Source organism: Streptomyces sp. NPDC049954, assembly GCF_040656295.1.
GTDB lineage: Bacteria > Actinomycetota > Actinomycetes > Streptomycetales > Streptomycetaceae > Streptomyces.
In genome coordinates, this window is sequence record NZ_JBFALS010000005.1 from 398473 (window position 1) to 511859 (window position 113387).

Consider the following 113387-nt stretch of genomic DNA (forward strand, 5'->3'; position numbering starts at 1 on the left):
AGGAGAAGGGCCGGGTGCGGGTGAGCGTGGTGGAGCACAGCCGGCCGGGGAAGGTGTGCGTGCTGCTCGCCGAGGAGTTGTCCCGCACGGTGACGCTGGAGCGGCCCGCCGGGGAGCGGACGGTCGTGGACCACGAGGGACGGACCGTCCCGGCGCGCTGAACGGGCGCCCGGGCCCGCGGACGCACAAGAGGCGGCGGCCCCCGGAGAGTTCCGGGGGCCGCCGCCTGGAGTGACCTGGCTCGGAGCCGGTCAGTGGAACGAGTCGCCGCAGGCGCAGGAGCCGGTGGCGTTCGGGTTGTCGATCGTGAAGCCCTGCTTCTCGATGGTGTCCACGAAGTCGACGGAGGCGCCGCCCAGGTAGGGAGCGCTCATCCGGTCGGTGACGACCTTGACGCCGCCGAAGTCCTTCACGACGTCGCCGTCGAGCGAACGCTCGTCGAAGAAGAGCTGGTAGCGCAGGCCGGAGCAACCGCCGGGCTGGACGGCCACGCGCAGCGCGAGGTCGTCACGGCCTTCCTGGTCCAGCAGGGCCTTGACCTTGGACGCGGCGGCGTCGGACAGGAGGATGCCGTCGCTCACGGTGGTGGTCTCGTCCGATACGGACATCTGCTTCTCTCCCGGGTTGTACGGAGACTGCTTGCCGACGTTCCAACCGGTTGCGGCCCGGTTTCATTCCGGCTGTGGGTGGGTGCTTCTTCGTCTTTCCCCCTCATGCTCGCACACGCCCGGGAGAGCCGACACGGGGCGGCGAGGGGCGCACGTCACATCGGGACGCCTGGCATCGTCAATATGACGGTAAGCGGATATCATGAATAACGTCAGTAAGACGAAAAGAGGTTTCCGGCGCATGCAGCACGCGCTGAAGCCGTTCGAGCGGCCCCCGCCGCGCTTGCCGAAACGAAGAAAGGGTGCGTGACGTGACCACGGCCCAAGCCCCCGTCGATCCCACCGCTCTCGACGTACAGCCCACGCCGCTGGCGCTGCTGCTGCTCGGCCGGGAGGCCGACCCGCGCAGCGAGCGCGGCGTCGAGTGTCCCGGTGATCTGCCGGAGCCCTCCGACCCCGGTCTGGTGGCCCGCGCCCGCGCGGCGAAGGAGAAGCTCGGCGACAAGGTCTTCGTCCTGGGCCACCACTACCAGCGGGACGAGGTCATCCAGTTCGCCGACGTCACCGGGGACTCGTTCAAGCTCGCCCGGGACGCCGCCGCCCGCCCCGAGGCGGAGTACATCGTCTTCTGCGGTGTGCACTTCATGGCGGAGTCCGCCGACATCCTGACCTCCGAGCGCCAGCAGGTCGTCCTGCCGGACCTCGCGGCCGGCTGCTCGATGGCCGACATGGCCACCGCCGAACAGGTCGCCGAGTGCTGGGACGTGCTCACCGAGGCGGGGATCGCCGACGGCGTGGTGCCCGTCTCGTACATGAACTCCTCGGCCGACATCAAGGCGTTCACCGGCCGGCACGGCGGCACGATCTGCACCTCTTCCAACGCGGAGCGGGCCCTGAACTGGGCCTTCGAGCAGGGCGACAAGGTGCTCTTCCTGCCCGACCAGCACCTGGGCCGCAACACGGCCGTACGGGACCTCGGGATGTCCCTGGAGGACTGCGTCCTCTACAACCCGCACAAGCCGAACGGCGGGCTGAGCGTCGAGGAACTGCGCGCCGCGAAGATGATCCTGTGGCGCGGGCACTGCTCGGTGCACGGGCGTTTCTCACTGGACTCGGTCGAGGAGGTGCGGCAGCGCGTTCCCGGCGTCCGGGTCCTGGTCCACCCCGAGTGCAAGCACGAAGTGGTGTCGGCGGCCGACGAGGTGGGCTCCACGGAGTACATCATCAAGGCGCTGGACGCGGCCCCGGCCGGTTCGAAGTGGGCGATCGGCACCGAGCTGAACCTCGTGCGCCGGCTGGCGAAGGCCCACCCGGACAAGGAGATCGTCTTCCTCGACCGGACCGTGTGCTTCTGCTCGACCATGAACCGGATCGACCTCCCGCACCTCGTGTGGACGCTGGAGTCGCTCGCCGAGGGCAAGCTGGTCAACCGGATCCAGGTGGACGCGGAGACGGAGAAGTACGCGAAGGCGGCGCTGGAGCGGATGCTGTTGCTGCCGTAGGCGGCGAGGTGGTCACTCGGCCTTCGGCCTTTGTTCGCCCTCGATCGCCGGGCAGGCTTGACAGCGCCCAGTGGCTCGTTGGCCGACCGCAAACCAGTGGGGCCGGCTCCCTTCCGGGAGCCGGCCCCACTCGTGTTGTCGCGGGTCAGACCTTTCAGACCTTGACGGGTTCCTGTTCGGGGACGGTGGGCTGCGCCTTCGACTCCCGCTTCGCCGCCTTCTTCTTGGCGCGGCGTTCCTTGCGGAGTTCGACGAGGGCGTAGAGCGTCGGGACGAGCAGGAGGGTCAGGATCGTGGAGGTGATCAGTCCGCCGATCACCACGACCGCGAGCGGCTGGGCGATGAAGCCGCCCTCACCGGTGATCCCGAGGGCCATCGGCAGCAGCGCGAAGATGGTCGCGAGCGCCGTCATGAGGATGGGCCGCAGCCGGTGCCGGCCACCCTCGATCACGGCCTCGACCACGCCCAGACCGCGCGAACGGTACTGGTTGATGAGGTCGATGAGCACGATCGCGTTGGTCACCACGATGCCGATCAGCATCAGCATGCCGATCATCGCCGGGACGCCCATCGGGGTGCCGGTGACGAGGAGCAGGCCGAGTGCGCCGGTCGCCGCGAACGGGATGGAGACCAGCAGGATGAGCGGCTGGATCAGCGAGCGGAAGGTGGCCACGAGGAGCAGGAAGACGATCGCGATGGCCGCGAGCATGGCCAGCGCGAGGTTCTTGAACGCGTCGTCCTGGTCGGAGGTGACCCCGCCGATGCTGGCGGTCGCGCCCTGCGGCAGGTCCAGCGCGTCGATCTTCTTCTGGAGGTCCCCGCTGATGGCGCCGGTGTTGTCCCCGACCGGCTTGGCCGTGACGGTCGCCGCGCGGGCGCCGTCGATCCGGGTGCTGGAGACCGGGCCGTCCACGAGCTGGACCTGGGCGATGTCGCCGAGCTTGACCGCGCCCAGGTCGAGCCCCCGCAGCTGAGCCAGGGTGGTCGCCGGGTGGGCGGACTTGACGACGACGTCGCGCGCGGTGTCGTCGAGCATCGCCTCGCCGCTCGTGGTGCCGCGCACCGACTGGGCGACGAGCGAGCCGAGGGCCGCGTCGTCGTAACCGGCTTCCGCCGCGGCGGGCTTGGCGGTGACCGAGATCCTCGGGATCGACTGCGACAGGTCGCTCTGCACGTCCTTGACGTCGTCGGTCTTCTTGACGGCGCCGACGACCTGCTGGGCGGCCTTGTCGAGCGTGTCGCTGTCGGGCGCCTTCACCACGACGCTCAGGTCCTGGTCGCCGAAGCCGCCGCCGGCCGCGACGCTGACGTCACCGGCCCCGTCGAGCCCGGCCACGCCCTTCTCGATCCGGTCCTGGACGGCCTCGTACTGCTCGGCGTCCTTGAGCTTGACCTGATAGGTGGCGTGGTTGGTGTCGGTGGTGCCGCCGAAGGCCGCCATGAACCCGGAGGAGCCGACGGTGACCTGGTAGTCCTGGACGCCGTCGGTGTCGTCGAGCAGCTTCTCGACCTTGCGGGCCGCCTCGTCGGTGGACTTGAGGCTGGTGCCGGGCGGGAGTTCCTGGGTCACGCTCAGCGTGTCCTGGTCGCCCTGGTCGAAGAAGTTGGTCTTGAGCAGGGGCGCCATGGCGAAGGTCGCGACGAGCACGACGACCGCGATCGCGAGGCTCATGAGCCGGCGGCGGGTCGCGAAGCGCAGGACGGGCACGTAGGCGCGCTGGAGACGGCTGCGCGCCTCCTTCTCCTCGGCCTCCCTGCGGGCCTGTTCGACCCCGGCGGCGTCCTTGACGTTCTTCGGGGCGCGCAGGAACCAGTACGAGAGGACCGGCACCACGGTGAGCGCGACCAGCAGCGAGGCGAGCAGCGCGGCGGTGATGGTGAGCGAGAAGGAGCCGAAGAGCTCGCCGACGATGCCGCCGACCAGGCCGATCGGGAGGAACACCGCGACGGTGGTGAGGGTCGAGGAGGTGACCGCTCCGGCGACCTCGCGGACGGCGGTGAGGATGGCCTCCTTGCGTTCCTCGCCGTAGCCGAGGTGCCGTTTGATGTTCTCCAGGACGACGATGGAGTCGTCCACGACCCGGCCGATCGCGATGGTGAGCGCGCCGAGGGTGAGCATGTTGAGGGACAGGTCGCGGGTCCACAGCACGATCAGCGCGAGCACGATGGACAGCGGGATGGAGACCGCCGTGACGAGCGTCGAGCGGATCGAGGCGAGGAAGACCAGGATCACGAGGACGGCGAAGACGAGGCCGAGCGCGCCCTCGGTGGTCAGGCCCTTGACGGCCTTGGAGACGGCCGGTCCCTGGTCGCTCACCACGGTGAGCTTGGCGTCGGTGCCGAGCGAGGCGCGCAGCTTCGGCAGCTGCTTCTCGACCTCGTCGGAGATGGCGACGGCGCTGCCGTCCCGGTTCATCGTCAGCGCGACGGCGAGGCTGGGCTTGCCGTTGGTGCGGGTCAGCGCGGTGGCCGGGGCCTCCTGCTGCTCGACCTTCGCGATGTCACCGAGGCGTACGGGCTTGGCCGGACCGCCCTTGGCGGGGGCCCCGGGGGCCGTCTGCGGCAGGACGCGCAGGTTCTCGATCTGCTTCAGCGAGGTGAAGGCGCCGCCGACCTGGACGGTGCGGTTCTTGCCGCCCTCGTCGAAGGAGCCGGCCGGCTGGGTCGCCCCGCCCGCCTTGAGCGCCTGGCTGAGCGCGCTGGTGTTGAGGCCGGCCCGGGCCAGCTCGGCGTCGTCGGGGGTGACGGTGACCTGGAGGTCGCGCACCCCGTCCACGGTGACCTGGGCGACGCCGTCGATGTCCTCCAGCGCGGGGACCACGGAGCGGTCGAGCTGGTCGGCGAAGGCCTGCTGGTCGCGGTCGGAGGTCGCGGCCAGGACGACGGTCGGGATGTCGTCGGTGGAACCGGCGATCACCTGCGGGTCGACGTCGTCGGGCAGTTGGGCGCGGGCGCGGTTGACGGCCTGCTGGACGTCGGCGACGAGCTGCTTGGAGTCGCCCCCGCCGATGTCGAACTGCGCCATGACGACGGCGTTGCCCTCGCTGGAGGTGGACGTGATCCCGGAGAGGCCGTCCACCGCGTCGAGCGAGTTCTCCAGGGGTTCCACGACCTGCTTCTCGACCACGTCGGGCGAGGCGCCCTGGTAGGGAGCGAGGACGGAGACGATGGGGAGTTCGATGTTGGGGAGCAGCTGCTGTTTCAGCTGCGGTATCGCTATCGCGCCGAAGACGATCGCGATGACCGACATCAGCCCGATCAGGGCCCGTTGGGCAAGGCTGAATCTCGACAGCCAGGACATGGAGGTCTCTCTCTGTGGCTACGCGGCAAGGGCGAGGAGCGGCTGTCCGCCCGGACGCCGCCGAGCGGGGCCGGATGGGGTGTGCGGAAGCTGCGGACCGTTCGTACAACACGATGGTTCATCGCGGGGCCCCCAGGGCTCGCTTCCAGGACCATTTCTGCGCGGGCCTCTACTGCGGGCGCAGTACGCAGTGGTGGGGACTCACTCAACCCGTGGGCGTACCAGTCCCGATTCGTAGGCGATTACGACGAGTTGTGCCCGGTCGCGGGCGCCCAGTTTGGCCATCGCCCGGTTCACGTGGGTCTTGACGGTGAGCGGGCTGACCGCGAGCCGTTCGGCTATCTCGTCGTTGGACAGCCCCCCGGCGACCTGGACGAGGACCTCGCGTTCGCGGGTGGTCAGGGTGGCCAGCCGCGCCCCGCCGCCCTCGCCGCCCGCCCGGGCGCCGCCGCCCTGGGCGAGGAAGCTCGCGATGAGGCCCTTGGTCGCGGCGGGCGACAGCAGGGCGTCCCCGGCGGCGGCCACGCGGATGGCGCTGAGCAGTTCCTCGGGTTCCGAGCCCTTGCCGAGGAAGCCGGAGGCGCCCGCGCGCAGCGACTGGACGACGTACTCGTCCACCTCGAAGGTCGTGAGCATCACGACGTGCACGTCGGCGAGGGCGGGGTCGGCGCTGATCATCCTGGTCGCGGCGAGCCCGTCGGTGCCCGGCATCCTGATGTCCATGAGGACGACGTCGGCGCGCTCCTGGGCGGCGAGCCGTACGGCCTCGGCCCCGTCGGACGCCTCGCCGACCACCTCCATGTCGGGTTCGGAGTCGACGAGGACCCGGAAGGCGCTGCGCAGCAGGGCCTGGTCGTCGGCGAGCAGGACGCGGATGGTCACGAGGTGCCCCACCGGCCCAAGCGGCCTCGTGTCAGAGGACTCCTGAGTTCTCGGTGCCTGCGGGTATGACGGCTCATACGGCTTCCCCCGGTCGTACGGTCGGTCGGTGGCCCTGGGCGGGAGGGCGGCCCCCGGTGTGCCGGCCGGTCCTCCCCGGCCGGTCCTCCCCGGCCGGCTGCCCGCACGCGGGGTCGGGTCCGGTCCTCGGCAGGTCCAGGGGCAGTATCGCGTGGACCCGGAAGCCGCCTCCGTACCGGGGGGCGGCCGTGAGGTGCCCGCCGAGCGCGCCGACCCGCTCCCGCATGCCGAGCAGCCCGTGGCCGCCGTCCTGCTCGGGTCCCTCGGCTGCGCCGCCCCGGCCGTCGTCGAGGACGCTCACCTCGACCTGCCGGCCCACCCGTACGACGCTGATCTCGGCGCGGGCGTCCGGTCCCGCGTGTTTCTGGACGTTGGTCAGCGCCTCCTGGACGACGCGGTAGGCGGCGAGGTCCACGGCGGAGGGCAGGGGGCCCGCGGCCTGCGGGTCGGGGGTGACGAGGGTGACCGGGAGCCCGGCGCTGCGGAAGGTGCCGAGCAGCTCGTCGAGGCGCTCCAGTCCGGCGGTGGGCTCGGTGGGCGCGGCCGGATCGCCGGACTGCCGCAGCAGCCCCACGGTGGCGCGCAGTTCCTCCAGGGCGGAGCGGCTGGCCGCGCGGACGTGGGCGAGCGCCTCCTTGGCCTGGTCGGGGCGTCGGTCCATGACGTGGGCGGCGACCCCGGCCTGCACGTTGACGAGGGCGATGTGGTGGGCGACGACGTCGTGCAGGTCGCGGGCGATGCGCAGCCGCTCCTCGGCGACCCGGCGGCGGGCCTCCTCCTCGCGGGTGCGCTCCGCGCGGTCGGCACGTTCGCGGATCGCCGCCCAGAAGGCCCGCCGGCTGCGCACCGCGTCCCCGAAGGCGGCGGCGAGCCCGGTCCAGGCGGTGATCACCAGGTTCTCCTGGGAGTACCAGGGCAGTTCCCCGGCCAGCATCGCGACGGCGGTGAGGCCGACGACGGTGACCAGGCCGACCCGCCAGGCGGTGGAGCGGTCGGTGTGCGCGGCGACCGTGTACAGGGCGATGACGGCGCCCATCACGACGGGGGCGCGGGGCTCGCCGGTGACGACCTCGCACACGGACAGCGCGGAGGTGAGGCAGAGGACCAGCAGGGGACGACGCCGGCGCAGGACGAGCAGCCCCGCGCACGCGGTCATCAGGGCGAGGCTCAGCGCCCCGGGCGAGCGGGCCTCCCAGACCGGGCCCTGCGGGGAGCGCGGCCCCGCGAAGGAGCCGAGGACCATGCAGGCCAGCACGAGGACGGCGAGCAGCGCGTCGGGCCCGCGGGGGTGCGCGCGGGACCAGCAGGTGACGTGGCGCAGGGGCGCCGGCAGGTGGGCGGACATGGTGGTGGACGGTCTCCTGTTCCCTGGCTTCCCCCTGGGACGAGACGGCGTGGACGGTCGGGTACGCGCCGTTGGTACGAACGGGTGAGCGTGCGCCCCGTCACCGGCACGCGGATCGCGTCGGTGACGTGCGCCGGGGCGCCTCCGCGCTGGCGGGGGCGCCCCGGTGGTGGGAGTGCGGCGACGGGTTCAGCCCGGGATCAGGCCGTCGTCGGTGAGCATGGCGCGGACCTCTTCGAGGGTCGCGTCGGGTGCGGGCAGGATCAGCTCGGACGGCTCCAGCGAGTCGTCGGGCAGCGGGGTGCCCAGGGCGCGGACCCGGTCGAGCAGGGCGTGCAGGGTCGTGCGGAAGCCGGGGCCGTCCCCCTTGTCCATCTCGGCGAGCAGTTCGTCGTCGAGCCTGTCCAGCTCGGCTACGTGGCTGTCGGCCAGCTGTACCTGGCCCTCCCCCATGATCCGGACGATCATGACGTTCTCCTCGGGCGCTCGCACGGCAGCGGGGCCGTGTCACTGCGGGCGGTACGGACGACTGCGGTGGGACGGGTCCGGCGGCGGGCGGGCGGTCCGGTGCGGGCCGGGGGCCCGCACCGGCCGGTGCGCCGCCGCTACTGCTTGTCGAAACGCGGGGTGCCCTGCGACTGGCCGGGCTGCTGCGGGTTCGCCTCGCCCTGACCGGGCTCGATGGCCTGCTGCTGCCCGCCGCTGCCGCCGGCGAGTTCGGCCTTCATGCGCTGGATCTCCAGCTCCACGTCGGTGCCGCCGGAGAGCCGGTCCAGTTCGGCCGCGATGTCGTCCTTGGCCAGTCCGGACGAGTCGTCGAGGGCGCCCGAGGCGAGCAGTTCGTCGATCGCGCCGGCCCGGGCCTGCAGCTGCGCGGTCTTGTCCTCGGCCCGCTGGATCGCGAGGCCGACGTCGCCCATCTCCTCGGAGATCCCGGAGAACGCCTCGCCGATCCGGGTCTGCGCCTGGGCGGCGGTGTAGGTGGCCTTGATGGTCTCCTTCTTGGTGCGGAAGGCGTCCACCTTGGCCTGGAGGCGCTGCGCCGCGAGGGTCAGCTTCTCCTCCTCGGCCTGCAGCGTCTGATGCTGCGTCTCCAGGTCCGTGACCTGCTGCTGGAGGGCCGCGCGGCGGGAGAGCGCCTCGCGGGCGAGGTCCTCCCGGCCGAGCGCGAGCGCCTTGCGCCCCTGTTCCTCCAGCTTCGAGGAATTCGTCTGCAACCCGTTGAGCTGCAGTTCGAGTCGTTTGCGGGAGGTCGCGACGTCGGCGACCCCCCGGCGCACCTTCTGAAGCAGTTCGAGCTGCTTCTGGTACGAGTAGTCGAGGGTCTCGCGCGGGTCCTCGGCCCTGTCAAGGGCCTTGTTCGCCTTCGCGCGGAAGATCATCCCCATACGCTTCATCACACCGCTCATGGGCTTCGCGCGCCCCCTTCTGACGGCCTTCGGCTGCAGCACTCCAACAGAACCCACAGTACGGGCCCTGCCTCTATTACCGCACTGTTCGAGCGGCTATCCGCTCCTCCCCAAGGACGACTGCGGAGGACGGCGGTCCGGCGTAGGGAGTAGGCGCACCCCGGCCCGGGCCCGGAAACCCGCCGGTCAGGTCCCCGTAAGTCCACCTACGCCCGGTATTCAGGACGCACGGTGTTGCGGGATCGTTCCCCGGACCGCGGCCGCTCATGCGCCGGCACCCCGTACCCTTGGGTTTTGTGTTCCGTAGCCGTACGAAGGATGAGCAGGCACCGGGCGCCCAGGCGCAGGTGACCGACTCCAAGCAGCCCCGTGACCCGCAGGCCCCCAAGGGCCGCCCGACCCCCAAGCGCAGCGCCTCGCAGACGCAGCGCCGCAGCGTGACCAACACGCAGATGACGCGCAAGGAGGCGGCGAAGCGGCAGCGCGACGCGCGCCGCGCCGACATGGAGCGCCAGCGCCAGGCGCTGGCCACCGGCGACGAGCGCTATCTGCCCGCCCGTGACAAGGGCCCGGTGCGCAAGCTCGCCCGGGACTACGTGGACTCCCGGCGGTGCGTGGCGGAGTGGTTCCTGCCCGCCGCCGTCGTGATCCTCGTGCTGAGTATGGTGCGGGTGGGTGCCCTCCAGAACATCGCCCTGCTCTTCTGGCTGCTGCTGATCATCCTGATCGTGGTGGACTCGGTGCGGATCGCGATGGGCCTGAAGAAGGAACTGCGCACGCGGTACCCGAACGAGCCCAAGAAGGGCGCCGTCGCCTACGCCCTGATGCGCACGCTCCAGATGCGGCGGCTGCGGATGCCCAAGCCCCAGGTGCAGCGCGGGGAGCGGCCCTGAGTACTGCGCCCTCCGATTTCTTCGGCGCTGCCCCCGCCGGGCATCCCGGTGGCTTCGGCCCGCCCCCGCAGGGCGGTCCTGAGCCCGGCGCGGTGCCCGGTCCTCGTCCGGCCCCGGGTCCGGACGGGCAGCCCGTGCCGCAGCAGGTCTCCACGGAGACCGAGCGGTGGGTGCGGGGGCTGGGCGGGGTGCGTGGCGCGGTGCGCCAGGTGCTGGTGGCGCGGCAGCTCGACGAGCGGCTCGCGGAGTGTTTCCCGCAGGGCCGCCGGCTGCGGGTGCTGGACGTGGGCACCGGGCAGGGGACCCAGGCGTTGCGGCTGGCGCGCGCGGGACACGAGGTCACCGGCCTGGAGTCCGATCCGGAGCTTCTGACGATGGCGCGCTCGGTCCTGTCCGGCGAGCCCGCCGAGGTGCGGGGCCGGGTGCGGTTGCTGGAGGGGCACGGCCGGGAGACCGGCGTGCACTTCACGCCGGGGAGTTTCGACCTCGTGCTGTGTCACGGGGTACTGATGCACGTCGAGGAGCCCGATCCGGTGCTGGCCGGTCTGGGCAGGGTGCTGGCCCCCGGCGGGCTGCTGTCGCTGCTGGTGCGCAACGCCGACGCGCTCGCCCTGCGCCCGGGGTTCGAAGGCCACTGGGAGACGGCGCTCGCGGCCTTCGACTCCCCCGTCGCCCTGAACCGGCGCGGTCGCGCGGTGCGCGCGGACCGGCTCTCCGCCCTCACCCAGACCCTCGCGGGCATCGGCGCGCCGCTCGCCGGCTGGTACGGGGTCCGGGTGTTCACGGAGCACTTCCCCGACCACGGGGCCACCCCCGCCCCCGGGGAGCTCGACCGCCTGCTCACTGCCGAGGACCGCGCGGGGCGCACCGATCCCTACCGGCAGGTCGCGGGGCTGCTGCACCTGTGCGGCGTACGGGGCTGAGAGCCACCGGGGCCCGCGCGGGCGGGCAGGGGGCGGGGCCCCCGGACAGCCCCTTCCAGGCGGCCGGAGGAAACCCCGTCGCCACATAATCCGGACATGGACGCTCGCGAACTCCGTGTCTCCCGGTTCCTCTCCCGCTCCTGCGCCACCCCTCCCCGTCCCTGCCGCCGTGTCCTTCGCGCGCGGCTGCTGCCGGTGGGTGCCGCGCTGGGCGCGGTGGCCCTGCTCGGGGGCTGTTCCCCGGTCGCCGGACAGGCCTCGGCCGGCTCCGCCCGCGCCCCCGAGGCGGGTGTGCCGCGCTCGGCGGACCAGTTGCAGAGCGACTACCAGCGGGTCATCAAGGACGTGCTGCCCTCCGTCGTGCAGATCCGCGCGGGCGACTCGCTCGGCTCGGGCATCGTCCTCGACGGCAAGGGCCATGTCGTCACCAACGCGCACGTCGTCGGCGACGAGCGGGCCTTCAAGGTGACGACGGCCACCGGTGAGCAGGAGCTGTCCGCGAAGCTGGTGTCGAGCTATCCGCAGCAGGACCTCGCGGTCGTCCGCCTCGACCATCCGCCCAAGGGGCTCAAAGCCGCCCGGTTCGGGGACTCGCGGAAGGTGTCCATGGGTCAGATCGTGCTCGCGATGGGCTCTCCGCTGGGCCTGGCCTCCAGCGTGACCCAGGGCATCGTGTCGGCGACGGGCCGCACGGTCAGCGAGGGCCGTTCGGGCGGCGGCACCGGAGCGACCATCGCCAACATGGTGCAGACCTCGGCGGCCATCAACCCGGGCAACAGCGGGGGCGCCCTCGTGGACCTGGACGGGAGGGTCATCGGCATCCCGACGCTCGCCGCGACCGATCCGGAGCTGGGCTCGGGCACGGCGCCCGGGATCGGCTTCGCGATCCCCTCCGCGACCGTGCGCACGATCGCGGACCAGATCGTGAAGAACGGCAAGGTCACCGACTCGGGCCGGGCCGCCCTCGGCATCACCGGGCGCACGGTGCTGGGCGCGAGCCTCTCCCCTTCCGGGGTGGCGGTCGTCAGCGCGCGCGACGGCGGGGCCGCCGACAAGGCGGGGATCAGGGCCGGGGACATCCTGACGGCGCTGGACGGCGAGAAGCTGACGACGATCGAGTCGCTCACCGAGGCGCTCGCCGCCGACCGGCCCGGTCAGCGCGTCGAGGTGACCTACACGCGGGACGGCGACGAGCACAAGGCCCGGGTGACGCTCGGCGAGATGTGAGCCGGGCGGGGGCGGGACCGAGGGGCTCAGCCGGGCCCGGACCTGTGCCGGGCCGGACGCGCGCCGGGCGCGGGGCACGGCAGCCCGGCTCCGCGGAACGCCCCGCAGGAGTGTCCGGGCGGTTCTGAGCGGTGCCCGCGGTGTCCGGTGCTGCTCCCCCAGCCCCCGGCCGGGAGGTGCTCCCGGACCGGCGTGCCGGACGAAAGCCCTCGTAGCGGAGCTGCTCGGGTCCTCGGCCGGTGCGGCGAGCCGGCGCTCCCCCTGCCCGAAGAGATTCAGAGGGAGCGCCGGACACCGCGAGGGCTGTGCAGGACTACCCGGACGCCCCCTAAGCCTGCGTCGCCTCCTCGCCGGGCTCCTCCTCGGCCGCCGGTTCGGCCGGGGCGGGCTCGGGGGTGCTCGCGTGCAGGCTCATCGGTCCGTAGATCTCGGTGGAGTCCTCGAACAGCCGCACCTGGTCGGCGCCCCCGTCGAGAAGTTCCTTCCAGTACTCGCCGACCCAGGACTCCGCGTCACCCTGCGTGGTGAACTCCTCGGGCTCCAGGGCCGGCTGGACCTCCGTCCCGTCGGTTTTCTCGAACCGCCACGTCCATGCCGCCATGTCAGCCTCCAAGATCCGAGTCCTCCCCGAAGCGTAGCCGGACGCGCGGCCCCGCAGGGGGCAGGAGAAAATCACGGGGTGGAACTGACTCTGCTCGGCACCGGCGGCCCCTCCGGTCTGCCCCGCCCCGACTGCCCCTGCGCCGCGTGCGCGCGCGCCCTCGGTCCCGACGCGCGGTCGGCGACGGCGCTGCTGGTCGACGGGGTCCTGCTGTTCGACCTGACCCCGGGCGCGGTGTTCGCGGCGGCCCGCGCGGGCCATTCGCTCGGCGGCGCCCGGCAGGTCCTGCTGAGCCACCCGCACGAGGGCCCCGCCATGGACATCCCCGCCGGACTGCCGCAGCCGGGCCGGGTGCCGGAGGGCCGGGAGCTGGCGCTGCTCGCGGGCCACCGGGTGCGGGCGCTGGCCACGGACGCCCCGGGCACCGGCTACGCGGTGACCGGCCCGGACGGGGAACGGCTGCTGTACCTGCCGCCGGGCGCGGGCCCGGCCGGTGCGGACGAGTCCCCGGAGCCGTACGACACCGTGGTCATGGACGTCGTACGGCGGCCGGACGCGCTGGCGCGGCTGCGGGCGGCGGGCGCGGTGGGCCCGGACACGGCGGTGCTCGCCGCGCACCTGGACCACGACGTGCCGCCGGGGCCCGAACTGGAGCGGCGGCTGAGCGCGGCCGGGGCGCGGGCGGTCCCGGACGGGACGACGCTCGCGGCGCGCACGGGTGCCGGGGTGCGCGGTCTCGCGCCGGACGAGACGGCCTACCGGGCGCCCTTCGTCCCGCGCCGCACGCTCGTGCTGGGCGGCGCCCGTTCGGGGAAGTCCGTGGAGGCCGAGCGGCGCCTGGAGACGTATCCGGAGGTGCTGTACGTCGCGACGGGCGGCAGCCGGGACGGGGACACCGAGTGGGCGGCCCGGATAGGGCTGCACCGCGAGCGGCGCCCCGCGTCCTGGCGTACCGCCGAGACCTGCGACCTGGTGCCGCTGCTGCTGACGGACGGTCCGCCGCTGCTCGTCGACTGTCTGTCGCTGTGGCTGGCGGACGCGATGGACACGGTCGACGCGTGGGACGACGACGCGTGGGCCACCGGCGGGGAGCGGAAGCTGCGCGCCCGGGTCGCGGAGCTGACGCAGGCGTTGCGGGAGACCCGGCGGCTGGTCGTGGCGGTGTCCAACGAGGTGGGCTCGGGTGTGGTGCCCGCGACCGCTTCGGGGCGCCGCTACCGGGACGAACTGGGGCGGCTGAACGCGGGGTTCGCCGCCCAGTGCGAACAGGTGCTGCTGGTCGTCGCGGGCCAGGCGCTGGTCCTGCGGGGCTGAGCACGGGAGGGCCCTTCGCGCACCGGCGGCCTCATCTGCGGCGGGCGAGGACCCGGTAGGTCGTGCTGAGCCGGGTGTGGCGGGCGAGCGGGGCGAGCAGCGTGTCGAGGGCTCCGGCCGCGCCGCCGAGCGGTCGGGCCAGGAGCGCGGTCGGCCCGCCCCGGTGGGCGAGGGCGCGGGCGGCCGCCGTACGCAGGTCGCCCGGCAGGTGGGCGGAACCGCGCTGCACGGTGAGGACGGTGAAGCCCAGCTCCCGCAGGGCGCGCCGCAGCCCCGAGCAGGGCACGAGGTGGGCCGGGGCCCGCTCGGTGAACGGGGTCCAGTGCGGGCCGAGCAGCGTGCCGAGCGCGGAGCGCGGGTCGTACGCCTCGACGAGGAGGTGTCCGCCGGTGCGCAACGCTTGGGCGGCCGCGGCGAGTTCGGCCTGCGGGTCGGGGGCGCGTTCCAGCTGGTGGAAGAGGCTGATGACGTCGTAGCGCCCCACGAGTGCGGGCAGCGCGGAGCTGAGCGTGCCACGGTGGGCCTCCTCGATGTGCCCCTCGGCGCGGGCCCGGTCGATCCGGGCGGGGTCGGGGTCGAGACCGTCGAAGGCGGTGTACGGGAAGCAGGAGCGGGCGGCGGCGGGGAAGGCCCCCTCGCCGGTGCCGACGTCGAGCCAGCTCTCGGGTTCGCCGTACGGGAGCAGGAGCCGGGCCCGTTCGCGGTGCCGGCGTTCGGGGACGGCGCGCGGGGCGGGCGGACGCGCGGACGCGGTGGCGCGGGGGACGCCGAAGGTGTGCGCGCAGCGCGAGCAGCGGGTCAGCCGTACGGCGGCGGCGCGCGGGACGGGCAGCAGCCGCCGCGATCCGCACCACCCGCATTCGGCGCCGGCCGCCGGGGGCGGTGCCTGCGGTCCTCGCCTGCGGCGCGGCGCGCGGCCCCCGGTGTCGCCGGCCCCGGTGGGCCGCGGGAGTTCGGTGTGCTTCGGGAGGTGTGCCGTGGTGTTCGTGGACATGACCGCTCCTCACCCCGTGCTCGCTGACGACGGTTTCGCCGGAAAAGGCCGCACCTGTCATAAAACCCGATGAACTGTCACGTATCCCGCTGGACCCGCCCGGAACGCCTCCCTCGTCCTGCGCACTCCCCACGGCGTACGGGCCGTACGGGGGCGGGGCGGCGGGTGCCGGTACTGTTCGGCGAATGAGCAGGATTGATCTCGACGACTTCTCCGACCTGATCGAACGCCCCGACAGCGCGGTCCGGCACGCCGCCGAGGACCGCAGGGCGCTGCTGAGCGTGCCGAAGGGCGCGCTGGGCCGGCTGGACGAGCTGGGTGAGTGGCTCTCGGCGGCGCAGACCACGGTTCCGGTGACGCCCGTACGGCAGCCGCGCGTGATCCTCTTCGCCGGGGATCACGGGATCGCGCGGCTGGACGTGTCCCGGCGTCCCGCGGGCGGGGCCGCGGCCCTGGTGCGGGAGGTGCTGGCGGGCACCGCCCCGGTGGCGGTCCTGGCCAGGGGCTTCGACGTCCCGGTGCGGGTCGTCGACATGGCGCTGGACTGCGATCCGGACACGCTGCCGGCCGAGGTCACGCGGCACCGGGTGCGGCGCGGCTCGGGCCGTATCGACATCGAGGACGCGCTGACCCCGGACGAGGCGGAGGCCGCGGTGCGCGCCGGGATGGCCGTCGCCGACGAGGAGGCCGACTCGGGCACCGACCTCGTGGTGCTCGGTGACGTGAGCGTGGGCGGCACCACGGCGGCCGGGACGCTGATCGCGGCGCTGTGCGGCACGGACGCCTCGGTGGTGACCGGGCGTGGCGGCGAGGCGATCGACGACCTGACCTGGATGCGTAAGTGCGCGGCGATCCGGGACGCGCTGCGCCGGGCCCGCCCGGTCCTCGGCGACCAACTGGCACTGCTGGGCGCGGTGGGCGGCGCGGACCTCGCGGCGATCACCGGTTTCCTGCTCCAGTGCGCGGTGCGCCGCACCCCCGTGGTCCTGGACGGCGTGGTCTCCGCGGCCTGCGCGCTGGTCGCGCAGCGTGCCGCCTTCCGCGCTCCGGACTGGTGGCTGGCCGGACACGCCAGCGGGGAGCCCGCACAGGCGAAGGCGTACGACCGGATGGCCCTGGAGCCGCTGCTCGACCAGGGGGTGCGGATCGGCGAGGGGGTCGGCGCGCTGCTGTCCCTGCCGCTGGTGCGGGCCGCGGCGGCGCTCACCGGGGAGCTTCCGGTACGCGAGCCGGAGAGCAGGGAACCCGAGACCGGGGAGCCGGAGGCCAAGGAACCCGAGAGCGGGGAATCGGCCGAGGGGTGAGGGGCTTTCAGGCCCGCTCCGGCCCGCCGCTCACCTGCCGATCGGGAGACGGTCCGGGGCCCCGCCGACGAGGTCCTGGAAGCGGCGGGCGCGGCGGACCCAGTCGCGGTCGTGGCGGTAGGCGCGGACCAGTGCGCGGGCCCTGCGGCGCGGGTGTTTCGCGTAGAAGCGCTTGGCCCACGGGGAGCCGGGCCGGGCCAGCCGGGCCGCCCCGACCCACGCCAGGAACGGCACCAGGACGCCGATCACCGCCATTTTCGGCTTGCCCTTGACGAGGGTGACGACGACGAACAGCAGGTCGAGCAGGAGGACGGTGATCGCGGTGGCCCGCCCGCCGGCCTCCCGCGAGGACACCGAGTCGACGCCGATCGGGGAGAAACCGGCGACGAGCAGCCCGACGAGCGCGGTGGTGAGGATCACGACCTCGACGCTCTGCCGCCCCTGCTCCGACCAGTAGACGTCGTCCAGGTGGAGGATCAGCGCGAACTCGTCGAGCACGAGCCCGGCCCCCGCCCCGAAGATCACCGCGCAGATCCCGGCCGCCACCCCCCGCTTCCCGCTGCTCACCGCGCCGAAGCCGCCGACGACGGCCAGGACCACTCCCGGCACGACGTGGTGGATGTGCACCCCACCGGGGGCGATGTCGCGGAACGGGCCCTTGCCGGCCCGGATCAGCCGGGTGACCGTACGGGTCACGAGGAAGGTCACGACGAACGCGGCGAGCGCGAGCAGCAGCGGCAGCTTGCCCGGCTCCACGAAGTTCCGGTCGAACCAGGTCCCCATGCGGCCGCTCCCGACGTCGTTCACCCCAGCGCCCGTTCTATCCCGTAATCGGCCCGTACGCCCGTCCGTTCCCCCGGTCGGCCCGAGCGGCGGGCGGGCGCGACGCGCCTGAGAGGATCGCCCCCATGGACGGCATACGTTTCGCCTTCGGCACCCTGACCGTGCTCCCCGTACGGGTGAGCCGCTGGGACCGGGAGGCGGCCCGCGCGGGGATGCTCTGGGCGCCGTTGGCCGGGCTGGTCGTCGGGCTGTCCGCCGCCGCACTCGGCGGGGTGCTGTCGCTGCTCGGCGCGGGCGCGCTCCTCGCGGCGGTCGCGAGCGTCGCCGTACCCGCGGTGCTCACGCGCGGGCTGCACCTGGACGGTCTCGCCGACACGGCGGACGGGCTGGGCAGCGGGAAGCCCGCGGAGGCGGCGCTGGGTGTCATGAAGCGTTCGGACATCGGCCCGTTCGGCGTCGTGACGCTCCTGCTGGTCCTGCTCACCCAGGTGGCCGTCCTGTCCCGGCTGTACGGGGACGGCTGGGCGCAGGGCGCGATCGGTGCCGCCGTCGCGGGCGTCGTGGGGCGGCTGGCGATGACCGGCGCCGCGTGCGCGGGCGTACCGGCCGCCCGCCCGGAGGGCCTCGGGGCCGCCGTCGCCGGAACCGTCCCGCGCGCGGCGGCGTACGGGGCCGGGGCGCTGTGCCTGGCGGTGTGCGCGGCGGCCGGGGCGGGCGAGGGCCCGTGGGCGGTGCTGCGGCTGCTCGCGGCCGTCCTGGCGGGTCTGGGGGCGGCGGCCGTACTGCTGCGCCGCTGCGTGCGGCGGCTGGGCGGGGTGACCGGCGACGTGTTCGGGGCACTGGAGGAGACGGCGGCCACGGCGGCGCTGGTGGTCCTCGCTCTGGGGCGCTGAGCCCCACGGCAGGTGGGAGGGCGGCCTCCGCCATGGGCGAAGGCCGTCACGGAGCGTAGGCTCTGCCTCGGCGCCGGTCCGATCGGACCCCGCGCCGGGCCGTCGTCCCCAGCATCTGGCCCCGAACTCTATGGAAGAGAGAACTCACCACCGTGACAGCTCTGACTCTTAAGCCCGCCGCCGGGTCCGGCCTGCGGGCCGACGCGATCGTCGTGGGTGTGGCGAAGGGCACCGAGGGCCCGGTCGTCGCACCCGGCGCGGAGGCCGTGGACGCGGCCTTCGACGGAAAGCTCGCCGGTCTCCTGGAGACGCTGGGCGCCTCGGGTGCCGAGGGCGAGCTGACCAAGCTCCCCGCCCCGGCAGGATTCAAGACCCCGCTCGTGGTGGCGGTCGGCCTCGGCGCCGAGGACGTGAAGGAGGCCGGTTTCGGCGCGGAGGCGCTGCGCCGCGCCGCCGGTGTCGCGGCCCGCGCCCTGACCGGTGTCAGGAAGGCGTCCTTCGCGCTGCCCGTGGCCGACGCCGAGGCGGTCGGCGCGATCGGTGAGGGTGCCCTGCTCGGCGCCTACGCCTTCCGCGCCTACAAGGACGACACGGACGCCAAGGCCCCGGTCGCCGAGATCGCCGTGCACGGCGCGAAGGCCCGCGACAAGGCGCACAAGGCGGCCGCCGAGCGCGCCGTCGTGCTCGCCGAGGAGCTGAACCGGGCCCGCGACCTGGTCAACACCCCCTCGAACGACCTGTACCCGGAGTCCTTCGCGGCCGTCGCGCAGGCGGCCGGCAAGGAGCACGGCCTCAAGGTCACCGTCCTGGACGAGAAGGCCCTGGCCAAGGGCGGCTACGGCGGCATCCTCGGCGTCGGCGCCGGCTCCGCGCGCCCGCCGCGGCTCGTGAAGGTCGAGTACAAGGGCGCGAAGGCCCAGCAGTCGCTCGCCTTCGTCGGCAAGGGCATCACGTACGACTCGGGCGGCATCTCGCTCAAGCCGGCCGGCCACAACGAGACCATGAAGTGCGACATGGGCGGCGCCGCCGCCGTGTTCGCCGCCGTCGTCACCGCCGCGCGGCTCAAGCTGCCCGTGCACGTGACCGGCTGGCTGGCCCTGGCCGAGAACATGCCCTCCGGTTCCGCGACCCGCCCCGGCGACGTGCTGCGCATGTACAGCGGCAAGACCGTCGAGGTGCTCAACACCGACGCCGAGGGCCGGCTCGTGCTGGCCGACGCGATCACCCGCGCGGGCGAGGAGAAGCCCGACGCGATCGTCGACGTCGCGACGCTGACCGGCGCCATGATGGTCGCGCTCGGTTCGCGCACCTTCGGCGTGATGAGCAACGACGACGCCTTCCGCGCCACGATCCACGAGCTGTCCGGCCAGGCCGGCGAGCCCTCGTGGCCGATGCCGCTCCCCACCCACCTGCGCAAGGGCATGGAGTCCTCGACCGCCGACATCGCCAACATGGGTGAGCGGATGGGCGGCGGCCTGGTCGCCGGCCTGTTCCTGGAGGAGTTCGTCGCCGAGGACATCGCCTGGGCGCACCTGGACATCGCGGGCCCGGCCTTCAACGAGGGCGCCCCGTTCGGCTACACCCCGAAGGGCGGCACGGGTTCCGCCGTGCGCACCCTGGTGCGGCTGGCCGAGACGGCCGCCGAAGGCGAACTGGTCTGATCGGGCCCGCCGTCCGGTGACGGACGGTGATCGCGGGCCCGGTCCTCGCGTACCGCCTCACGCCGTACGCGAGGACCGGGCCCGCGCGTGCCTGTCTGACTGCTCACACGTACGGCCGTGCGTACCGCCCCACCGGCGGAATACGCACGGCCGTACCCGTGCCCGTACCGCCGCGCGGCCCCGGCGGGCGGCTGTCGCCCTTCTCACACCACGGGGGCGCGTCCCGTCCGGCTCCGACAAGTGCGAAGATGGGTAACCGGCAGGACAGGGCCCCACCGAGGGCCGAAGTAACGAGCGGCCGACGACCGCCGCCGACCGGTCATGGATGACCGGGTTACGGCGCACATGCATGGAGGACGTGACGTGGCGAACGACGCCAGCACCGTTTTCGACCTAGTGATCCTCGGCGGTGGTAGCGGCGGTTACGCCGCGGCGCTGCGAGGCGCTCAGCTGGGCCTGGACGTCGCCCTGATCGAGAAGGGCAAGGTCGGCGGTACCTGCCTGCACAACGGCTGCATTCCCACGAAGGCGCTGCTGCACGCCGGCGAGATCGCCGACCAGGCGCGCGAGAGCGCGCAGTTCGGCGTCAAGGCGACCTTCGAGGGCATCGACATCGAGGCCGTCCACAAGTACAAGGACGAGGTCATCTCGGGCCTGTACAAGGGTCTCCAGGGCCTGATCTCCTCGCGCAAGGTGACGTACATCGAGGGTGAGGGCAAGCTCTCCTCCCCCACCTCCGTGGACGTCAACGGCCAGCGGGTGCAGGGCCGCCACGTGCTGCTCGCGACCGGCTCCGTGCCCAAGTCGCTGCCGGGCCTGACCATCGACGGCGACCGGATCATCTCCTCGGACCACGCGCTCAAGATCAACCGCGTGCCGAAGTCGGCGATCATCCTGGGCGGCGGCGTCATCGGCGTCGAGTTCGCCTCGGCGTGGAAGTCCTTCGGCACCGACGTCACCATCGTCGAGGGCCTCAAGCACCTCGCGCCGCTGGAGGACGAGAACAGCTCCAAGCTGCTGGAGCGCGCCTTCCGCAAGCGCGGCATCAAGTTCAACCTGGGCACCTTCTTCCAGGGCGCCGAGTACACCCAGGACGGCGTCAAGGTCACGCTGGCCGACGGCAAGACCTTCGAGGCGGAGGTGCTGCTGGTCGCGATCGGCCGCGGCCCGGTCTCGCAGGGCCTGGGCTACGAGGAGCAGGGCGTCGCGATGGACCGCGGCTACGTCCTGGTCGACGAGTACATGCGCACCAACGTCCCGACGATCTCCGCCGTCGGCGACCTGGTGCCCACCCTCCAGCTCGCGCACGTCGGCTTCGCCGAGGGCATCCTCGTCGCGGAGCGGCTGGCCGGCCTCAAGTCCGTGCCGATCGACTACGACGGTGTGCCGCGCGTCACGTACTGCCACCCCGAGGTCGCCTCCGTCGGTGTCACCGAGGCGAAGGCCAAGGAGGTGTACGGGGCGGACAAGGTCGTCACGCTCAAGTACAACCTCGCGGGCAACGGCAAGAGCAAGATCCTGAAGACGTCGGGCGAGGTCAAGCTCGTCCAGGTCAAGGACGGTCCCGTGGTCGGCGTCCACATGGTCGGCGACCGCATGGGCGAGCAGGTGGGCGAGGCCCAGCTGATCTACAACTGGGAAGCGCTGCCGGCCGAGGTGGCCCAGCTCATCCACGCCCACCCGACCCAGAGCGAGGCGCTCGGCGAGGCCCACCTGGCCCTGGCCGGCAAGCCCCTGCACTCGCACGACTGACCAGTCACCGGGCGACACAGACTTTTTCCACTTCGTAAGGAGCACCTGGAACCATGCCGGTTTCCGTAACCCTTCCGGCGCTCGGCGAGAGCGTCACCGAGGGCACTGTCACCCGCTGGCTGAAGGCCGAGGGCGAGCGCGTCGAGGCCGACGAGCCGCTGCTTGAGGTCTCGACCGACAAGGTCGACACCGAGATCCCCTCGCCCGCCGCGGGCATTCTCTCCTCCATCAAGGTCGCCGAGGACGAGACCGTCGAGGTCGGGGCCGAGCTGGCCCTGATCGACGACGGCACCGGCGCCCCCGCCGAGGCCCCGGCCCAGCAGGAGGCCCCGGCTCCCGAGCCGCAGCAGCCCGCGCAGGCCGCCCCGTCCACCGAGTCCGAGGCCCCCGCCCCGGCGCCGTCCGCCGAGGCCGCTTCCGGCGGTGGCTCCGCCGAGGGCACCGACGTGGTGCTCCCGGCGCTCGGCGAATCCGTCACCGAGGGCACCGTCACCCGCTGGCTCAAGGAGGTCGGCGACTCCGTCGAGGCCGACGAGCCGCTGCTTGAGGTCTCCACCGACAAGGTCGACACCGAGATCCCCTCGCCCACCGCCGGTGTGCTGCTGGAGATCACGGTCGCCGAGGACGAGACCGCCGAGGTCGGCGCCAAGCTCGCCGTCATCGGCGCGCCCGGCTCCGCCGCCCCCGCCCAGGCCCCGGCTCCGGCCGCCCCGGCCCAGGAGGCGCCGAAGCAGGAGGCCCCGAAGCAGGAGGCCCCGAAGCAGGAGGCCCCGAAGCAGGAGGCGCCCCAGCAGCCCGCCCCCGCTCCGCAGGCCCCCTCCGCCCCGGCCCCGCAGCAGCAGACCGCCCCGGCGCCCGACCCGGCCCCGGCCGCCCCCGCGCCGGCTCCGGCCCCCGCGCCGGCCCCGGCCCAGCCCGCCGCGCCCGCTCCCGCCGCCGGTTCCGGTGACGAGGGCGCGTACGTGACGCCGCTGGTGCGCAAGCTCGCCTCCGAGCAGGGCGTGGACCTGTCCACCGTCCAGGGCTCGGGCGTGGGTGGCCGCATCCGCAAGCAGGACGTGCTCGCCGCCGCCGAGGCCGCGAAGGCGCAGGCCGCCCCGGCCCCCGCCGCCGCTGCCGCCGCTCCGGCCGCCAAGAAGGCGCCGAAGCTTCAGGCGTCCCCGCTGCGTGGCCAGACCGTCAAGATGACCCGCATGCGCAAGGTCATCGGCGACAACATGATGAAGGCCCTGCACTCGCAGGCGCAGCTCACCACGGTCGTCGAGGTCGACGTGACGCGGCTGATGAAGCTGCGCGGTCAGGCCAAGGACTCCTTCGCCGCGCGCGAGGGCGTCAAGCTGTCCCCGATGCCGTTCTACGTCAAGGCGGCGGCCCAGGCGCTGAAGGCCCACCCGGTCGTCAACGCCCGGATCAACGAGGACGAGGGCACCATCACGTACTTCGACTCGGAGAACATCGGCATCGCCGTTGACGCCGAGAAGGGTCTGATGACGCCGGTCATCAAGGGTGCGGGCGACCTGAACATCGCCGGTATCGCGAAGAAGACCGCCGAGCTGGCCGGCAAGGCCCGCAGCGGTGGCCTGACCCCGGACGACATGTCGGGCGCGACCTTCACGATCAGCAACACCGGTTCGCGCGGGGCCCTGTTCGACACGGTCATCGTGCCGCCGAACCAGGCCGCGATCCTCGGTATCGGCGCGACCGTCAAGCGGCCGGCCGTCATCGAGACCGAGGAGGGCACCGTGATCGGTGTCCGCGACATGACGTACCTGTCGCTCTCCTACGACCACCGGCTGGTGGACGGCGCGGACGCCGCCCGCTACCTGGGCGCCGTCAAGGCGATCCTGGAGGCCGGCGAGTTCGAGGTCGAGCTGGGGCTGTGAGGCCCCTGAGTCCCCTCCGGGCTCTGTAACGATCCTCATACGGCGGCGCCCCCGTCCGGACCCTTCCGGACGGGGGCGCCGCCGTATGGTTCGTATCGAAAGCCTGTCAAGGAGCCCGTAGGAGCCTGTCATGACCGCGCCTGTCATCCACTCGCTGCGTGACCAGATCCGCGAGCACATCGTGGAGGGCATCGTCAGCGGCCGGTGGAAGCCCGGCGAGCGGATCGTGGAGCGCAGGATCGCCGTCGAGCTGGAGGTCTCCCAGACACCGGTCAGGGAGGCGCTGCGCGAACTGGAGAGCCTGCGGCTGATCGAGTCGGCGCCGAACAAGGGCGTGCGGGTGCGCAACATCACCGCCGCCGACCTGGAGGAGTCCTATCCGGTGCGGGCCGGACTGGAGCAGATCGCGGCCGAACTGGCCGCCACGCGCCTCGCGGTGGACTGCTCGGCACTGGAGCCGCACGTCGCGGCGCTCTACGAGGCCGACCGCGCCTCGGACGGTACGGGCCAGGTGCGGCACACGGTGGCCTTCCACCGCGAACTGGTGCGCGCGGCCGGGAACTCGGTCCTGCTGCACACGTGGGAGGGCCTGGGCATCGAGGTCTTCACCGCCCTCTCCATCCGCTGGCTCGGCACCCGCCAGCAGTCCTACGCCGAGGAGCACGAGGCCCTGGTGGCGGCCTTCCGCGCCCACGACCCCGGCATCGGCCCCCTGGTCAAGTCCCACGTCCTGGGCTGCGCCCCGAGGGCCTGACCACAACCCGGCCGGGCCCCCGACCCTGAGCCCACCGAGTGCGGTGAAGCATTCCCCTCACGGCAGGGCCCACGTTTCCCAGCCCGGCCGGCGTTTGAGGACGAGCAAAGACCGCAGGTCAATCGACACTCCGTGCCCACCCCCACGGCACTGGATGCCATTTTTTGCCGATCGAGAAGTTTTTCCCCTCAACCCTTTGATCGATCATCGATCACCGGCTTACAGTCGACGACGGACTTCACCGAGTCCACCGCCCTGTCCTGCCTACTACAGGGCTTAAAACACCCCCCTTCGACAAGGAAGGCGGCGTCATGACCGACCCCACCCGCACCCAGCCGAGCGAGCTCGACCAGCTGCCGGACCGCGACCCCGAGGAGACCGCCGAATGGCAGGCGTCTCTGGACGCCGTTACCGAGGCGGCCGGGCCGCACCGTGCCGCGTACCTGATGCGCCGCACGCTGGAGCGCGCTGAGGGAGCCGGCCTGGCGCTGCCGAAGCTCCTGGAGACCGACTACGTCAACTCCATCCCCACCGCCGCCGAGCCCGCGCTCGACGGTGACGAGGAGATGGAGGCACGGATCACCGCGTGGAACCGCTGGAACGCGGCCGCGATGGTCACCCGGGGCTCCAAAGCCGGCGTCGGCGGCCACATCGCGACCTTCGCCTCCGCCGCGTGGCTCTACGAGACCGGCTTCAACCACTTCTTCGCGGGCAAGGAGGGGGACGGCTCGGGCGACCAGCTCTACATCCAGGGCCACGCCTCCCCCGGTATCTACGCCCGCGCCTTCCTCGACGGCCGGCTCACCGAGGAGCACCTCGACAACTTCCGGCAGGAGGCGGGCGGCAAGGGTCTTCCCTCGTATCCGCACCCGCGCCGGCTGCCCTGGCTGTGGGAGTTCCCCACGGTGTCCATGGGCCTCGGCCCGCTGTCGGCGATCTACCAGGCGCGCTTCAACCGCTACCTGACCAGCCGCGGCATCAAGGACCTCTCGCAGTCCCACGTCTGGGCCTTCCTCGGCGACGGCGAGATGGACGAGCCCGAGTCGACGGCGGCCCTCACGCTGGCCGCCCGCGAGGGCCTGGACAACGTCACCTTCGTCATCAACTGCAACCTGCAGCGCCTCGACGGCCCGGTCCGCGCGAACTTCAAGATCGTGCAGGAGCTGGAGGCCGAGTTCCGCGGCGCCGGCTGGAACGTCGTCAAGAGCCTGTGGGGCTCGGCCTGGGACGAGCTGTTCCAGCTCGACACCACCGGCGCCCTCGTACGCCGCCTGCGCGAGGTACCCGACGCGCAGTTCCAGACGTACCAGACGCGCGACGTCGCCTACATCCGCGAGCACTTCTTCGGCGCCGAGCCGGCCCTCGTCGAGCTCGCGAAGCTGCTGAGCGACGCCAAGATACTGGAGTGTTTCAAGACCTCCCGCGGCGGCCACGAGGCCCGCAAGGTCTACGCCGCCTACCGCGCTGCCCTCGCCCACAAGGGCGGGCCGACGGTCATCCTGGCGCAGACGGTCAAGGGCCACACGCTCGGCGCGGGCTTCGAGTCCAAGAACGCCAACCACCAGATGAAGAAGCTCACGGTGGACGAGTTCAAGGACATGCGGGACCTGCTGGGCCTGCCGATCCCGGACTCCGCCTTCGTCGACGGCCAGGTGCCCTACGGCCACCCGGGCGCCGACTCCGCCGAGGTCCGCTACCTCCAGGAGCGTCGCGCGGCGCTCGGCGGCCCGGCCCCGGCCCGCCGCACGCAGCCGCTGGCCCCGCTCCCGGCCCCCGCCGACAAGGCGTTCGCCTCCTTCGACAAGGGCTCGGGCAAGCAGCCGGTGGCGACCACGATGGCCTTCGTGCGCCTCGTGAAGGACCTCATCCGCGACAAGGAGACCGGCAAGCGGTGGGTCCCCATCGTCCCGGACGAGGCCCGCACCTTCGGCATGGAGTCCCTGTTCCCCTCGCTCGGCATCTACTCGCCGAAGGGCCAGACCTACGAGCCGGTCGACCGCGACCAGCTCATGTACTACAAGGAAGCCAAGAACGGCCAGATCCTCAACGAGGGGATCACCGAGGCCGGTTCGATGGCGGACTTCATCGCCGCGTCGACCGCGTACGCGACGCACGGCGAGCAGATGATCCCGTTCTACATCTTCTACTCGATGTTCGGCTGGCAGCGCACGGGCGACCAGATGTGGCAGCTCGCCGACCAGCTCGGCCGCGGCTTCCTCGTGGGCGCGACGGCCGGCCGTACGACGCTGACGGGTGAGGGCCTCCAGCACGCCGACGGCCACTCCCCGGCCATCGCGGCGACCAACCCGGCGGCGCTGTCCTACGACCCGGCCTTCGCGTACGAGATCGCCGCGGTCGTCAAGGAGGGCCTGCGCCGCATGTACGGCGAGGCGGCCCCCGGCGAGGACCAGAACGTCTTCTACTACCTGACGGTCTACAACGAGCCGATGCCGCAGCCGGCCAAGCCGGAGGGTGTGGACGAGGGCATCATCAAGGGCCTGTACCGCTTCAACACCGCGCAGAGCGCCGGGATCACGGTCTCCGAGGAGGCCCCCCGCGCGCAGCTGCTCGGTTCCGGTACGGCGATCCACTGGGCGCTCAAGGCCCAGCGGATGCTGGCCGAGGAGTGGGGCGTGGGCGCCGACGTGTGGTCCGCGACCTCGTGGACGGAGCTGCGCCGGGACGCCATGGAGGCGGACGAGGCGCTGCTGCGCGGCGAGGAGCGCGTCCCGTACGTGACCCGCGCGCTGTCCGGCGCCCCGGGCCCGGTCGTCGCGGTGAGCGACTACATGCGCCAGGTGCCCGACCAGATCGCCCAGTGGGTCGAGCAGGACTGGACCTCCCTCGGCGCGGACGGCTTCGGCCTCTCCGACACCCGCGACGCGGCCCGCCGCTACTTCGGGGTGGACGCCGAGTCGATCGTCGTCGCGACCCTGGCCCAGCTCGCCAAGCGCGGCGAGGTCAAGCCGGGCGCCGTGGCCCAGGCCCGCGAGCGTTACGGCCTGTGACACAGCCGCGTCCCCGGACGCGGCGCTCTCCCCGAGGGGGCACGGCTTCGGCCGTGCCCCCTCGGGCGTTCGCGCACCGGGCGCGGGCGGCGCCCCCTTCGTTCGCTTTGCCCGGTATGGCGGCTCGTGCGTGAATGGGGTCCACGGGGCGGTACCCGACCGCCCGCGCCCCGACCCCGTACGGGAGCCGCTCATGAAGATCGCGAACGTGCCGTCCGCGCCCTGCTGGGCTGATCTCACCACCCCCGGCACGCAGGCCGCGCAGCGGTTCTACGGCGCCGTGCTCGGCTGGCAGGTGCGGCAGATGCCCGATCCGGGCGCGAGCGGGTACGGGGTCTTCGTCCTGGAGGACGGGCGCACCGCGGGGGGCCTGGCGGCCAGCGCGGCCCCGGGCCGTCCGGCCGCGTGGATGCCGTACTTCCAGACCGAGGGCGTGGACGCGGTGATCGCCCGCGTGGAGGCCAACGGCGGCACGGTGACGGCGGGGCCGATGGACGTCCTGGAGCAGGGCAGGTTCGCGGTGTGCGCGGACCCGGTCGGCGCGGTGTTCGGCCTGTGGCAGCGGCGCGAGCATCCCGGTTTCGGCGTGGTCAACGCGATGGGCGGCTTCTGCTGGTTCGAGCTGGCGACGCGGGATCTGAGCGTGCCCGCCGACTTCTACGCGGCGATCCTCGGCTGGGCCACGACCAGCCCGGCCGCCCCGGGCGGGTACCGGATGTGGACGGTGGCGGGCGAGCCCTTCGGCGGCCTGCTGAAGATGAACGCCTCGTTCCCGCCGGACATCCCCCCGCACTGGATGGTGTACGTCGCGGTCGCCGACTGCGACGCGACGGCGGCGCGCTGCGCGAAGAACGGCGGGACGGTGCTGGTGCCGCCGACCACGATCGAGCAGGGCCGGTTCACGGTGCTGTCCGATCCGCAGGGCGCGGTGTTCGCGGCGCTGGCCCTCAACCCGCTGAGCGGCCTGGGCGAACTGAGCTGAGCCGGGCGGGCCCGCGGCCCTCGGCCGGCCGGGCATCATGGCCGTATGCGCGCTGCCCGGCTGATCAAGATGGTGCTGCTCCTCCAGTCCCGGCCGGCGATGACCGGTGCGGAGCTGGCCCGGGAGCTGGAGGTGTCGGAGCGCACGGTGGTGCGGGACGCGCAGGCGCTGTCGGAGGCCGGGGTCCCGGTGTACGCGGACCGGGGCCGCTCGGGCGGCTACCGGCTGCTGGGCGGCTACCGCACGCGGCTGACCGGGCTGGCGCGCGGCGAGGCGGAGGCGCTGTTCCTGTCCGGGGTGCCGGGCGCGCTGCGGGACATGGGCCTCGCGGACACCGCCTCGGCGGCCCGGCTGAAGGTCTCCGCGGCCCTGATGCCGTCCCTGAGCGACGCCCCGCGCACGGCGGCGCAGCGCTTCCACCTGGACGCCCCGGCCTGGTTCCACGAGCCGGGCACCCCCGGGCTGCTCCCGGCGGTCGCGGAGGCGGTGTGGGAGGACCGGCGGCTGGCGGTGCGCTACCGGCGGCGGGACGGCACGGAGGTGGCGCGCACGCTGGAGCCGTACGGTCTCGTGCTCAAGGCGGGCGTCTGGTACGTGTGCGCGCGGGCCGGCGAGGAGTTCCGGGTGTACCGGCTGGACCGCCTCACGGCCGCCGAGCCGGGGACGGACGGCTTCGTGCGGGACGAGGACTTCGCGCTCCCGGCCTTCTGGGCGCAGCACGCGGCGGCCTTCGCGCGCACCCTGCTGCGCACGGAGGTCACGGTGCGGGTGTCGGAGGAGGGAGCCGGTCTGCTGCCGCACGTCATGGACGCGGCCGTCGTGCGGGAGGCGCTGGCGCGGGCCGGGGAGCCGGACGCCTCGGGCCGGCGCACGGTGACCTTGCCGGTGGAGTCGTGGGACGTGGCCTGCTCGCAGTTGCTGGGCCTGGGCGCGCAGGCGGAGGTCCTCGCGCCGCCCGGCCTGCGCGAACGGTTCGCCCGCACGGCGCGGGAACTGGCCGCGCGTTACGGCTGACCGGAGGCGGCGGGGCCCGGGCCGTTGCTCCGGTGGAGGGTCCGGCCGGAGGCGGCGGACGACGCGGACGGATAACGACACGGCCGCTTCCGGCGTGCTCGGGGTGCGTCGGGGCCCGCGAAGGACGATCCTGTCCTCGTGATGGACGAGACGCAGTTCTGGGAGATCATCGACAGTTCCCGGGAGGCCGCGGACGGCGACCCCGAGGAGCAGGCCGAGCTGGTCGTGGACCGGCTGCTCCAGCTGGACCCGGACTCCGTACTGGACTTCGCACGCCATTTCGAGGTCCGGCACCGCCGGGCCTGGGACTGGGAGTTGTGGGGTGCCGCGGGCGTGATGCTGGCCGCGCCCGAGGGCGCCGACGAGGAGAGCTTCGACTACTTCCGGTGCTGGCTGATCGCCCAGGGCCGCGAGGTGTTCGAAGGTGGTCTGCAGGATCCCGACTCGCTCGCCGACCTGCTGCCCGACTTCGACGAGGAGGTCGACGGGGACGCCGGTGAGCTGGCGGACGCGGCGGAGGAGGCGTACGAGCAGCTGACCGGCGCCCCGCTGCCCGACCTCGGCCTGCCCTCCCCGGCGCCCGAACCCGAGGGGACGCCGTTCCCGCTGGGTGACGAACGGGAGCTGGCGGGCCGCTACCCGGCCCTCTGGGAGCGCTTCGGCGGCTGAGCGCCGCCGGGCGGGGCTTCCCCGGGGCCCACCGCCGCCGGGCGGGCTCTCAGCGGCCCCCGCCCTCCCTCCGGGCCGAGGTGCCGCGCCGGTCCTCCGGGTCGGGTGCGAAGACCAGGAGCGCCACGTCGTCGGTGATGTCCCCGTGGGCGTAGGCGACGAGGTCCTGCCACAGCGCGTCGGTGAAGGCGCCCGGGTCGTCGTCGCGCAGGGCGACGGCGCGTTCCAGCAGCGGGTAGAAGGTGCCGGCGCGGTCCCGGGTCTCGGTGACGCCGTCGGTCATGGCGAGCAGTTGGTCGCCGGGCTCCATCGCCACCGTGAGCGGCTTGTACTGGGCGGGGCCGACGCCCAGGCCGAGCGGCGGTCCGGGCGGCGCGGCCAGCTCGCGCGCGGTGCGTCCGGCCTGGCCCAGCAGCAGGGGCGGCGGGTGGCCGCAGGAGACGATGCGCACCTGCCCGGAGCCCTCCGGGAACTCCAGCAGCACGGCGGTCGCGAAGAGTTCGGAGTACACCTCGCCGCTGCCGCCGTACTCGACGAGCGCCTCGCGGGTCGCCGCCTCGGTGTCCACGGTGAGCCTGCGGTCGAGCTGGGCGGCCACCCCGGACAGCTCCGGCTGGTCGAGCACGGCCTCGCGGAACGCGCCGAGCAGGGCGGCGACCGTGCCGACGGCGGCGAGCCCGTGGCCCTGCACGTCGCCGACGAGGGCGCGTACGCCGTAGGGCCCGTCCCGTACGTCGAACAGGTCGCCGCCGACGAGGGTGCCGTGCTGGGCGGCGCGGTACAGGCCCGCGCAGCGCACCGGGCCCACCCGGGGCGGCAGCGGTGGCAGGACGGCGAACTGGGCGGCCTCGGCGACGGTGCGCACCGTGACGAGCTGGGCGTCCCTGCGGCTGCGCACCCAGGCGATGAGAACGCTCAGCAGCGCGACGAAGACGACGGTCAGCAGGTCGGAGCGGCCCGCGTGCCCGAGCCGGATCGCCGGGACCCACAGCAGGACCAGGACGACGCCGCCGAAGACGGCCGTGCCGAAGGCCCCGTAGGACAGGGCGGCGAGCGGCGGGATCGCGCCGATCAGGAAGCCGAGTTCGACGTGGCGGCGCACGACGATCTGGAAGATCGTGAGCGCGAGGAGCAGGAGCAGCGGGAGCCGGCGCACCCAGACGGGCGGCGGCGCGCCGCGCAGCCAGCCCGCGCTGCGGCTGTCCCTGCGGCGCAGGGCGGCGCGCGCGGCGGCCCCGAGCCGCCGTGTGCGTTCCCCGGCGCTCTCGTGCTCCTGGCCGCCGCCCGTGGAGTGGCGGGAGCTTCCCGATCCGCGCATCGGTACCGCTCCTTCCGGGCCGCTGTCCGTTCGTGTCCGCGCGCAGGTGACGCCCGGGGCGTGTCCACCTTTCTACGGGTGGCCGCCGGGCGCATGCCGAATCACTCGGCCGTGGTCAGCGTCCTGCCCATGAGGACGTCGTCGGCGTATCGGCCGTCCAGGTACATCTCCCCGGGCAGTACGCCTTCCACGACGAAGCCCTCCGACTCGTACAGCCGCCGGGCGGGCGCGTTGTGTCCGAGCACCCGCAGGGTGACGCGCCGCGCGCCCAGCTCCCGGGCGCGTGCGACGGCGGCCCGCAGCAGCGCGCGCCCCAGGCCCCGGCCGCGCGCCCGGTCGGCGACGGCCAGGCCCAGGATCGCCTGGACGTGGGCGTTGGCGGGCAGCGGGGTGGGCGGCAGCAGCCGCAGGTAGCCGGCGAGTTCCCCGTCGAGTTCGGCGATCAGGTGCTGCTCGGGCCGGGCCCGGCGGCCGTCGAAGAACGGGGCGAGGGGCTCTTCGGGGCGCGGCATGACGGCGTGCACGGTGGACCAGGTGTCGGCGTCGAGCCGGGCGAGCGCTCCGCCGTCCGCCTCGCGCCCCAGCCGCAGGGTCACCCCGGGCGGGGTCCGCACCGCGCGCAGGGCCGGCGTGGTCCGGTCCGCGCCCGGAGCGAGCTGATCGGTCGTCTGTTCGGCAGGCATGGACTCACTGTAGGGCGGCGGCGCGCGTACTCGACAGGTCCGCCGTCGCCGCGGGGCCGTCGGTACGCGTACTCGACAGGCCCGGCCGCCTGCCGTCCGGACGGCGGCGCGCGGGGCACGATACGCGCATGGAACAGCAGTCGAAGATCGCGGTGTCGGGTGCCTCGGGGCTCATCGGGCGGGCGCTGACCCGTTCCCTGCGGGCCGACGGGCACGAAGTGGTGCGTCTGGTGCGGCACGAGCCGAAGGCGCCGGACGAGGCGCGCTGGGACCCCAAGGAGCAGTACGTCGACACGGCGGCCCTGGTGGGCTGCCGGGCCGTCGTCAACCTCGCGGGCGCCGGGGTCGGCGACCACCGCTGGACGCAGGAGTACAAGCGGGAGATCCGCGACAGCCGGGTGCTGGGCACCGCCGCCCTGGCCGACGCGGTGGTCTCCCTGGACGAGCCGCCCGAGGTGTTCCTGTGCGGCAGCGCGATCGGGTACTACGGCGACACGGGCGAGCGGGCCGTGGAGGAGGAGGCCGGTCCCGGGGACGGTTTCCTGCCCGACGTGTGCGTGGAGTGGGAGGCGGCGGCCTCGGCGGCCGAGGAGGCCGGGGTGCGCACCGCCTTCGCCCGTACCGGGCTGGTGGTGGCGCGCGAGGGCGGGGCCTGGGGGCGGCTGTTCCCGCTGTTCCGCGCGGGGCTCGGCGGCCGGATGGGCGACGGGCGCCAGTTCTGGAGCTTCATCGCGCTGCACGACGAGGTCGCGGCGCTGCGGCACGTCCTCGACACGGACACCCTCACGGGCCCGGTGAACCTGACGGCGCCGACCCCGGTGACCAACCGCGAGGTGACGGCCGCGATGGGCCGCGTCCTGCACCGGCCGACGCCCTTCCCGGTGCCGGCGGCCGCGCTGAAGCTGGCGCTGGGCGAGTTCTCCTCGGACGTGCTCAGCAGTCAGCGCGTGCTGCCCACCCGGCTCCTGGAGTCCGGTTTCCGCTTCGCCTTCCCACACGTCGACGAGGCGATCGCGGCGGCGCTGGCGGGGTAGCGGCCCCCGCCCTGTCCATCGCCCGGTCCCCGGCCCGGGGGCCGAGACCCCCTCGTGCCACCCCGCGCCCCCTCCTGCGGCTACGCCCCGGCACCGCGTGCCTCCTACGCTCGGCCCCGAATCCGGGCATCCCCCGCCTCCTCGCGGGCACGCGCCCGGCAGCAACCGCCCGACACCAGGGAGGGGCCGTGCTCAGGACGGCACAGCACCGCACAGCACAGCAGGCGGACGTGGTCATCGTCGGGGCCGGGATCGCCGGTCTCGCCGCCGCACACCATCTGACCGGCGCGGGGGCGACGGTCAGCGTGCTGGAGGCCGACAGCCGGGTCGGCGGCCGGATGGCCACCGACGAGGTCGACGGCTTCCGGCTCGACCGGATCGGTCAGCTGCTCAGTACCGCGCACCCCGAACTGCGCCGCACGCCGGGCCTGGACGGGCTCGTGCTGCGCGCCTTCGCACCGGGCGTGCTGGTGCACAGCGGGGGCAGAAGGCGCCGCTTCGCCGAGGGCCGGGGCGCAAGGGGCGCACTCACCACGGCACGCGCCCTCGCGAGCGCCCCCCGTCCGCTGGACCAGGCCCGGCTGAGCGCCGCGCTGGCCCGTCTCGCCACGACGGACGACGGACGGCTCGCCCGGCGCGCGGAGACCACGGCCGCCGGAGCGGCGGCCGCCTGGGGACTGCCCGCGCGCTCCTCGGACAGCTTCCTGCACCCCCTGCTGACCGCGCTGCTCCTGGACCGGGAGCTGGGCAGCTCCTCCCGCGTCGCCGATCTCGCGCTGCGCGACTTCGCGCGGGGCCGGCTGTGCCTGCCGGAAGGCGGCTGCGGCACGCTGCCCGAACGGCTCGCCGCGGCCCTGCCGCCCGGCACGGTCCGCACCGGGGTGCACGTGACGGCCGCCTCGACCTCCGTGGTGTCCACGAAGGAGCACGGCGAGATCGGCTGCCGCGCGCTGCTCGTGGCCACCGGGGCGCGGGCCGCCGCCGAACTCCTGCCGGGCCTGCGGGTGCCGGACTTCCACCCGGTGACGGTGCTGCACCACAGCGTCCCGCAGCCGCCGCCCGTCGGCAGCTCACTGGTGCTGGACGGCGACCGCTCGGGGCCCGTCTCGCACACGGCGGTGCTCAGCGCCGTCGACCCGACGCGGGCCCCGGCGGGCCGGACCCTCGTCACCTCGACGGTGCCGGGGCGCTCCCCCGCCGGGATCGACCGCCCCGTACGCGCCCAGCTGTCCGCGCTGTACGGCGTACCGACCGAGGACTGGGAACTGCTCGCCGTGCACCACGACCCGGAGGCCGTACCGGCCATGACACCCCCGCACGACCCGCGCCGGCCGGTGCGCGTCCTGTCGGGCCTGTACGTGTGCGGGGACCACCGCGACACCGGTTCGGCGCAGGGCGCGCTGCGCTCCGCCAGGCGGGCCGCCCACGCCGTCCTGCGGGACTTCGGGATGAGCCCCTCCCACCTGCCGCACGGGCTGCCGCAGGTGGCCTGAGACGGGCGCGAGGGGGCGCGGGGCCGTACGGAGGGTTCGCCCCGCCCTCCGGCCGCCCCCGCGGCTCCTCGTGTACGCCCCCGGGCTACTGGTAGGCCGCGACCCGGTCCCGGTAGCCGCGCACCGGCGCCGCGTCCCGGTGCGGCTCCAGTCGCCGCTCGAAGTCCCGTACGTACTCCAGGGCCCGCACCGAGCGCATCTCCCCCGCCGCCTGCGCCGCCTCGGCCCCGAGCGCGCAGGCCGTGTCGAGATCGCCGAGGCCGAGCCGGGCGGTGGCCAGCACGACCCGGCAGAACAGCCGGCTGCGTGCGAAGCCCGCGTCCCGCAACTGCAGGGAGCGCTCGGCGTGCTGGGCGGCCGAACGGTACTGCTGGAGGTCGCGGTAGCAGTGGCCGAACTCGTCGGCGAGCTGTGCCTCGTCGAAGAAGCGGGCCCAGTACGGGATCTCGTCGCCGGGCCGCGAGGACTCCAGCGCCCGCTCGGCGCGCACGAGTGAGGCGGTGCACGCCCGGACCTCGCCGAGCACCCCGTGACCGCGCGCCTCGGCCGCGTGCAGCAGGGCCTGGACGACCGGGGGCGCGGTGGACCCCACGCCCTGCTGGGCCACCCGGGCGAGCTGCACCGCCTCCCGTCCGTGGCCGAGGTAGACGGCCTGCCTGCTCATCGTGACCAGGACATAGCTGCCGTACGCCCGGTCGTCGGCGGCCTGCGACAGGCGCAGCGCCTGCACGAAGTACCGCTGGGCGAGACCGTGCGCGGCGATGTCGTACGAGGTCCAGCCGGCGAGCCGGGTGAGGTCGGCGGCGGCCGCGAAGAGCTTGCGCCCGGTCTGCTCGCCGTAGACCCCGCGCAGCATGGGTTCGGCCTCGTGCTCCAGATAGCGCACGAGGGCCTGGCGCGCGTGGCCGCCGCCGTAGGCGTGGTCGAGGGTGCGGAAGAGGTCGCCCACCGAGCGCAGCGCGGCGATGTCCCCGGCCGTGACCTTCTGCCCGGGGCCCCGCTCGGTGCCCTGGCGGCCCCAGCCGGGGCCCGTGGGCAGGGCGGGGACGGCGTGGCCGCCGGGGGCCGCCGGCTGCCCGCGCAGGGCACCCGGGCGGGCCTGGGCGGGCACCCGGCCGGGATGCGCCCCCGGAGGCGTGGGCGCCGCGCCCGCCCCACCGTGGAGGGCGGTGCCCACCGGTGTCGGCTCCGGCCGGTCCCGCCGCTCTTCGGCGAGGCGGCCGACCCGGTCGTCGGGCCGGCCGATGAGCCAGTCCCGGCTGGGCACCACGAGCCCGGCCGGGGTGAACGCGATCTTGCGCAGCTCGGCGTGGCTTCCGGAGTCCTTGCGCCACAGGCCGCCGACGATGTCGACGGCCTCCTCGGGGCTCGCGGCGAACTCCAGCCCGGCGTAGACCGGGGCGCACGCGTCGAGGCCGAGGTCCTGCGCGCTGAGCCTGCGGCCGAGGCGGCGCGTGAACACCTCGGCGATCAGGGCGGGGGTGGTGCCGCGTGGCTGCTGACCGCGCAGCCAGCGCGTCACCGAGGTCTTGTCGTATCTGAGATCGAGACCGTGCTCAAGGCCCAACTGGTCGACCCGACGGGCCAGACCGGCGTTGGAGAACCCCGCCTCCGCGATGAGCGCGGCGAGCTGTCGATTGGGGGTGCGCTGAGGGAGTCGTTCCGTCATCAGCTGTGCGGTCTCCTGCCTTCCGGGCCCGGGAGCAGCCCTCCTGGAACGGCGCGAATGTAACGGGCCCCGGCGAGCGCATCACGCCCTTCGCCCCTCGTTCATCCGATCGTGTGAGGATTGCCCGGCGAACTGACGGCCGGGTCCCCGCCGTACAGTGGCCGGGTGGGCGTACAGCCCCGGGCGCGGTCCGGGCGCCCGGACACAGCAGGAGGGGCACGCACCGTGAGTGAGCTGCGATTCGTCCGTCTGGGCCTGGACCCGGACGCCGCCGAGGTCGAGTACACCGACTACCTCCAGGCCTGGGAGGAGCAGCGGCGGGTGCACGCGGCCCGGATCGCGGACGAGATCCCCGACACCTGCCTGCTCCTGGAGCACCCGCCGACGTACACGGCGGGCCGCAGGACCGAGGAGAGCGAGCGCCCGCTGGACGGCACCCCGGTCATCGACGTGGACCGGGGCGGCAAGATCACCTGGCACGGCCCGGGCCAGCTCGTGGGTTACCCGATCCTGCGGCTGCCCAGCCCGGTCGACGTGATCTCCCACGTCCGCAACCTGGAGGAGGCCCTGATCCGCACGTGCGCCGAGTTCGGCCTTCAGACCACCCGGGTCGAGGGACGCAGCGGCGTGTGGGTGCTGGGCGATCCGCTGGAGCGGCGCCCCTCCTTCGGCGGGCTGACCCTGGACCTGGACCGCACCGACCCGCTGTTCGACGCGCGGCTCGCGGGCCCCGAGTACGCGCCCTCCAACGCGGGCCAGCGCCACGAGGACCGCAAGCTCGCGGCGATCGGGGTGCGGGTCGCGCGCGGCGTCACGATGCACGGCTTCGCGCTGAACGTGCACCCGGACACGACGGGCTTCGACCGCATCGTGCCGTGCGGCATCAAGGACGCGGGCGTCGCCTCGCTCGCCCAGGAGCTGGGCTCGGACCTCACCGTGCTGGACGTCCTGCCGGTGATCGAGCGGCATCTGACGGACGTGCTGACCGGCGCGGGGGCCGCGCCGCGTACGACGACCGCCGCCTGAGCCCCGCGCCACTGGGCCGTCCGGGGGAATGCGCCTGCGAGTGCGCCGGTTGGCCACCCATGAGAGGCGTCACTTCACGGGCGTACGCTGGTACGAACCGAAGAATCGAAAGCCGCGAGGCCCAGTGGGTGTCCGGAGAGTCCTGCACCGCACCCGCGGGATCAGGACTTCACGGGGACTCCCCGCACCGCAGCAGAAAGGGGCACCGGACGTGTCCGCAGTCGCACCCGACGGGCGGAAGATGCTCCGCCTGGAGGTCCGGAACAGCCAGACCCCCATCGAGCGCAAGCCGGAGTGGATCAAGACCCGGGCCAAAATGGGCCCCGAGTACAACGAGCTGCAGAAACTCGTCAAGAGCGAGGGCCTGCACACGGTGTGCCAGGAGGCCGGCTGCCCCAACATCTACGAGTGCTGGGAGGACCGCGAGGCGACCTTCCTCATCGGTGGCGACCAGTGCACCCGGCGCTGCGACTTCTGCCAGATCGACACCGGCAAGCCGCAGGCCCTCGACCGTGACGAGCCCCGCCGGGTCGGCGAGTCGGTCGTCACGATGGACCTCAACTACGCCACCATCACCGGCGTCGCGCGCGACGACCTGGAGGACGGCGGCGCCTGGCTGTACGCCGAGACGGTCCGCCAGATCCACGCGATGACCGACGCGCGCCCGCTCGGCCGCACCAAGGTCGAGCTGCTGATCCCCGACTTCAACGCGGAGCCGGACCAGCTCGCCGAGGTCTTCTCCTCCCGCCCCGAGGTGCTCGCGCACAACGTGGAGACGGTGCCGCGCATCTTCAAGCGCATCCGCCCCGGCTTCCGCTACGAGCGCTCGCTCAAGGTCATCACCGAGGCCCGCAAGGCCGGGCTGATCGCCAAGTCGAACCTCATCCTCGGCATGGGCGAGACCCGCGAGGAGGTCAGCGAGGCGCTGAGCGACCTGCACGAGGCCGGCTGCGAGCTGATCACCATCACGCAGTACCTGCGCCCCTCCCCCCGCCACCACCCCGTGGAGCGCTGGGTCAAGCCGCAGGAGTTCGTGGAGCTGAAGGAGGAGGCCGAGGAGATCGGTTACTCCGGTGTCATGTCGGGCCCGCTGGTCCGCTCCTCGTACCGGGCCGGCCGCCTCTTCACCCAGGCGATGGAGCGGCGCGGCGAGATGGCCACGGTGCTGCCGACCGTCTGAGCGCCGGACCCTGCGGCGTGTGAACTCCCGCACAAGCGATTACCGTCCGGTAGTGCGCTGCGGCCAGGCCCCGGGGTGTGTCCTCCCAGCTGAGGACGCACCCCGGGGCCTCGTCTTCGTCCGGGCCCGCCGGGCGGCCCCGGCCCCCGCTCTTCATGGGTGTTTGACCCCTCGGTCACGCACTGGTAACACCGAGCTGTGACGCTGTCCTCACGCCGCGCTCACCGCCGTCGCGTACCGGTACCGCGTCCCCGTTGCCGCCTTCGCTCCGTGAGACCTTGCTCGATGAGATTCCGAGGGGAACCGCCATGCAGGAAGCGCCCGCCCGCGTCACCGTCCGCACCCTGCCGCCCGCTCCGTCCGTCTCCGGCGCGCTGCGCGCCGTCGAGGCCGTCCTGATGGCGGGCAGCCGGCGCACCGCGCGCCGCAACGCCTGGGACTCCGTACTGGAGGACCGCCGCCGGGCCCGCGACCGGGCCGAGACCGAGCAGGTCCTGCGAGCCGTGGCCGCCCGCACGTCGTAGGCCGCGGACAGGACACGTAAACTTCCTGTCATGGCGCGGAAGGACAACGCAGAGAGCTCTGCGAATCAGGGGCGACTGAAACAGATCGCTCTCACATACAAGATGACCCGAAGGGCCGATCCGAAGATCGGTCTCGTGATCGGGGCTGTCGGAATCGTCACCTTGGGTGTCGTTCTCGGCATCGGTTTCCTGATCGGTCACCCGGTCTACCTGGGCGTCCTCGGTCTGCTCCTCGCGTTGCTCGCGATGGCGATCGTCTTCGGGCGGCGCGCGGAGCACGCGGCGTTCTCCCAGATGGAGGGCCAGCCGGGTGCGGCGGCCGCGGTGCTCGACCAGATGAAGCGCGGCTGGACGACGACGACGGCGGTCGCGATGAACCGCAGTCAGGACGTCGTGCACCGCGCGGTCGGCAAGGCCGGCATCGTGCTGGTCGCCGAGGGCAACCCGAACCGGGTGAAGAGCCTGCTGGCCTCCGAGAAGCGGCGGATGGCCCGCGTGGTCGCCGACGTCCCCGTGCACGACGTGATCGTCGGCAACGGGGAGGGCCAGGTGCCACTCAAGAAGGTGCGCACGACGCTGCTCAAGTACCCGCGCGTGCTCACCGGCCCGCAGGTGACGCAGACCAACGACCGGCTGCGCGCCATGGGCGACCTGATGAAGAACATGCCGCTCCCGAAGGGCCCGATGCCCAAGGGGATGCGGATGCCGCGCGGCGGGCCCAAGACGCGCTGAGAGCCGGCCCCACCGCCGCCCGCCGACCGGGCCGCGCTGTCCGCCGAGCCACTCGCAGGACCGCAGGGATACGCCGAGGGGCGGGACCGGAGAACCGGTCCCGCCCCTCGGCGTATCGCGTCCGTACGGGTGGCGGGCGCCCCCACCCGGGATCTTCGCCCGACGGTCGTTGGGCCGTGGCCGGAGTGGTCAGACCCGGACCTGCACGGCGCGGGCGAGGCGGTCGTGCAGTCCGCGCGAGTCGCGGTCCCAGATGAGCGCGGGCACCGCGACGCACAGCAGGACACCGCGCAGCACGCTGCGCAGGACACCGAGCCGCCCGCCGTCCAGGGACACGACCCGGAGCCGGAAGAGCGCCTTCCCCGGAGTGCAGCCGACCGTGGAGACGGTCAGCAGACTCAGGACGAGGAAGACGAGCAGGGCCCAGTTGCCGGTCGCCTGCTGGTCACCGCGCGAGATCAGGCCGTATGCGATGAGCATGCACAGCGCCCAGTCGACGATCAGGGCGCCGAACCGCCGGCCGAGCGGGGCGATGGAGCCGGGCCCCTCCTCGGGCAGGCCGAGCCGCTGTCCGCGGTAGCCGAAGTCGACGCCCATCTGTTCGGCCGCCGCACGCGGCCCCGAGAGCCACGATCCGATTGCTTCCCTGTTGTCCACGTCCACCACGGTACTGCGCGCCGCTGTGGCCCCGGCGCGGAGGTCGGCGCACTGTGGAGGGGAGGGCACCTGCATGAGGTCGGTCACGACCGGGGCGGTTAACTTCAGCGAAACAAATGGGTCACGCTTGAGAAATCCCCCGTCCCTATGGTCGGCTCCACCGTGTGCCACCGCACTGGCTCACGCAAAAGAGCTGAAAACCCCCGCCCCTCCCCGGGTGGGAGGAGGAGGAGTTGGATGTTCCAGAACGCCGACGACGCACAGAAGTACATCGCCGACGAGGACGTCAAGTTCGTCGATGTCCGGTTCTGCGACCTGCCGGGTGTGATGCAGCACTTCACGGTGCCGGCCAAGGCGTTCGACCCGGCGGAGGAGCTGGCCTTCGACGGTTCGTCGATCCGCGGCTTCCAGGCCATCCACGAGTCGGACATGGCGCTGCGCGCGGACCTGTCGACCGCCCGGGTCGACCCTTTCCGCCGTGACAAGACGCTGAACATCAACTTCTTCATCCACGACCCGATCACCGGCGAGCAGTACAGCCGTGACCCGCGCAACGTGGCCAAGAAGGCCGAGGCGTACCTCGCCTCCACCGGCATCGCCGACACCGCGTACTTCGGCCCCGAGGCCGAGTTCTACGTGTTCGACAGCGTCCGCTTCGAGACCACGGCGAACCGCTCGGTGTACGAGATCGACTCCGAGGCCGGTGCCTGGAACACGGGCTCCGAGGTGAACAACCGCGGCTACAAGGTCCGCTACAAGGGCGGCTACTTCCCGGCCCCGCCGGTCGACCACTTCGCCGACCTGCGCGCCGAGATCTCCCTGGAGCTGGAGAGCGCCGGCCTGGAGGTCGAGCGCCAGCACCACGAGGTGGGCACCGCCGGCCAGGCCGAGATCAACTACAAGTTCAACACGCTGCTCGCCGCGGCCGACGACCTGATGCTCTTCAAGTACATCGTGAAGAACGTCGCCTGGCGCAACAACAAGACGGCCACCTTCATGCCGAAGCCGATCTTCGGCGACAACGGCTCGGGCATGCACGTCCACCAGTCGCTGTGGACGGGCGGCACGCCGCTCTTCTACGACGAGCAGGGCTACGCGGGCCTCTCGGACATGGCCCGCTACTACATCGGCGGCATCCTCAAGCACGCCCCCTCGCTGCTGGCCTTCACCAACCCGACGGTGAACTCCTACCACCGCCTGGTCCCCGGCTTCGAGGCCCCGGTCAACCTGGTCTACTCGCAGCGCAACCGTTCCGCCGCGATGCGTATCCCGATCACCGGCTCGAACCCGAAGGCCAAGCGCGTGGAGTTCCGCGCCCCCGACCCGTCCTCCAACCCGTACCTGGCCTTCTCGGCCCTCCTCCTCGCGGGCCTGGACGGCGTCAAGAACAAGATCGAGCCGGCCGAGCCGATCGACAAGGACCTCTACGAGCTGGCCCCCGAGGAGCACGCGGGCGTCGCCCAGGTCCCGACCTCCCTCCCGGCCGTCCTCAACGCCCTGGAGGACGACAACGAGTACCTGCAGGCCGGCGGCGTCTTCACCTCCGACCTGATCGAGACCTGGATCGACTACAAGCGCACCGCCGAAATCGCCCCGATCCAGCTCCGCCCGCACCCGCACGAGTTCGAGCTGTACTTCGACCTCTAAGCCGCACGCCGGGGGTACCTGGGCAAATACGTCGGGCACAGGGGTTGACCTGCTAAGAGACTACTCGTCAGGTCTCGTTGTTTCCGCTCGCTTTTCACCCCGTCGTGCACCGTGCGTGCACCCCGCCCGGACATAGCTGACCGCTCGTCAGCAACAGTGGGGCCGCCACCCCGGAAGGGGGTGGCGGCCCCACTTAGTTCGTGGCTCCTCACCTCAGCGCCGGCCTGTTCGAGCTGACTCGCAGCAACGGGTGATTTCAGATGCGCTCGACCAACGTCTGTTTGCCCTACACCATCGCGCTGGAGGCGACATGGTGCCGACACCCGGGGTGTGCTACCTCGCGACGGAGTACGCGACCGGGTGGCACGGTGGCCGAATTGATTCACTCGGCCTGAACGAGAACGGCTCGCCGGTCGTAGTGGAACACGAGGACGGGATCGACGCCGGCGTCTTGTCGCAGGAGCAGGTCCTCTATCTCAATTGAGGGGGGGGGATCACCCACCAAGACTTCGACGTTCTCGTGCGTGAGCACCTCGTTGAGGCGACGGTCGGCTTGCAGCGGCGCCGAGGGCCTGTCCGTTTCCGAGACCGGTGCCGCCTCGTGCCGGTCCCTGTCCGTCGGGTTCTCGGGCGCCCTCGCCCGGGAACCCGACGGGCCGCCCCCGCCCTCCCGGACGGGGGCTCCGTTCGTCCGGCCGTAGGACGGTCGTACGGTATAGCTTGCTCGGCCGGTGGCCGTGTCCCGTCCGCTGGCGGCGCCGCCTCCGAGGGAGGTTTCGTACGGCGTTGACCGTCGGCGGCGCTGACGTGCAGCACGGCGGCGATCCAGTCCATGGCGAGCACCGGGTGGTACAGGGTCCAGGCGGGGCTGTCTGGTCGTTCGCGGACGGCTCAGGTGGCGTCCGCGTGCGCTCCGGCTGCATGGACGTGACCGGCGTGACGGAGGACGGTGTGCCAAGCGTCGGCCTCGACGACCGTCGCTCGGGTGGTGCGCCTTGTTCTTCACTTTCCTGGGTCAGCGGACAGCGTGGCTGTCCGGCCTCCTCCCTGTGTCCTCCGCCTGTGGTCACCGGACGGAGGAGAGGTATCGGCAAGTGACCGGCCCGGTCGAAGTGACCGGAGCAGCGGTCGTCCCGGGAGAAGGTGACCGGCCAGGCTGGGAGCCTGGCCGGTCACCGGGCCCCATCCCGGTCGGCGTGTCCGCTGCGGGACTGTCCGGGCTGGTTCTCCAGGGCGTACACCGGTCGGTCTAGCGGTCATTGGGCAGTGTGAGGTCGCGCTCCCGAATCGCGTCCGCCACGACCTCGGGTAGGGGGGATCGCGGACGGTCCTCCGCCATTGGCGGCCCCCGCAGAACTGTCCGCCGTCCCGGCCTCCTTGGTCAGGCAGAGGCCCGTATCCGTCCCGGCAGAGGCTCCGGTCGTCCGTCACTCGTTCGTGGCGGACAGCCCCAGCAGGAGCGGTTGTCCGCCGCCGGGTGGAGCGGCTGGCATGTCACTTCGGTCGCTGTCCTCCGCGTCGGCAGTCACCGCCTCGTGCGCAGCATCCGTCCCCCGCTCCTCCACCGGCTCGGACACTCGACTGGCCATCAGGGAAAGATCTCCGGGCCGATCTGGTGCGACACGCGGCGTCGGCCTGCGGGTTCTGGTCGCTGAGGCGCCGGTGGAGGAAGTGGGCGGGGCGGAGGCTCACTGGGGGGTTTTGATCCCTGGCGCGGGGGCGGCGGCGGAGGATGCGCTGGGCCTGTGAAGGGCGAGGGTGCGGTTCAGGCCGCGCGGCGCCATCAGCTCACCGAAGGCACGCCGGCTTAGCTCGACGAGCGAGGCTTCGCAGGACGGCCCCTGCGTCGGACCCGACCTCCCGGGAAGGGCAGCTCCAGGACAAGGCGTGGGGTGATCAGTTCGTACTCGCATCGAATCGAGGAAGCGAGGAAGGGCGTGGCGCTCGCCGACGCCAGCGGGCAGGATCTGCCGCATGAGGATTCTCCTGCTCGGCGGCACGTGGTTCTTGGGCAAGGCGGTCGCGGTGGCGGCGCTCGAACGGGGCTGGGAGGTCACGACCTTCACGCGCGGGAAGTCCGGTCCTGCGCCGCTCGGTGCGCGGGCGGAGCACGGGGACCGCACGGTCCCCGAGGACCTGTCGCGCCTTGCCCGCAGTGGTGAGTGGGACGCGGTCATCGACACGTCGGCGTCCGCGCTCGCGCCGCGAGACGTGCTGGCCGGCGCCTCCCGGCTGGAGCCCGTGGCAGGACGCTACGTGTACGTCTCGACGGTCAACGCCTACCGGGGTTGGCCGAACGAGCCGCTGTCGGAGTCCTCCGAACTCCTCGACGGCCCGCCGGATGCAGACATCAATTACGGTCAGCTGACAGTGCATTGGGACGGTCCGGACTGGTACTACGGGCGTCAGAAGGCGGGCGCCGAGCGTGCCGCCCTGGCCGCCTTCGGCGAGGAACGCACGTCGATCCTGCGGCCCGGCGTGATCCTCGGACCGCAGGAATACGTGGGCCGTCTGCCGTGGTGGTTGCGCCGTGCGCAGAAGGGCGGCACCATCCTCGCGCCCGGGAGCCGCGTCCAGCCGATCCAGCCCGTCGACGTCCGCGACGTTGCCGAATTCGCGCTGGACCAGGTCACTGCCGCGCGTGGAGACGCCTTCAACGTGACCGCCCCGCTCGGACACGCGACGATGGAGGACTTCCTCGAAGCGTGCCTTCGCGTCACGGGCGTTCAGGGCCAGCTCGTGTGGACGCCCGATGATCTCCTGCTGGAGTTCGAGGTGGCGCAGTGGACGGAGCTTCCGCTCTGGCGAACGAACAAGGGTGCTTGGGCGGTTGATTCCAAGAAGGCCCACGATGCCGGACTCCGCAGTCGTCCGATCGCGGACACGGTGGCGGCGACCTGGGAGTGGCTGGAGTCCGGCGGGATGCCGGTGGAGCACCCCAGGTGGGCCGAACACGGCATCGACCCGGCGACGGAGGACGAGATCTTGCAGGCGCTCGCCCGGCGCTCAGTTTCCTAGGACAAGCGGGGCGCTGGAGCCGAGGAGCCGTGATGTTGCCGCCGACGTGAACTCTTCGATCTCCTCGCCGAGGTGAGCAGCGAGCTGTGCGTGCACGACGTCGGGGTGGCACAGCTCGGTGCGCATGGCGGACAGCCGTTCCAGCGTCCCCTTGCCGCGCCACTGCGCGGGTACCTTGAAGACCGGCTTCAGCGCCTCGTGGGCGCCGTCGAGTTCACGGCGGATGAGCCGTGCGCGGGCGAGGTCGACGCGGGCCTGAGTCGTGACCAGGATGGGTCCGTCGGTCTCGGCGTTGAGGAGGGCGAGCGCGCGCTCGGCTTCCGCCTCCGCCCGGTTCGAATCGCGCAGCAGCAGGTGTGTGGTGGCGTTGCTCATCGCCACACGGGCTTCAGGGAAGCCGAATTCGCCCGCCACGTCGTCGTGCAGCTCGTCGCGGGTCCCGGTCGAGGTGTCGATCGCCTGCTGGATCGCGTGTTCGGCAAGCTCGCGCTGTCCGAGGTGCCCGTACGCTCGTCCCTCGATCACGGCCAGGCGAATGCGCGCGGTGTCCCCGAGCCCGCCGAACTGCTTCGCCGTGTTGATCAGGCGGACCGCCTCGGCGGGCCGGCCGTCCCAGAAGGCCAGGAAGGCGAGAGCGCCGTGCGCGTACGCCTGGAGCGGGCCGTGCTCGATCACCTGCCCGTAAAGGGCCGCCGTGCGCGACAGGGAGACGGCGGACGGGAGACTCCCGAGGTCGAAGGTGATCGCGGACAGGAGCGAGGCGGCCTGCCCTGCGGCGAGATATCCGCGTGTGCGTTGCCGAGGAACCTGGGTCCGCTCCAGCAACGACTGTGCGACGTGCAGCAGTTCCTGCGCACGGCGGTACACGTCGAGGGGGGCCGTGCGGCTGTACTCCTGCGCGAGCCTGACGATGTCGTCATTGAGCTGGTCGAGGGTCATGTCGGGGACGCTCAGGGAGGCGGCCTCCCCGGCGTGTGCAGCGGCGTCGCGAGCGGTCATGAGGATGTCACTTTCGTTGAGCGCGGGCACGGGCGCTCCGAACGGCGTCACCGGTGTCGCGTCCGGGGGCCCGAGTAGCTGCCGGGCCGGGAAGCCGAGCAGGGACTCCAAGATCAGCGGGGCGGGATGGTTGGGCAGACTGCGTACGCGGCCCGAGGTCCACCTGCGGAAGGTCTGTTCCTCGACCGTCGCCGTTTGTAGTGCCCGGTCTCCGGTGGCGGCCAGGTCGGCTGCGGCCTGCTCGTAGGCCCGTTGGAAGAGGGCGTACGTCCACCCGCGCTGTTGCACGAGTAACTGAAGAAGCGTTCGTGCCTGCATGGCAGATCAGTCCCCTCGTTGAACTGTCCCTTCCATATTGCCCACTTGCACAGCCGAGGGCGATGTCGGAAGTGGATCTAGTACCCCCATGACACCTCGATGACATGCCATGTCACTCCTTGGCGTCGATGTAGTACCCACCGTGACATGGCGATCCGTACCGGCCCGGGCGAAGGTTGACCCCCCGCTGCGGCCGGGTCGATATCCGGGGTCGGCCGCAGCGGCTCCACCCACGAGGTAACCCCACATCACGGTGCTGGAGAGGGTATGGCTATCGCGGCGCAGCACGACGTGAGACTCCACGAAGAGGAACTGAGCGTGGAGCCGGCACGGTTTGCGGGAGCCCGGCGCACCGTCGACGCCGTCTTGCGCAGGTGGGGGTACGGACAGGGCTTACGCAGTTCCGCGCTCCTGTGCGTGGCCGAACTCCTGGCCAACGTCGTCCAGCACGCCGACTGCCCGAAGTGCACGCTGCGCGTTGAGTCCTCGCCGTCCTGCGTGCGCATTGTCGTCAGCGACGGCAGCAGCGTCATGCCGCAGGTGCGGGAACCGGACTGGTTTGCGGAGAGCGGCAGGGGAATCTGGCTGGTCAGCGAGACGGCCGACCTCTGGGGTGCGACGCCTCGGAAGGACGGGGCCGGCAAGGACGTCTGGCTGGAGTTCCGCAGCGCGGAGGCGGCAGCGTGAAGACGATCCCTTCGCCGACTACTCGAACGGTGCCGAGCACCGACGCGGTGAGGAGCGTCCTCGACGGCCTCGTGGCGTCGTTCCTCGACGACGAGACGTTCTACGACGACTTGAACCTGTGTCTCGAAGGCGCCCAGCCTCCGATGGGAGTGGCGGGAGCCCGTCGGCGCGGGCCGCGTCGCCGAGCCCCCGAAGCCCTCGCGCTGAGCGAGGAGTTGCGCTTGCTGGCCCGGGTGCGGCGTGCTCTCACCCGGCTCGTGCGCATCGCACGTCAGAAGTCCGAACTCAGCCCGCTCACCGCGCCTTCGCCCCTCCTCGTCGAACGTGCCGAAACGCTGCTGGCCGAAGACGACGGGACCGGGGCGGCCCGTGTGCAGGGGCGCTTGCGGATGCTCGGGGCCGTCGCCCTGGACCTCATCGAGTTGCTCGCCACGGTCGAGGAGGACGAGACGTGAAAAGTCCCCCGCTTCTCCCCCTCTGCGAGCGACCCCTCGTTGTGTTGAGCCTCCGGTCCCCTCCCGGCGCGCCCCGCGCCCGCGAGGTCGTGCTCGCACACGGCCCCCGGGGAGGACCCCAGCCCCTCGCAGTCGTCGCTTCGGCGAACCCTTCGGAGACACGGTGAAGAATCACGATGAGGCGGCATGCGGCCGTCAACTGTACTGTTGCCACGCTAGTTTGACCGGCGCCCGCGTTCCTGTGCAGCCGCTGGAAGACGCTGTCCTGGCGAGACCCGAGGCGGCCGTCACCTGGGTTCGTGAAGCCGCCCGCGCGGTGCCCGGGGACCTGGATACCCCCGAATTCCACGCCGTGTGGGCCTGGTTGGGCAACCGCCCGGGCATGTGGCGGGCGGTCAACTCGGTCGGGGCCGGCGCGCAGTACGGCTTCTCCGTCGTCGGGGAATCGGGCCGCTGGACCTGGACCGTCAACCCCGTCATTGATCTGCCCCTTCTTACGCGCTGTGGCTCCCGTCCGGCCGCCGCTTTGACGACGTCGCGGGTGGGGGCGCCATGACAGCCGGGGCCACCCAACCCAGCACAGGCACTCACCCAGCCGCCGATACGACATTTCACCGCGGCGCGTCGGGGAGAGGCCCGCCAAGGACCCTGGCCCGGCGCTCGCCGAGGCAGGTCTGCACCATCCAACGCATCCGCCATGGAGGAACAAATGTCTCTGAAGACCAACAGCGCCACCAACTTCAGTGGTGCCGAAGCGCAGTCGCAGGACGCGCGATCGATGGCCCCGGAGGGCTTCGAGCTGGACGTGACCCTGCTGGAGGTGACCGACTCGGCGAGCCTGGTCAACCTCACCAACGACGGGTGCGGGAGCACCTGCGGCGCCTGCACCACCGGCGTCGTCTGACCGGCGTCTTCCTCCCGGTTGAACCTCTGAAGGCTGGTGCTGCTGCGCGCGTTGCCGTGCAGCAGCACCAGCCTTCCCATCCGGCACCACCACGTTTTGGAGGACAGGGATGCCCCACCCCGTTCGCGCGTTCCGTTCCGGCGACACCGCCCTCGTCCGCGCTGTGACCCGACCTGCCCCGGCAGTTCCGCCCTGGCCGGACTTGAGGAACGACTCACCCCACGCCCACAAGGACCGGCTCGTGTGGCTACGGACCGTCCTCGATGGGCCCTGCTTGGAGGAAGGCTTACGGCTGGCGAGCCCTGTCCTCGTGGCCCGGGTGCACGCCCTCTGCGCACCCGGTGCTCCTCGCCCGCGCGAGGTGCGGCGCGCGGCGTTGTCGGTCGCTCGGTACCTTCTGCGCTTGGAGCACCGGCCCACCCCGTTCGGCGTGTTCGCCGGGGTGAGCACCGCGCGCTTCGGTGACCGCGTCCGAGTCGATTGGGGCGATGAGCCGGTGGCGGTCGTCAGGGCTGGGGCGGCGTGGCTGGCGGATGTGGTCGCGCATCTTGAGCACCTCCCCCAGGTTCTCTCACGTCTCACCGTGCAGGCGAACAGCACCGCTATCGTCCGCGCCGACCGGTTGATCGTCCCTTACCGCTCACAGGGCACGGGCCAGGCCGGGGCCGTGGACGTCTCCTTGGCGCTCACGGGGCCGGTGTCGGTCGTCCTCGACGCCGCCCGGACTCCTGTCCGGGCGGAGGACGTCAAGGGGAAGCTCCTCGCGGAGTTCCCCGAAGCGGGTTCCGGGCACGCGGATGCCCTTCTTGCCGAACTGGTCGAGCGGGGCGCCTTGCTCACCTGTCTGCGCGCACCGAGTACGGAGACCGACGCGCTGGGGCACCTCGTCGCCCGCCTTACGGCCGCCGGCGCGGACCGCGTGGAGGCCGTCGCGGACCTCGTGGATGCCCTTCGCGCCCTGCGCACCGATCTCCACCGGGCCAGTGCACGACCCCTGGGACAAGCGCGCCCCGCTCGGGCGGGGGCCGCCGCGAAGATGAGCGCCCTGGTGCCGGGCGAGGGGCAACCGCTCGCGGTGGATCTGCGACTGAGTGGTGACGGTCTCGTACTGCCGAGGACTGTGGCGCGCGAGGCCGAGTGCGCTGCTCTGGCACTGGCCCGGCTGAGTGCGGCGCCGTTCGGGACGGCGGCATGGAAGGCGCATCACATGCGGTTCTACGAGCGGTTCGGGATCGGCTCGATGGTGCCGCTGCGCGAAACGTGGTCGGGGATAGCGGGATCGGATTCCCCGACGGCTACCCCGGCACGGCACCGGTGGAGCCGCGGCCGGTCTCTGAACGGGACGAGGCGCTCGTACGGCTCGCGCAGGCCGCCGCCCTCGACGGCCGCGACGAGGTCGTGCTCGACGAGACCGCGCTCGCGGACCTTGCCCGGGGGCCGGAGCCCGCCCGGCTCCCCCCGCACCTCGAACTCGCGGTACGGGTGCACGCGGCCAACGCCGAGGATCTGGAGCACGGTGACTTCCGCCTGGAAGTCGTGAGCGTATCGCGCGGGATCGGCGTCGGCACGGGCCGTTTCCTCGACACGCTGGGACCGCAGGAACGCGGGAGCCTGGTAGCGGAGGTGACCGTTCTCCCCACAGCCGACTCCGGCACCGTCCCCGCGCAACTGTCGTTCCCGCCGCTCGTCGCGGAGACCGCGCACATCGCTCGCGCCCCGCAGGTCCTGCCCACCGTGATCAGCCTGGACGAGCACCGCCCCCCGGCCGACGACGTGCTCACGCCCGACGACCTCGCGGTCGGCTGCGACGGCCGCCGCATGTACCTCGCCGTCCCGGAGCAGGGGCGGCGCGTAGAAGCCATCGGGATGCACGCACTGAACCTCGACACGCACACGCCGCCGCTTGCCCGCTACCTGATCGAGCTGAGCCGCGCCCAGTGCGCGACCGTGACGCTCTTCGACTGGGGAGCGGCCCGGACCATGCCCTTCCTGCCCCGCCTGCGGCACGGCCGTACCGTCCTGTCGGCAGCCCGCTGGCGCCTCGAACCCGCCGAACTGCCGGGCCGGTCGGCCGCTTGGGGAGCGTGGGACGAGGCGTTCACCTCCTGGCGCGCGCTCCGCCGCCTGCCCACCCGCGTCTGTCTGACCGAGGGCGACCGCCGTTTGCTCCTGGACCTGGGGCACAGCGGCCATCGCGTCCTCCTGCGCACCCACCTGGACCGGGGAACCCCGGCCGTCCTCACCGAGTCCCTGGACGAGACGGGCTGGTGCGAGAACCGCCCCCACGAGGTCGTCATCCCGCTCCGCGCGACCGAGCCGCCCGCGTGGCCGCGCCTGCCCTCGCCAACCCGTCAGCGGGTCATCGGCCGGGATCGCCACGACACCCCGGCCACCTCTACCGTGCTCCTCGCCGGGCTGTACGGGGACATCCGCCGGCAGGACGAGATCCTCGCCCGGCACCTGCCGCCCCTGCTCGACCGCCTCGGCGCGCCGCCCTGGTGGTACGTCCGCTTCCGCGACCCAGACCAGCACCTCCGCGTGCGCATCGCCCTCCCCGAGCCGAACGCCTTCGGGACGGTGGCGGGGGAGGTCAGCGCCTGGGCCGACGCACTGCACCGCAAGGGCCTGCTGCGCGAAGTGCGCTACCCGACGTCGTACCCCGAGACCGGCCGCTGGGGCTCCGGGCCCGCGTGGGAAGCGGCCGAGGACGTGTTCCGCGCCGACTCGCGCGCCCTGCTCGCCCAGCTGCGCCAGCCCGTACGCCCCTCGCGCCGCGCGCTGGTCGTCGCCCACACCCTCGCGATCGCCACCGCCTTCCTCGGCGGTACAGCCGAGGCGATGCGCTGGCTGATCGCCCACGTCCCGGCACGCGCGCCCGAACCCGTACCCCGTCATGAGCTGACCGAGGCCAACCAGCTGGCAGACCCGCGCCACCAGTGGCAGGCGCTGATCACGGAGCGCGGCGGACCAGCGATCGTACGCGCCTGGCAGGACCGCGACCGCGCGCTGTCCGCCTACCGCGCGCACCTGCCCGGTCCGCACACGCACGGCATCGACCCCGACGACGTCCTCGGCTCCCTGCTCCACGTCCACTTCGTCCGCGCGGTCGCCATCGACTTCCCCGAGGAAGCGGTCTGCCTTTACCTCGCGCGCACCGCCGCCCAGGCGTGGACGGCCCGCGAGGGAGGGAAGCGCGCGTGACGGACTTCCCTGGACTCGCCACCCTGGCCGCCGACCGGCTGGCCCATCCCGGTCTCGCCCCCGCCCGTATCCGGAGCGCCCCGTGGTGGCGGCAGTCCCTCGCGCACGGCATCCCCGGTATCGCCCTGCTGCACATCGAGCTCGCCGCCGCCGGGCAACGGCCCTGGCAGCGCGTCCATGACTGGCTGTCGGCGGCGTCCGCCGCACCCGTCACCAGCGGTCACGACAGCCACCCCTTCTACGGCGTCCCCGCCCTCGCCCACCCGCTGGCCTGCGCCGCCGACCAACTCCCCGGCGCCTACCGGCGGACGCTGGACGAGTTCGACCGGAGCATCGCCGCCGAGGCCCGGCATCGGGTGGCGGAGGCGCACCGCCGCATTGACCGCGGCGAACCGCCACGCCTGGCCGAGTTCGACGCGCTCCAAGGGCTCACCGGCTACGGCGCCTACCTGCTGCGCCGGGACCCGGGCGGACCGGCCGTGCGCGAGGTCCTCGCCTACCTCGTACGGCTGACGGAGCCGCTGACCCACGACGGCGACGAACTCCCCGGCTGGTGGGCCCTGTCCGGGCCGTCGGGACGCCCACACGGCCGCTTCCCCGGCGGGCACGCCAACCACTCCGCCGCGCACGGGATCGCCGGAGTGCTCTTCTTGCTGTCGCTCGCGGCCCTCCGCCGCCCTCCCGTACCGGGACAGCTCGACGCCGTGCGCCGGGTCTGCGCGTGGCTGGACCGGTGGACTGACCCGAGCGGCAGGAAGGGGGCGTCGCTGTACTGGGTCACCCGTGCCGAACTACGCTCCGGCTGCCTCGCGCGCAGGGAGACGGTCCGCCCGTCCTGGTGCTACGGAACGGCGGGGCAGGCGCGGGCCCGCCAACTCGCCGCCCTCGCCCTCCACGATCACGACCGCCAACTCGCCGCTGAACGCGACCTCCTGGCCGCGCTCACCGACCCGGAGCAGCTCGCCGCGGCCACGGGCACCGCTCTGTGCCACGGCTTCGCTGGCCTTGCCCACGTCGCCACCCGCACCGCCGCCGACGCCCTCCCGACGACCGCCGGGGCACTCCGCGCGGCTCTCCCCGCCCTCCTCGCCGCCGTCCTGCCGCCCGGCGGCGATCCGGAGAAGACCCTCGACGCACTGCTGCTCGCGGACGACGGCGGCCCCGGCCTGCTCGACGGCGCCGCGGGCCTCGCCCTCGCCACCCTCGCCCCCGCGACCGGTGCCTCGCCCCGCTCCGCCTGGGACGCCTGCCTCCTGCTCTCCTGACCTCGACAGCGAGGAACCCGATGCCCCACCTCTGGTCCCAGCACAACATCGTCTTCCACGACCGCGACAGCGCCCAGGAAGTGATCACGAACCACCTCGGCCCCGCTCTCCTCGCCGCCGAGAGCAAGGGGCTGCTTCGCGGCTGGTGGTTCATGAACAAGCAGCCCTGGCCGCTGCGGTACGAGCACGACGAACGCGCCCGCGACACCCTCGCGCGTCTCCTCGATCAACTCGCCGCCGACGACCGTATCCAGGGCTGGACCGACGGCATCTACGAGCCCGAGACCGCCGCCTTCGGCGGACCCGCCGCCATGGACGCCGCCCACGCACTCTTCCACCACGACAGCCACCACCTGCTCGCATATCCGGAAGCCGAAAGGCACTTGGGCCGGAAGGAGACCGCCGTCGTGCTGTGCGTCGCCATGATGCGCGCGGCCGGCCTCGACTGGTACGAACAGGGTGACGTCTGGAACAAAGTCCTCCAGCTCCGGCAAGGGGTCCGGTGGGCTGGAATTGTGCGAGACCCCCGCACAGTGACGGCGATGCACCAGTTGCTGAACGTCAACATCAGAACGCTGTGCGACCCAACGAACAGGGGTCCGCTCGCGGGGCACGACACCTGGGTCCGCGCCTTCGAGCGCACCGGTCGCGTCCTGGGCCACCTCGCCCGAAACGGGCGACTGGAGCGCGGCCTGCGCGCGGTCCTCGCCCACCACTTCATCTTCCACGCCAACCGCGCCCGCCTCCCGACCGAGCACCAAGGCGCGATGTCAGCACTAGCGAAAGAGACCGTCATGGCTTCACCGAACGACAGCACCAAATCCACGCAGGGCATGGAGCATAAGGACGCTAGCCTCGCGGAAGTGAGTACCGACACCACCAACACCGCCGCTGCCACCGACGCCAGCGCAGACCTCCTCCGCAACGCCCTGGTTGACCGAGTCGCCGCCGAGAGCAGGCTCAGGACCCCCGGCATCATCCAGGCGATGCGTTCCGTACCTCGGCACCTTTTCGTGCCCGACGCGGCACTGGCTGACGCGTACGCCGACGTGACCGTGCCGGTCAAGTGGGACGACAGCGGCCAGACGATCAGCTGCGCGTCACAGCCGAGTGTCGTGAGCACGATGCTGGAACAGCTCCAGCCCCAGCCGGGCGAGAGGGTGCTGGAACTGGGAGCCGGGACCGGCTACAACGCCGCGCTCCTCGCCCACCTCGTGGGCGAATCCGGACACGTCACCACCATCGACGTGGACGAGGACCTGGTCGAAGGCGCCCGAGCACACCTCGCCGCAGCAAGCGTCGGCAACGCCACCGTCGTGCTCGGCGACGGGGCACTCGGCCACCCCGACGGCGCCCCGTACGACAAGATCATTGCCACCGTCGGCGCCCACGGAATCCCCCACGCCTGGCTCGACCAACTCGCCCCCGGCGGACGGCTGCTCGTGCCCCAGCGACTGCGCGGCAGCGTGAACCGTTCCATCGCCTACGAGCGGCGCGGCGACGCCCTCGTCTCCGTCAGCAGCGCGATGAACACCTTCATGCCGCTACGGCGAGGCATCGCCGACGACGCCCGGCCCCTTATCCCCATCACCGCGACCGGGGACGTCTTCCTCCAGACCAACACCGACCAAGCGGTCGACGCCGATGCCCTGGCGAACGTCCTCGACCAGCCCTCCACGCAGGCGTGGACCGGCGTCCCCTTCCGGGCCATGGAATCCCCCGAGTGGATGGAGCTGTGGCTGACCCTCACCCTGCCCAGCGGCCTGAACTGGATGGCCTTCGACCGCGCGAAGACCGCCGGAACACTCCTGGCCGAGGACCCGTACCCGAGCTCCACCGCCGCCTTCGAGAAGGGCGCGCTGGCCTATCTCGCCCGTCGGCTGTCCGACAGGAAGACCCCCGAGGGCGGCAAGCTCTGGGAGTTCGGCGTCGTCGGGCACGGCCCCGGAAGCGAGGAACTCGTCGCCCGCGTCGCGGCGGCGATCCGGGCATGGGACCACGACTGCCGGAATGCGCAGGCCGTCTTCGAGCTGCGCCCGGCGGACGCGGCTCCACTCGCGCCCGCCCCTGGACGCTTCATGATCGGCACCCCCCTCAACCAGGTCGTCGTCGACTGGACCCGGTGACCCTCAGCGTGCTCCCGCTCCCGTATGGGCGGGAGCACGCCCCACCTGCTGTCGTGGAGGACCCGCGTGGACCGGAACGGTTCCATAGCCCGACGCTTCCCACTCATCGCCCGCTTCAGGCCGGCGTGCCTGCCTCTCACGGAACGCGTGAGAGCCCTGAGCGACCTTGCGGAACAATGCGTGCGCCAAGACGATCAAGGCATCGCGTCTTCCGTGCACAATCAGGCCGCCCTGCTCGCCTCCGACATCGGCCTTCCTGACTTGGCACGCGACATCTGCCTGACGCACGCGAGCGCATACGTGCGAGCAGCACCTCTTCCGGCGATGAGCGCCATCCGCGGGCTGGAACCGCTCATCAACCTCGCCCGCCTGGACATCCGAGCCGGGGACCTGGGCGCGGGAAGGCGCGGCATCAGCGCCCTTTTCGAGGCGGTCGGCGCCGCCGTCGAATTCACGAACGGCGCGATCACCGTTCCGGCCGACCTTGTCTCCACCGCCTCGGACAGAGACGAGGTGCGAAGCTGGTTGTGGCGCGTACTCCTCGCTGACGGCACTCGCACCCTGACGTCAGTCGGTCGTTGGGAAGAGGCCCAGGCGCACATCGAGCGGTACCGAGGCGTCGGGCGACGCATGTTCGACGGCCGCCAAGTCGCGGTGGTCGCGGCACTCGCGAACGAGGACTACAAGCGCGTCACACACCTGATCGCTGGGACAGAACCGGGCGAACCCTGGGAACGCGCCATCACCGAGACCCTCGACACGGCGGGGAGGCTGGAGTCCGGATCTGCACGGGAGGAAGACCTCATCGCCTTGGAGAACGTCTGTCTTCAGGGCGCACAGGAGCCCGGACGTACCGTCTTCGACACCCGTCTCGGCCTCACCATTCTCGACGTCATGGGGATTGCCCACCGTGACTGCCGGACGCTCGTAGACCGCATTGTGTCCCGAGTCATCGCTGCAAGTGACGGCTATGCGGCCCGTGAGATATTGAGCCACGATCGATCCAGACGGCTCCTCGATTATGAAGAGACAGTGCGCTGCCAAGAGCTGGTAAACGTGTGCGCTCTTGGGGTGGGACACCTTTCGGAGGGAACCCTTGGGATTCTCCAGGGAGCACTCCGGGAAGCGGGGCAGGTGCTCCGACAAAGCCTCGCACAATCCTGAAATTTGACTTTGCCGCCAGGCGTAACAAACCCGCACTGCCAAGCAACGCCTTTCACTCGTCCAGCCACGCGTCCACCTCAGGCCATCGATACCTCAGGTGACGACCAACCTTGTGGACGGTGGGGCCGGTACGACGATGACGCCACTGATAGAGCGTCTTCACAGGCACACCCAGGTATGCCGCTACCTCCTCCGGTGTGGCCAACGGCAACGGGCCGGCACCACTGACAGTGGTGGGACGAGGCATTCGGGGCACTGCGGGCTCCTGTACTGCGGGCTCAGCAGGTGACAGCCCTGGGGGTCCGGACTGTGACCTGAGCAGGCAGTCGACGACCCGATGCGGAAAGCGCTCGTCAGCCGTGCCGGGTCTCACTCCAGAAGAGCCGTGCCTTGAGCAGGAGTTCCTTGGCGTCGTCCCCGTGGAGAGCCGCGTCGCTCAGTCGACGAAACGCCTCCCGGTACAGGTCGAGTTCGGACCGCTCGGTCACGTCCACGCCCGAGGAGACCAGTTCGACGTGGGCCTCGTCCCCGCGCAGGTTGAAGGCATGGGTGGGGAGCATGTCCACGGGCGCCGCGGCCGGGATGACGCCCAGGGTGAGTGAGGGCAGCTCGATGTCGCGGAGGATCCGGTCGATCTGCTCCACCATGACCTCGGGCCCGCCGATGCTGGTGAGGAGGGCCTGTTCACCGAGGACGACGTCGTAGTGGTGCTCACCGTCGTACAGGACCTGCTGCCGCTGCATGCGTCTGGCCACGCCCGCGGGCACGTCGTCCGGAACGCCGAGGAAGTCGACGACCTGCCCCAGGATCACCGTGGCGTACGCCTCCGTCTGGAGCGTCCCCCAGATCATGTTCGGCACATAAGCCTGCCCGTGGGGCGTCTCCTGGTACCAGCGGATCACTTCTTCCTGAACCGCCTCGGTGCCTGCGGACAGGCGCTCCTGCCATGGAACAGAACGGGTCACCGTTTCCTCCTCGTCTCGGGCCGGTCGCGCTGTGTGTTCCCGGAGAGCGCGCGAGGCCGATCGGCCTCTTCCTCGGAGCAGCGCCTGGTGTCACGATCGGTCGTAGGCCCAAGCCTGCCCGGTCTGCCGGTACTGCTCCACGGGAATGAGGGCGGCTCCAGCGTTCATACGGGTGGTGTACAGCAGGCCCTCCAGGTGATCGATCTCGTGGTGGACCAGGCGGGCGAGGCCGCGTTCGTACCCGGTGGTCAGGGTCTCGCCGGAAGGGGCCGTGGTCTCGACAGTGATCTTCAGGGGGCGGGGCACGAGGCCGCGCACGTCGAAGAAGCTGAGACAGCCCTCGTAGTACTCGTCCGTCTCGTCACAGCCGCCGGTGATCCGCGGGTTGAGAAGGACGAGGGAGGGCGCGTCGCCGGGTGGCCGGACGGCAGCGGCGGCGCGGCCGATGCCGATCTGCGGGGCCGCGAGGCCCATGCCCTTGGCGAAGGGGTGGGCCTGGCCGATGCGGTCCATGGCGGCGGACAGCTCGTCCACGTCGCGCGCTGCTTCGTCCCGCTCGGCCGGCAGATCGAAGGCGCGGGCCGGTTCGGTGAGAAGGGCGGCGCCCTGGTGGACGACTCCGAGGTCTCGCATCCGCCGGCTGGGCCGCAGGTCCGTCATCTGAACTCTCCTTGGTGCGCCCCGCGTTCGGGCCGCGCTCAGCTCGCCATGACAGACGGTACCGAGCCTGCGGTGCGGGCGTGGTCGTGATCCACGGGAAAGTCCGCTGCCCACCGCGGTCACTGCGGATCGGGGCCGAACTCGCTCAAGCGGCCGGGCAGTTCCCGCTCTTTCCGGGACGAGCCCGGCCGGGCGCACCGTCGAGGTGGCCCGGCCGGGTCTTCTCCGTCAAGGTCCCGTCAGCCGCGGGCCCACTTCTGGTTGGCGCCGCCCGTGCAGGTCCACAGGACGAGGCGGGTGCCGTTGGTGGTGGCGGCGCCCTCCGCGTCCAGGCACTTGCCGGAGGCGACGTTGACGACCGTGCCGTCGGAGCGGACCCGCCACTGCTGGCCCGCCGAGGTGGTGCAGTCGTAGAGCTGGACGGGGGTGCCGTCCGCGCCGGCCCCGCCCGCCGCCTCCAGGCACTTGGTGGTGAACACCCGGAGCTGGTTGGTGGCCGAGGAGGTCCAGGTCTGGTTGGCGCCGCCGTTGCAGTCCCACAGGGCGGGCCGGGCGCCGTTGTCCTGGTTGCTCGCCGGGAGGTCGACGCACTTGCCGGACTGGTTGCCCTTGAGGATGCCGATGCCCGCGGTGCGCGCCCATTTCTGGTTGGCGCCGGCGTTGCAGTCGTAGATCACCAGGCGGGTGCCGTTCGCCGTCCCGTTGTCGTAGGCGTCGAGGCATCTGCCGGAGGCCGTGTGCACGACCGCGCCGTCCGCGCGCACCGTCCACTGTTGTGCGCGGGTGCCGTCGCAGCCCTGGATCTGGACCGCCGTCCCGCCCGCCGTGGCCCCACCCGCGACGCCGAGGCACGTGTCGCCGTAGACGGTCAGCGTGCCCGCGGGGGTCTGCCGCCAGTTCTGGTTGGCGCCGCCGTTGCAGTCCCACAGCGCGACGGCCGTGCCGGCGGTGTGGCTGTTGTCGGGGACGTCGGCGCACAGTCCGGACTGCGCGCCCTTCAGCACCCCGTCCACGTTCGCCGAACCGCAGGTCGTCAGGCCGCTCGTGTAGGGGCAGGCGACGGACGCGAAGCCGCCGTTGCGTTCCAGCGCCACCGAGAGGGTGTCCGCGTTGGTCACCACGCGTGTCTCGCGCACCAGGCCGCCCGAGCCGCCGGAGCGGTCCCGTACGGTCTCCAGGAGCCACTGGCCGCCGCCGAGGAAGTCGAGCGGGCGGCTGTACGTCTTCGCGGCGAGGGCCGAGATGCCGCCCAGGTACCAGCGGCCGCCGTCACGCCGGGCGAGGTAGGCCTCGCGGCCGGGTTCGCCGCCCAGCAGCCGCGTCTCGTCCCAGGCGGTGGGCAACTGGTCGAGGATGCGCAGCGCCTCGGGCCGGGCGCCGTAGCTCTCCGGGTTGTCGGCGAGGTGCTGCCAGCCCGACTCGAACACGACGGCCGTCGCGAGTTCGTGGGCGTCGGTGGTGTCCCGGTTGGCCAGGCTGAACACGACCGGGGTGAAGTCCATGCTGGAGATGGCGTTGCGAGTGAAGGGGAGCATCGTGTTGAGGGCGGCCCGGTTCTGCTGCTGCTCGGCGCCGAACACCGCCTCGCCCGTCATGACGTGCGGCCAGGTGCGCTGCATGCCGCGCGGGGTGCCGCTGCCGTGGATGTTGACCATGAGCCGTTGCGCCGCGGTGTCGGCGAGCAGGGCGTCGTAGAACTTCAGGGTGGGCTGGGTGAACTCGTAGGCGAAGTCGACCTTCACGCCCGCGACGCCCCAGCCCTTGATCCGGGGCAGCCAGGTGGCACGCTGCTCCGCCGTCTGGAGGTCCCTGGAGTTGAACCACAGGATGACGCGGACTCCGCGCTGGGAGGCGTACTTCACGAGGTCGGGCACCCAGCTCGACTGCCAGCCCTCGTCGACGAGCACGTAGTCCCAGCCGTGGCGCTGGGCGAAGTCGATGTAGTCGCGCTGCCGGGCGGGGTCGCTCGGGCTCGCGTGCTCGGTCAGCCAGGACCAGGACGAGGTGCCCGGGGCGATCCAGGAGGTGTCGCTCACCTTCGAGGCGGGCGCCAGGTCGTCCACGATGGTCGACGTGGTGACCGCGCCCAGCGTGCCGACGGCGGCCGTGTGCCAGGGCGTGGACAGCGGCAGGCTCGCGGTGACGGAGCCGCCGGTCAGCGAGGTCGTGTACGTGCCCGATCCGGCCTGGTGCGACAGCCTGCTGCCCGCGTAGCGGCCGTCGAGGTCCGTCTCGGCGAGCAGGGCGTAGGTCCCGCCGACGTCGAACAGGGCGGGGATCGCGTAGTCGTTGGTCGGCGCGTCGGCCGCCGTGTACTGGTTCCACTTCCCCTGGTCCTCGCGGTGCGGCTGGGCCAGCCAGGCTCGCGCGGTGCCCGGCACGGACCAGGAGGACGCCTCCTTGAGCACCGTCACGGAGCCCGTGCCCGGCAGGACGTAGCGGTAGGCGGCGCCGTTCGCGGAGGCGCGGACCACGACGTCCAGCCGGGCACCGCCCGTGCCGGTGAACGACAGCGTCGACTCGCTGTAGGGGGTGCGCCGCTCGCGCTGCTTGCCCGTGGTCATCGTGTACGACTCGGTGACCGTGCGGTCGGTGCGCCGCGTGAAGCTGAGGTTCTGGGTCAGGTCCGCCGAGGAGGTCTGGACGCCGATCGGCGAGGGGGACAGCACGGACCGGCCGCCGTGGGAGACCGCGAAGCGCAGGGCGCCGCCGTCCAGGGTGACCTGGGCGGAGGCGGCGGAGCCTCCTTCGGGGCCGGTCACCGTCCAGGTGGTGGCCGCGGGCGCCGCCGAGGCGGGCGCGGCCGCGGTGACCTGGAGGAATCCGGCCACCAGGGCGGGCACGAGGAGACAGCGGAGTAAGAACGTCAGGGGCCGGGCCGTGCGCGAGCCCGCTTCCGTGAACCGGACACGTCCTCTTCGACGCATGGGAACACCTTCTCGCTGTGGAGGATGATGTCCGCCAGTGTGTGGTTTTGACGGTTCACGGTCAATGCTCCGTACAGAACCGACCAATGTCCGGTACGGAGCGACGGAATCGCACAGGGCGGACGGTCTCCGCCCTCCGTCATCCCACCCCCGGCACCTCGCGCCCGTCGGCCGGCCGGGTCAGGTGGTGCAGGGTGCCGGTCAGGTCGAGGAGGCGGTCGAGGAAGGCGGGGCGGTGGGTCAGGGTGAGCGGGACGGCGGCCTCCTCGGTGTGCCGGTGCGTCATCAGGAGGGTCGAGAGCCCCGTCGAGTCGCACGCGGTCAGGCCCGAGCAGTCGAGTTCGTACGCGGTGGGGGCCGGCCATGCCCTGAGGTGGTGGCGGACGGTGCGCAGCAGGTGCTCCGCCGTGTCGAAGTCGAGCGCGCCGGTCAGCCGCAGGCGGATCACGCCCGGCGCGGGGTGGGTGACCGCCAGGGCGAGCGGGTCGGCGGGCCGGGGTCCCTGAGCCGCTGTCACGTGTCCTCCTTGGTGGCCGTGCCGTCCAGGTGCGCGCGCAGCGCCCGGCCGGCCTCGTCGATCAGGCGCAGCGCCCGGGGGAAGTCCTTGAGCTGCTCGTGGAGCGCGTCGAGGGCGGGGAGCAGGCAGCGGGGCGGTACGTGGCGGGCCGCGAGGATGTCGGCGGTCCAGGTGAGGAAGCCGGTGAACAGCCCGGGGTCGTCGGTGTAGAGGGCCGTGGCGAGGAAGTCGACGATCTGGGCGAGGTCGTCGACGGTGTGCCCGCGCTGGGCGGCCGTGTAGGCGCGCAGCGGCGGGAAGCGCTCCTCCAGACCGGCCAGGGTGCCGCGGACGAGCTGCCGGGCCGAGCGGCTGACCAGCGTGTACTCCTGGTCCTTGAGGTGCGGCAGGAGACCCGGCGGGCGAGGCGCCACCGTACCGGTGCGGCCGGGGAGTCCGGCCGCGAGGAGGTCGGCGGCCGTGCGGGCGTCGGGGGCCCAGGCGTCGGCGCCCAGGAGACGCGCGTACCGTCCGTCGGCCCCGAAGGCGGCGCCGCCCGCGAGGACCGGCACCCCCGCCGCCTGGCACGCCGTGATCGCCGCGTGCGCGGTCGGCAGCCGGGTCGCGATCGAGGAGGACAGGGCCACCGCGTCCGGTGCCGTCAGGTGCAGGTGCGAGATCAGGTGCGGGGCGGGGACCTGCGCGCCCAGGAAGTCCACGCGCCAGCCGCGCAGCCGCAGCACCTCGGCGACCAGGCGGGCCGGCAGCGCGTGCCACTCTCCGTCCACGCAGGCCACGGTGACCCGGCCCGCCGAGGGCTCGTCCGGGCCCGTGCGGAGGTGGTGGGCCAGGGCGGCCACGACGCGGTCGTTGATGGCCGTCGCCGCGTGTTCCCGGGCGACGGAGAGCCGGCCGGCCGCCCACTCGGCGCCGACCTTGCGCTGGACGGGGGCGATGACCTCCAGGAGGACGTCCTCGGGGGCCAGTCCCTCGTCGACCGCGCCGAGCACGACCGTGCCCGCCGCGTACTCGTCGCCGTCCTCCAGCGCGCTCCACAGCCGGTCCCGGGTACGTGCCCGGTCCACGTCGGTGGCCGGACCCCGCGCGGGGATTGCGGTCATGGTGCGTGCGCCTGCCCTTCCGGGGCTCGTCCCTGGTCCGGCGGGGGTCTCGCTCGACGCGTCCACCACCGGCACGTCCGTCCTCCGCGGACCTGTCGTGTTCCGCCCTTCTTACCCACTCCGGCGCCGGCATGCCTCTGGCGCCGCGGGTGTCGCCGGTCCGGGAAGCGGTGCCTCCGCGCGGCCCGGGGCGGCGCAGGACCACGCGTCCCCGCGCTGCTCCGTCCGTGGGACTTGTCGTTCCGGAGGTGACCCGGCGCCGCTACGGGGCACCCGGCACCTGTGGGGGCGGTCAGCGGAGAGCGAGGTGAGCGAGAGGTGAGTCGCTATGGAGCCGAACAGTCCGGACGACGGGACCGAGGGGACCGGGGGTACGGAGAGGGAGGCGGGCCACGCGGAGCCGGTCGCGCCCCCGGAGCACACGGAATCCCCTGAGCGCCCGGGTCCGCCGGAGGCCGTGCTCGCTCTGCGGCCGGCCGAGGCGCGGGAACGGGTCCATGACCTGCTGCTCCCCCTCACTCCCCCGGTCGACGTCCTGGTCCTGGCCGACGCGGTCCTGGTCGCCTCGGAACTCGTGACCAACGCGCTGCGGCACGGCGGTGGCGTCACGGGGTTCCGGGTCGCGCTCGTCGACGGCATGATCGAGGTCACCGCCTCCGACCGCAGCGGGCAGCCCCCCGTACGCCAGGACGCCGGGGACGCCCAGGGCGCCGCGGACCGCGGGGACCTGGCGGGCGGGGGCGGTCTCCCGGGCGGTTACGGCTGGCCGCTCGTGTGCCGGATCGCCTGGACCGAGGTGACCCGTACGGCGACCGGCAAGACGATCCGGGCCTGGATTCCGCTGCACCCCATGCCGCAGCAGGGGCCGAGCGGCCTCATCCCGGCCCAGCGCTGCGCGCCGCCGCCCTGACCGCGGCCTCGACGACGGCGCCGACGGCGTCCGTCAGGAGCGCGGCAGCAGGACGGTGATGCGTTTGCCGCCCTCCGGCAGCGGGGCCACCGCCACCTCGCGGGCGATCCGGCACACGAGCGGCCAGCCGTAGCCGCCCACCGCGATGCCCGGCCCGGCGAGCGGATCGCGAGTGACGGGCGGTCGCTCGTCGGCGTCCTCGATGTGCAGGAGCAGACCGTCCGGGGTGAGGCGCGCGGTGAAACCGGTGAGGCCGCCGCCGTGCCGGATCGCGTTGGTGACGAGTTCGGAGACGGCGAGCAGCGCATCGGTACGGGCCCGTTCGGCCGCCTCCCGGTGGTGCCCGGCGTCCTCACGGGCGTAGCCGCGCCTCAAGTCCCCGGCGCCGTAGGAGTGCTCGCCGTTTCCCGGGCCACCGGCACCGTACGGGTGGTCCCCGCCCGGGGCGCCGTCCGCGGGGTGCCCGTCCCGGGTGGTCAGGAGGTCGGACACGAGGCGGCGGGCCTCGGCGGCGGTACGCGGGAGCGCGGCCGGGCGGGGCGGGGCGGCGCGGCGGGGGCCGTCCTGGGGGGCGCGGGCGGACACGCCGTCCGGTTCCGGTGCTGCGCCGGTGGTCTCGGTGTGCGCCATGGTCCCCGTCCGGACTCTGTCCTGCCCTGCCTGCGTGGTCGGTGCGGTGGTGGCCGCTGCCGGGGGCGAGGCGCCGTGCGCGCCGCCGGCCCGGGGGGCGTGCGGGGCGCCGGGGCCGCCCGCTCCCGCCGTGGCGCCCTCGCATGTCATACGGCGCCGCCCGCGGGCGGGTCCTCGCGGCGGTCCCGCCGGTCCGGCGTGGTGTCCGGGGACCCGGCGAGCGCCGCGTCGAGGGAGGGCCGCAGCCGGAAGTGGTGCGCGGTTCCCGTGATCTCGAACAGGCGCCGTACGGTGGCGCCGAACGGGCCCGCGATACTCAGCTCCCGGCCCGCGCCGCGGTGTTCGCGCTCGGCGCCGAGCAGGACGTGCAGGACGGTGGAGTCCGCGAAGCCCACGCCGGACAGGTCGATCACGGTGTGCCCGGCCCCGGAGCGCCCCGCGGTGTCGAGGGCCTCCTGGAGCAGGGGCGCGGACTCGTGGTCGATGTCGCCGCCGACCCGGACCACGAAGGCCGCGGGGCCCAGGGCCGTGCCGGTGACGGTCGCCCCGCCCTCGCTGAGGAACATGGCCACACGATCCCACACCTGCCGCTTCCCGCGCCCCTCGGTGCCCGGCGGCCGCGCACGGGGCGGGGGCCGGGGCCGGGGTCAGCCCTCGATGGCCTCGTCGACGGTCGCGAACACCTGGAGGACCTCGTCCGTGCCGGTCAGCGCGAAGAGCTGGCGCAGGGGCTCGGTGGGCGCGACGAGGCGCAGGTCGGTGGTGCGGCGCACCCGGATCAGGAGGTTGAGGAAGCTGGAGTCGCCGAACGGGACCTGGCTCAGGTCGAGGAGGACGACGGGGTAGCGCTCCGCCGCCTCCTCCAGTTCGGCACGCAGGCCGCCGATGGTGTCGAGGTCCAGCTCCCCGGTGGCGGTGACCAGCCACATGCCGGAGGGGTCCGGGGCGGCGGGAGGCGCGGGCTCCTCCACGACGGCGGGCGGGGGTCTCTCCGGCTCGTAGTCGTCCGGCTCGTTCTCAGGCTCTGCGGGATCGGGCATGACGGCATCCTGCCTCAGCCTCCCCGGCCGCCGCCGGGTACCCCCCGAACCGCCGGACACGCGCCGTCGTCCCCGCGCGTCTCAGGCCAGGGAGTCGCTGTCCGTGCGGGCGCAGTGGGCGGTGTCGTGGGCCGTTCCCCGGGACTCCCAGGCGCGCAGGCAGCACAGCGCCTCGAAGTCCTGCCAGTCCATGGCGAGGCGGTCGGCGAGGGCGGCCTCCCGGGTCCGGGGCGGGGCGGGACGGGGGACGTGTTCGTCGGCGCACTCCGTCTCGCGCAGGATCGCGGTGAGCAGGAGCGCGGAGACGGCGACGAAGGCGGCCACGGTCCACCAGGCGCCGTGCCGCGCGCCGGCCGTCGCGCAGTGGCCGAGCCAGGCCACGCCCGCGAGGTGCCCGGCGCACAGGACGAGGGAGAGCCGGCTCATCGCGCCCACCCCGTTTCCGGGACGCCGTGCCGCGCGGCCCCTCGCGCGGCGCCGGGGGCCGGGGGTGCGGGCGGCGCCGCCCCGCGCGGCTTCGGCGTTCCGGCGGGGTGGCGGGGGTGGTGGCGCATCGGAGGGTCCTCTCGCGTGGGGCGGAACGTTTCGCACGGAAGCGGGGTGCCGCCCGCGGCCGGTGGTGGTCGCTGTTCGCCGTCGGGGGCTGTTCCGGCCAACGAGCGAGCGGGCCCGGCGCAGCGCCGGTTCACCCTTGTGCCGGTCACGGAGCGCTTGTCCGATTTCCGAAAGGGCCCACCGCGCGGCGGACACCACCCGGCCCGGGGAACATCCGTATCCGCGTACGGGCCGGGCCGGTGGGCCGGGCCCCGCCCGGCCCCGCGTTCGGGATGCGGCGGGCCTCGCGCCGTGTGACCTTGGTGGCTGAAGAGCCTTGCCCCGGTGCCGTCCGGAGGGGCGGACCGGGGCGCGCGCACGGCGGTCGGCACGGAGCGGGGGCCGGTTCCCGGCGAGGGCGGGAGCGGGCGTGGTACGGCCGTCCCGCAGCGACTGGAGCGACTGGAGCCCGGATGAGCCGCAGTTCCGCACCGCAGAGCAGGGCGCGTGCGCGGGACCTGGCCGCGCTCGCCGCGCAGGCGTACGTCTACGGCTTCCCGCTGGTGTACGGCCTGGAGACGGTGGCCGCCTTCGTCCAGCACGGGTTCGGGAACCTGCCGGGCACCCCGTTCAACCGGTTCGCGCACGCGCAGCGGCTCGCGGACCCGCGGACCCCGGCGGTCTCGGCGGGCACCGACACGCTGTACTCGATCGCCCAGCTCGATCTGTCCGAGGGCCCGCTGGTCCTCCAGGTCCCGGACACCGGGGGCCGGTACTACGTGCTCCAGTTCGTGGACGCGTGGACCGACAACGTCGCCTACCTCGGGCAGCGCGCGACCGGCACGGAGGCGGGCAGCTGGCTGCTCGTCCCGCCGGGCTGGAGCGGGCAGGCGCCGGGCAGTGTGCGCGGCGTGATCGAGGCGCCCACCACCGTGATGTCGCTGGTGGGGCGGATCGCGTGCGCCGGGGAGGACGAGGTGCCCGCCGTGCGGGCGCTCCAGCGGGGCTTCACCCTGCACTCGCTGACGGCGCCCGGCCTGGGCCGGGGCGGTCTGCCGACGCCCGATCCGCAGGCCCCGCCCGAGCTGCGCTTCTTCGAACGGCTGCGGGTGTGGGCGGCCGACTTCCCGCCCTCCTCGGCGGACCAGCGCTACCAGGAGCGGTTCCAGCCGCTCGGGCTGCTGGAGGAGGGCCCCACGCCGTACGCGGGGGCCTCGCGGGGGTTGGTGGCGGCGCTGGAGGAGGGGATGGCGGCGGGGAGGGCCGAGATCGACGCCGCCGCGTGGCGTCCCCCGACCCGGGGCGGGGGCGGCTGGCAGATGGAACCGCACCTCTTCGACTACAACCTGGACCACTTCGGGATCGGCACGATCGACTCGCCGCGGTGGCGGCTGCCCGACCGGACGGCCTCGTACCTGACCCGGGCGGTCGCGGCGCGCGTCGGCCTGTGGGGCCGGCACGGCTACGAGACGGTGTACGCGCAGACCTTCCAGGACGCCGAGGGGCGTCCCCTGGACGGGGCGTACGCCTACACGCTGCGCTTCCCGCAGCCGCCGCCGGCGCGGGCGTTCTGGTCGCTGACGATGTACGGCCTGCCGGAGCGCCGGCTCGTGGACAACCCGGCGGGACGGTATGCGATCGGGCCGGGCACCCCCGGTCTGGTGTACGACCCGGACGGCGGGCTGACGCTGTACGTGCAGCACCGGCGGCCCCGGGACCCCGCGCGGGCGGCCAACTGGCTGCCGGCGCCCGCGGGGGGCTTCCGCCCGATGCTGCGGCTGTACCTTCCGGCTCCCGAGGTGCTCGACGGGAGCTACGTCCTGCCGGGGCTGCTCAGGAGCGCGGGCCCGGCCTGAGGGCGGGGCTCAGCGGCTGTAGCGCATGAGGGCGCGCACCATGTGGCACGTGGTGTCGGAGGGCGGGTGGACGCCGACGCGCTCGGCGGCCAGCCGGATGGTCCGGTTCGGTGCCTGCTCGGCGCGCCACACCCCGGCGTCGAGCAGGGTGATGGCCAGGCGCATGGCCTTGAGCCGGCGGTTGTGCGCTATGTACCACTCGCGGGGGCGCCCGGCGGGCAGCGCCTTCTTCTCGACGGGGGCGTAGGGCAGGTCGAACAGGGCGGTCTCGGTCGGGTCAAGGGTCGCGGAACGGGCCACGGGCATCCTCCTGAGAGGCCGGGAGGACACGGGAGCCGCGCAGTGCGGGACCCCCGTACCCCCTTCGAACATGCCTCCATTTTACTGCGGGGCACTGACAAAAGCCGCTGGTGAAAGGGGGCTTGAGCGCTCCCGTATCCGCCTCACGGGCCCCTCGTGTCCCGCCGCGCCGCCGGTAACACGTGGTTCACAGGCGGGCAACGGCCGGGACATCGCGCCTTGGCATTCTTCGGGCGAAAGCCCCGCGCCCGGGCGCGCCCGCGCGCACCGGGCCGGTACCCGCACCCCATGACCCGAGGAAGTGGCCCCGTGAGCTTCAAGGCCGAGTACATCTGGATCGACGGCACCCAGCCGACCGCCAAGCTCCGGTCCAAGACCAAGATCCTGGCGGCGGGTGAGGAGCCCGGCGTCTGGGGCTTCGACGGTTCCAGCACCAACCAGGCCGAGGGCCACGCCTCGGACCGCGTGCTCCAGCCGGTGTTCACGTGTCCCGACCCGATCCGCGGCGGCGCCGACATCCTGGTGCTGTGCGAGGTCCTGAACACGGACATGACGCCGCACCCCTCCAACACCCGCGCCGAACTGCGCGAGGTGGCGGCCCGGTTCACCGCCCAGGAGCCCGTCTTCGGCATCGAGCAGGAGTACACCTTCTTCCAGGGTTCGCGTCCGCTCGGCTTCCCTGAGGGCGGTTTCCCCGCCGCTCAGGGCGGCTACTACTGCGGGGTCGGCTCCGACGAGATCTTCGGCCGCGACATCGTCGAGGCACACCTGGACAACTGCCTCAAGGCCGGTCTCGGCATCTCCGGTATCAACGCCGAGGTCATGCCGGGCCAGTGGGAGTTCCAGGTGGGCCCGCTCAGCCCGCTGGAGGTCTCCGACCAGCTGTGGGTGGCCCGCTGGCTGCTGTACCGCACCGCCGAGGACTTCGGCGTCTCCGCGACCCTCGACCCGAAGCCGGTCAAGGGCGACTGGAACGGCGCGGGCGCGCACACCAACTTCTCCACGAAGGCGATGCGCGAGAGCTATCCGGCGATCATCACCGCGTGCGAGTCGCTGGGCGAGGGCTCGAAGCCGCTGGACCACGTCAAGAACTACGGCGCGGGCATCGACGACCGGCTCACCGGCCTGCACGAGACCGCCCCGTGGAACGAGTACAGCTACGGCGTCTCGGACCGGGGCGCCTCGGTCCGCATCCCCTGGCAGGTCGAGAGGGACGGCAAGGGCTACATCGAGGACCGCCGCCCGAACGCCAACGTCGACCCGTACCTGGTGACCCGTCTCATCACGGACACCTGCTGCACGGCGCTGGAGAAGGCCGGCCAGGTCTGAGCCGGCGCGGCCCGGCGGCGTCCGGCCGACCGGCCTCCCGCAAGCGCGAGGAGCGCCCACCGACGAACCGGTGGGCGCTCTTCCGCGTGCCCGGCGCCGCCTCCCGCCCGCCGTCGCAGCGGCCGACGGCGGCCCCTGCCACCCGCAGGCTCAGGCCAAAGTCGCGTCAAGCCGGGCCGGATGGCGGGAAGGAGGGTTCTGCGCGGGCGGGTTTCTGCTTCAATAGCGGCATGGCCAGCTTCCAGAACTCCGTGACGGGTCGCGTCGTGCGCGTCGACCTCGAACCGTTCTGGCCGTCCCGTCAGCACCACGACTTCGACCGGGTGTGTTGTCGCGTGCGGAACGCGCGGACCCTCTAAAGCCGGACCCGAACAGGGTACGCACCGGCCTTCGGTTCACGCGGTGACGTAGGTACGTCCTCTCCGTCGACGGCATCCTCGTGCGAAATGAGCTGACCTCCCATGGCCCATCGTCCCTCCCTCTCCGCCGCGCCCGACACCACCGGCGCCCCCTCCCCCACGCTCCCGCCGCGCCACCGGCTGCGCGCCGTGGACCGTGACGAGACGGTCGACGTCTCGGAGTTCCTGCCGCCGGGCGCCACCTGGCTGCCCGCCCCGCCGCACACCCTGCCCGCGCTTCCCGGCCGTCCGCCGATGGTCGGCTACCTCGTGCTCGTGCCCGCCGGCCAGCAGCCGTCCTTCCACGGCGCGGTGCCGGTCCTGCCCGCCCCGCAGGAGACGGCCGGGGCGCGTTCCGAGGACGCGTCCGACGACGCGGACGACGACGCGGGCGAAGCCGACGGTCTGCGGGAGCTGGTGCGGGTGGACACCGGTCGCCGCACCGCCGAGGTCGACGGCCGCCCCCTCGACCTCACCTACCTGGAGTTCGAGCTGCTCGCCCACCTCGTCGCCCACCCCCACCGGGTGCACACCCGGGACCAGTTGGTCACCACGGTGTGGGGGTACGGGCACGTCGGTGACGGGCGCACCGTCGACGTCCACATCGCCCGGCTGCGGCGCAAGCTGGGCTCGGCGTACCGGCACACCATCCAGACGGTCCGCCGGGTCGGTTACAAGTACACGCCGCCCGTCGGCTGAGCCGCGCCCCGGCCGGCCGCCGTTCGGCCGAGGGTGAAACCGCTTCCTCCGTCCCGTCCGGCCGGGCAGTCTCGCCGTATGACGAAGAGACTGCTGGTACTGGGCGGGACGGAGTTCGTCGGGCGCGCGACGGTGGCGGCGGGCCTGGAAAGGGGCTTCGAGGTCACGGTGTTCAACCGGGGCCACCAGGAGGCGCTGCCCGGGGCGAGCGCCCTGCGCGGCGACCGTACGGAGCCGGGCGGGCTGGACGCGCTCGCCTCGGCGCCCGGCGACTGGGACCTCGTGGTCGACACGTGGTCCTCGGCGCCCCGGGCGGTGCGGGACACCGCGCGGCTGCTGAGCGGTCGGGCCGGCCGGTACGCGTACGTCTCCACGTGCTCGGTGTACGCCTACCCGCGCCCGGCGGGGACCGGGATCGAGGCGCCCGTGGTGGACGGCGACCCGGACGCCGGGTCCCGGGACTACGCGGTGGACAAACGGGGCGCCGAGCTGGCGCTCGTCCGGGAGTTCGGTGCACAGCGCTCGCTGTTCGCCCGGGCCGGGCTGATCCTCGGCCCGCACGAGAACATCGGGCGGCTGCCGTGGTGGCTGAACCGGATCGCGCGCGGCGGTCCGGTGCTCGCCCCCGGCCCGCGCGAACTGCCGCTCGCGTACATCGACGCGCGGGACCTCGCCGCGTGGCTGCTCGACGCCGGGGAGGCGGGGCTGCACGGCCCGTACGACCTGGTGAGCGCGCCCGGCCACACGACCATGGGGGAACTGATCGACACCTGTGTCCGGGTGACGGGCTCGGACGCCGCGCCGCGCTGGACGGACCCGGAGGTCGTGCTCGCGGCCGGGATCGCGCCGTGGACCGAGCTGCCGGTGTGGATTCCGCCGGGCGAGGACCACGGCGCGATCCACGGCGCGGACGTGACCAGGACGCTCGCGGCGGGGCTGCGCTGCCGTCCGGTGGCCGAGACGGTCGCGGACACCTGGGAGTGGCTGCGCGCGGGCGGCGACCGGCCCACCGCGCGGCCGGCCCGGGCCGCCGTGGGGCTGTCCCCGCAGGCCGAGGCGCGGGTGCTCGCCCAGGGCTGAGGGGGTGGTGCCGGCCCCACCCCCTCAGCGGGGGACAGACCGCTGTCGTACCGCCCGGCGCCCGGCCAGACTGTCTGCCGTGCGGCCCGGCCGGGCCGCACGGGGGACGCGGCTCGCTCCGGAGGGGCGGTGCCGGGCGAGGGAGGACGACGGCGATGGCCGATGGGGCGACGCGGACGTACGCGGGCGGGGGCACCCCGGTGGGGGCCTGGCGGGCGCTGCGGTCCACCGAGGAGCTGGCGGGGCGGCTGGACGCGGCGACCGCGTCCGGCGGCCCGGGAGCGGTGGGAGGACGGGAGGGGCGCGGGCGGCGTCGCGGGGCGCGCGGGGCGCGCGGGGCGCGCGGGGCGCTGACCGACGCGGCGCGCGGCTTCGGCCTGGCGCTGGTCTCGCTGCCGGCCTCGGTGGCGCTGTTCTGCCTCTCGGTCGTCTCGGTCGCCCTCGTGCCGCTCGGCGTGGGGCTGTTCACGACGCCGCCCCTCGTCACGGCGGTCCGCGCCTACGCGCTGCGCCGCCGGGCCCTGGCGGCCGACTGGGTGGGCCTGCGCATCCCGTCCGCGTACCGCCCGATGCCCGCGGCCCGTCCCGGGCTCACGGGGCGGATCGCGTTGTGCCAGTGGCTGCTGCGGGACTCGGCGACGTGGCGCGACCTCGGCTGGCTCCTGGCCGACATGACGGCCGGCTTCTGCACGGCCCTGCTCGGCCCGGCGCTGCTGGCCTTCTCCGTCGAGGGGGTCGTCCTGGCGGCGGGCCTGTGGCACGTGTACAGCGACGGCACGTACTGGTACGCCTTCGTGCCGGTGGACAGCCAGGCGACGGGGATCGCGGCGGGGGTGCTCGGCCTGGTGCTGGTGAAGGTCGCGCTGCACGCGGCCCCGGCGACCCTGCGGCTGCACTTCGCGCTGACCCGGGCGGTGCTCGCCCCCGGCCAGGAACAGGTCCTGGCGCGCCGTATCGAACGGCTCACCTCCTCCCGGCACGACGCGGTCGACGCCTCGGCCGCCGAACTGCGCCGTATCGAACGGGACCTGCACGACGGGGCGCAGGCCCGGCTGGTGGCGATGGGCATGGAACTCGGCACGGTCGAGGCGCTGATCGAGAAGGACCCGGAGCAGGCCAGGAAGCTCCTCGCGCGGGCCCGCGCGTCCTCCGCCGAGGCGCTGACCGAACTGCGCGACCTGGTGCGCGGCATCCACCCGCCGGTCCTGGCCGAACGCGGTCTCGGCGACGCGGTGCGGGCGCTGGCCCTGCGGCTGCCCGTGGAGGCGGACGTCGTCGTGGACCTGCCCGGCCGGGCCGGGGCGCCCGTGGAGGCCGCCGCGTACTTCGCGACGAGCGAGCTTTTGACCAACGCGGTGAAGCACGCGGGCGCAGGCCGGGTGTGGGCCGACCTCAGTCACACGGACGGACGGCTGCGGATCACCGTCGGGGACGACGGGCGGGGCGGGGCGCGCGTGCGTGAGGGGGGCGGGCTGAGCGGGATCGAACGCCGGCTCGGTACCTTCGACGGGTTGCTGGCCGTCAGCTCGCCCGAGGGCGGCCCCACCATGGTGACCCTGGAGATCCCGTGCGCGTTGTCCTAGCCGAAGACCTCTTCCTGCTGCGCGACGGCCTCGTCCGCATGCTGGAGGCGTTCGACTTCGAGATCGCCGCGGCCGTCGAGACCGGACCCGAACTGACCAGGGCGCTCGCGGAGCTGGAGCCGGACGTCGCGGTCGTCGACGTCCGGCTCCCGCCGTCCCACACCGACGAGGGCCTGCAGTGCGCGCTGGCTGCCCGGCGCGCACGGCCCGGACTGCCGGTACTGGTCCTGTCGCAGCACGTGGAGCAGTTGTACGCGCGGGAGTTGCTGGCCGACGGCGCGGGCGGGATCGGCTACCTGCTGAAGGACCGGGTGTTCGACGCGGAGCAGTTCGTCGACGCGGTCCGGCGGGTGGCGGCGGGCGGTACGGCGATGGACCCGCAGGTCATCTCGCAGCTGCTCGCGCGGCAGACGGCTCAGCGCCCGCTCGGCCGGCTCACGCCGCGGGAGCGGGAGGTGCTCGAACTCATGGCGCAGGGCCGCTCCAACACGGCGATCGCGGCGCAGCTCGCGGTGACGGAACGGGCGATCGCCAAACACACGTCCAACATCTTCGCGAAACTCGGCCTGGAGGTGTCCGACGACGACAACCGCCGGGTTCTCGCGGTGATCGCCTTCCTCGACGGCCGTCCCTGAACCGTCTTCCGGGCCCCGGGAGGTGACTTCCGGCGGAATGCGTCGTTCTGCTGAACGTGCAGCCACAGGAAGTCGTCCCCAGCGCCCACCGCCGCCAGACCGGCCCCCGCCCCACGGACCGTGCCGCGCACAGCGCCACGGTGGACGTCGAGCAGGCCGAGGCGGCCCTCGTCGAGCACTACCCGCGGCTGGTGCGGCTCGCCTACCTGATCCTGCCGCCGTCGCTGGGTCGCGGGCGGCGGGTGCTCACCGCGCACGCCCTGGCCCAGCGCGCCCTGCCCCGCTCCCGGCAGGTCACCGCAGAGGGGCTGCTGCCGGGCCAGCGCGACGCGCAGGGCGGCGGGGGCGGGAGCGCGGGCTACGCGTACGTACGGCTGCGGGTGCTGCGCGCGGCGCTGGAGGCGAACCAGCCGCTGAGCCCGCGCAGCCGGCCCCGGCGCGCGCAGTTCCCCGCTCCGCTGCCCCGGGTGTGGGGCCTGCGGCTGGCCCCGAGGGCCGGGGGCCCCGACGAACTCGCCCTGCACGAGGAGCTGTCGGCGCTCTCCCCGGCCGCCCGCGCCGCCTTCGTACTGCGGGGCCTCGACCGGCTGGACGAGGCGCAGGCCGCCGAGATCCTGGCGTGCGCCGGGGTGCCCGAGCCCCGGGCCGCGCTCACCGAGGCGGCCGGGGTGCGGGTCCCCGGCGGCGTGCACGCCGCGGCGCTGCTCGCCTCGCCGGAGTTCGACCCGTGCTCGCTCCAGGCGCGCCCCACGGATCTGCTGCGCCGCCGCCAGCACGTGCGGGCGGCGCTCCTGGGGGCGGCGGCGCTCGCGGTGTGCGGGGCGCTGCTGGTGTCCTGGACCGTCGGCGGGCCCGAGGCGCCCGCGTACAGCCCGGCGCAGCGGGCGGCGCTGGACCCGGCGCGGCTGACGACGGCGCCGGCCGCGGCCTGGCGCTCCTCCGCCCGGCAGGACTTCTCGGTGTGGCCGGCGCGCGGCTCCCTGGTCGGTGACCGGGCGCTGCTGGGCCGGGCACTGGCCGCCTGGGCGGCCCCGGGCGGCTCGGTACAGGTGTCGGCGACGCCGGGAACCCAGACGGGCGGTCCGGCGGGCCCGCCGAAGCTGCTGTTCGCCGGGCGCACGCCGCGCGCGAACGTCGTCCTGCTGTACGACGGCCTGCGGATCGCGCGGTACGCGGAGCCCGCCGGGCAGAACGACGGCGCGGTCGCGCTGGATCTCGTACGGGTCGACGGAGCGGACGCGGGGACCTCCTCCGCGCTCGTCGTGGAGCGCACGGACGGCAACGTCCGCTACCTCGTGGCCCCGTGGGTGCGCGGGGTCGCGAGCCGGGACCTGCGGGTGCCCGGCCGGGCGCCGCAGAAGCTGGAGCTGGCGCCGGACGGGACGACCGGACCGTTCCACGCGCCCGCCTCGCAGGGCGAGTGCACGTCGTGGAACACGCTGGAGACGACGGACCGGGACGGTACGAAGCGGCTCTACACGGACCTCGGCGAGCTGGCCCCCGCGCATGTGACGGCGGGCGCCCCGGCCGCGCCGAAGGAGGTGGCCTCGGCCTCCGCCCGCTCCGCGTGGGCGCCCTCCGCCTGTGCGCTGGGAGCGGCCCGCACGCAGGGGGTGCGGGCGGTCAACTCGTGGGAGTACGCGCGGCAGGTCCTGCCCGAGGCGGCCGGTACGGCGCGGTGGACCTGCACCCGCATGGACACCTGGCGCGGCCCGGGCAGCCACTCCCTCGCCGCGTTCCAGGCGCCCGGCGGGGCGAGCGCGGCGGTCGTCGCGCAGGGCGAGGACGCGGCGGCCTGCGGCGCGCGGGCGCCCGAGGTGCTCGCGGGCGCGCTGTGGAAGTCCCCGGCCGGGTCCTGGTTCCTGCTGGCCGCGGGCAGCGCGGGCGTCGAGTCGATCGCCACGAGCGGTGACCTGGAGGGCAGTTCACCGACCCGGCTGCTCGCGCTGCCCGCGCACCAGGGCGATCAGGCGCGGTTGACCGGCGCGCTGAGCGGCGGCGGACGGATCACGCCGCTGGGCTGAGCCGTCGGGCTTGTCACGGTCCGGGGCCCGGGCGGCGGGGCCCGGCCGTGCGGCCCCGGGACCCGCGCTCGGTACTCTGTTCGCATGACGACCGGTGTGCGCCGCAGGATGGGTGTCCAGGAGCGTCGGGAACAGCTCATCTCCGTGGCGCTGGAGTTGTTCAGCCGACGCCCGCCCGCCGAGGTGTCGATCGACGAGATCGCTTCGGCCGCCGGGATATCGCGGCCCCTCGTCTACCACTACTTCCCGGGCAAACTGAGCCTCTACGAGGCGGCGTTGCGCCGGGCGGCCGAGGACCTCGCGCACCGTTTCGAGGAGCCGAGGCAGGGCCCGCTCGGGGAGCGGCTGCTGCGGGTCATGGGCCGCTACTTCGACTTCGTGGACGAGCACGGCCCGGGGTTCTCCGCGCTCATGCGGGGCGGTCCCGCGGTGCCCTCGCAGGAGGCGGCCTCGACGGCGAACGCGCTCATCGACTCGGTGCGGGAGGCGGCGCGCGAGCAGATACTCGCGCACCTCGGGGTGGCCCGGCCCTCGCCCCGTCTCGACATGGTGGTGCGCTCCTGGGTGGCCCTCGCCGAGTCGAAGGCGCTGCTGTGGCTGGACGGGCGGCGGGTACCGCGCGCGGAGCTGGAGGTCCAGCTCGTGCACGACTTCGCGGCGCTCTTCGCGGTGAGCGCGGCCTACGACGAGGAACTCGCGGGCCTGCTGCGGGACCTGTTCGCGCGGGAGCCGGCCGACGGTCCCTTCGGCGATCTCGTCGGCCGGCTCGTGGGGCTGGCACCGGGGCGCCCGGAGTAACGGGGCCTTCCGCGGCGGCCGTTCGCGTCCGCCGGGCCGGGGCCGTGCGGCCCGGCTACTGACCCGCGCCCTTGCCCTTGCCCGTCTCCGTGCCCTTCCCTGCGCCCTTCCCGTCGTCCGCTCCGTAGGTGACGGTGACCTTGTCGAAGCCGAGGGAGTGCAGCAGGCCCTCCAGCATGCTGGTGGTGTTCTTCTCGGCGCGGGAGGTCAGTCCGCTGTCCTTGGCGGCGTCCCCGATGTGCCGGGCGGCGAGCTTCTGCACGGCGCGCTCGTCGTTGGGGTTGTCGGAGAAGAAGTCCCCGATCCGGTCGAGCAGTCCGCGCTGTTTGGACACGGCGTAGGAGCGGTCCGGGTCGAGGGCGGGCTTGCCGAGCGTCGCGTGTGGCAGCCGGATCGTGGCGGCCGTCCGCTCCTCGTTGACCTTGACGTCCTTGTCGCCGAGGCCGCCGAGGTCGACGGAGGCGGAGACGGTGCCGGCCCCGACGTACAGCGTGCGGCTGCCGCGCAGCGCGTCCGGCAGGTACTTGGTGTCCTTCTCCAGGTCCACGACGACCTGGAAGTTGCCGTCGGCGGCCTGGTAGCGGCTCATGTCCTTGATGGACTTGAGCAGGGTGGGCCCGGTGCGGTCGTGGGTGTCCTCGCCGAAGACCTCGCCGAGTCCGGGGATCACGGCGAACCTGATGAGCAGCACCACCACCACGATCAGCGCGACGACGGCCGCGAGCGCCTTGCCCCACCAGGGCAGGCCCGTCCTTCTGGTCGTCTCCTGTGCCATGACGGCGTCTCCCCTCTTGCTTCCCTGACGGATCGGATGCCCAAGAAGGCAGCGATCAGGCGCGGTTGGGCGCCCGGGATGACGCGCGCGGGCCGGTCCTCGGGGGCACTGTCCACGGGAGGGCTCCGGGAAACCGGCCACGGAAGATCACATACCGGCCCGGGACGGGCGCGGACGGCCGGGGATACGGACACATCAAGGCGCATCCCGAACGCCGCCGCGTGCCGCCCGCGGCGATCGGGTATCACGGTGATCAGGCACCCGGCGGTCCGCTCCCTCCCTCCCCGATCTCCGCTCCGATCCCCTCGCCCTCCTCCGCCCCGTCCGCCGGGTGCGCAGCCCGCCGCCGCCCGCCCCCGCGCGGGCCGTTCGACAAGGAAGGCCGTTGATGCGCCAGGAGTCCGCCCCGTCCCAGGTCCGTCCGTCCGCCCCCGCCCCGCGCGAGGCCGTCCCGCGTGCGTGGTGGCGGGACGCCGTCATCTACCAGGTGTACGTACGTTCCTTCGCGGACAGCGACGGGGACGGGGTGGGCGATCTGCGCGGGGTCCGCGAGCGGCTGCCGTACCTCGCGGGCCTGGGCGTGGACGCGGTGTGGCTGACCCCGTTCTACGCCTCCCCGCAGGCCGACGGCGGTTACGACGTCGCGGACTACCGCGCGGTGGACCCGGTGTTCGGCGATCTCACGGACGCCGCGGACCTGGTGGCCGAGGCGCACCGGCTGGGCCTGCGGGTGATCGTGGACGTCGTGCCCAACCACACCTCGGACCGGCACGCCTGGTTCCGGGCGGCGCTGGCGGGGCCCGGAGCGCCGGAGCGGGAGCTGTACGTGTTCCGTCCCGGCCGTGGCGCGTCCGGCGAACTCCCGCCGAACGACTGGGAGTCGGTGTTCGGCGGCCCGGCGTGGACGAGGACCGCGGACGGCGCCTGGTACCTGCACCTGTTCGCGCCCGAGCAGCCGGACCTGAACTGGGAGAACCCGGTGGTGCACGAGGAGTTCGCCTCGGTGCTGCGGTTCTGGCTGGACCTGGGGGTGGACGGGTTCCGGGTGGACGTCGCGCACGGCATGGTGAAGGCGCCGGGGCTGCCGGACGTCGGCGCGGGCGAACAGGCCCGGATGATCGGCCGGCAGGTGCTGCCGTTCTTCGACCAGGACGGGGTGCACGAGATCCACCGGTCCTGGCGGCGGCTGCTGGAGAGCTATCCGGGCGAGCGGATCTCGGTGGCCGAGGCCTGGGCGCCCACCCCTGAGCGGCTGGCCCGCTACGTGCGCGGCGACGAGGCGCACCAGGCGTTCAACTTCCAGTTCCTGACCACCGGGTGGGAGGCGGCGGCGCTGCGCGAGGTGATCGATCTGTCGCTCGTGGCGACCACCGAGGTGGGGGCCCCGACGACCTGGGTGCTGTCCAACCACGACGTCGTACGGCATACGACGCGCTACGCCGAGGGGGACGCCGGGCGGGGGCTGCGGCGGGCGCGGGCGGCGGCGCTGCTCATGCTGGCGCTGCCGGGTTCGGCGTACGTCTACCAGGGCGAGGAGCTGGGTCTTCCGGAGGTCGAGGACCTCCCGGACGAGGTGCGGCAGGATCCGGCGTTCTTCCGGGGCCGGGCGGCGGCCGAGGCGGCGGGCGGGGCCGGGGCGCCGGTCAAGAGCGGTCAGGACGGGACCAGGGACGGCTGCCGGGTACCGCTGCCCTGGTCGGGTCACGAGGCCCCGTACGGCTTCGGTCCCGGCGGCTCCTGGCTGCCGCAGCCGGCCGACTGGGCGCGGCTGAGCGTCGAGGCGCAGACCGGGGACCCGGGTTCGACGCTGGAGCTGTACCGGACGGCGCTGTCCCTGCGCCGGGAGCTGCCGGGGCTGGGGAGCGGCTCGCTGCGCTGGGAGGAGGCGCCGGAGGGCGTCCTGCTGTTCTCCCGTCCGGGCTTCGTGTGCGCGCTCAACACCCGGGACACGGAGGTGGTACTGCGGCTGCCGGGCCGGGCCCTGCTCGCCTCGGGCCCGCTCGGTTCCTCGGCCGGGGACACGGTGCTGCCGGGCGAGACCTGCGGGTGGTGGGCGGTGTAGCGCCCGCCCGGGGCGAGTGCCCGCCCGGGGGCGGCCGTTGACGGGAGCGGGGCGGGCGGCAGACGGTACAGTCCCCCTGTGACCGCACGACTGGCCGACATCGCAGCGCAAGCGGGGGTCAGCGAAGCCACGGTGAGCCGGGTCCTCAACGGCAAGGCGGGGGTCGCGGCGGCCACCCGGGAGTCTGTGCTGGCCGCGCTCGACGTGCTCGGTTACGAGCGTCCGGTGCGGCTGCGGCGGCGCAGCGCGGGGCTGGTCGGGCTGATCACCCCGGAGCTGGAGAACCCGATCTTCCCGGCGCTCGCGCAGGTCGTGGTGCAGGCGCTGACCCGGCAGGGCTACACCCCGGTGCTGGCGACGCAGACCCCGGGCGGATCGACGGAGGACGAGCTGACCGAGATGCTCGTGGACCGGCAGGTCGCGGGGATCATCTACGTCTCTGGGCTGCACGCCGACACGAGCGCGGACACCGGCCGCTACGACCGGCTCCAGGCGCGCGGGGTGCCCTTCGTGCTGGTCGACGGTCACGCCCCGGAGGTGCGGGCGACCTCGGTGTCCCCGGACGACCGGGCGGCGGCCCGGCTCGCGGTGACGCATCTCGTGTCCCTCGGCCACACCCGGATCGGTCTGGCGCTGGGCCCGGAGCGGTTCGTGCCGGTGCGGCGCAAGAAGGAGGGTTTCCTGACGGTGCTGCGGGAGCTGCTCGGCGTCGATCCGGCGGTCGCCGAACGGGAGCTGGTGCGGCATTCGCTGTACACGCTGGAGGGCGGGCAGGCGGCGGCGTCCGCGCTGCTCGACGGCGGCTGCACGGCGGTGGTGTGCGCGAGCGACATGATGGCGCTGGGCGCGGTCCGGGCGGCGCGGCAGGCGGGTCTGGACGTGCCCGGCGAGGTCTCGGTCGTGGGCTTCGACGATTCGCCGCTCATAGCGTTCACCGATCCGCCGCTGACCACGGTCCGCAAGCCGGTGCGCGCGATGGGCCAGGCGGCGGTCAACGCGCTGCTGGAGGAGATCGGCGGGACGCCCGCGCCACCCGGCGAATTCGTGTTCCTCCCGGAGCTGGTGGTGCGCGGCTCCACGGCTCCGCCCGGGCGCGAGCGCGGCGGCGCGGGAACCGGGCGGGCGCACGGGCGCGGGGCCTGAAACCCCGCTGCCCGTAGGGGAACCGGAGGGGGCGGCTACTCCTCGCGCAGGAGAACGTGCGGGCCCGGTCGGCCCGAGGGATGATCAGGTGTGAAGCGGGTTTCTGGCAAAATCGCTGCCTATGGGTGAGAACACTGTGACGTCTTCGGAAGGCCGGGACCCGGCCCCCTCCTCACCCACGTCGGACGGCGCCACCCGCCGGGACGCGGCACGCCGGGCCCTGCGGCGGGCGCGGACCCCGAGGCGGCCCCGGCTGTGGTTCGAAGTGCTGCTGATCGGCCTGAGTTACTGGGCGTACTCCCTCGTGCGCAACGCGGTCCCGGAGCAGCGGGCCGAGGCCCTGCGCAACGCGGACTGGATCTGGCGGGCCGAGCACGATCTGGGCATCGCGGTGGAGGAGTCGGTCAACCACGCGGTCGACAAGGTCACCTGGCTGATCGTCGGGATGAACTACTACTACGCGACGCTGCATTTCGTGGTCACGATCGGTGTCCTGGCCTGGCTGTTCCACTGGCATCCCGGCCGGTACTCGGCGACCAGACTGGTGCTGTTCGGCACGACCGCCCTGGCGCTGCTCGGCTACTACGTGTACCCGCTCGCTCCGCCCCGGTTGATGAACGGCTCGCAGTTCATCGACACCGTGCTGACGCACGCCACCTGGGGGTCGATGGCCTCGGGCGACATGAAGCACATGTCGAACCAGTACGCGGCGATGCCCTCGATGCACATCGGCTGGTCGCTGTGGGCGGGGCTGACGATCTTCGCGCTGGCGAAGGCGCCGTGGGCGCGGGCGCTCGGCCTGCTGTACCCGGCGGCCACTCTCCTGGTCATCGTGTCGACGGCGAACCACTTCTGGCTCGACGCGGTGGGCGGCGTCATCTGTCTGGCCTTCGGTTACGCCGTGGCCACCCTGTGGTACGGAAAGCTCCCCTACGGGTTGCCGCAGCGGGTCACGGCCATGGGCCGGGGTTCCCGGCTGCGCGCGGCGGGGGCCCGGCCCCCGCGGCGGGGCCCGGCCGGACGCGCCGGGCAGGGGCCGGGCGGTCCGGCGCACCACCCGGCGCCCTGAGAGCCGTACAGCCGGGTCCTCAGAGCGCGGCGCCGTAGAACAGTTCCTCGACGACGGCCCGCGCCCGGCGGGTCGTCCGCCGGTAGTCCTCCAGCATGTCCCCGGCGTGACCTGCCTCGTAGCCGAGGTAGCGGGCGACGGCGCCCAGTTCGCGGGGATCGGTCGGGAAGGTGTCCCCGGCCCGGCCGCGTACGAGCATCACGGCGTTGCGCACCCGGGCGGCCAGGACCCAGGCCTCGTCCAGGGTCGCGGCGGACTCGGCGTCGAGGAGGCGGGCGGCGCAGGCGGCGGCGAGGGCCTCGCGGGTGCGGGTCGTGCGCAGTCCCGGTTCGGCCCAGGCGTGGCGCAGTTGCAGGAGCTGCACGGTCCACTCGACGTCGGAGAGTCCGCCCCGGCCGAGTTTGGTGTGCAGGGTGCGGTCCTGTCCGCGCGGGACGCGTTCGGACTCCATGCGGGCCTTGAGCCGCCGGATCTCGCGTACGGCCTCCTCGCTGACGCCCTCGACGGGGTAGCGCAGCGGGTCGATCAGCTCGACGAAGCGGCGGCCGAGGCCGGGGTCGCCCGCGACCGGTTCGGCGCGCAGCAGGGCCTGCGCCTCCCAGGTGAGGGACCAGCGGCGGTAGTAGGCGGCGTAGGAGGTGAGGCTGCGCACGAGGGGCCCGGTGCGGCCCTCGGGGCGCAGGTCGGTGTCGACGAGCAGGGGCGGGTCGGCGCTCGGCAGCTGGAGCAGGCGGCGCATCTCGGCGACGACGGAGTTCGCGGCGCGGGCCGCCTCCTGTTCGTCGACGCCCTCGCGGGGTTCGTGGACGAACAGGACGTCGGCGTCGGAGCCGTAGGACAGTTCGTGGCCGCCGAAGCGGCCCATGCCGATGACGGCGAAGCGGGTGGGCAGGGTGTCGCCCCAGCCGGAGCGGACGACGGCGCGCAGGGTCCCGGCGAGGGTCGCGGCGGTCAGGTCGGACACGGCGGAGCCGATCCGGTCGACGAGGCCGCCGTGGTCCTCCTCGGCGGGGCTCTCCTCGGTGCCGTAGGAGGCGACGAGGTCGCCCGCGGTGGTGCGGAACAGTTCGCGGCGGCGCACGCCGCGGGCGGCGACCACCCCGCCCTCCGCGGTCTCGGCGCGGCCCACGGCGGCGAGGATCTCCTGTTCGAGGCGGGCCCGGGGCGGCGGTTCGAGGCCGCCGGGCGCGCCGAGCAGGGCGACCGCCTCGGGGGCGCGCAGCAGCAGGTCGGGGGCGAGCCGGCCGGCCGACAGGACGCGGGCCAGGTTCTCGGCGGCGGCGCCCTCGTCGCGCAGCAGCCGCAGGTACCAGGGGCTCTTGCCGAGCGCGTCGGAGACCTTGCGGAAGTTGAGCAGCCCGGCGTCGGGTTCGGCGGAGTCGGCGAACCAGCCGAGCAGGACGGGCAGCAGGGTGCGCTGGATCGCGGCGCGCCGCGACACTCCGGCGGTGAGGGCCTCCAGGTGGCGCAGGGCGGCGGCGGGGTCCTCGTAGCCGAGGGCCACGAGCCGGTCGCGGGCGGCGCCGGGGCTGAGTCCGGCCTCCGTGGTGTCGAGGTGGGCGACGGCGTCGAGCAGCGGCCGGTAGAACAGCTTCTCGTGGATCTTGCGTACGGCACCGGCGTGCCGTTTCCACTCGCGGTTGAGCTCGCTGATGGGTTCGGTGCGCAGGCCGAGGGAGCGTCCCAGACGCCGCAGGTCGGCCTCGTCCTCGGGGACGAGGTGGGTGCGGCGCAGCCGGTGGAGCTGGATGCGGTGCTCCATGGAGCGCAGGAAGCGGTACGCCTCGTCGAGCTGGAAGGCGTCGGTGCGCCCGACGTAGCCGCCGTCGGCGAGTTCGGCGAGCGCGACGAGGGTGGTGGGGCTGCGCAGCGAGGTGTCGCCCCGGCCGTGGACGAGCTGGAGGAGCTGGACGGCGAACTCGACGTCGCGCAGCCCGCCGGGGCCGAGCTTCAGTTCCCGTTCGACCTCCCGGGCGGGGATGCCGGCGACGACGCGGCGGCGCATCTGCTGGGTGTCGGTCACGAAGTTCTCGCGGTCGGCGGCCTGCCACACGAGGGGTGCGAGCGCCTCGACGTAGGCGCGGCCCAGTTCCTCGTCCCCGGCGACCGGCCGGGCCTTCAGCAGGGCCTGGAACTCCCAGGTCTTGGCCCAGCGCTGGTAGTAGGCGAGGTGGCTGGAGAGGGTCCGTACGAGGGGGCCGTTGCGGCCCTCGGGGCGGAGGTTGGCGTCGACGGGCCAGATGGTGCCCTCGACGGTGGTCTCGGAGCAGATGCGCATGAGGTGCGCGGCGAGCCGGGTCGCGGCCCGCACGGCCTCGCCCTCGTCGACGTCCTCGTGGGCGGGTTCCCCTACGTAGACGACGTCGACGTCGGAGACGTAGTTGAGTTCGTGGCCCCCGCACTTGCCCATCGCGATGACGGCGAGCCGGCAGGCGGCGGCGTCCTCGGGGGCGGCGGCCTCGGCGATGCGCAGCGCGGCGCGCAGGGTCGCGGTGGCGAGGTCGGCGAGTTCGGCGGCGGTCTCGGAGAGGTCTATCGTGCCGCACACGTCGCGCGCGGCGATCGACAGCAGGCAGCGCCGGTAGGCGACGCGCAGGGCGACCGGGTCCTCGGCGCCGGCGAGTCCGTGTTCGAACTCGGCGACCGAGCGGTGCAGGTCGCTGGACTCGTAGGTGACGAGGGCCTTCCAGTCCCCGGGGTGCCTGGCGAGGTGGTCGGCGAGGGCCTCGGAGGCGCCGAGGACGCCGAGCAGCCGGTCGCGCAGGGGTTTCGCGGAGACCAGCGTGGTGAGCAGGGTCCGCCGCTCCTCCTCACCGGGCTGGGCCTCGGCGAGCCGCACGAGGCCCAGCAGCGCGAGGTCGGGGTCGGCGGTCGCGGCGAGCCCGTCGAGCAGCACGGGGCTGGAGCGGACCGCGCCCAGCTCCGGCGCGCCGAGCAGCCGCTCCGCGCTCTGCGGGTCGACGAATCCGTACCGCAACAGCCTGGTGAAGGTGCTGCTCCTGCGTCCCTGGGGGACGGTCATTCCGCTGCCTCCTGCCGGGTGGCCCGGACGGCGATCTAGGTCCACGCGGTCGAGGGTAGCGGGGGGTGGTGCGCGGGGCGGGGAGCGGGACTGCCGGCCCCGCACGAACGCGTCTTCCCCACCGGCCCCTGGGAAGCGCGCATCCCGCGCGCCCGTCGGCCCTCTCGACGCGGGGCCCGGCGCCCGACACGAGGGAGGTGGCGCGGACGCTCTGGCTGCCCCTGTCCGTCGTACGGGAGTGGGTGGCCGCGGGCCGCCTGGAGGACGGCATGACACTCGCCGCCCTCGCCCTGGGCGGTGCACAACGGGAACTCCCCGCCTCCTGACACGCGTGCGGCCCCGCACGCACGGGCACCACCGGGACGCGGTCCACCACGGTGATCGCGCCCGTGCGGCGCGGCACGTCCCGCGCCCCTACAGCACCGGCAGGTTCTTCCGCAGCTCGAACGCGGTGACCTCGGAGCGGTACTCCTCCCACTCCTGCTTCTTGTTGCGCAGGAAGAAGTCGTAGACGTGCTCGCCCAGGGTCTCGGCGACCAGTTCGCTGCGTTCCATCAGGGCGATGGCCTCGCCGAGGTTCTGCGGGAGGGGTTCGATGCCCATGGCGCGGCGTTCGGCGTCGGAGAGGGCCCACACGTCGTCGTCGGCGCCCGGCGGGAGTTCGTAGCCCTCCTCGATGCCCTTGAGGCCGGCGGCCAGCAGGAGGGCGTAGGAGAGGTACGGGTTGGCCCCGGAGTCCAGGGAGCGGACCTCGACGCGGGCCGAGCCGGTCTTGCCGGGCTTGTACATGGGGACGCGGATCAGGGCCGAGCGGTTGTTGTGGCCCCAGCAGATGTACGAGGGGGCCTCGCCGCCCGCGCCCGCCGTGCGTTCCGAGCCGCCCCAGATGCGCTTGTAGGAGTTGACCCACTGGTTGGTGACCGCCGAGGTCTCCGCCGCGTGCCGCAGCAGGCCCGCGATGAAGGAGCGGCCGACCTTGGAGAGCTGGTACTCGGCGCCCGACTCGTAGAACGCGTTGCGGTCGCCCTCGAAGAGCGAGAGGTGGGTGTGCATACCGGAGCCGGGGTACTCGGAGAACGGCTTCGGCATGAAGGTGGCCTGCACGCCCTGCTCCAGCGCGACCTGCTTCATGACCAGGCGGAAGGTCATGACGTTGTCGGCGGTGGACAGCGCGTCCGCGTACCGCAGGTCGATCTCCTGCTGGCCGGGGGCGCCCTCGTGGTGGCTGAACTCGACCGAGATGCCCATCGACTCCAGCATCGTGATGGCCTGGCGGCGGAAGTCCATGCCGACGTTCTGCGGGGTGTGGTCGAAGTAGCCGGAGTTGTCGGCGGGCGTCGGGCGCGTACCGTCCAGCGGCTTGTCCTTCAGCAGGAAGAACTCGATCTCGGGGTGGGTGTAGAAGGTGAAGCCGAGGTCCGAGGTCTTGGCCAGGGCCCGCTTGAGGACGTAGCGCGGGTCGGCGAAGGAGGGCGAGCCGTCGGGCATCAGGATGTCGCAGAACATGCGCGCGGTGCCGGGGGCCTCCGCGCGCCAGGGCAGCACCTGGAAGGTGGCCGGGTCGGGCTTGGCGATCATGTCGGACTCGTAGACGCGGGCGAAGCCCTCGATGGCGGAACCGTCGAAGCCGATGCCCTCGTCGAAGGCCTGCTCCAGCTCGGCCGGGGCGACGGCCACCGATTTCAGGAAGCCCAGCACATCGGTGAACCACAGGCGCACGAACCGGATGTCGCGCTCCTCCAGGGTGCGGAGCACGAACTCCTGCTGCTTATTCATTTCCACCCATCCTTGCTGGTCGAGCCGCCTTGCACCGCTGCCAGGGGCACCGGGGGGCATATGAGCATCCCACCACACGATTACCTGCGGGTTGCGAACACAAGGCCGATCCCCCGCGGGACGGAACCGTTCCCGCCCATAGTGCCCGTCCGCCGCGCGGACGGCCGCCTCCGGGTCACCGCCGCGCACGGCTGATCCCGGCCGCGTTCATTGTGGGGTATGGGGACCTGCCGGGTCGACCCGTGCCCGTCCGCGCCCCAGGACTCCTCCCAAGTCGCCGGGGCCACAAGGGATTTCCGCCGAATCCCCGCCGCCTTCTGGTCTTCGCACCACCCTCTCCGCTTACGATCAGCGGGCTGGGCCGCACCAAGACCGAGTAAAGGACACGTCATGGGTTCCGCCAAAAATGCCTCGAAATCAGCAAATGACCGCCGGGCCCGAATAGAGGAGATGCGGCAGGCCGACCGCTCCCGGGACCGCCGCAACCGCATCGTCGCGATCACGGCGAGCGCGGTCATCGTCCTCGGACTCGTGGGCTTCGGCGCCTACGCGCTGAAGAAGAACTCCGACGACGACAAGAAGGACAAGGCCGTCGCGTCGGCCCCCGTCAAGGGCGAGAAGGACTGGGACGCGAAGAAGCTGGGCCGCAACCACGTGACCAAGAAGGTCTCCTACCCGATGACCCCGCCGGTCGGCGGCGACCACAACCAGGTCTGGATGAACTGCGACGGCGACGTCTACGACAAGGCGATACCGGACGTCAACGCCGTCCACTCGCTGGAGCACGGCTCGGTCTGGGTCACGTACACCAAGGACGCCCCCGAGGCCGACGTGAAGGCGCTCGCGGCCAGGGTCGACAAGACCCCGTACTCCCTCATGAGCCCCTACGAGGGCCAGAAGGGCGCGCTCATGCTCAGCGCCTGGGGCAAGCAGGTGACCGTGGACAGCGCGAAGGACCCGCGCGTGGCGCAGTTCTTCAGCAAGTACGTCCAGGGGCCACAGACCCCCGAGCCGGGCGCCGCCTGCACCGGCGGTCTCGGCCAGTGAGGCGCGGCTGGACGCTCGGGCTGTGTGCCGCGGCCGGTCTGGTCGTGGCCGGCGGCACGGTGACCACCGTGGCCACCGCGCACGGCGACGGGGGCGGCCGTACCTCGGTGAGCGTGCCGGCCGCCGACTCGGCCGACGCGGGTTTCGCGCAGGACATGACGGTCCACCACCAGCAGGCGGTGGAGATGTCCTTCATCGTGCGCGACCGTACGAAGGACGAGGAGATCCGGCGGCTGGCGTACGACGTCGCGCAGACCCAGGCCAACCAGCGCGGGATGCTGCTGGGCTGGCTGGACCTGTGGGAGCTGCCGAAGACCAGTGGCCGCCCGCCCATGACCTGGATGGGGATGCGCTCGATGCCGCCGGGCGAGGACGGGGCGCTCATGCCGGGCATGGCGACCAACGCCGAACTCGACGCGCTGCGCACCTCCAACGGCCGCAAGGCCGAGATCCTCTACCTCCAGCTCATGATCGAGCACCACAAGGGCGGGGTGCACATGGCGAGCGGCTGCGCGTCGCGTTGCGCGAACGGGGCGGAGCGGCGGCTCGCGCGGTCCATGGTCGCCTCGCAGCAGTCGGAGATCTCGCTCATGGAGGACCTGCTGAGGAAGCGGGGCGCCGCACCCCGCCCCTGAGGCCGGGCCGCCCGGGGGTGCGTCAGGCGATCCGGTCCAGATCGGACCTGGTCAGCGCCCCCTGGAGCGGTTCGCCGCGCGCGAAGCGTTCCGTCTCCGCCACGGCGTACCGGCCCAGGCGCGCGACCTCGGCGCCCTGCGCGCCCGCGATGTGCGGGGTCACCAGGACGTTGGGGAGGGTCAGGAGCGGGTGCCCGGCGGGCAGCGGCTCGGGGTCGGTGACGTCCAGGTAGGCGTCGATCCGGCCGGTGGCGCACTCCCGCACGAGGGCCTCGGTGTCCACGAGGCTGCCGCGCGCCGTGTTCACCAGGGCCCCGCCGTCCGGGATGAGGGCGAGCAGAGCGGCGTTCAGCATGCCGCGCGTGGCGGGCAGTTCGGGGGCGTGCACGGTGACGATGTCGCTGCGCCGGCACAGTTCGGGCAGGGACACCGCCTCGGCGCCCAGCGCGGCGGCCTCCGCCTCGCTCACGTACGGATCGTGCAGCAGGACGTGCCGGTCGGCCTCGGAGGCCCGCAGTCCGGCGATGACGCCCCGGCCGATCCTGGAGGCCCCGACGACGCCGACGGTCCGTCCGTCGAGCCCGGTGCGCTCCAGGAAGCCGGGCCAGTGGCCGGGATAGCCCGCGGCGGTGGCGAGGGCCCGTTTCGCGGCCAGGGTCACGCAGGCGAGGGTGTAGTCGATGACGGGGCCCGCGTTGGCGGAGGCTGCCGAGGACACCGTGATGCCGCGCTCCCACAGCGCGTCCGTGACCAGCCCCTTGACCGTGCCCGCCCCGTGGCACACGGCGCGCAGCAGCGGGGCGGCGGCCAGCAGTCCGGCGTCCAGCGTGGGGCAGCCCCAGCCGGTGATCAGCACCTCGGCGCGGGCCAGCACGGACCGCTCCCGAGGGGTGCTCAGATCCCCGGTGAGGGGCGGCCCGGCGATCTCGGCGACCCGGGCGAGCCGGTCCCACACCGGCCCGGGCAGGGCCCGCTCCACGACGTCCTCGCCCATCGCCACCGCCACGACCGGTCGGTCCGCCACGGCCACCCCTCTCTCCACCCCCGGCCGTACGCCGGGGGACTCCCTTGTAGAAAGCGTTTTCTACGCGCCGCTCACGCTAGGCCGGTCCGTTCCCGGTGGTCAAGGCCGTCCGGGGCTCGCGAGCCGCGCCGCCAGTCTCTCCCCACCCCCATCGCGTCAAACAGACGATTACACTGGGCGGGTGCCTCAACTACGTCTCGCCCTGAATCAGATCGACGCGGTCGTCGGCGATCTCGCCGGCAACACGGAATCGGTCGTGCAATGGACCCGGCACGCCGCTGGGCAGGGGGCCCATCTGGTCGCCTTCCCCGAGATGGTGCTGACCGGCTATCCCGTCGAGGACCTGGCCCTGCGCTCCTCCTTCGTCGAGGCCTCCCGCGCCGCGCTGCGCGCGCTGGCCGCCCGGCTCGTCGAGGGGGGGCTCGGCGAACTGCCGGTCGTCGTCGGCTATCTCGACCGCAGTGAGACCGACCAGCACCGCTACGGCATGCCGGCCGGTTCCCCGCGCAACGCGGGCGCCGTCCTGCACCGGGGCGAGGTCGCCCTGCGCTTCGCCAAGCACCACCTGCCCAACTACGGGGTGTTCGACGAGTTCCGCTACTTCGTGCCGGGCGACACGCTGCCCGTGGTGCGGGTGCACGGCGTGGACGTGGCCCTCGCGATCTGCGAGGACCTGTGGCAGGACGGCGGCCGGGTGCCGGCCACCCGCGCGGCGGGCGCCGGGCTGCTCGTCGCGATCAACGCCTCCCCCTACGAGCGCGAGAAGGACGACACCCGGCTGGAACTGGTGCGCAAACGCGCCCAGGAGGCGGGCTGCGTGACGGCGTACGTCGCGATGACCGGCGGTCAGGACGAGCTGGTCTTCGACGGCGACTCGATCGTGGTCGACCGGGACGGCGGGGTGATCGCGCGCGCCCCGCAGTTCACCGAGGGCAGTGTCCTGCTCGACCTGGACCTGCCGGCCGCCCCGTCGACCGCGCCCTCCGGTCTGGTGGACGACGGCCTGCGGATCGAGCACGTGACGCTGTCCGCCGATCCGCTGCCCGCGTACGAGCCGGAGCACACCGGGGGCTACGCGGAGCGGCTGGAGGACGAGGAGGAGGTCTACTCGGCGCTCGTCATGGGGCTGCGGGCGTACGTCGCCAAGAACGGCCTGGGCGGCGTCCTGATCGGCCTGTCGGGCGGGATCGACTCGGCGCTGACCGCCGCGATCGCCTGCGACGCGCTGGGCGCGCAGAACGTGTACGGCGTGTCGATGCCCTCCCGGTACTCCTCCGAGCACTCGAAGGACGACGCGGCCGACCTCGCGGCCCGCACCGGCCTGCACTACCGCACGGTCGCGATCGGCCCCATGTTCGACGCGTACCAGGGGGAGCTGGGCTTCACGGGCCTGGCCGAGGAGAACCTCCAGGCGCGGCTGCGCGGGACGACGCTCATGGGCATCTCCAACCAGGAGGGGCAGATCGTGCTGGCGCCCGGCAACAAGTCGGAGCTCGCGGTGGGCTACTCGACGCTGTACGGGGACGCGGTGGGCGCGTACGGGCCGATCAAGGACGTCTACAAGTCCCTGGTCTTCCGGCTCGCCCGCTGGCGCAACCGGGCCGCCGAGGAGCGCGGGCAGACCCCGCCGATCCCGCCGAACTCGATCAGCAAGCCGCCGAGCGCCGAGCTGCGCCCCGGCCAGGTGGACACCGACTCGCTGCCCGACTACGACGTGCTCGACCGGATCCTGGAGATGTACGTCGACCAGGACCAGGGGTCCGACGCGATCGTGGCGGCCGGTTTCGACCCGGAGGTCGTGGCGAAGACGCTGCGGCTCGTGGACAACGCCGAGTACAAGCGGCGCCAGTACCCGCCGGGCACGAAGATCTCCGCGAAGGGCTTCGGCAAGGACCGTCGTATGCCCGTCACGAACCGGTGGCGCGAGGCGGCGGGGCGGTAGCCGGCCGGCCGCGCGAAGGGCCCGTGCCGCCTCCGGGGAGGCGGCACGGGCCCTTCGCGCTGGTGCGCGGTCGGTCAGTTCTCGGCGAGGCGGACGGAGGCGGCGATCGGGAGGTGGTCGGAGCCGGTCTCGGGCAGCGCCCACGAGGAGACGGGGTCGGCGCCGCGCACCATGATCTGGTCGATCCTGGCCATCGGGAAGGACGCGGGCCAGCTGAAGCCGAAGCCGTCGCCGGCCGCGCCCTGGGTCGAGCGCATCTGGGCGGTCACCGGGGACAGCGCGCGGTCGTTCATCGTGCCGTTGAGGTCGCCGAGCAGGACGACGTTTTTGAGCGGTTCCCTGCGGATCGCGACGCCGAGCGCCTCGGCGCTGCGGTCGCGCTGACCGGCCTCGAAGCCGGTGTCGACCTTGACCCGCACGGAGGGCAGGTGCGCGACGTAGAAGGCCACCCTGCCCTTCGGCGTGCTCACCGTGGAGCGCATCGCGCGGACCCAGCCGAGCTTGATGTCGACCGGCTTGGTGTCGCTCAGCGGGTACTTGCTCCACAGCCCCACGGTGCCCTGCACGGAGTGGTACGGGTAGGTCCCGGCCAGGGCGGCCGCGTACGCGGGCGCCGCGCGGGCGGTCAGCTCCTCCAGCGCCACGACCTGCGCGCCGGAGGCCACCACGGTGCGGGCGGTCGCGGCCGGATCACTGTTCTCCGCGTTGACGTTGTGCGTCGCCACGGTCAGGTCGCCGCGCCCGTGCGACTTGTCGGTGACCAGCCCGCCGAACAGGTTCAGCCACACGGCCACCGGGAGGATCAGCACGATCAGCGCGGTGGCCGAGCGGCGCACCAGGGCGAGCACGATCAGCACCGGCACGGCGAGCCCGATCCACGGCAGGAAGGTGTCGACGAGGCTGCCGAGGTTGCCCACCGAGTTCGGGATGTGCGAGTGCACGAGCATGATCAGCGCCACGACGAGCGCGAGCGCCGACAGGACCAGCCCGCGCCGCCAGATCCCCCGGTCGCGCCAGCCGGAGAAAGGGCTGCGCAGGCGGCGTTTGCGGGCCTCGGGGCCCTGACCCTCACTGCCGGTCTCCGTCATGTACGCCTGCGCCATACCGTCGCCTCACTGACTGCCGTGCACACCGTCCGACCCCAGACATTAGGGGATGGGCGGCTCTCTTTCCCGCCGTCGGCCGGCGGACGTTTCCGCCAGGAGGACGAAGGGTGGCCGCCGGCCAGTTCCTGCGGGGGAGGCGAGGGCCGGGCTTGTAACGGAACGCGCATATTCGGCCCTCCCCAGGCCCTCCCCCGGGCGGGAACCCGAGCGCGGCTCCGCGTTTTCCGCCCGCTTCGCGCACTGCTCACCCCTCCCCCCTTTTCGTCCTCGCGTGCGAAGTGTCACCATGAGAAGTGATCCGGGGACGCCGACAGGGCGCCTCGAGATGACACACATGAAGGAGCCGCAGGATGTCTCAGCTTCCCGCTGCCCAGAATCCCCCCGCCACCGAGCCTGCCGCCGTAGGCACGCTGTACGGCAGGAGCGCCAAGCGCCGCGTCACCGTGCACGACATCGCCCGTGCCAAGGAGCGGGGCGAGAAGTGGCCCATGCTCACCGCGTACGACGCGATGACCGCCTCCGTCTTCGACGAGTCCGGTATTCCGGTGATGCTCGTCGGCGACTCGATGGGCAACTGTCACCTGGGGTACGACACGACCGTCCCCGTCACCCTCGACGAGATGACGATGCTCGCGGCGGCCGTCGTGCGCGGCACCAAGCGCGCGCTGATCGTCGCCGACCTGACCTTCGGTTCCTACCAGGAGGGGCCCGCGCAGGCGCTGCGCTCGGCGATGCGCCTGGTGAAGGAGGCCGGGGTCGGGGCCGTCAAGCTGGAGGGCGGGGAACGCTCGCACGAGCAGATCAGGACCCTCGTGGAGGCCGGCATCCCGGTCATGGGCCACATCGGCCTCACCCCGCAGTCGGTCAACTCGATGGGCTACCGCGTGCAGGGGCGCGGCGAGGAGGCCGCGGCGCAACTGCTGCGGGACGCGAAGGCGGTCCAGGACGCGGGCGCCTTCGCGGTCGTCCTCGAACTGGTCCCCGCCGAGCTGGCCGCCGAGGTGACCCGCACTCTGAGCATCCCGACCGTGGGCATCGGGGGCGGCGCCGACACCGACGCGCAGGTGCTCGTGTGGACGGACATGATGGGCCTGACCGGCGGGAAGGTCCCCCGGTTCGTCAAGAAGTACGCCGACCTGCGCGCGGTCATGGGCGACGCGGCCCGCGCCTTCGCCGAGGACGTGGCGAGCGGCGCCTTCCCCGCGGAGGAGCACGCGGTGCACTGATCCGCGCAGGAGTACGCGGGTGCACTGATCCGCGGACGGCGCGGCCACCGGCTGCGTCGCCGCTGACCGTGCGGCCCCTGGGCCTGAAAGCAGCGCGGCGAAGCGCCCCCGGTGTCCCGCACACCGGGGGCGCTTTCGTACGCGCGTGCGCCCCCGGCGCCGACAGACCACCGATGATCCGGGAATCAGCGCAGGTCAGCGCGGTGTCGGTGGCATGTCGGCGCGCTGTCGGCGGCGCCTGTCACTCTGTGGTCATGACGCGAAACGACATGACGACAGCCCGGCGGGGCGGCGGCGACATCGCCATCTCCGTACGCGGTCTGGTCAAGCACTACGGCGAGACCAAGGCCCTGGACGGGGTGGACCTCGATGTACGCGAGGGCACCGTCCTCGGCGTGCTCGGGCCCAACGGCGCGGGGAAGACCACCCTGGTGCGCTGCCTGTCCACTCTCATCACCCCCGACGCGGGCACGGCCTCGGTCGCCGGGGTGGACGTCCTGCGCGAGCCGCGCCGGCTGCGCCGGGTCATCGGCCTCACCGGGCAGTACGCCTCGGTGGACGAGAAGCTGTCCGGCCGCGAGAACCTGTACCTGATCGGGCGGCTGCTCGACCTGAGCCGCGCGGACGCCCGCAGGCGCGCCGACGAACTGCTGGAGCGGTTCTCCCTGACGGAGGCGGCCAAGCGGGTCGCGGGGACCTACTCGGGCGGGATGCGCCGCCGGCTGGACCTCGCCGCCTCCATGATCGGCAGCCCCGCCGTGCTCTACCTCGACGAGCCGACCACGGGCCTGGACCCGCGCACCCGCAACGAGGTGTGGAGCGAGGTCCAGCGCATGGTCGGGGACGGAGTGACGGTGCTGCTCACCACGCAGTACATGGAGGAGGCCGAACAGCTCGCCGGTGAGCTGAGCGTGATCGACCGGGGCCGCGTCGTCGCGGGCGGCGCGGTGGACGACCTCAAGGCGCGGGTCGGCGGCCGGCTCCTGCGGGTGCGCCCGGCGGACCGGGCGGAGCTGCCCTCCCTGGCCGCCCTGATGGACGACAGCGGCCTCACGGGCCTCGCCACGGCCACCGTGGACGCCGAGAGCGGGAGCGTCGCCGTGCCGATCCTGAGCGACGAGCAGCTGACCGCGGTGATCGGCGTGATCGCCTCACGCGGCATGGCGCTCGCCGATCTCACCACCGAACTGCCCAGTCTGGACGAGGTGTTCCTCTCCCTGACGGGCCAGAAAGCCAGCCACATCGACGCGGAGCAGCCGGAAGACGCCGCTCCCGCCGTCCGAGAGAAGGTCTCCGCATGAGCGCCGCCACCGTCACGTCCTCCGCCATGGCCCCGAAGGGCGAGGGCCGGCTCGGCCTGCGGGCGAATCTGCGGCACACCGGGGCGCTGGCCCGCCGCAACCTGCTGTGGATCAAGCAGGACCCTGAGTCGATGTTCGACGCGATCCTGATGCCGATCGTGTTCACGCTGCTGTTCGTGTTCGTCTTCGGCGGCGCGATCGCGGGGAAGGGCAACCAGGGCGAGTACGTCAACTACGTCGTCCCCGGGCTCATGGCCATGATGGGTATGAACATGGCCATGGGGGTCGGTACCGGCTTCAACCAGGACTTCCAGACCGGGGTCATGGACCGCTTCCGGACCCTGCCGATCGCCCGGTCCTCGGTGCTGATCGCCAAGATAGTGGTCGAGGTCGGCCGCGGGCTGATCGCCGTGATGGTCCTGCTCGCGGTGGGTTTCGCCCTGGGCCTGTCGGTGTCCAGCGTGCCGGGCCTGTTCGCGGCGATCGGGCTGGCGATGCTCTTCGGCTCCTCGATCATGTGGATCTTCCTGACGCTGGGCGTCGTGATGAAGAGCGCCCAGGCGATCCAGGCGATGGGCTTCCTCGTGATGATGCCGCTCCAGTTCGGCTCCTCCATCTTCGCGCCGACCGCCTCGATGCCCGGCTGGCTCCAGGCCTTCACGGACTACAACCCGCTCTCGGCGCTCGCGGACTCGGCCCGGGGCCTGATCAACGGCGGTCCGCTGACGCACGGGATCACGGTGACGCTGATCTGGTCGGTGACGCTCACCGCGGTCATGGCGCCCATCGCGATCCACAAGTTCCGGACCCGCACCTGAGCGCGGTGCAGGAGGGCCGGGGCGGCGCGGATCAGTGCGCCGCCGCCGCGAGTGCGCGCACCAGGGCCAGGGATTCGTCCAGCGACAGGGCGGCGCCCTCGGCCCGGCAGCGCGCCAGCGTCCCGGCGTCGATCCCTTCCGCCTCGCCGTCCGGCCCGTCCCCCCGGGGGCGGGCGGTGTCGTTCGGCGGCCGCCAGTCGCGGATGTGCCGCTCGGTCTCCTCGAAGAGTTCGCGGTCCAGCGAGGTCAGGCAGTGGCCCTCCGGCAACTGTCCTTCGGCCGCGCCGAGCAGCCGGGCGGCGAGCAGGATGTCCTCGCGCTCGCCCGTGCCGGTGCCCCGGCGGGCGAGGGTGAGCGCGGCGATCTGGAAGTACCCGGACGGCAGGTGCGGGGCGATCATCAGCGCGAGCTGGTCGAGGGAGCTGTCCAGTCCCTTGCACAGATGCTCCAGCGCCTCGGCGTAGCGGCCCTCCAGGGTGTCGAGCCACGCGGTGATGCGCAGGAGGATTCCGTCGAAGACCATGAACGACGCGGCCTCGAAGTCGATCCGCAGCCGTTCGAGGGTTTCCCTGGCCTCGGTGGTGCGTCCGGTCCTGCCCAGGTGCATCGCGAGGAACATGCAGGCGGCGGGCAGCGCCTCGTTGCCCTGCGGGAGGTCCTGGTCGAGCAGGTCCCGCAGCAGTGCCTCGCCCTTGTCGCTCTCCCCCGACTCGATGAGCATTCCGGCGAGCCGTGCCTGGAGGATGCCCATCTGGCTGACGGCCCCGAGTTCACCGGCGTAGGTCGCGGCCTGCTCGTAGTCGGCGCCCGCCTCCTCGATCGCGCCCATGTGCTCGAAGGCCTCGCCCCGTGAGGACAGGGCCTCGGCGGCGCCCCAGATGTCGCCGAGTTCCCGGAACAGCCGCAGCGCCTCGTCGGCGTCGGCGCGGGCGTCCCCGGCCACGTCGGAGCGGCCGGCCAGCAGGTTGGCGCGGTTCTGCAGCGCGAGCGCCAGCTCCCAGCGGTAGCCGAGCTCCCGGCAGGCACGGACCGTCTCGTCGACCACCTCGCCGAGCCGGGCCAGGTCGGCGGTGAACACGACGGCGTAGAACCAGATGTTGCCCGGCGGCCGGCAGGTCTGCGGCAGTCCGGGCCGGTAGACCTCGGTGACGGTGCGCAGCCTCGCCCGCCCCGCGGGTTCCCGCCACTGTTCGAGTTGCATGTCCATGTGGGCGAGATGCACGAGGTGCACTCCGCGCCGGGCCTCGGCGAGGACCTCGGGGCGCATGGGCGGCGGCTGCTCGGTGCAGCTCGTGTACAGCGGCCGGGCGGGTTCCGCGCCGGGGCCGAAGGGGTCGGGGCCCAGCGCGGCGGCGGCCGAGGACCACTGCAGGGCCTCGGCGCGGGGGCCGCGGATCTGCCAGTACCAGGCGAGGGACAGCACGAGGCACAGCGCCTCCTGCTCGTTCCGGTCGCCTATGGCCTTGCGCAGGGCGGCCCGCAGGTTCTCGTACTCGCCCTCCAGCCGGGTGATCGCCTCGCGCTGGCGGAATCCGCGCAGTTCGGGGTCGGTGGTACGGGCGAGTTCGCGGTAGTGCACGAGGTGCGCGGCCCGCGCCGCCGCCTCGTCCTCCGCCTCGGCGAGCCGGGCCGCCGCGTACTCGCCGACGGTCTCCAGCAGCCGGTAGCGCATGCCGCCCGCCGGGGAGGGGGCCGCGACGACCAGCGACTTGTCGACAAGGGAACCGACCAGTCCGGCGACGTCCTCGGGCGGAACGCGGCCGGTGGCGCACACCGCTTCCGCGGCGGGCAGGTCGCAGCCGCCCGCGAACACGGACAGCCGGCCGAGCACCCCGCGTTCCCGCTCGTCCAGCAGGTCCCAGGACCAGTCGACCACGGCCCGCAGCGTCTGCTGACGGGGCAGCACGGTGCGGCTGCCGCTGGTGAGCAGCCGGAAGCGGTCGTCGAGCCGGTCGGCGATCTGGCGCGGCGTCAGCATCCGCAGCCGGGCCGCGGCCAGTTCGATCGCCAAGGGAAGCCCGTCGAGCCGGCGGCAGATCTCGGCGACCGCTCCGGGGTCCTCGTCAGCCCGGAAACCGGGCCGGGCGGCGGCTCCGCGTTCGGCGAAGAGGCGTACGGCGTAGGGCTCGGTGAGCGGGTCGACGGGGCGCAGTCGCTCCCCCGGTACGCCGAGGGGCTCCCGGCTGGTCGCGATGACGGTCAGCTGGGGGCAGCGTTCCAGGAGGGTCTGGGCGAGGTGGGCCGCGGCGTCGACGACGTGCTCGCAGTTGTCGAGGAGCAGCACCATGTGGCGCGGGGCGCAGTACTCGGTGAGCCGGCTGAGGGCGTCGTCCCCGTGCCGTTCGGTCGCGACCCGCATCTCCTCCGCGCCGACGCCGCGCAGGACGGTCTCGCGCGCGCCGACCGCGCCCAGGACGGCGGCGGGCACCGCTTCCGGATCGCTGACCGGCGCCAGTTCGGCGAGCCACACGCCGTGCGGGAACGCGCCCGCGAGGGTCTCGGCGGTCTCCTGGCTGAGCCGGGTCTTGCCCGAGCCGCCGGGGCCGAGCAGCGTCACGAGCCGCGCGCTGGTGAGGTCCTCGCGCAGCGCGGCGACCTCGGCCTCGCGGCCGACGAAGGAGGTCAGCCGGGCCCGCAGGTTGCCGACCCCGGCCGGGGCGGCGGGCGCCGGGGAGGCGGGCACGTCGCCGCCCGGGCGCGGCTCGGGGCCTCCGGGCGCCGGCGGACCCTCACGGCGGTGCGGGTCGCCCCGGACGAGGGCGGTGTGCAGGGCCCGCAGTTCCGGTCCCGGTTCGGTGCCGAGCCTCTCGACGAGGGTCGCGCGGACCCGGGCGTAGGCGTCGAGGGCCTCGGCGGCCCGGCCGGTGTCCCGCAGGGCCCGCAGCCGCAGGGCCTGGAGGGGTTCGTCGAGCGGGTGGACGAGGCACAGCGCGGCGAGGTCGGGCAGGGCCTGTTCGGCGTGGCCGAGGGCGAGGGCGGCCGAGAGGCGCGCGGTGCGGGCCATGTGGGCCAGCCGCTCCCAGTGGGCGGCCTCGGCGGTGCGCTCGGGCAGGTCGGGCAGTGGGGGTTCGCGCCACAGCCCGAACGCCTCGTCCAGCAGTGCGGCGGCGCGCGGGGCCTCGCCCCGGTCGAGCGCGGTACGCCCTTCGGCGGCGAGCCGGGCGAAGCGGTGCAGGTCGACGGCGTCCGGTGCGGCGGTCAGCCGGTAGCCGGCCTCGGCCGAGGCGATCTCCCCGGCGCCCAGGACGCGCCGCAGCCGCCCCACGAGGGCCTGGAGCGCCCCGTGCGGGTCGGCGGGCGGCTGGTCCCCCCACACCTCGTCCACGAGGGCCGAGGCGGGGACGGTCCGCCCGGCCCGCAGGGCGAGCACGGTCAGCAGTGCGCGCAGCCGGGCCCCGCCCAGCGGGACGGCCGTGCCGTCGGGGCGGAGAACGGTGGTGGTGCCGAGGACGCGGTAGCGCACGCCCCCATTGTGTACGCCACGCGCCCCCGCCCGTCACTGACCTCGGCGCCACCTCCCCGCACCGCACACGGGTCACCCGGAACGTGGGCTCGCACCGGACCGTCGAGAACCGGACGGACGGGACGAACGGCCGGGAGGCCGGGGCGGACGCGTTCTCAGCACGGCGCGTACGCGGGGGGCCGGGGCGACCGGGAGCCGCTCAGCCGGTGACGGCCGGCCGCGATCGACGACGGCCTCTGCAGCACCGAGCAGTGCGCTCCGAGGCCACGACGCCCACCGCCTTCCGGCAGTTCCGCGTGGAGGTGCTCAAGCCACCCGTCACCGGTCGTCGTCCGCGGGCTTCGCCCGCGTTGGTACGTTCCTCGTACCCGCCCGGCCCCCGTAGTTCAGGAGCAGCCCGTATGACGACCGCCCCTTCCCGCAGTGACCGGCGGATCAGTCCGGTGTTCCTGGGGCTCGCCGCGGTCGCGGCGGTCTCCGGCTGGGCCGTGTGGACGCGGTACGCGGACGCCACGGCGTTCGCGGTGTTCCTGTTCGTGACCGCGATGTGGGTCGTGTCGCTGTGCCTGCACGAGTACGCGCACGCCCGCACGGCGCTGCACAGCGGGGACATCTCGATCGGCGCCAAGGGCTATCTGACGCTGAATCCGCTGAAGTACACGCACGCGCTGCTGAGCATCGTGCTGCCGGTGCTGTTCGTGATCCTCGGCGGTATCGGGCTGCCCGGTGGCGCGGTCTACATCGAGCGCGGGCGGATCCGGGGGCGCTGGCGGCACAGCCTGATCTCGGCGGCCGGCCCGCTGACCAACGTGCTGTTCGCCGTGGTGTGCACGGCCCCGTTCTGGCTGGACGCGCTGGACGGGGTGCCGGTCGTCTTCCGGTTCGCGCTGGCCTTCCTGGCGCTGCTCCAGGTGACGGCGGCGATCCTGAACTTCGTGCCGGTGCCGGGCCTGGACGGCTACGGGGTGATCGAGCCGTGGCTGTCGCACGGGGTGCGCCGGCAGGTGGAGCCCTTCGCGCCCTTCGGGCTGATCGCGGTCTTCGGGCTGCTGTGGGTGCCGGAGGTCAACGCGGCGTTCTTCGACGCGGTCGACGCGCTGCTGCGCGGGCTCGGGGTGAGCGACGTCGAGACGTACTGCGGCCGGGACCTCTACCAGTTCTGGCGCGAGCGGGACGGGTTCTGCGCCTCTCTGGGCTGAGCCGGGGGCGAGGGGCCCGGTCTCGTCTCAGCCGGTGAAGGCGGACTGCCCGGCCTCGCGTGCCTGCTTCTCGAACTTGGCGCGGCGCGCGTAGTACCAGGTCATGTTCGAGGAGATACCGGCGATCAGGACCCAGACGATCCCGAGCCAGCTGCCCTGGACGAAGGAGACGACCGCCGCCGCGACGGCGAGGACGCAGACGACGACGGAGTACAGAGCGAGGCGGGGCATGGGGGTCGGCTCCTTGTCCGGATACGGATGTGGCGTGCCCGACCAGTGTCCCCCATGCCCCGTGTGCCCCGGTCCTGGGCCCGGTCCGCGAGGCGGGGCCCGGGACCGGCGGCTCAGACGTCGGTGACGCGCAGACCCGCGTGCGCCTTGTACCGGCGGTTGACGGAGATCAGGTTGGCGACGAGGGACTCGACCTGGTGGGCGTTGCGCAGCCGCCCCGCGAAGATCCCGCGCATCCCGGTGATGCGGGCGGCGAGGGCCTGGACGAGGTCGGTGTCGGCGCGGGCTTCGCCGAGGACGAGCACGTCGGTGTCGATCTGCTCGACGTCGGGGTTCTGCAGCAGGACCGCCGAGAGGTGGTGGAAGGCCGCGGTGACCCGGGAGCCGGGCAGCAGGGCGGCGGCCTGTTCGGCGGCGCTGCCCTCCTCGGGCTTGAGCGCGTAGGCGCCCTTCTTGTCGAAGCCGAGCGGGTTGACGCAGTCGACGACGAGCTTGCCCGTGAGCTCCTCGCGCAACCCCTCCAGCAGGGGCTTGTGGCCCTCCCAGGGCACGGCGACGATCACGATGTCGCTGCGGCGGGCGCACTCGGCGTTGTCGGCGCCCTCGACGCCCTCGCCCAGTTCGGCGGCGGCGGCGGCCGCGCGTTCGGCGGCCCGCGAGCCGATGATCACCTTCTGGCCCGCGCGGGCCAGCCGGTAGGCGAGTCCGCGGCCCTGGTCTCCGGTGCCGCCGAGCACGCCGACGACGAGTCCGGAGACGTCGGGGAGGTCCCAGGGGTCCCTGGCGGGCGGCTTCTGCGCACTGTCGGTGGAAGTCATGACGGCAGCGTACTGGCTGGTAACGCCCGGCCGCGTCCGGCGCCGGAGCCGGCGTGCACGCGTCCGGCCACCGCCGGGACGGAGGGCCGGGGCGGCCGGCGGCGGCACGAGCGGCGCCCTCACCCTGCCGGATCTATGGTGGAAAACGGACTGATCACACATACCCGGCACCCCTTGGGGGCGGCATGGCTGACGAGGAACTCGACCCCCGGCAGGACGAGCGGGCCGAGCGGGACGACGCCGAGGAGTCGGAGGAGGAGCACCTTCCCGCGCCCGCCTCCGGCCAGGAACCGGCGCGGGCGGGCAACCCCGGCGGCGATCCGGACGTCCTGCTCGACGTGCCGCAGTTGCACGTGGACGAGATCGATCTGGAGGTCGAGGACCTGCGGGCCCGGGTGTCCCTCCAGGCCGAGGTGCTGGACCTGCTCAAACTCAACGTGGGCGCGGACGTGGCCCTGGGCCGGGTCCAGCTCGGCATCCGGGGCGTGGACGCGCAGGCCCTGCTGAAGGTGCGGCTGGACAACGTCGCGCAGATCATCAACCGGGTGCTGACCACCATCGACCGCAACCCGGAGATCCTGGCGAACCTCACCTCGGGCCTCGGCTCGGCCGCCGGTGACCTCGGCCAGGGCGCGGGCAAGGCGGTCCAGGACGTGGGCGAGGGCGCCGGGGAGACGGTGAAGGAAGTCGGCCAGGGTGCGAGCAAGGCCGTCGAGGATGTGGGCGAGGGCGCCGGGGAGACGACCAAGGAGGTCGGCCGGGGCGCGGGCAAGGCCGTCGGAGACGTCGGTGAAGGCGCCGGGGAGACGACCAAGGAGGTCGGGCGAGGAGCGGGCGAGGCGGCCTCGGACGTCGGCGAGGGCGCTGGGAAAACGGCCGGTCAGGTCGGCGACGAGGCCGGGAAGACCGTGGACCGCGCCGGGGAGACGGCGGGCGCGGCGGCCGGTGGGGCGGGTGACGCGGCGGACGACGTGGTCGGCCAGGCGAGTGACGCGGCCGAGAGCGCCGGCTCCTCGGGTTCTTCCGGCTCCACCGGCGGCACGGACGAGGCCGAGGACCAAGCCGAGGACGAGGACGAGGACGAAAACGGGGACGGGGACGACTCCGGCACCGGAAGCGGCGGTCGCACGGTCGACGAGTCGGGCCGCACGGCGCGCAAGGCGGGCAGGGCGGCGGCCCGTACCCGCAAGCGGGTGGGCGGCGCGGAGACGGGCACCTCCGGACGGTCGGCGGAGGCCGCCTCGCGGCGGCGGCCCGCCCGCCCGCACCAGCGCGAGGAGCCGCCCTGAAACGGCACCGTCGCCCCCGGGGACGAGGAGCCCGGGCCGGACGACATCGAACTGACCACGTCGGTGGAGGCCCAGGAGCTGCGCTTCGGCTCGCCCCCGCGGACCGCCGTCCGGTTTCCCGGCTCGTACGGCCGTGAGTCGGTCTCCGGCAGCGACCGCGAGAACCTGCCCGATCCGGTGGAGACCGGGGTCGACTACCACGACGTCCGCGTGCTGTGGCGGATGGCGACCCGGCTCCCCCGCCGGGGCCGCCGCCGAGACCCCTGAACCTCTCCCCGGCGTTTCGGGCCGCTCCCCTCACCCCGGCCGGGTCACTCCCCGGCCTTGGGGTCCTTCCACTGCGGGTCGTTCTCCCACTCCTTGTTGCGTTCCTCGGCGGTCCGCATCGCGTGCTCGGCCTCCGAGGGCGTGGAGTAGGGCCCCATGCGGTCCTTGGAGGGACACTGCGGGCCCTCCTCGACCTTTCCGTGCTCCAGGCAGTAGTACCACTCGCCTGGCTTTCCGCTTCCGCGCTTCCTGAACAGGGCCATGACCGGTCCTCTCTCGGGCTCCTGTGCCCATCGTGCCCCAGCCGGGCCTGACTAGACTCGCCGATATGTCTGGCCAGTCACTTGTCGTACCAGGGGAGATCACTCCCAAACTGTCCGTCCCGGGGAACATCCGGCGTCCGGAGTACGTGGGCAAACCCGCGCCGACGCCGTACACCGGGCCCGAGGTCCAGGACGCGGCGACCATCGAGGCGATGCGGGTCGCGGGGCGGATCGCGCGCCGCGCCATGGACGAGGCCGCGAAACACATCCGGCCCGGCGTCACCACGGACGAGCTCGACCGGGTCGCGCACGCCTACATGGTGGACCACGGCGCGTACCCCTCGACGCTCGGCTACCGGGGCTTCCCGAAGTCGCTGTGCACCTCGGTCAACGAGGTGATCTGCCACGGCATCCCGGACTCGACGGTGCTGAACGACGGGGACATCGTGAACCTCGACGTGACCGCGTACATCGGCGGGGTGCACGGCGACAACAACGCGACGTACCTGGTCGGCGAGGTGGACGAGGAGTCCCGGCTGCTCGTGGAGCGCACCCGCAACGCGCTGGACCGGGCGATCAAGGCGGTGCGGCCGGGACGGCAGATCAACGTCATCGGCCGGGTCATCGAGTCGTACGCCAAGCGCTTCGGCTACGGCGTGGTGCGGGACTTCACCGGGCACGGGATCAACCGTTCCTTCCACTCCGGGCTGATCGTGCCGCACTACGACAGCCCGCACGCCACGACCGTCATGCGGCCGGGCATGACCTTCACGATCGAGCCCATGCTGACCCTGGGGACGTACGACTACGAGCAGTGGGACGACGGCTGGACGGTCGTCACGAAGGACCGCAGGCGGACCGCGCAGTTCGAGGAGACCCTCGTGGTGACGGAGACGGGGGCGGAGATCCTGACGCTGCCTTAGCGCGCCTCCCCGCGCGCCCCTCGCCTGGCGGCGCGGGCGTGGCGCGAGGGCCGTGGCGGGACGAGAATTCCTTACCGACAGGTCGTCGGGAACCAGTTGACTTAGGTTTACCTAAGTTGGATGATCGTGCTGGTTCCCGCCCTTTCGGCTCCCCTCGCTCCCCGGAGGTCCCCTTGGACACCCCGCCGGACACCACCGAGACCGCGTTCTCGGCCGTCATCCGCTCCGCGTCGCACGCGCAGCACACCGAGGCCGAGACCTCGACGTTCATGAGCGATCTGCTGGGCGGGCGGCTGGGTGTCCCGGCCTACGCCCGCTACACCGAGCAGCTGTGGTTCGTGTACCGGGCGCTGGAGGAGCACTCCGGCGCGCTCGCGGACGATCCCGTGGCGGGCCCCTTCCTGCGGCCCGAGCTGACCCGGCTGCCGGAGCTGGAGCGGGATCTGACGCATCTGCTGGGCGCCGGATGGCAGCGGCGGGCACAGGCCCTGCCCGCCACCGAGGCGTACGCGCGGCGGGTCGCGGAGTGCGCGCGCGAGTGGCCCGGCGGCTATGTGGCCCACCACTACACGCGCTACCTCGGTGATCTGTCGGGCGGTCAGATCATCCGGGACAAGGCCGAGCGGACCTGGGGCTTCGCGCGCAAGGGTGACGGGGTGCGGTTCTACGTCTTCGAGAGGATCGGCAATCCGGCGGCCTTCAAGCGGGAGTACCGCGAGCTGCTGGACGCGCTGCCGCTGGACGAGATCGAGCGGCCGCGGGTCGTCGAGGAGTGCAAGCGGGCCTTCTCGCTGAACACGGCCGTCTTCCGCGCGCTGGGCGAGGAGTTCCCGCTCGCCGCCGCCTGATCCCCTCCCGGCGCACCGGCCGCCCGGTCCACAGCGAAGCCCCCACGTCCTGCGGGCAGGACGCGGGGGCTTCGCTGTGAGGTGCCCGGGACGCGGTCAGCGCGTCACGTGAGGCGGGTGAGTCACTTGCAGTACGGGACGTACGACAGGTTCTTCACGTAGCGGGCGGCGACCCAACCCTTGCGCTCCGACAGCTTGTACCAGAGGTCGTTGCCGTCGACGTTCTGGTTGTGCACCTTGCAGCGGAGGCTGATGACGGTGCCCGGCTTGAAGCTGCCGAGGTAGGCGGAGTTGGTGGTCGGCCTCTCGCGGATCGACAGCGGCAGACGGGAGACGACCTTGCCCTTGGGGTAGGCGGCCTTCGTCTGCTCGGCGGTCACGACGCCCGTGGCAGGAGCGTCCTTCGGAGCGGCCGCGAGGGCCGGCGTCGCGAAGGCGGCGCCTGCCATCAGGGCGCCGGCGAGGACGGCGGTGACGCGGTGCCCGGCGTGCGGTGCGCGCATGGTTCTCTCTTCTCTCGGGTTCTGTGCCCCGGGACTGCCCCGGCTGCCCTCCCTTCATCGCATGCCGGCGGCGCGAAGTGCCGCAAGGAAACGGTCAGTTCACTCGCATGGTGGCGCCTGTGTCCAGCCACCGGCGGACACCAGCCGCACCCGGCCGCCGATCTCGACCCGTCCGTCGGGGCCCGGGGCGGTGAGGATCTGCGAGCCGTGACCCTGGGTGATGTTGAGGGCGCGACCGAGGTGCCGGCTCAGGGCGAGGGCCGCGGAACCGGTCGCCTCGTCCTCGTCGATCGCGTCGCCCCGGCCGGGGAACCCGCGGGCCCGCACCCGGCCCGCCGCCTCGTCCTCGAAGGCCCAGGCGTACTGCCAGCCGTGTCCGGGTTCGGGGACGGGCAGCGCCTCGACCTCGGCGACCGAGCCGTAGCGGACCGGTACGCGGTCGGCGGCCCAGTCCGGGTCGGCGGAGATCCAGGCGAACTCGCCGTCGAAGCGCGCGTCCACCGGCCCCACCCCGGGCAGCAGCTCGGGCAGGTCGAGCAGCCACGCGCAGCCGACCAGGGGATGACCGGCGAAGGGCAGCGGGACGCTCGGGGTGTAGATGTCGACCACGCCGCGCTCCGGGTCGTCGACGAACACGGTCTCACTGAAGCCCAGTTGTGCGGCGTACGCCTGCCGCTCGGCGCGGCCCGGAACGGCGGAGCCGTCGCGTACGACGCCCAGGGCGTTTCCGTGCCCGCCCCGCGCGTCGCAGAAGACGCGCAGGACGTCGGGTTCGGGCCTTCGCGGTGCGCTCATGGCGGCATTGAAACAGGGCGGGCCCGCCGCCGGGAAACCGGCGCGGACGCGCCGGCCGGGGCCTCGCGCGGGCACCGGCCCCTCCGGGCGCCAGGAGCACACGCGGTGTCCCCCCGCACTCCTGGCGCGGGGGGACACCGACGGGTCAGGACCGGACCGTATCGCGCCTGCGGGCGAGGTACACGGCACCCGCGCCGGCCGCGGCTGGGGGCGCGGGAGGTTCTTTCCGGCGTGGACCTGGTGGTGCGCGCGGGCGAGGTGCTCGCGCTCGTCGGGCCCAACGGGGCCGGTAGGTCGACGCTGCTCGCCGCGCTCGCGGCGGACGTCCCGGTGGCCGGTGGCCGGGTGCTGGCCCTCGGCCGGCCGGCGCCTGGACGGCGGCCGAACTGGCCGTGCGGCGGGCGGTGTTGCCGCAGCCGGCCGCACTGTCCTTCCCGTTCGCGGCGGCGGAGGTGGTGCGGATGGGCCGCGCCCCCTGGAGCGGCACCCCGCGCGAGGACGAGGACGGCCCGGCGGTGCGCGCGGCGATGGCGGCGATGGCGGCGATGGCGGCGATGGCGGCGACCGAGCTGACCGCGTTCGCGCCGCTCTCCTTCTCGGCGCTCTCCGGCGGGGGCTGCTGTCCCGCGGGTACCGGCAGGAGGTGGAGGTGCTGCCGCACCCCTCGGCCGGTGTCCCGCTGGTGCTGCCGGTACGCGGGTGAGGAGCGCGGGCCGCGCGCACCAGGGACGGGCCGTGTTCCAAGCGCCGTACGAGGCCCGCCCCTTGGCGATTCCCGGAGAGTCGCTTGACGCCGCCTTTGCCGAATGCCGGGGATGAGACGTGAATCACTGGAAGGATGGATTCGGCATAGGTAAGGCTGGGCTAAGTTATTGCTGCCTCACGGGGCGGCCCGGGCTGTCGCCGCCTGCGGGGCGCCCGGCAGGGCACCCTCCTCCCCCGGTGGCGCTTCGGCACCGCCGCCTCCTTGTCCCTGGAGCATCCATGCGAGCCGTCCGTCTCTCCGTCCTGACCGCCCTCGCCGGGGCGACAGCCCTGGGCGCCCTGACCGGCTGCACCGAGAAGAGCGAGGCGAAGAACGGCGACGGCGCCATCAAGGTGACGGCGGCGGACAGCCGGTGCGACACGACGGCGAAGACCGCGGAGGCCGGGAAGGTCACCCTCGCGATCCAGAACAAGGGCGAGCGCGCCACCGAGGTCGAGATCGTCTTCCCCGACGGCCGGATCGTCTCCGAGAAGGAGAACATCGGCCCGGGCACCTCGTACACGCTCACCGCCGAGATCAAGCCCGGTTCCTACGAGATCGCCTGCCGCCCCGGTATGAAGGGCCACGGCGTGCGGCAGAAGCTCGACGTCACGGGCGGCTCGGCCGCCCAGCGCGATCCGAAGCTCGACCAGGCCGTCCTGGACTACCGCAACTACGTGCAGGACCAGGCCGATCAGACCCTGCCGAAGGTCAAGGTCTTCACCGACGCGGTGCGCGCCGGGGACCTCGCGGCCGCGAAGAAGGCGTACGCGCCCTCCCGGATCGGCTGGGAGCGCACCGAGCCGGTCGCGGAGTCCTTCGGCGACATCGACCCGAAGACGGACACGCGCGCCGACGGCCTGGAGAAGGGCCAGAAGTGGACCGGCTGGCACCGTCTGGAGAAGGCGCTGTGGCAGGACGGAAGGATCGGCCCCGCCGAGAAGCAGCTCGCGACGCAGCTCGACACCGACCTGAAGGACTGGCAGCGGCGTGTGGGCCGCGCCGAGATCACCCCCACCTCGATGGCCAACGGGGCGAAGGACCTGCTCGACGAGGTCGCCACCGGCAAGGTCACCGGCGAGGAGGAACGCTACTCGCACACCGACCTCGTCGACTTCAAGGCCAACGTCGAGGGCGCCGAGAAGGCGTACGCGCTGCTGAAGCCGGTCGCCGCGAAGAACGACGCGCAGCTGACCGCCGAGCTCGACAAGCGGTTCGCCGCCCTCGACAAGGAACTGGACGCCTACCGCCCCTCCCCCGGCTCCTACGCGTTCACCTCGTACGACAAGGTCACCAAGGAGCAGCGCAAGAGGCTCTCGGACGGTGTCAACGCGCTGGCCGAGCCGCTGTCGAAGCTCGCCGCGGCCGTCGTCGGGAAGTGACCGGCGTGAGCACCGAGCGGGAGGACACGGCGCCGGACCAGGACCCGGCGCCGGACGCGGACGGGGCCGGGGCCCCCGCCGGGCACGGGACTTCGCGCCGGGCCCTGCTCGGCTGGGGTGGCGCGGGACTCGTGCTGGGCGCGGCGGCGGCCGGCGGGACGGCGGCGGCGCTGGGCTCGGAGCCGGACGGCGCGGTGGCGGCCGTCCCCTTCCACGGCGCGCACCAGGCGGGCATCGCGACGGCCGTGCAGGACCGGCTGCACTTCGCGGCCTTCGACGTCACGACGCGGGACCGCGCCGAACTGGTCGCGCTGCTCAAGGAGTGGACGCGGGCGGCGGCCCGGATGACGGCCGGGCACGCCGTGGGCGAGGGCGCCTTCGGGATGCCCGAGGCCCCGCCCGACGACACCGGTGAGGCGATCGGCCTCGCCCCCTCGCGGCTCACCCTGACCTTCGGCGTCGGCCCCTCGCTGTTCTCCCGCTTCGGCCTGTCGGGCCGCCGCCCGGACGCGCTCGCGGAGCTGCCCGCCTTCCCCGGCGACCATCTGGAGCGGGCCCGCAGCGGCGGCGACCTGTGTGTGCAGGCCTGCGCCGACGATCCGCAGGTCGCGGTGCACGCGATCCGCAACCTCGCGCGGATCGGCTTCGGCACGGTCGCGGTGCGCTGGTCCCAGCTCGGCTTCGGCAAGACCTCCTCGACGACGCCGGGCGCGCAGACCCCGCGCAACCTGTTCGGCTTCAAGGACGGCACGAGCAACGTGTCCGGCGAGGACGCCGGGGCGCTGGAGAAGCACGTGTGGGTCGGCGCGCAGGACGGCCCGGAGTGGATGACCGGCGGCTCGTATCTCGTGGCGCGCCGTATCCGTATGAACATCGAGGTGTGGGACCGGACTTCGCTCACCGAGCAGGAGGACGTGTTCGGCCGCGACAAGCGGGAGGGCGCCCCCGCGGGGAAGGCGAAGGAGCGCGACGAACCGTTCCTGAAGGCGATGAAGCCGAGCGCGCACGTGCGCCTCGCGCATCCGGACGCGCACGGCGGGCACCGCATCCTGCGCCGCGGCTACTCCTTCACGGACGGCACCGACGGGCTCGGCCGGCTGGACGCGGGCCTGTTCTTCCTCGCCTACCAGCGCGATCCGCGGACCGGCTTCGTGCCCGTGCAGCGGGCGCTCGCGCGGCACGACGCGCTCAACGAGTACATCCAGCACGTGGGTTCGGCGCTGTTCGCGATCCCGCCCGGGGTGCGGGACGCGCGGGACTGGTGGGGCAGCACGCTGTTCTCCGGCCGGCCCTCCCCCCGGTCCACTCACTCCTCCTGAGGACGCCATGTTCGCCAATTACCTCATCGGGCTGCGCGAAGGGCTCGAAGCGAGCCTCGTCGTCTGCATCCTCGTCGCGTACCTCGTCAAGACGGGCCGCAGGGACGCCCTGCGGCCGGTCTGGACCGGGATCGCCGTCGCGGTCCTCCTCGCGCTCGGCTTCGGCTGCGCGCTGACCTTCGGTTCCCGGGAGCTGACCTTCGAGGCGCAGGAGGGGCTGGGCGGTTCGCTGTCGGTCCTCGCGGTGGGCCTCGTGACCTGGATGGTGTTCTGGATGCGGCGCACCGCCCGGCACCTGAGGTCCGAACTGCACGGGAAACTGGACCAGGCGCTCGTCATGGGCACCGGGGCGCTGGTCCTGACGGCCTTCCTCGCGGTGGGCCGGGAGGGGCTGGAGACGGCGCTGTTCGTGTGGGCCTCGGTGCGCGCCTCGGGCGACGGGACGCACGGGCCGCTGATCGGGGTGGTGCTGGGACTCGCCACCGCCGTCCTGCTCGGCTGGCTGTTCTACCGCGGTGCGATCCGCGTCAACCTCGCGAAGTTCTTCACGTGGACCGGCGCGATGCTCGTCGTGGTGGCGGCCGGGGTGCTGGCCTACGGCTTCCACGACCTCCAGGAGGCCGACGTGCTGCCGGGCCTCACGCGCCTGGCCTTCGACATCAGCGGCGCGATCCCGCCGGACAGCTGGTACGGGACGCTGCTGAAGGGCGTGTTCAACTTCCAGCCCGATCCGACCGTCCTCCAGGTCACGGTGTGGGCGCTGTACCTCGTACCGGTCCTCCTGTTCTTCTTCGCCCCGGTAGGGTTCGGGCGCGGAAGCGGTACGGGGAGGGTGAGGCGAACTCATGAGCGGGCTGCCGAAGAGGGGGCTGCCGAGGCGGGTCCCGGGGTCTCGGCCTGACGGTGCGGGCGGGAGTGCCCGGGCACACCGCCGGGGGCGCCGCCTCGCGACGGGCGCGGCCCTGCTGACGCTCGCGCTCACCGCGAGCGGCTGTGTGACCGTGCACGGGGAGGACGCGTTCGTCCCGACGGCGACGAGGGGCGAGGCCGCGCGGGCGCTGAAGGAGTTCACCGGCGCGTACAACGCGGCGGCGCGCGCCCTCGATCCGGCGCTCGACGAGGACGTGCTCGCGGGCCCGTTCGGCGCGATCACCCAGGACGGGCTGCGCAGCCGGCGCGCCGGGCACCCCGGGGGCGCGCCGAAGGCGGTCCCCCTCCAGGTGTCCGACGTGCGCTACCTGATCCCGCGGCAGAAGGGCTGGCCGCGCTGGTTCGTCGCCGACGCGGACACCAACCGGGACCGGGACGGTGTGCCGGGCCAGGACACCCGCTGGTTCTTCGTGTTCACCCGCTCGGGGCCGGAAGCGGCCTGGCGCGCCACCTACCTGTCGATCCTCACCCCCGACGAGATCCCCGCCCTGCGCGTCGACGGCGAGGGCCACCCGGTGCCCGCCCCGCCCGGCGACCTGAGCGCGCGCTACGCCCGGTTCCTCCAGGACGGCCGGGGCGGACGGTTCGCACCCGGTCAGCACACGACGCGCTGGCGGGCGGACCGGAAGAAGGCCGCGAACCGGCCGGGCTGGACGACGCAGTACGCCGACGAGGCGGCGGCCGGCGGAACGTACCGGCCGTGGGCGCTGCGCACGCGGGACGGCGGGAAGCTCGTGTTCTTCGCGTCCCGGCACTACGAGCGGCGCACCGCCGCGCCCGACGTGCGGATCACGCTGCCCACCGGGGTGAAGCCGCTGCTGAAGGGCGAGGTGAAGCGGTCCTACACGCTGGAGTACACCTCGAACGAGGCGGTCGTGGTGCCGAAGTCGGGGCCTGCGGTCTTCCTGAACCGGCTCCAGGGCGTGACGGGGGCGCAGGGCGGCTGAGGACGGCCCCGGGAAAACCGCCTCCGGGGGCCGCCTCGCGGGTCACCGTCCGCTCACCGGCCGCCGTGCGGCCAGCTCGCCACGTCGGCCTCGCCGCCCGCCCCGCCGGCGGCGACGGCCACGGCGTCGGTCAGCGCGTCCAGCAGGCTGAGCGGGTCGACCAGGGGGTGTTCGGGGCCGCGCAGCCAGGACACGCCGAGTCCGGGCTCGCCGGGGAGCCGGGCGGGCGGGACGAGGACGTAACTGCCCCGGCAGTGCCAGCGCAGGCCGGGGTGCTCGTCCATCGTCTCGGGGTGGCAGTCCAGTTCGCAGGGCCACCACTCGTCCTCGTCCTCGGGGGTGCCCCGGGTCGTGGTGAAGAACAGCATGCGGCCGTCGTCGCTGACCGCGACCGGGCCGACCTCGACGCCCTCGTCCGCGAGCCGGCGCAGGGCCTGCTCCCCGGTGCCGTAGGGCACGTCGAGGACGTCGTGGACCATGCCGGTGGCGGTGATGAAGTTGGCCTCGGGGTCGTGCGCCGCCCAGCGTTCGACCTGGCCGCGGTCGTGCGTCGACTGGGTCTGCCACGCGAAGGAGACGGGGTGCCGGCCCGGTGTGGGGCATCCCACACGGTCGCACGAGCAGCGGTAGCCGTCGGGGTGCGCGGCGGGGGCCAGGGGCAGTCCGGCCGCCGCGGCGGCGAGCAGCAGCGCGGTGCGTTCCCCGTCTCCCGGGTCCTGCTCGGGCCGGTGCCTGGCTCCCCGCTGCCACCACTGGGAGAACCGGCTCTGCCCGTCTGACCGTCGGCCGAACGCTGCGCCCATCAATCCCCTCACGTCGTCCTGGTGCGCTCCATGGTGCCACCATTCGCCACAGGGCCGGACTCCGGTCCGTCCCGCGGACCCCGCGCACCGGTGCTCACCCCGGGCTCACCGGGGGCGCACCGAGAGGCTCACCGGGGCCAGGGGTCGCCCCAGTCGGCGTTCCTCGCGTCCTTGTAGAGCGGGCCCTGGCGTTTGGTGACGGTCGCGCGGCGCAGGGTGTCGTCGGGTTCGCACAGCTCCAGCAGGACCTGTCCCTTGCGGATCTGGGGGCGGCGCAGGACGCGGGCGGGGGCCCGCCGGGGCGGGAAGCGGGTGGCGGCGACGTAGCTGAACTTCTCGTCCTCGTACGGGAGGGAGCCGCCCTTGACCTGGCGGTGCAGGGAGGAGCGGGCGACCCGCGCGGAGAAGTGGCACCAGTCGGTGCCCGGCGCTATGGGGCAGGGCGCGTCGTGCGGGCAGGGCGCGGCGACGTGCAGTCCGGCGTCGAGCAGTCGCGCGCGGGCGGCGAGGACACGCGCGTAGCCCTCCGGGGTGCCGGGCTCGGTGATCACGACGGCCCCGGTGGTGACGGCTGCCGCCGCCGCGTCCACGACGGCGGCCCGGTCGGCCTCGGTGAGTTCGCCGAGCACGTAGGACACCGTGACGAGATCGCTGCTCTCGACGGTGAGCGCCGCTCCGATCCTGCTGCGGCGCCACTCGGCTCCGCGTACGGCGGGGAACGGGGAGGCGGCGGCGAGTTCCCGGCCGAGGTCGAGGGCGGGCTGCGCCCAGTCCAGTACGGTCACCGGCCGCCGCCCGTCCCACAGCGCCCCGGCGGCCCAGACGGCGGCCCCGGTGCCGCCGCCGATGTCGGTGTGGAGGGCCGGGCTCCAGCCGGGGGCGGCGTCGGCGAGGGCGCCGAGGGCCGCGCGCATCGCCTCGAAGGTCGCGGGCATCCGGTACGCGGCGTAGGCGGCCACGTCGGAGCGGTCGCGCAGGACCGGGGCGTCGGTGGGGGTGCGGCCCCGGTAGTTGGCGATGAGCCGTTCGACGGCCTGGGCGGCGCTGCGCGGGGGCAGTCCGTCGAGGAGCCCGGCGAGCGCGGCGCGCAGCGCGCTCGCGGGGTCGGCCGGGGCGGCGGAGGCGGGGGGCAGGGGGTGGTTCACCCGGGAATTCTAGGCAGCCGACGGGCCCGGCCCCGGCGGCCGGGCGCGGGAGCGGCCCGCGGGAGCGGCCCGCGGGCGGGCAGGCCCTCAGCCCGCTCCCCGTACGGCCCGGCGCAGTCGGGTCGCGGCGCGGGCGCGCGGGGTGCTGTCGGGGGTGGTGCGGCGCGGGTGGACGGTGGTGGCGAGCAGGACGAGGAAGGTGTCGGTGGCGCGGTCCACGACGAGGGAGGTGCCGGTGAAGCCGGTGTGCCCGGCGGCGTACGGTCCGGCGAGTTCGCCCATGAACCAGGGCCGGTCGACCTCGAAGCCGAGGCCGAGGTCGAGCATGAGGGCGACGTGGTCGGCGCCGAGCACCCGGGCGGTGCCGTAGGAGCCGCCGCCGAGCAGGGTGCGGCAGAACACGCCGAGGTCGCGGGCGGTCGAGAACAGTCCGGCGTGCCCGGCGACCCCGCCGAGGGCCCAGGCGTTCTCGTCGTGCACGACGCCGCGCAGCGGGCCACGGTCCACCTTGGCCCAGGGGCGGCGCTGGTCCTCGGTGGCGGCGGCGCCGGGCGCGGGCCCGAAGCGGGTCGCGGTCATGCCGAGGGGCCGGGTGACGCCCTCCTCGATCAGCCGGTCCAGCGGCCGCCCGGTGACGCGTTCGAGGAGCTGCTGGAGGATCAGCATGTTGAGGTCGGAGTAGATCCGGGTGCCGGGCTCGGCGACG

At 73.2% G+C, this 113387-nt stretch carries 99 protein-coding genes and 2 pseudogenes (2 of these 101 only partly in view); 62 read left to right on the top strand and 39 right to left on the bottom strand.

All coding sequences use genetic code 11. From position 1 onward, the window contains the following. Nucleotides 1-161: the 3' portion of a hypothetical protein gene (locus AB0J21_RS13685; protein ID WP_363146074.1), read on the top strand. Its footprint begins 1252 nt before the window's first position; 161 of the gene's 1413 nt are visible here — the last part of the coding sequence; the start codon falls outside the window, past its left edge; it ends in the stop codon at nucleotides 159-161. Between the two features lie 90 nt (nucleotides 162-251). On the opposite strand, the gene AB0J21_RS13690 is transcribed toward AB0J21_RS13685, so the two are convergent. Continuing rightward, complete coding sequence (locus tag AB0J21_RS13690) at nucleotides 252-608, bottom strand: iron-sulfur cluster assembly accessory protein (RefSeq protein WP_363146075.1); 357 nt, start codon at nucleotides 606-608, stop codon at nucleotides 252-254. A gap of 302 nt (nucleotides 609-910) precedes the next feature. On the opposite strand from AB0J21_RS13690, the gene nadA reads away from it, so the two are divergent. Next, nucleotides 911-2110, top strand: coding sequence for a quinolinate synthase NadA (gene nadA, locus AB0J21_RS13695; RefSeq protein WP_363146076.1), 1200 nt, complete (start codon nucleotides 911-913; stop codon nucleotides 2108-2110). A 154-nt stretch (nucleotides 2111-2264) separates the two neighbouring features. Here nadA and AB0J21_RS13700 read toward each other — a convergent pair whose 3' ends face one another. The 5 genes from AB0J21_RS13700 to AB0J21_RS13720 form a co-directional block, all read right to left on the bottom strand. Beyond that, nucleotides 2265-5411, bottom strand: a complete 3147-nt coding sequence (locus tag AB0J21_RS13700) for an efflux RND transporter permease subunit (RefSeq protein WP_363146078.1) — start codon at nucleotides 5409-5411, stop codon at nucleotides 2265-2267. A 201-nt stretch (nucleotides 5412-5612) separates the two neighbouring features. Then, nucleotides 5613-6293 (bottom strand): response regulator transcription factor, encoded by a 681-nt coding sequence (locus tag AB0J21_RS13705; protein WP_363146079.1) that lies wholly within the window; start codon nucleotides 6291-6293, stop codon nucleotides 5613-5615. A gap of 73 nt (nucleotides 6294-6366) precedes the next feature. After that, nucleotides 6367-7716 (bottom strand): sensor histidine kinase, encoded by a 1350-nt coding sequence (locus tag AB0J21_RS13710; RefSeq protein ID WP_363146080.1) that lies wholly within the window; start codon nucleotides 7714-7716, stop codon nucleotides 6367-6369. 189 nt (nucleotides 7717-7905) lie between these two features. Then, on the bottom strand, nucleotides 7906-8184 hold the full coding sequence (locus AB0J21_RS13715; RefSeq protein ID WP_363146081.1) for a hypothetical protein: 279 nt from the start codon (nucleotides 8182-8184) through the stop codon (nucleotides 7906-7908). A 137-nt stretch (nucleotides 8185-8321) separates the two neighbouring features. Further along, a complete protein-coding gene (locus tag AB0J21_RS13720; RefSeq protein ID WP_363146082.1) occupies nucleotides 8322-9125 on the bottom strand; it encodes a PspA/IM30 family protein in 804 nt (267 codons plus the stop codon). Between the two features lie 266 nt (nucleotides 9126-9391). Here AB0J21_RS13720 and AB0J21_RS13725 point away from each other — a divergent pair, with 266 nt between their 5' ends. From AB0J21_RS13725 to AB0J21_RS13735, 3 genes are all read left to right on the top strand, one after another. Then, complete coding sequence (locus tag AB0J21_RS13725; protein WP_363146083.1) at nucleotides 9392-10018, top strand: DUF3043 domain-containing protein; 627 nt, start codon at nucleotides 9392-9394, stop codon at nucleotides 10016-10018. A gap of 200 nt (nucleotides 10019-10218) precedes the next feature. Further along, entirely contained in the window at nucleotides 10219-10941 is a 723-nt protein-coding gene (locus AB0J21_RS13730; protein WP_363146252.1) for a methyltransferase domain-containing protein, read from the top strand. Nucleotides 10942-11037: 96 nt separating this feature from the next. Next, nucleotides 11038-12168, top strand: a complete 1131-nt coding sequence (locus tag AB0J21_RS13735) for a trypsin-like peptidase domain-containing protein (RefSeq protein WP_363146084.1) — start codon at nucleotides 11038-11040, stop codon at nucleotides 12166-12168. 328 nt (nucleotides 12169-12496) lie between these two features. Here the strand turns inward: AB0J21_RS13735 and AB0J21_RS13740 are convergent, their stop codons facing one another. Further along, the gene (locus AB0J21_RS13740) at nucleotides 12497-12769 is read right to left on the bottom strand and encodes a hypothetical protein (protein WP_363146085.1); all 273 of its coding nucleotides are present in this window, start codon (nucleotides 12767-12769) and stop codon (nucleotides 12497-12499) included. Nucleotides 12770-12847: 78 nt separating this feature from the next. On the opposite strand from AB0J21_RS13740, the gene AB0J21_RS13745 reads away from it, so the two are divergent. Next, entirely contained in the window at nucleotides 12848-14083 is a 1236-nt protein-coding gene (locus AB0J21_RS13745) for a bifunctional adenosylcobinamide kinase/adenosylcobinamide-phosphate guanylyltransferase (RefSeq protein WP_363146086.1), read from the top strand. Nucleotides 14084-14114: 31 nt separating this feature from the next. Here the strand turns inward: AB0J21_RS13745 and AB0J21_RS13750 are convergent, their stop codons facing one another. Then, the gene (locus AB0J21_RS13750) at nucleotides 14115-15077 is read right to left on the bottom strand and encodes a class I SAM-dependent methyltransferase (protein ID WP_363146087.1); all 963 of its coding nucleotides are present in this window, start codon (nucleotides 15075-15077) and stop codon (nucleotides 14115-14117) included. A 185-nt stretch (nucleotides 15078-15262) separates the two neighbouring features. Here AB0J21_RS13750 and cobT point away from each other — a divergent pair, with 185 nt between their 5' ends. Then, nucleotides 15263-16381, top strand: a complete 1119-nt coding sequence (gene cobT / locus AB0J21_RS13755; protein ID WP_363146088.1) for a nicotinate-nucleotide--dimethylbenzimidazole phosphoribosyltransferase — start codon at nucleotides 15263-15265, stop codon at nucleotides 16379-16381. Between the two features lie 30 nt (nucleotides 16382-16411). Here the strand turns inward: cobT and AB0J21_RS13760 are convergent, their stop codons facing one another. After that, entirely contained in the window at nucleotides 16412-17164 is a 753-nt protein-coding gene (locus tag AB0J21_RS13760) for a hypothetical protein (protein ID WP_363146089.1), read from the bottom strand. 125 nt (nucleotides 17165-17289) lie between these two features. On the opposite strand from AB0J21_RS13760, the gene AB0J21_RS13765 reads away from it, so the two are divergent. From AB0J21_RS13765 to AB0J21_RS13805, 9 genes are all read left to right on the top strand, one after another. Continuing rightward, nucleotides 17290-18057 carry an adenosylcobinamide-GDP ribazoletransferase gene (locus tag AB0J21_RS13765; RefSeq protein WP_363146090.1) on the top strand — a complete coding sequence of 256 codons (768 nt, stop codon included), beginning with the start codon at nucleotides 17290-17292 and terminating at the stop codon, nucleotides 18055-18057. Between the two features lie 152 nt (nucleotides 18058-18209). Further along, nucleotides 18210-19718 (top strand): leucyl aminopeptidase, encoded by a 1509-nt coding sequence (locus AB0J21_RS13770; protein ID WP_363146092.1) that lies wholly within the window; start codon nucleotides 18210-18212, stop codon nucleotides 19716-19718. Between the two features lie 363 nt (nucleotides 19719-20081). After that, nucleotides 20082-21470: a dihydrolipoyl dehydrogenase gene (gene lpdA / locus AB0J21_RS13775; protein ID WP_363146093.1), complete on the top strand. Its 1389-nt coding sequence runs from the start codon at nucleotides 20082-20084 to the stop codon at nucleotides 21468-21470. A gap of 53 nt (nucleotides 21471-21523) precedes the next feature. Next, nucleotides 21524-23353, top strand: coding sequence for a 2-oxoglutarate dehydrogenase, E2 component, dihydrolipoamide succinyltransferase (gene sucB, locus AB0J21_RS13780; RefSeq protein ID WP_363146094.1), 1830 nt, complete (start codon nucleotides 21524-21526; stop codon nucleotides 23351-23353). Nucleotides 23354-23483: 130 nt separating this feature from the next. Next, on the top strand, nucleotides 23484-24107 hold the full coding sequence (locus AB0J21_RS13785; protein WP_363146095.1) for a GntR family transcriptional regulator: 624 nt from the start codon (nucleotides 23484-23486) through the stop codon (nucleotides 24105-24107). Nucleotides 24108-24418: 311 nt separating this feature from the next. Beyond that, nucleotides 24419-27115, top strand: coding sequence for a pyruvate dehydrogenase (acetyl-transferring), homodimeric type (gene aceE / locus AB0J21_RS13790; RefSeq protein ID WP_363146096.1), 2697 nt, complete (start codon nucleotides 24419-24421; stop codon nucleotides 27113-27115). Nucleotides 27116-27308: 193 nt separating this feature from the next. Further along, entirely contained in the window at nucleotides 27309-28097 is a 789-nt protein-coding gene (locus AB0J21_RS13795; RefSeq protein WP_363146097.1) for a VOC family protein, read from the top strand. Nucleotides 28098-28142: 45 nt separating this feature from the next. Continuing rightward, the gene (locus tag AB0J21_RS13800; RefSeq protein ID WP_363146098.1) at nucleotides 28143-29111 is read left to right on the top strand and encodes a WYL domain-containing protein; all 969 of its coding nucleotides are present in this window, start codon (nucleotides 28143-28145) and stop codon (nucleotides 29109-29111) included. 141 nt (nucleotides 29112-29252) lie between these two features. Continuing rightward, nucleotides 29253-29780 (top strand): DUF4240 domain-containing protein, encoded by a 528-nt coding sequence (locus AB0J21_RS13805; RefSeq protein WP_363146099.1) that lies wholly within the window; start codon nucleotides 29253-29255, stop codon nucleotides 29778-29780. Nucleotides 29781-29829: 49 nt separating this feature from the next. Here the strand turns inward: AB0J21_RS13805 and AB0J21_RS13810 are convergent, their stop codons facing one another. Further along, nucleotides 29830-30963: a PP2C family protein-serine/threonine phosphatase gene (locus tag AB0J21_RS13810; protein WP_363146253.1), complete on the bottom strand. Its 1134-nt coding sequence runs from the start codon at nucleotides 30961-30963 to the stop codon at nucleotides 29830-29832. Between the two features lie 236 nt (nucleotides 30964-31199). Then, nucleotides 31200-31781, bottom strand: a complete 582-nt coding sequence (locus AB0J21_RS13815) for a GNAT family N-acetyltransferase (protein WP_363146100.1) — start codon at nucleotides 31779-31781, stop codon at nucleotides 31200-31202. A 128-nt stretch (nucleotides 31782-31909) separates the two neighbouring features. Between AB0J21_RS13815 and AB0J21_RS13820 the strand changes: the two genes are divergently transcribed. After that, nucleotides 31910-32815, top strand: coding sequence for a TIGR01777 family oxidoreductase (locus AB0J21_RS13820; RefSeq protein WP_363146101.1), 906 nt, complete (start codon nucleotides 31910-31912; stop codon nucleotides 32813-32815). Between the two features lie 128 nt (nucleotides 32816-32943). After that, nucleotides 32944-34308, top strand: a complete 1365-nt coding sequence (locus AB0J21_RS13825) for an NAD(P)/FAD-dependent oxidoreductase (RefSeq protein WP_363146254.1) — start codon at nucleotides 32944-32946, stop codon at nucleotides 34306-34308. An 85-nt stretch (nucleotides 34309-34393) separates the two neighbouring features. Here the strand turns inward: AB0J21_RS13825 and AB0J21_RS13830 are convergent, their stop codons facing one another. After that, entirely contained in the window at nucleotides 34394-35977 is a 1584-nt protein-coding gene (locus tag AB0J21_RS13830) for a regulator (protein WP_363146102.1), read from the bottom strand. Nucleotides 35978-36202: 225 nt separating this feature from the next. Here AB0J21_RS13830 and lipB point away from each other — a divergent pair, with 225 nt between their 5' ends. The 4 genes from lipB to AB0J21_RS13850 all read left to right on the top strand — a co-directional run bounded on the left by lipB (nucleotide 36203) and on the right by AB0J21_RS13850 (nucleotide 39439). Further along, the gene (gene lipB / locus AB0J21_RS13835) at nucleotides 36203-37003 is read left to right on the top strand and encodes a lipoyl(octanoyl) transferase LipB (protein ID WP_363146103.1); all 801 of its coding nucleotides are present in this window, start codon (nucleotides 36203-36205) and stop codon (nucleotides 37001-37003) included. A 211-nt stretch (nucleotides 37004-37214) separates the two neighbouring features. Then, nucleotides 37215-38183, top strand: coding sequence for a lipoyl synthase (gene lipA / locus AB0J21_RS13840; RefSeq protein ID WP_363146104.1), 969 nt, complete (start codon nucleotides 37215-37217; stop codon nucleotides 38181-38183). Nucleotides 38184-38491: 308 nt separating this feature from the next. Continuing rightward, complete coding sequence (locus tag AB0J21_RS13845; RefSeq protein ID WP_363146105.1) at nucleotides 38492-38707, top strand: hypothetical protein; 216 nt, start codon at nucleotides 38492-38494, stop codon at nucleotides 38705-38707. 30 nt (nucleotides 38708-38737) lie between these two features. After that, complete coding sequence (locus AB0J21_RS13850) at nucleotides 38738-39439, top strand: DUF4191 domain-containing protein (RefSeq protein WP_363146106.1); 702 nt, start codon at nucleotides 38738-38740, stop codon at nucleotides 39437-39439. Between the two features lie 189 nt (nucleotides 39440-39628). On the opposite strand, the gene AB0J21_RS13855 is transcribed toward AB0J21_RS13850, so the two are convergent. Next, on the bottom strand, nucleotides 39629-40096 hold the full coding sequence (locus AB0J21_RS13855; RefSeq protein ID WP_363146107.1) for an RDD family protein: 468 nt from the start codon (nucleotides 40094-40096) through the stop codon (nucleotides 39629-39631). A gap of 237 nt (nucleotides 40097-40333) precedes the next feature. Between AB0J21_RS13855 and glnA the strand changes: the two genes are divergently transcribed. The 3 genes from glnA to AB0J21_RS13870 all read left to right on the top strand — a co-directional run bounded on the left by glnA (nucleotide 40334) and on the right by AB0J21_RS13870 (nucleotide 44761). Beyond that, nucleotides 40334-41743 (top strand): type I glutamate--ammonia ligase, encoded by a 1410-nt coding sequence (gene glnA, locus AB0J21_RS13860; RefSeq protein ID WP_363146108.1) that lies wholly within the window; start codon nucleotides 40334-40336, stop codon nucleotides 41741-41743. A 310-nt stretch (nucleotides 41744-42053) separates the two neighbouring features. Further along, a complete protein-coding gene (locus AB0J21_RS13865) occupies nucleotides 42054-42227 on the top strand; it encodes a hypothetical protein (RefSeq protein ID WP_363146109.1) in 174 nt (57 codons plus the stop codon). A gap of 1490 nt (nucleotides 42228-43717) precedes the next feature. After that, nucleotides 43718-44761 (top strand): NAD-dependent epimerase/dehydratase family protein, encoded by a 1044-nt coding sequence (locus tag AB0J21_RS13870; RefSeq protein WP_363146110.1) that lies wholly within the window; start codon nucleotides 43718-43720, stop codon nucleotides 44759-44761. Here AB0J21_RS13870 and AB0J21_RS13875 read toward each other — a convergent pair. Further along, on the bottom strand, nucleotides 44750-46048 hold the full coding sequence (locus AB0J21_RS13875) for a hypothetical protein (RefSeq protein WP_363146111.1): 1299 nt from the start codon (nucleotides 46046-46048) through the stop codon (nucleotides 44750-44752). The genes AB0J21_RS13870 and AB0J21_RS13875 overlap by 12 nt on opposite strands. A 297-nt stretch (nucleotides 46049-46345) precedes the next feature. Here AB0J21_RS13875 and AB0J21_RS13880 point away from each other — a divergent pair, with 297 nt between their 5' ends. The 8 genes and pseudogenes from AB0J21_RS13880 to AB0J21_RS13915 all read left to right on the top strand — a co-directional run bounded on the left by AB0J21_RS13880 (nucleotide 46346) and on the right by AB0J21_RS13915 (nucleotide 55880). Then, nucleotides 46346-46765, top strand: a complete 420-nt coding sequence (locus tag AB0J21_RS13880; RefSeq protein ID WP_363146113.1) for an ATP-binding protein — start codon at nucleotides 46346-46348, stop codon at nucleotides 46763-46765. Nucleotides 46766-46794: 29 nt separating this feature from the next. Further along, complete coding sequence (locus AB0J21_RS13885) at nucleotides 46795-47220, top strand: hypothetical protein (RefSeq protein ID WP_363146114.1); 426 nt, start codon at nucleotides 46795-46797, stop codon at nucleotides 47218-47220. A gap of 709 nt (nucleotides 47221-47929) precedes the next feature. Beyond that, the gene (locus AB0J21_RS13890) at nucleotides 47930-48124 is read left to right on the top strand and encodes an FxLD family lanthipeptide (RefSeq protein WP_363146115.1); all 195 of its coding nucleotides are present in this window, start codon (nucleotides 47930-47932) and stop codon (nucleotides 48122-48124) included. A 109-nt stretch (nucleotides 48125-48233) separates the two neighbouring features. Next, nucleotides 48234-49316: pseudogene (locus tag AB0J21_RS13895) on the top strand (lantibiotic dehydratase); the annotation flags it as partial. A gap of 68 nt (nucleotides 49317-49384) precedes the next feature. Further along, nucleotides 49385-51325, top strand: a complete 1941-nt coding sequence (locus tag AB0J21_RS13900) for a lantibiotic dehydratase (protein ID WP_363146116.1) — start codon at nucleotides 49385-49387, stop codon at nucleotides 51323-51325. 38 nt (nucleotides 51326-51363) lie between these two features. Next, nucleotides 51364-52590 carry a lanthionine synthetase C family protein gene (locus AB0J21_RS13905; protein WP_363146255.1) on the top strand — a complete coding sequence of 409 codons (1227 nt, stop codon included), beginning with the start codon at nucleotides 51364-51366 and terminating at the stop codon, nucleotides 52588-52590. 20 nt (nucleotides 52591-52610) lie between these two features. Beyond that, nucleotides 52611-54716 carry a methyltransferase, FxLD system gene (gene fxlM / locus AB0J21_RS13910; protein WP_363146117.1) on the top strand — a complete coding sequence of 702 codons (2106 nt, stop codon included), beginning with the start codon at nucleotides 52611-52613 and terminating at the stop codon, nucleotides 54714-54716. A gap of 180 nt (nucleotides 54717-54896) precedes the next feature. Next, nucleotides 54897-55880 carry a hypothetical protein gene (locus tag AB0J21_RS13915; protein ID WP_363146118.1) on the top strand — a complete coding sequence of 328 codons (984 nt, stop codon included), beginning with the start codon at nucleotides 54897-54899 and terminating at the stop codon, nucleotides 55878-55880. 52 nt (nucleotides 55881-55932) lie between these two features. On the opposite strand, the gene AB0J21_RS13920 is transcribed toward AB0J21_RS13915, so the two are convergent. The 6 genes from AB0J21_RS13920 to AB0J21_RS13945 form a co-directional block, all read right to left on the bottom strand. Beyond that, on the bottom strand, nucleotides 55933-56127 hold the full coding sequence (locus tag AB0J21_RS13920; protein ID WP_363146119.1) for a helix-turn-helix domain-containing protein: 195 nt from the start codon (nucleotides 56125-56127) through the stop codon (nucleotides 55933-55935). Between the two features lie 106 nt (nucleotides 56128-56233). After that, nucleotides 56234-56845, bottom strand: coding sequence for a DUF5753 domain-containing protein (locus AB0J21_RS13925; RefSeq protein ID WP_363146120.1), 612 nt, complete (start codon nucleotides 56843-56845; stop codon nucleotides 56234-56236). Between the two features lie 90 nt (nucleotides 56846-56935). Continuing rightward, complete coding sequence (locus AB0J21_RS13930) at nucleotides 56936-57505, bottom strand: peptide deformylase (RefSeq protein WP_363146121.1); 570 nt, start codon at nucleotides 57503-57505, stop codon at nucleotides 56936-56938. A gap of 239 nt (nucleotides 57506-57744) precedes the next feature. Next, complete coding sequence (locus tag AB0J21_RS13935; protein ID WP_363146122.1) at nucleotides 57745-60348, bottom strand: glycoside hydrolase family 97 catalytic domain-containing protein; 2604 nt, start codon at nucleotides 60346-60348, stop codon at nucleotides 57745-57747. A gap of 223 nt (nucleotides 60349-60571) precedes the next feature. Beyond that, nucleotides 60572-60949 (bottom strand): STAS domain-containing protein, encoded by a 378-nt coding sequence (locus tag AB0J21_RS13940; protein WP_363146123.1) that lies wholly within the window; start codon nucleotides 60947-60949, stop codon nucleotides 60572-60574. Further along, nucleotides 60946-62049, bottom strand: a complete 1104-nt coding sequence (locus tag AB0J21_RS13945; protein WP_363146124.1) for a cobalamin-dependent protein — start codon at nucleotides 62047-62049, stop codon at nucleotides 60946-60948. Before AB0J21_RS13945 ends, AB0J21_RS13940 begins: the two co-directional genes overlap by 4 nt. 328 nt (nucleotides 62050-62377) lie before the next feature. On the opposite strand from AB0J21_RS13945, the gene AB0J21_RS13950 reads away from it, so the two are divergent. Further along, entirely contained in the window at nucleotides 62378-62959 is a 582-nt protein-coding gene (locus tag AB0J21_RS13950) for an ATP-binding protein (protein ID WP_363146125.1), read from the top strand. 33 nt (nucleotides 62960-62992) lie between these two features. On the opposite strand, the gene AB0J21_RS13955 is transcribed toward AB0J21_RS13950, so the two are convergent. From AB0J21_RS13955 to AB0J21_RS13970, 4 genes are all read right to left on the bottom strand, one after another. Beyond that, nucleotides 62993-63589 (bottom strand): ATP-binding protein, encoded by a 597-nt coding sequence (locus tag AB0J21_RS13955; protein ID WP_363146126.1) that lies wholly within the window; start codon nucleotides 63587-63589, stop codon nucleotides 62993-62995. Between the two features lie 146 nt (nucleotides 63590-63735). Beyond that, the gene (locus tag AB0J21_RS13960) at nucleotides 63736-64155 is read right to left on the bottom strand and encodes an STAS domain-containing protein (RefSeq protein WP_363146127.1); all 420 of its coding nucleotides are present in this window, start codon (nucleotides 64153-64155) and stop codon (nucleotides 63736-63738) included. A gap of 81 nt (nucleotides 64156-64236) precedes the next feature. Next, nucleotides 64237-64629, bottom strand: a complete 393-nt coding sequence (locus tag AB0J21_RS13965; RefSeq protein WP_363146128.1) for an STAS domain-containing protein — start codon at nucleotides 64627-64629, stop codon at nucleotides 64237-64239. A gap of 81 nt (nucleotides 64630-64710) precedes the next feature. Beyond that, a complete protein-coding gene (locus AB0J21_RS13970) occupies nucleotides 64711-65055 on the bottom strand; it encodes a hypothetical protein (protein WP_363146129.1) in 345 nt (114 codons plus the stop codon). A 581-nt stretch (nucleotides 65056-65636) separates the two neighbouring features. On the opposite strand from AB0J21_RS13970, the gene AB0J21_RS13975 reads away from it, so the two are divergent. Continuing rightward, a complete protein-coding gene (locus AB0J21_RS13975; protein WP_363146130.1) occupies nucleotides 65637-67019 on the top strand; it encodes a DUF1254 domain-containing protein in 1383 nt (460 codons plus the stop codon). A gap of 9 nt (nucleotides 67020-67028) precedes the next feature. On the opposite strand, the gene AB0J21_RS13980 is transcribed toward AB0J21_RS13975, so the two are convergent. Next, the gene (locus tag AB0J21_RS13980) at nucleotides 67029-67325 is read right to left on the bottom strand and encodes a hypothetical protein (RefSeq protein WP_363146256.1); all 297 of its coding nucleotides are present in this window, start codon (nucleotides 67323-67325) and stop codon (nucleotides 67029-67031) included. A gap of 303 nt (nucleotides 67326-67628) precedes the next feature. Here AB0J21_RS13980 and glnII point away from each other — a divergent pair, with 303 nt between their 5' ends. The 7 genes from glnII (at nucleotide 67629) to AB0J21_RS14015 (ending at nucleotide 75865) form a co-directional block, all read left to right on the top strand. Then, nucleotides 67629-68648, top strand: a complete 1020-nt coding sequence (glnII, locus tag AB0J21_RS13985) for a glutamine synthetase (protein WP_363146131.1) — start codon at nucleotides 67629-67631, stop codon at nucleotides 68646-68648. Between the two features lie 461 nt (nucleotides 68649-69109). Beyond that, entirely contained in the window at nucleotides 69110-69745 is a 636-nt protein-coding gene (locus AB0J21_RS13990) for a winged helix-turn-helix domain-containing protein (RefSeq protein WP_363146132.1), read from the top strand. Nucleotides 69746-69823: 78 nt separating this feature from the next. After that, on the top strand, nucleotides 69824-70825 hold the full coding sequence (locus tag AB0J21_RS13995; protein ID WP_363146133.1) for an NAD-dependent epimerase/dehydratase family protein: 1002 nt from the start codon (nucleotides 69824-69826) through the stop codon (nucleotides 70823-70825). Between the two features lie 155 nt (nucleotides 70826-70980). Then, entirely contained in the window at nucleotides 70981-72408 is a 1428-nt protein-coding gene (locus tag AB0J21_RS14000) for a histidine kinase (RefSeq protein ID WP_363146134.1), read from the top strand. Continuing rightward, nucleotides 72393-73043, top strand: coding sequence for a response regulator transcription factor (locus AB0J21_RS14005; protein WP_363146135.1), 651 nt, complete (start codon nucleotides 72393-72395; stop codon nucleotides 73041-73043). The genes AB0J21_RS14000 and AB0J21_RS14005 overlap by 16 nt, the downstream gene beginning before the upstream one ends. Nucleotides 73044-73183: 140 nt before the next feature. After that, entirely contained in the window at nucleotides 73184-75067 is a 1884-nt protein-coding gene (locus tag AB0J21_RS14010; RefSeq protein ID WP_363146257.1) for a hypothetical protein, read from the top strand. 84 nt (nucleotides 75068-75151) lie between these two features. Continuing rightward, nucleotides 75152-75865, top strand: a complete 714-nt coding sequence (locus AB0J21_RS14015) for a TetR/AcrR family transcriptional regulator (protein ID WP_363146137.1) — start codon at nucleotides 75152-75154, stop codon at nucleotides 75863-75865. Between the two features lie 55 nt (nucleotides 75866-75920). Here AB0J21_RS14015 and AB0J21_RS14020 read toward each other — a convergent pair whose 3' ends face one another. Then, nucleotides 75921-76640, bottom strand: coding sequence for a DUF4230 domain-containing protein (locus AB0J21_RS14020; protein WP_363146138.1), 720 nt, complete (start codon nucleotides 76638-76640; stop codon nucleotides 75921-75923). Between the two features lie 388 nt (nucleotides 76641-77028). Here AB0J21_RS14020 and AB0J21_RS14025 point away from each other — a divergent pair, with 388 nt between their 5' ends. From AB0J21_RS14025 to AB0J21_RS14035, 3 genes are all read left to right on the top strand, one after another. Continuing rightward, nucleotides 77029-78702 carry a glycoside hydrolase family 13 protein gene (locus tag AB0J21_RS14025; protein WP_363146139.1) on the top strand — a complete coding sequence of 558 codons (1674 nt, stop codon included), beginning with the start codon at nucleotides 77029-77031 and terminating at the stop codon, nucleotides 78700-78702. 78 nt (nucleotides 78703-78780) lie between these two features. Next, nucleotides 78781-79845 carry a LacI family DNA-binding transcriptional regulator gene (locus tag AB0J21_RS14030; protein ID WP_363146140.1) on the top strand — a complete coding sequence of 355 codons (1065 nt, stop codon included), beginning with the start codon at nucleotides 78781-78783 and terminating at the stop codon, nucleotides 79843-79845. Nucleotides 79846-79966: 121 nt separating this feature from the next. Continuing rightward, nucleotides 79967-80914 carry a phosphatase PAP2 family protein gene (locus AB0J21_RS14035; protein ID WP_363146141.1) on the top strand — a complete coding sequence of 316 codons (948 nt, stop codon included), beginning with the start codon at nucleotides 79967-79969 and terminating at the stop codon, nucleotides 80912-80914. Nucleotides 80915-80933: 19 nt separating this feature from the next. Here the strand turns inward: AB0J21_RS14035 and AB0J21_RS14040 are convergent, their stop codons facing one another. Continuing rightward, nucleotides 80934-83936 (bottom strand): bifunctional [glutamine synthetase] adenylyltransferase/[glutamine synthetase]-adenylyl-L-tyrosine phosphorylase, encoded by a 3003-nt coding sequence (locus AB0J21_RS14040; protein WP_363146142.1) that lies wholly within the window; start codon nucleotides 83934-83936, stop codon nucleotides 80934-80936. A gap of 197 nt (nucleotides 83937-84133) precedes the next feature. Here AB0J21_RS14040 and AB0J21_RS14045 point away from each other — a divergent pair, with 197 nt between their 5' ends. Next, nucleotides 84134-84262 (top strand): hypothetical protein, encoded by a 129-nt coding sequence (locus AB0J21_RS14045; RefSeq protein ID WP_363146143.1) that lies wholly within the window; start codon nucleotides 84134-84136, stop codon nucleotides 84260-84262. An 88-nt stretch (nucleotides 84263-84350) separates the two neighbouring features. On the opposite strand, the gene AB0J21_RS14050 is transcribed toward AB0J21_RS14045, so the two are convergent. Further along, the gene (locus AB0J21_RS14050; protein WP_363146144.1) at nucleotides 84351-85712 is read right to left on the bottom strand and encodes a glutamine synthetase family protein; all 1362 of its coding nucleotides are present in this window, start codon (nucleotides 85710-85712) and stop codon (nucleotides 84351-84353) included. Between the two features lie 390 nt (nucleotides 85713-86102). Here AB0J21_RS14050 and AB0J21_RS14055 point away from each other — a divergent pair, with 390 nt between their 5' ends. Both AB0J21_RS14055 and AB0J21_RS14060 read left to right on the top strand, forming a co-directional pair. Further along, entirely contained in the window at nucleotides 86103-86759 is a 657-nt protein-coding gene (locus AB0J21_RS14055; RefSeq protein WP_363146145.1) for a DUF3105 domain-containing protein, read from the top strand. Between the two features lie 68 nt (nucleotides 86760-86827). Beyond that, nucleotides 86828-87394 (top strand): DUF305 domain-containing protein, encoded by a 567-nt coding sequence (locus AB0J21_RS14060; protein ID WP_363146146.1) that lies wholly within the window; start codon nucleotides 86828-86830, stop codon nucleotides 87392-87394. A gap of 22 nt (nucleotides 87395-87416) precedes the next feature. On the opposite strand, the gene AB0J21_RS14065 is transcribed toward AB0J21_RS14060, so the two are convergent. Continuing rightward, the gene (locus AB0J21_RS14065) at nucleotides 87417-88418 is read right to left on the bottom strand and encodes a hydroxyacid dehydrogenase (protein ID WP_363146147.1); all 1002 of its coding nucleotides are present in this window, start codon (nucleotides 88416-88418) and stop codon (nucleotides 87417-87419) included. Between the two features lie 181 nt (nucleotides 88419-88599). Here AB0J21_RS14065 and AB0J21_RS14070 point away from each other — a divergent pair, with 181 nt between their 5' ends. Then, nucleotides 88600-90360, top strand: a complete 1761-nt coding sequence (locus AB0J21_RS14070) for an NAD+ synthase (RefSeq protein WP_363146148.1) — start codon at nucleotides 88600-88602, stop codon at nucleotides 90358-90360. Between the two features lie 74 nt (nucleotides 90361-90434). On the opposite strand, the gene AB0J21_RS14075 is transcribed toward AB0J21_RS14070, so the two are convergent. After that, nucleotides 90435-91463 (bottom strand): endonuclease/exonuclease/phosphatase family protein, encoded by a 1029-nt coding sequence (locus AB0J21_RS14075; RefSeq protein WP_363146149.1) that lies wholly within the window; start codon nucleotides 91461-91463, stop codon nucleotides 90435-90437. A 353-nt stretch (nucleotides 91464-91816) separates the two neighbouring features. Here AB0J21_RS14075 and panB point away from each other — a divergent pair, with 353 nt between their 5' ends. From panB to AB0J21_RS14090, 3 genes are all read left to right on the top strand, one after another. Beyond that, the gene (gene panB, locus AB0J21_RS14080; protein WP_363146150.1) at nucleotides 91817-92692 is read left to right on the top strand and encodes a 3-methyl-2-oxobutanoate hydroxymethyltransferase; all 876 of its coding nucleotides are present in this window, start codon (nucleotides 91817-91819) and stop codon (nucleotides 92690-92692) included. Nucleotides 92693-92946: 254 nt separating this feature from the next. After that, entirely contained in the window at nucleotides 92947-93993 is a 1047-nt protein-coding gene (locus AB0J21_RS14085; RefSeq protein ID WP_363146151.1) for an ATP-binding cassette domain-containing protein, read from the top strand. Beyond that, nucleotides 93990-94811 (top strand): ABC transporter permease, encoded by an 822-nt coding sequence (locus tag AB0J21_RS14090; protein ID WP_363146152.1) that lies wholly within the window; start codon nucleotides 93990-93992, stop codon nucleotides 94809-94811. Before AB0J21_RS14085 ends, AB0J21_RS14090 begins: the two co-directional genes overlap by 4 nt. Before the next feature lie 31 nt (nucleotides 94812-94842). On the opposite strand, the gene AB0J21_RS14095 is transcribed toward AB0J21_RS14090, so the two are convergent. Then, nucleotides 94843-98274, bottom strand: coding sequence for a BTAD domain-containing putative transcriptional regulator (locus AB0J21_RS14095; protein ID WP_363146153.1), 3432 nt, complete (start codon nucleotides 98272-98274; stop codon nucleotides 94843-94845). Nucleotides 98275-98675: 401 nt separating this feature from the next. On the opposite strand from AB0J21_RS14095, the gene AB0J21_RS14100 reads away from it, so the two are divergent. Next, nucleotides 98676-99473, top strand: a complete 798-nt coding sequence (locus tag AB0J21_RS14100) for a site-2 protease family protein (protein WP_363146154.1) — start codon at nucleotides 98676-98678, stop codon at nucleotides 99471-99473. A 27-nt stretch (nucleotides 99474-99500) separates the two neighbouring features. On the opposite strand, the gene AB0J21_RS14105 is transcribed toward AB0J21_RS14100, so the two are convergent. Both AB0J21_RS14105 and npdG read right to left on the bottom strand, forming a co-directional pair. Then, complete coding sequence (locus AB0J21_RS14105; protein WP_363146155.1) at nucleotides 99501-99704, bottom strand: hypothetical protein; 204 nt, start codon at nucleotides 99702-99704, stop codon at nucleotides 99501-99503. A gap of 113 nt (nucleotides 99705-99817) precedes the next feature. Next, nucleotides 99818-100522, bottom strand: a complete 705-nt coding sequence (npdG, locus tag AB0J21_RS14110; protein WP_363146156.1) for an NADPH-dependent F420 reductase — start codon at nucleotides 100520-100522, stop codon at nucleotides 99818-99820. Between the two features lie 185 nt (nucleotides 100523-100707). On the opposite strand from npdG, the gene AB0J21_RS14115 reads away from it, so the two are divergent. Then, complete coding sequence (locus tag AB0J21_RS14115) at nucleotides 100708-101811, top strand: hypothetical protein (RefSeq protein ID WP_363146157.1); 1104 nt, start codon at nucleotides 100708-100710, stop codon at nucleotides 101809-101811. A gap of 63 nt (nucleotides 101812-101874) precedes the next feature. Continuing rightward, nucleotides 101875-102078, top strand: coding sequence for a hypothetical protein (locus tag AB0J21_RS14120; protein WP_363146158.1), 204 nt, complete (start codon nucleotides 101875-101877; stop codon nucleotides 102076-102078). 44 nt (nucleotides 102079-102122) lie between these two features. Here AB0J21_RS14120 and AB0J21_RS14125 read toward each other — a convergent pair whose 3' ends face one another. Beyond that, on the bottom strand, nucleotides 102123-102341 hold the full coding sequence (locus tag AB0J21_RS14125; protein WP_363146159.1) for a hypothetical protein: 219 nt from the start codon (nucleotides 102339-102341) through the stop codon (nucleotides 102123-102125). 65 nt (nucleotides 102342-102406) lie between these two features. Between AB0J21_RS14125 and map the strand changes: the two genes are divergently transcribed. Beyond that, nucleotides 102407-103264 (top strand): type I methionyl aminopeptidase, encoded by an 858-nt coding sequence (map, locus tag AB0J21_RS14130; protein WP_363146160.1) that lies wholly within the window; start codon nucleotides 102407-102409, stop codon nucleotides 103262-103264. Between the two features lie 173 nt (nucleotides 103265-103437). After that, complete coding sequence (locus AB0J21_RS14135) at nucleotides 103438-104112, top strand: biliverdin-producing heme oxygenase (protein WP_363146161.1); 675 nt, start codon at nucleotides 103438-103440, stop codon at nucleotides 104110-104112. A gap of 122 nt (nucleotides 104113-104234) precedes the next feature. On the opposite strand, the gene AB0J21_RS14140 is transcribed toward AB0J21_RS14135, so the two are convergent. Beyond that, nucleotides 104235-104615: an SH3 domain-containing protein gene (locus AB0J21_RS14140; RefSeq protein ID WP_363146162.1), complete on the bottom strand. Its 381-nt coding sequence runs from the start codon at nucleotides 104613-104615 to the stop codon at nucleotides 104235-104237. A 99-nt stretch (nucleotides 104616-104714) separates the two neighbouring features. Next, nucleotides 104715-105410: a PhzF family phenazine biosynthesis protein gene (locus tag AB0J21_RS14145; RefSeq protein WP_363146163.1), complete on the bottom strand. Its 696-nt coding sequence runs from the start codon at nucleotides 105408-105410 to the stop codon at nucleotides 104715-104717. 204 nt (nucleotides 105411-105614) lie between these two features. Here AB0J21_RS14145 and AB0J21_RS14150 point away from each other — a divergent pair. From AB0J21_RS14150 to AB0J21_RS14170, 5 genes and pseudogenes are all read left to right on the top strand, one after another. Next, nucleotides 105615-106024, top strand: a pseudogene (locus tag AB0J21_RS14150) (ATP-binding cassette domain-containing protein); the annotation flags it as partial. Nucleotides 106025-106394: 370 nt separating this feature from the next. Next, nucleotides 106395-107537, top strand: coding sequence for an iron uptake system protein EfeO (gene efeO, locus AB0J21_RS14155; protein ID WP_363146164.1), 1143 nt, complete (start codon nucleotides 106395-106397; stop codon nucleotides 107535-107537). 5 nt (nucleotides 107538-107542) lie between these two features. Further along, nucleotides 107543-108856: an iron uptake transporter deferrochelatase/peroxidase subunit gene (efeB, locus tag AB0J21_RS14160; RefSeq protein WP_363146165.1), complete on the top strand. Its 1314-nt coding sequence runs from the start codon at nucleotides 107543-107545 to the stop codon at nucleotides 108854-108856. Between the two features lie 7 nt (nucleotides 108857-108863). Then, entirely contained in the window at nucleotides 108864-109757 is an 894-nt protein-coding gene (gene efeU, locus AB0J21_RS14165; protein WP_363146166.1) for an iron uptake transporter permease EfeU, read from the top strand. A 94-nt stretch (nucleotides 109758-109851) separates the two neighbouring features. Further along, nucleotides 109852-110733: a hypothetical protein gene (locus tag AB0J21_RS14170; RefSeq protein WP_363146167.1), complete on the top strand. Its 882-nt coding sequence runs from the start codon at nucleotides 109852-109854 to the stop codon at nucleotides 110731-110733. Nucleotides 110734-110786: 53 nt separating this feature from the next. Here AB0J21_RS14170 and AB0J21_RS14175 read toward each other — a convergent pair whose 3' ends face one another. The 3 genes from AB0J21_RS14175 to AB0J21_RS14185 form a co-directional block, all read right to left on the bottom strand. After that, nucleotides 110787-111536 carry a bifunctional DNA primase/polymerase gene (locus tag AB0J21_RS14175; RefSeq protein ID WP_363146168.1) on the bottom strand — a complete coding sequence of 250 codons (750 nt, stop codon included), beginning with the start codon at nucleotides 111534-111536 and terminating at the stop codon, nucleotides 110787-110789. 128 nt (nucleotides 111537-111664) lie between these two features. After that, entirely contained in the window at nucleotides 111665-112681 is a 1017-nt protein-coding gene (locus AB0J21_RS14180; protein WP_363146169.1) for a small ribosomal subunit Rsm22 family protein, read from the bottom strand. 87 nt (nucleotides 112682-112768) lie between these two features. Next, nucleotides 112769-113387 carry the 3' portion of a serine hydrolase domain-containing protein gene (locus AB0J21_RS14185; protein WP_363146258.1) on the bottom strand. Its footprint extends 512 nt past the window's final position, so 619 of the gene's 1131 nt are visible here — the last part of the coding sequence; its start codon lies beyond the right edge, outside the window; it ends in the stop codon at nucleotides 112769-112771.

Coding starts and splice junctions, on each gene's coding strand:
- AB0J21_RS13975 (WP_363146130.1), top strand. CDS start 65,637: ATGAGCCGCAGTTCCGCACCGCAGAGCAGGGCGCGTGCGCGGGACCTG.
- AB0J21_RS13980 (WP_363146256.1), bottom strand. CDS start 67,325: ATGCCCGTGGCCCGTTCCGCGACCCTTGACCCGACCGAGACCGCCCTG.
- AB0J21_RS13930 (WP_363146121.1), bottom strand. CDS start 57,505: ATGACGGACCTGCGGCCCAGCCGGCGGATGCGAGACCTCGGAGTCGTC.
- sucB (WP_363146094.1), top strand. CDS start 21,524: ATGCCGGTTTCCGTAACCCTTCCGGCGCTCGGCGAGAGCGTCACCGAG.
- AB0J21_RS13880 (WP_363146113.1), top strand. CDS start 46,346: ATGGCTATCGCGGCGCAGCACGACGTGAGACTCCACGAAGAGGAACTG.
- AB0J21_RS13765 (WP_363146090.1), top strand. CDS start 17,290: ATGGACGGCATACGTTTCGCCTTCGGCACCCTGACCGTGCTCCCCGTA.
- AB0J21_RS13865 (WP_363146109.1), top strand. CDS start 42,054: ATGGTGCCGACACCCGGGGTGTGCTACCTCGCGACGGAGTACGCGACC.
- AB0J21_RS14035 (WP_363146141.1), top strand. CDS start 79,967: ATGGGTGAGAACACTGTGACGTCTTCGGAAGGCCGGGACCCGGCCCCC.
- AB0J21_RS13750 (WP_363146087.1), bottom strand. CDS start 15,077: ATGTCCACGAACACCACGGCACACCTCCCGAAGCACACCGAACTCCCG.
- glnA (WP_363146108.1), top strand. CDS start 40,334: ATGTTCCAGAACGCCGACGACGCACAGAAGTACATCGCCGACGAGGAC.
- AB0J21_RS14020 (WP_363146138.1), bottom strand. CDS start 76,640: ATGGCACAGGAGACGACCAGAAGGACGGGCCTGCCCTGGTGGGGCAAG.
- AB0J21_RS14025 (WP_363146139.1), top strand. CDS start 77,029: ATGCGCCAGGAGTCCGCCCCGTCCCAGGTCCGTCCGTCCGCCCCCGCC.
- AB0J21_RS13920 (WP_363146119.1), bottom strand. CDS start 56,127: ATGCCTCGTCCCACCACTGTCAGTGGTGCCGGCCCGTTGCCGTTGGCC.
- AB0J21_RS13815 (WP_363146100.1), bottom strand. CDS start 31,781: ATGCCTGCCGAACAGACGACCGATCAGCTCGCTCCGGGCGCGGACCGG.
- AB0J21_RS13945 (WP_363146124.1), bottom strand. CDS start 62,049: ATGACCGCAATCCCCGCGCGGGGTCCGGCCACCGACGTGGACCGGGCA.
- AB0J21_RS14140 (WP_363146162.1), bottom strand. CDS start 104,615: ATGCGCGCACCGCACGCCGGGCACCGCGTCACCGCCGTCCTCGCCGGC.
- efeO (WP_363146164.1), top strand. CDS start 106,395: ATGCGAGCCGTCCGTCTCTCCGTCCTGACCGCCCTCGCCGGGGCGACA.
- AB0J21_RS13795 (WP_363146097.1), top strand. CDS start 27,309: ATGAAGATCGCGAACGTGCCGTCCGCGCCCTGCTGGGCTGATCTCACC.
- AB0J21_RS13830 (WP_363146102.1), bottom strand. CDS start 35,977: ATGACGGAACGACTCCCTCAGCGCACCCCCAATCGACAGCTCGCCGCG.
- AB0J21_RS14000 (WP_363146134.1), top strand. CDS start 70,981: ATGGCCGATGGGGCGACGCGGACGTACGCGGGCGGGGGCACCCCGGTG.
- AB0J21_RS13955 (WP_363146126.1), bottom strand. CDS start 63,589: ATGGCGCACACCGAGACCACCGGCGCAGCACCGGAACCGGACGGCGTG.
- AB0J21_RS13995 (WP_363146133.1), top strand. CDS start 69,824: ATGACGAAGAGACTGCTGGTACTGGGCGGGACGGAGTTCGTCGGGCGC.
- AB0J21_RS13715 (WP_363146081.1), bottom strand. CDS start 8,184: ATGATCGTCCGGATCATGGGGGAGGGCCAGGTACAGCTGGCCGACAGC.
- AB0J21_RS13785 (WP_363146095.1), top strand. CDS start 23,484: ATGACCGCGCCTGTCATCCACTCGCTGCGTGACCAGATCCGCGAGCAC.
- AB0J21_RS13800 (WP_363146098.1), top strand. CDS start 28,143: ATGCGCGCTGCCCGGCTGATCAAGATGGTGCTGCTCCTCCAGTCCCGG.
- AB0J21_RS13990 (WP_363146132.1), top strand. CDS start 69,110: ATGGCCCATCGTCCCTCCCTCTCCGCCGCGCCCGACACCACCGGCGCC.
- fxlM (WP_363146117.1), top strand. CDS start 52,611: ATGCCCCACCTCTGGTCCCAGCACAACATCGTCTTCCACGACCGCGAC.
- AB0J21_RS14090 (WP_363146152.1), top strand. CDS start 93,990: ATGAGCGCCGCCACCGTCACGTCCTCCGCCATGGCCCCGAAGGGCGAG.
- AB0J21_RS14085 (WP_363146151.1), top strand. CDS start 92,947: ATGACGCGAAACGACATGACGACAGCCCGGCGGGGCGGCGGCGACATC.
- AB0J21_RS13950 (WP_363146125.1), top strand. CDS start 62,378: ATGGAGCCGAACAGTCCGGACGACGGGACCGAGGGGACCGGGGGTACG.
- AB0J21_RS14100 (WP_363146154.1), top strand. CDS start 98,676: ATGACGACCGCCCCTTCCCGCAGTGACCGGCGGATCAGTCCGGTGTTC.
- AB0J21_RS13740 (WP_363146085.1), bottom strand. CDS start 12,769: ATGGCGGCATGGACGTGGCGGTTCGAGAAAACCGACGGGACGGAGGTC.
- AB0J21_RS14175 (WP_363146168.1), bottom strand. CDS start 111,536: ATGGGCGCAGCGTTCGGCCGACGGTCAGACGGGCAGAGCCGGTTCTCC.
- aceE (WP_363146096.1), top strand. CDS start 24,419: ATGACCGACCCCACCCGCACCCAGCCGAGCGAGCTCGACCAGCTGCCG.
- AB0J21_RS13725 (WP_363146083.1), top strand. CDS start 9,392: ATGCGCCGGCACCCCGTACCCTTGGGTTTTGTGTTCCGTAGCCGTACG.
- cobT (WP_363146088.1), top strand. CDS start 15,263: ATGAGCAGGATTGATCTCGACGACTTCTCCGACCTGATCGAACGCCCC.
- AB0J21_RS13960 (WP_363146127.1), bottom strand. CDS start 64,155: ATGTTCCTCAGCGAGGGCGGGGCGACCGTCACCGGCACGGCCCTGGGC.
- AB0J21_RS13710 (WP_363146080.1), bottom strand. CDS start 7,716: ATGTCCGCCCACCTGCCGGCGCCCCTGCGCCACGTCACCTGCTGGTCC.
- AB0J21_RS13820 (WP_363146101.1), top strand. CDS start 31,910: ATGGAACAGCAGTCGAAGATCGCGGTGTCGGGTGCCTCGGGGCTCATC.
- AB0J21_RS14055 (WP_363146145.1), top strand. CDS start 86,103: ATGGGTTCCGCCAAAAATGCCTCGAAATCAGCAAATGACCGCCGGGCC.
- efeU (WP_363146166.1), top strand. CDS start 108,864: ATGTTCGCCAATTACCTCATCGGGCTGCGCGAAGGGCTCGAAGCGAGC.
- AB0J21_RS13700 (WP_363146078.1), bottom strand. CDS start 5,411: ATGTCCTGGCTGTCGAGATTCAGCCTTGCCCAACGGGCCCTGATCGGG.
- AB0J21_RS13690 (WP_363146075.1), bottom strand. CDS start 608: ATGTCCGTATCGGACGAGACCACCACCGTGAGCGACGGCATCCTCCTG.
- AB0J21_RS13965 (WP_363146128.1), bottom strand. CDS start 64,629: ATGCCCGATCCCGCAGAGCCTGAGAACGAGCCGGACGACTACGAGCCG.
- AB0J21_RS14050 (WP_363146144.1), bottom strand. CDS start 85,712: ATGAATAAGCAGCAGGAGTTCGTGCTCCGCACCCTGGAGGAGCGCGAC.
- AB0J21_RS14105 (WP_363146155.1), bottom strand. CDS start 99,704: ATGCCCCGCCTCGCTCTGTACTCCGTCGTCGTCTGCGTCCTCGCCGTC.
- AB0J21_RS13735 (WP_363146084.1), top strand. CDS start 11,038: ATGGACGCTCGCGAACTCCGTGTCTCCCGGTTCCTCTCCCGCTCCTGC.
- AB0J21_RS14075 (WP_363146149.1), bottom strand. CDS start 91,463: ATGGCGCAGGCGTACATGACGGAGACCGGCAGTGAGGGTCAGGGCCCC.
- AB0J21_RS13890 (WP_363146115.1), top strand. CDS start 47,930: ATGTCTCTGAAGACCAACAGCGCCACCAACTTCAGTGGTGCCGAAGCG.
- AB0J21_RS13970 (WP_363146129.1), bottom strand. CDS start 65,055: ATGAGCCGGCTCTCCCTCGTCCTGTGCGCCGGGCACCTCGCGGGCGTG.
- AB0J21_RS14115 (WP_363146157.1), top strand. CDS start 100,708: ATGGCTGACGAGGAACTCGACCCCCGGCAGGACGAGCGGGCCGAGCGG.
- AB0J21_RS13845 (WP_363146105.1), top strand. CDS start 38,492: ATGCAGGAAGCGCCCGCCCGCGTCACCGTCCGCACCCTGCCGCCCGCT.
- AB0J21_RS13850 (WP_363146106.1), top strand. CDS start 38,738: ATGGCGCGGAAGGACAACGCAGAGAGCTCTGCGAATCAGGGGCGACTG.
- AB0J21_RS13870 (WP_363146110.1), top strand. CDS start 43,718: ATGAGGATTCTCCTGCTCGGCGGCACGTGGTTCTTGGGCAAGGCGGTC.
- AB0J21_RS13720 (WP_363146082.1), bottom strand. CDS start 9,125: ATGAGCGGTGTGATGAAGCGTATGGGGATGATCTTCCGCGCGAAGGCG.
- AB0J21_RS13760 (WP_363146089.1), bottom strand. CDS start 17,164: ATGGGGACCTGGTTCGACCGGAACTTCGTGGAGCCGGGCAAGCTGCCG.
- AB0J21_RS14125 (WP_363146159.1), bottom strand. CDS start 102,341: ATGGCCCTGTTCAGGAAGCGCGGAAGCGGAAAGCCAGGCGAGTGGTAC.
- panB (WP_363146150.1), top strand. CDS start 91,817: ATGTCTCAGCTTCCCGCTGCCCAGAATCCCCCCGCCACCGAGCCTGCC.
- AB0J21_RS13805 (WP_363146099.1), top strand. CDS start 29,253: ATGGACGAGACGCAGTTCTGGGAGATCATCGACAGTTCCCGGGAGGCC.
- AB0J21_RS14145 (WP_363146163.1), bottom strand. CDS start 105,410: ATGAGCGCACCGCGAAGGCCCGAACCCGACGTCCTGCGCGTCTTCTGC.
- AB0J21_RS14015 (WP_363146137.1), top strand. CDS start 75,152: ATGACGACCGGTGTGCGCCGCAGGATGGGTGTCCAGGAGCGTCGGGAA.
- npdG (WP_363146156.1), bottom strand. CDS start 100,522: ATGACTTCCACCGACAGTGCGCAGAAGCCGCCCGCCAGGGACCCCTGG.
- map (WP_363146160.1), top strand. CDS start 102,407: ATGTCTGGCCAGTCACTTGTCGTACCAGGGGAGATCACTCCCAAACTG.
- AB0J21_RS14040 (WP_363146142.1), bottom strand. CDS start 83,936: ATGACCGTCCCCCAGGGACGCAGGAGCAGCACCTTCACCAGGCTGTTG.